The following is a 115,343-nucleotide window of genomic DNA, read 5'->3' on the forward strand; positions in this document are numbered from 1 at the left end:
GAAACTCAACGACATAGACCTACCCAGCAACCTGCGGGTCTTCTACCTTAAAACTCCTTACAAGGCTCAAAAAGAGATTAAATGGGGTGCCTACATGGGCAGCAATTACGATGGGATTTTCAGAAGAGAGCGTAGAACCGCTAAATAACCACTAATCAAATAGGTTAGGTTTGTCTGATTAATCCATTTGAAAAATAGCATCACAAGATAGTAATTGGTCCCTACACCTGAGCAGGCGTAGGGACTAGCTTTTTATGGAAGAACCATGGTGACAGAGCCTCTTTTAGCGTAAGTATCCCTATATTGTCATGTAAATATTCTAAACTACCCTGAAGAACCATGCACCTGACTCGTAGAAACACGGGACTGTTACTGGCTCCCTTACTGGCCTTGCTGGTGTGGCTCCTGACGCCGATGCTAGACTACGAGGCCCGTTTGGTAGCTGCCATCATGGTCTTCTGCCTCGTGTTCTGGATGACGGAGGTGATCCCGCTCTCCATGACGGCTTTTCTGGGTGTGTTAGCGGCCGTGGTGCTGGGTATTGCCGAGATAGAGACAGCCTTTCTGAACCTGGGGCATCCCATCATCCTGCTCTTTATCGGGAGCTTTTTGCTGGCCCGGTCTATGACACGGCACGGCCTTGACAAGCGCATTGCCCTGTTTATACTCTCCCGGTCCTTCTTTCAGCAAAGCCTGTTTCGCCTGTTCCTTGGGTTCTCTTTTATTTCTTTCCTGCTCTCGATGTGGGTAAGCAACTCTGTGACGGTGGCGATGCTCTTACCCTTAACTTTGGGCGTCACACAACTGGTCAGTCAGCCGGAAGAGGGGGAGGGGGCAGCGGTTTATTTCCTGCTTGGTATTGCCTACAGCGCCTCTATTGGGGGCATCAGTACCATTATCGGATCACCGCCTAACCTGATCGGGGTGAACTACCTGGCGCAGCAGGGCATCGAAATCGACTTTCTGCAGTGGATGTTTCTGGCCTTGCCCATCTCTTTGAGCATGTATGGCTTTCTGTTGCTGTACATGCGCTATTGTCTGGGCAAGTCGGCCTACAGTAAACAGGTAGTACAGGCCTATGTGGCAAAACACCTGCAACAGCGAAAGAAGTTACGGAAAGGCGAACTGGTCACCATGGGGGTATTCATCCTGGCTGTTACACTCTGGTTAGCACCGGGCGTGTTTAACCTGTTGGGAATGCAGGCTGCCTATGCTTTTATGGATACTTTTTTCGCAGAGAGTACGGTAGCCCTGCTGGCGGCCCTGCTCTTGTTTCTCATCCCTGCAGGGCACGAGAACGAGGGAAACGGAACCCTGGTAGCCGAAGATTTGGTAAAAATTGACTGGGACACCATTCTGTTGTTTGGAGGTGGCATGGCACTGGGGCAGTTAGTGGTAAGTTCCGGCCTGGCCGATGTAATTGGGCGTAGCATTACGACTTTTGTGGATCCTGCGCAGCGGGCCCTGCTGGTGCTTCTGTTAGTGTTTCTGGTGCTGATGCTAACCGAAATTAGCTCTAACACGGCTATTGCCATCACTTTTGTGCCCATTATCATTGGGGTGCTGGATGGACTGAATCTACCTTTGCTTTACCCTGTGCTCGGAGTGGTGGTGGCGTGTAGTATGGCCTTCATGTTGCCTGTGGCCACACCACCCAACGCCATTGTCTACGGCAGTAAACAGGTCCCCATTAGTCAGATGGTACGCACAGGCCTTGTCCTGAATCTGGTGGCGACAGCTGTTATTACTGCCTGGGTGCTCTTGTATATGTTGTGATACAGTAGGAGGGAAGGTTGCCTCTTTTAGCCCTTATCACGAGGTTAGGGCTCTGAACCTTTGCTTCCTGTGCCAGAGTACAAGCATAAAATATCTTTAGATCAACGAAATTATAAACCTTCTCATGCAAAATCGTCGCATATTCCGGATTATACTTGTGGTGGCCTGCTTTTTTCTGGCGGGCTTAAATGCTTATGAGATCTACACAGGAGAGTATAACCTGCTAGATGTCTTTCTGTTGGTGATGTTCCTGATATGGGGAGTCCTGTACATGTATCTGCTCCGGAAAGGAGACTAGCAAGGGGAAAGAAAAAACCTGAAAGTCTATACTGCCCCTTCTGAGCAATCAGACTTTCAGGTTCTCAACTTTTAGCCAAAGGTATTAGTTTATACGGCTTGGTTTACAGGAAGTTGCTGTTGCTTTAAAAAAATATAAAATTTATTTTCAGGTGATGCCAGGCAGGTTGTAGGGCCTTGCTGTTAAAGGGAATGGTTCCTTTGAAGGAGAGCCAAAGCTTGCGCATGGAAGTAGGTTTGATGTAAATAAATAAGGCATGAGAAAATTCAGCCCCAATTCAAGTAGAAGAGACTTCCTTACGAAGGCAGCGCTTGCCGCAGCAGGAATTGCCTTAGTGGGGAGCAGGGCAGTCGGGAAAGACACAGCAGAGAAAGGAGCTGGTTTGATGCCGGAGGCTAAAGCAGCAGCGAGGCCTATCTGTATCTTCTCCAAGCAGCTGCATTGGTTAGGCTATGATGAAATGGCCGAAACCGCTGCCCGGATAGGTTTTGATGGGATTGACTTAACCGTAAGACCCAACGGGCACGTGCTGCCGGAACGCGTGGCGGAGGATTTACCTAAAGCAGTGGCAGCAGCGCAAAAAGCCGGCCTGACCGTTCCCATGATCACGACCGATATTACCCATGCACCGCAGCCTTATGCGGAAAGAGTTCTTAAAACAGCTAGCCAGCAGGGCGTCAAGTATTACCGCATGGGCTGGCTCCCTTATCAGGACAGTTTAAGCATACAGGAAAACCTTGAAAGGTACAAGGCCCAGTTTCGGGACCTGGCAACCCTCAATAAAAAATACGGTATCCATGGAGGTTACCAGAATCATACAGGCACAGATGTAGGGGCCCCGGTATGGGACCTCTGGGAGCTATTGCAAGGGCTGGACCCGCAGCATTTGGGCAGCCAGTACGATATAAAACACGCCACAGCAGAGGGAGGATATTCATGGCCTTTGGGCTTCAAACTGATCCACCCCTACATCCGGACCATTGATTTGAAAGACTTTATGTGGGTCAAAAAAGATGGGAAATTGGAGGTGCAGTCTGTTCCCTTGGGAGAGGGGATGGTTGACTTTCAGAGGTTCTTCTCTTTGATAAAGGCGTATAAGGTACAGGGCCCTATCTCACTTCATTTGGAGTACCCGCTGGGTGGGGCTGAGAACGGAGCGAAAAAACTAACTATTCCTGGCGGCAACGTGATTGCAGCCATGCAGCAAGACCTCACGACCCTGCGCGGCTGGCTGAAAGAAGCAGGGCTGAGTTAGAGGGCACTTTGCCTTTACGAAGGACCGTAGAAAGGCAAGGATATTCACCGGATGACAAACAAGGAAGCTTGTCTCACCGCTAAGTAGAGATTAATGCGCTAAGCCTTCCTTATACCGGATCTACATCTGCCACTACCTTCACTCCTTTAAAGTCAGGCAACAGCTTCAGGTTAAAAATGGCCTGGGCTAATTGCGCTTTGGCAGCCTTCAGGTTTGTGTTTTCGCGGGGCAGCTTGATGTGAATCTCTTGCAGGAACAGGTTACGGATCTTGAAGATATAAGGAACTTCCGGTCCCAGTACCTGCTGCTTGCCTAACCTGTCGGTTAAATCTTTTGCCAAAACGATGGCGGCATTCTCCGAAACTTGTTCGTCCGCGTGCTTCACCGTTACCCGGATCATGCGCATAAAAGGGGGATAGCCAAAGCGCATCCGTTCCTCTATCTCGTGCTCGTACAGGCTTTGGTAATCATTATTGCGCACCTTCCGGAAGATCGGCTGTAGTGGGTCGCGTGTTTGAATGATCACAGACCCAGGCTTGCCTTTCCGGCCCGCCCGTCCGCTTACCTGTACAAACAGCTGATAGGCCCGCTCATGTGCCCGGAAGTCCGGGAAATTGATAATGGTATCGGCGTTCAGGATTCCCACCAGGCTCACGTTCTCAAAGTCCAGCCCTTTGGTCACCATTTGTGTACCCACCAGCACGTTCGTGCGGCCGGTCTCAAAATCCGCAATAATCTGTTGGTAGCTGTTCTTTTTCTTCGTCGTGTCCAGGTCCATCCGCTGTACCTCGGCATTGGGCAGCATCAGCTTTAGCTCATCCTCTACCTTCTCTGTGCCGAAGCCCATGCTCTTTAAAGTAGTGGCGCCACAGGCCGGGCAATCATGGGGCATGCGCTCATGGTACCCGCAGTAGTGGCAGCGAAGCTCATTGTTGAACTTATGGTAGGAGAGACTCACCGCACAGTGCTTGCACTTGGGGATCCAGGAACACTCATCGCAGCTGATAAAAGGGGCATAGCCCCGGCGGTTCTGGAACAGGATCACCTGTTCCTCACGCTGTAACCGTTCCTCAATAGCCGTCAGTAACTGACCCGAGAAATGACTGTGCATAGCTTTGCGCCTCTGCTCATCGCGGGTATTCACGAGTTCTATGTCCGGCAGCTGGGCCTCCCCGAAACGCTTGGTCATGCTAACCAGTCCCCAGCGACCGGTCTTGCAGTTATAGTAACTTTCGATGGACGGGGTAGCGGAGCCAAGCAAGGTTTTAGCCCCCTGTAGGTTTGCCATCACCAATGCCGTTTCGCGGGCATTGTAGCGCGGGGCCGGGTCGTACTGCTTGTAACTGGCCTCGTGCTCCTCGTCGATGATCACCAGCGACAGGTCGTGGAAGGGCAGGAAAATTGAGGAACGCACGCCAATCACCACCTGAAAGCGACCCGAGAGGATTCCCTGCCACACTTCGGCCCGCTCGTTGTCTGAAAACTTGGAGTGGTACACCCCCAGCTTATCGCCAAACACTTTCATCAGGCGCGTCACGATCTGGGCAGTCAGGGCAATCTCGGGCAGTAGGTACAGCACCTGTCCGCCGCTCTCGAGGGCGTGCTTGATCAGGTCGATGTATACTTCTGTTTTGCCGCTCCCCGTCACGCCGTGCAGCAGTACGATCTCCTTTTCTTTGAACAAGCCCAGAATCTCATCCTTTGCCTGCAGCTGGTGCTCCGACAAGGCCATGGGCAGCTGCCTGGGCTCATGGTCTACCGGGAAGCGTGACACCACCTGGTCGAACTGCTCCAGCACACCTTTTTTAATAAGCGTGTTGATGGATGAGGCCGACAGGTGCGGATTACTGGTGAGGACGCTTTTCTCAAGCCCTTTGTAGTTCAGGTGCAGGTCCTGGTGCACCGGTACCTTTTGCAGGTAATTCAGCAGCACGTCCAGTTGCTTAGGCTGTGGGGCCAGTTGGTTAAACAGCTCCTCCAGCATGCCCTCTTCCTGCACGAAGTGCTCCGACAGGCGGACCTTCTTGACCACCTTCGGGGAGAATTTATCGCTCACCTGCTCAAAGATGATGATGGCCTCCTTTTGGATGAGAGACTTAATGAACTTATGATAGCTTTTGGCCTGCAACAGGGTGCCTACCTCTGTAAAGGTCAGGGCCTGGTTGTTCTGCAGGGCAAAGATGATCTTCTCCTCCTGAGCAGATAACGGAATCTTATCCTCCTCGGGGTTATACTGGGGGTGCAGTTGTATCCGCGATTCGCTGCTGAGCTTTAAGGCAGAAGGCAGGGCCGCATTGATCACCTCGCCCAGGGTGCACATGTAGTAATCCGCCATCCACTTGAAAAGCTTTAGCTGTGGGGCCGTTACGATAGGCGTGTCGTCCAGCACGTCCAGGATGTACTTGGCCTGGTACTCTGCCGGAGCGTTTTCATGGATGTCGGCAACAATGCAGCTCAGCACCCTTTTCCCGCCAAACTGCACTATTACACGCGCCCCTACCAGCACCTCGTCGTTCATCTCGAAGGGGATGCGGTAGGTGTATAGCTTTGGCAGAGGCAGGGGCAGGATAACATCGGCAAACAACGTTACCCGGTCCACAGCGGGCTCCGGCGGGTAATTAAAGTTTAATAGCTCAGACAAGGGTGCTTATGCTTTTACGAAGTACGAAGGTCGTAAAAAATGAGGACATTCTTTCTTGTTAGGCCCTTCATGCCTCGTGTTATCCAGTGTTATGTTTTCCCGAACCTTCAGGGAGCTGCTGCTTGTTCCTGCCTTACTGCACCAGTTGTTTGTAAAGCTTTTCCAGGGTCTCCTGCGGGTCGGTACACAGGCCGGGGTGAACAGGGGAGGTCTGTACAACGGTGCTGCGGGTAGCGGTAAGCCACCGGAAGCGGGAGGCGATGGGCAAGCTCCCGATTGTACCGCCTTCCTTACGGCCGGCACAAATACGCTCAAAGGCACGAAGGCGCTCCTCCAACTCCTCCAGGTCTACTTTATCTGAAAAAGAACACAGGCGATCCCCGTTCAGCTCGCACTTCGTTTTCAGAAAGCCTTTAGAGGCACAGTACACAATAACGCCCACATTAATAAACTCTTCCCGCTCCACGCAGGGCACCACGCGGATGACGGCGTACTCAAACAAGTGTTTTTCTTGCATGCTGTGCTTCTTTGATAAATACTTCTGAATGGGCCAGTCGGGTATTTAAAAAACTGGCATAAACTTCCCGGTGCTCTTCTGCTGAGTCAAACGGTGCATCAACTGTCATGAGCCACTCCTCCGGGATCAGGGCAATGATGGAACGGATTCGCTCTGGCGTCAGGATACTACGGAACTCGGAATCCACCTCTTCCAACTCAGTGGCCTGTGGCAGCAACACATGGTCTTTTACCTGCACAAAGGGCCTTTTGGCTTGCTCCTCCCAATTGTACCCGGCGTGATGGAAGTACAGGGAGGCCCCATGGTCTATGAGCCACAGTTCCTTGTGCCACATCAGCATGTTCGTATTGCGGGCGGTACGGTCCACGTTCGTGATGAGGCAGTCGAACCACACGATCTGTGAAGCGAGCCTGGCATCCACCGTGTTCACCAGCGCATCGAAGGTGATGGCGCCGGAGAGGTAGTGCAGAGCCAGGTTAAGTCCTTCGCTGGCGCGCAGCAGGTCCTGTATCTCCTCGTCGGGCTCCGTGCGTCCGAAGGCTTCATCCAGGGTCATGAACACAAGCTCAGGCACCTTGAAGCCCAGGGCACGGGCCAACTCGCCGCCAATCAGTTCAGCAATAAGGGCTTTGATGCCTTGCCCTGCCCCACGGAACTTAAGGACATATAAAAATTCATCGTCTGCCTCTACAAGGGCTGGCAATGAGCCGCCTTCCCGCAGGGGCGTGACGTAGCGGATCACCTCGACGGTTCTGAGCTCTGGGGGACGATAATTCATAAGCGCATCGTATACGTTTACACCTCTTACAGGGGCTTCCCGTACTTGTTTATTTCAAATTAGACCAAATTTACGAGAAATAAGGCGTAAGCTTTATGCCAATACCTAAATTGAGGGAAAGAAAGGCACTTGGCTTGTAGCAGGGAAACGAAAGCTATCGATCAATTAATTCGCCTATGTAAGGCGGAATCCTATTTTTTACACTACAAGCAAAAGCCGCAAGTCCTGGAGAACAAGCGGCTTTATGTGCTGCACGAGGCGGGAAATTCTTAAAGCTTGTTGCAGTGCTGCAGTAGCTTTCTGAGTTCTTCCTCATTATCAAAGTCTGGCTTGTTCTCTTTGATGTACTTAGCCACAGAAGACTTATGGTCTGAGAACAGCTTTAACGTGTTTCGCTTGTTTGCCTCTACATAGTGGTCGTTTATGTCTGCCAGATAGTAAGCCGACTTGACCGTAAACTCCATGGTAGCATTGGGGCTAAGCTGGTATACGCCACCGGCATCAGAGTACATACCCGTTGTAGTTGGGGACAAGGAGCTTGACTCTTTGCCCATGGCCCCTTTGTTTTTGATGTCTGCCAGCTCATACTTTTCTTTGATAAGCAGCTTGGTAGAGGCATAGTCTTCCAGTAGCTTCAGGAGGCTTTCCCCTTCTTTATCGTAGAAGTACTGGTCATCGCCGATAGCAATGGAGTGGATGGTGAAAAGGTCTGCGAGTGCCAGGGTGTCATTGGAAGAGTCGATGAACTCAATTTCGCCGGTCAGCAGATTATAGTTCAGCTTGCTTACGACTGTTGTCCCGTTCAGGAAAGTAACCCTCCCGTCTACAAAAGAAGAGTAGCGGTAAGCCTTTTTTCTAATATCGGCATTTACACCTCCGTTTTCAGGGCTGATCTTTATTTTGTCAGGTCCCTGGGCAAAAGCATCCTGAGAACTGAGAAACGCCACGAAAGCCAGTAGCGGGAGTACTTTAAAGAATACCTTTTGTGAAACCATAAGCTTATTCGTTAAGTGAGTTTAGGACAACAAAGCTTTTCTTTAACAAGAGAAAACAAATCTGTAAGCTAAGATAGGATTTACTTTAAACGTTTTGTCATTAATCAGAGTTAATTTTATTTAAGTCCTTCTATATAGTAGTTACGCTGTCGTTGTCCTCTTGCTTACACATAGCCAACACTGTCGATTGCCACTGACAGGTAGATGGTGTCACCTTTGCCGGCTTTGTTTTCTGTTGTTCTAACCGTAACGGTACTCCCGCCTTTTAGCCTTACTTCCAGTTCATAATAGCTGCCATAAAAGGTAACTGCTTGTACTGCTCCAACTAGCACCTGGCTTTTGTCCGTAACAACTTTAAAACTTTCCGGGCGGATCAGCAGGTGCTTTTCCGTTGGCTCCATGCCTAGTGATCTGTAAAACTCTTCTGCCTGCTCGGGAACGATCAGGTTATAGCTGCCGAAAAGAGCCGCTACGTACTCGCTCACTGGTCTCCTGTAGATTTGCTCGGGGCTTCCCTGCTGCAGCAGCTTTCCTCCTCTTATCACCACAATCTCATCTGCCCAGGATAAGGTATCCAGCGGGTCGTGCGAGGTAAGGGTACAGGTAATGCCTAGCCTTTCGCCAACATCGCGCACAACAGACTTCAATATGTTCTTGTGTACGGCGTCCAGGTTAGAGTAAGGCTCGTCTAGCAGCAGCAGTTTAGGGGAGGAGATGAGTAGCTTGGCCAGGGCGATACGTTGTTTTTCGCCTCCTGAGAGGTGATCGGTCCTGCGCTCCAACAAATGGGTGATGCGGCATATCTCGTACAAGGTAGCCGCTTCGTTCCCCGGCAGCGTGTTGGCATAGCGCAGCACCTGTTCTACCCGCAGGGACTTTGGCAGTTCGAAGTGTTGTGACAGGTAGGCAATGCCTGGGTGGCCGGGGACTAACTTTTCTGCAGGACCAAGAACCCTTTCATCCTCACACCACACCTCACCGGCATCGGGCTGTATCAGCCCTGCTATGATTTTCAGCAGTGTGCTTTTGCCCGCGCCTGTTTCCCCGGCAATGGCAATTTTCTGTGACTCCTGCTGGTTAAAGCTGATGTCCTGTAAAGTGAAGTTCCCTTTTTCCTGTATAGAGATTCCTGAAACGCGTAATAAGTGTTTAGTATCTGACTCCATCTATGTGCGAAGTATCGTTTGTAAGTAAGAAACAGCTTTAGTGCTTCCAACCTATTGCTAAAAAGAACGGGAGCAACCTCCTGTAGCCAGAGCTATTGAACTGTAACAGGGTAGTTGCCCTGGCTTGCCAAAGCCTATCTATAAGAGTCTATAACAGAAGCACGGTGTCTTGGGCTTCTGTTAGGGGGAGGAGGACTGTGTTACCAAAAGTACTAACAAAGAGAGCAGCTTTTAAATAAAGTTTTTATCTTACTAAGCTTCTACAGGTATTTATACAGTAAACGCTACTGGATAAGAAGCTGTAGTTTAGTCAATCTATCTCAGAAACGCGAAATGCTCTTTACAAGAACCCTTACTTTTCTGCTCTGCCTGTGCAGCCTGTCTGTTAGTGCACAATGGAATAAAAAGAAAGCCGCAGTAGTGCTTACGTACGACGATGCGCTGAACGTGCACCTGGACAAGGCAATCCCGGCTTTAGACTCTTTAAACTTGAAAGGTACGTTTTACCTCAAAGCCTCTGCACCCGCTTTTACACAACGGCTGCAGGAATGGGAGAAAGCAGCGGCCAACAAGCACGAGTTAGCGAACCACACGCTCTACCACCCCTGTGACGGCAGCAAGCCTGGAAGAAGTTTCGTTACCCCTGATTATGACCTGGCCACCTATTCGCTGCGTCGCATAACCGACGAGATCAAAATGACCAATGCTGTGCTACAGGCAGTGGATGGGAAGAAAGACCGTACTTTTGCCTACCCTTGCGGAGACACGACGGTTGGAGGCGTCTCTTACATGGATCATTTAAAAGGGGACTTTGTTGCCGCACGCGGCGTACATGGTGAAATGGTGCCGAAAACCGGTACGGACCTCTACAACGTTGGTTCTTACGTTATTAACGGCCAGACGGGAGAGGAGCTGATAGCCCTGGTGAAAGAGGCTGAGAAGAAGAACAGCATGGTAGTGTTTCTGTTTCACGGCGTGGGCGGAGAGCACTCCTTAAACGTGTCGGAGGAGGCGCACAGCAAGTTGTTACACTACCTGAAGGAGCATGAAAAGGAAATCTGGAACCCTACGTTTGTGGAGGCCGCCCAGTACCTGAAAAAGACAGGTAAGTCTGCTAGTAAGGCCAATCAATAAGTCTAAAAGCCCCATGCGGGAAGCAGCTAAGCCAACTTCCCGCATGGGGCTTTCCTATAGCACGAAAACTTACCGTACCTGCGACTTATCCACGCGCGTAGGGGTGTCTTCGCCACTCACCACTCCTTTAGAGCCAAGGGCGATGGCCTTAATCATGTTCGTAAGATGCTCCATGTCCAGCTGCTCCAGCTCGTCGTTCACCGTATGGTAGGTTTTATCCTGATCGATCTGTACGGAGGAGATCGTATGGGCCGGTACTCCCAAACGGGCTAACGTAGCGTTATCGGAGCGGTAGAAGAGGTTCTGTTCGGGATAAGGATCCGGGTGAATGCTATAGGTAGTGCCTTGCAGGCGTTTCTGCATCAACTCACCCAGGTTAGACCGTTCGAAGCCTGTCAGGTAAGCGCTGTTCGGGCCAAACTTAGAGGGCTTGCCTACCATTTCGATGTTGAACATTGCCACGATGTCGTCCGGGTTCAGCTGCTCTGAGAAATACTTGGAGCCAAAGCCCCCGATTTCCTCTGCGGCAAAAGCCACGAAAATAAGCGAGCGTTCCGGCTTGCGCTGTTGCCTGTAGTAATCGGCGAGCATCATCATGGCGGTGGTGCCTGCCGCATCGTCGTCAGCGCCGTTGGCGATGCTGTCTCCTGCAATGGTCTCCTGAATGCCAATGTGGTCATAGTGCCCCGAGAAAACGACAAACTCGTCTTTACGCTTTCCCTCGATCATGCCTGCCACATTTGTGAGCTGCAGTTCCTCGATGTTGTTTTCGATCTCTATCTCATAGCTGGCTAGGTTCCGCTGCTCGGTAAGAACGAACACTTTGCTGCCTCCCGCGCCCAACTGCTGCTTTACGCTGCCCTGGCCCAGGTAGTGCTGGTAACGCCTAAAGATTTCCTCGTGTTTAGGGTCAACCAGTACCAGCACATCCTGCTGTTCCTTGTTCAATTCTCCTAGAGCGGTTCGGAAGTTATCGTTTGCGCCAACTGTCACTACCTTTTGCTTCCCGTTGTTTTCCCATTCCAGCTCTTTCTTATCCGTTATGGCGAACAGGTTATCCGCTTGTACCTTCTGGCCGTTTAAGCTAGCCTCCTTTTCTTTTGGCGACACCCGGTACACCGTAAAGCTTTGCAGCAGGTCGTCCTCTCCAGGCAGCGGCTTCAGGCCAATGCGTTTCAACTCACCCTGTATAAACTGGGCTGCCTTTTCGACGCCGGGGGTGAAAGAAGCGCGTCCCTGCATCTCATCAGCGCTTAATGTCTTTACGATGCGGGTAACTTCAGGCTTGGTAATCGTTTTCAGGTTTTGAGCTGACACCGCAGTGCTCAGGCTACAGGCAAGTACAAGAGCGGAAAGATTTTTCTTCATCTAGTGTAGGGCGTTTAATAAGCTTTTGGTGCTATAACAATAAGTGTAATGACTAACGTATCAGTTGTTCATCAAATATACTTATTAAAACTAAATGCGCCTGCCTGAAGTAGCTGTGCGGGAACAGGTTATTTGGCCGCGGGTATGGCAGAAGCAGCCGTCGGTTTAATCCTTTTTTTGAAATTCTTCCATAAAATGCCTTACTTAGGGTATCATCTATATAAATCTTTCACTTTTCGTAAAAACAATTAACTATGAAGAACCTAAAACCCCTTGCCTTACTTATGTTGTTTTTGATCCCGTTCCTGTACAGCTGCCAGGAAGAGACCGACGTGGTAGAATCGGGAGTGTATGAAGGCACCATTGCGGAGGTAGAAGCCGATAAGTCTGAAATTTATGTGGAGACGGCCGAAGGACAGTTGCTGGAGCTGTATTTCACGGACAACACGGTATTGACCCGTAATGGAGAGGAAGTGGCCTTTGACCAACTGGCAGAAGGCGGAAGAGTAGAAGTGGAGGTAGAGAAAGTGGGCCAGCGACTGGATCCGATAGCTGTTAGAATACTGGAGTAACATGACAGATCCCAGTTTCTGGCGGACAGAGGTGTGGCACCCGCTAACGGTGCATTTCCCAATCGCCTTGCTGCTCTTTGCCACGGTAACCAAACTGGTAGCGATGTTTCTAAAGCAGCCTTCTGCCCTGTTCTGGCAGAGGGCTGCTTCTTATTTGCTGTATGCCGGGGCCATTTTCGCATGGCTTAGTATATACACCGGTAACCTGGCAGATGGCATCGTGTCCCGGAAGATCTGTGATCCAACCGTGTTAAAAGGGCATGAAAATGCGGCTTATTACCTGGCTTACCTTTTCTCAGCGGCCACAGTCGCAGACCTTTGCCAGTGGACCGGTTGGTTTAAGGACAGAGCCAAGCTCATTCGTATTTTTGTGCTGCTGCTGATGTTAGGCGGCACCTGGTTTCTGGTACAAGCGGGGCACTCCGGGGCCCGGGTTGTTTACCAGCAGGCAGGCGGGGTAAATGTCCCCTCATCCGATTGCTCGGAATTTATGTAAGCACTACTAAGGCTTCACTTTAAAGCAGCAGCCCTTGCAGGATATTTGAAGAAACTCCTTTGCAAGGGCTGCTGCTTTCTTTACTGTTGGACAAGGGCTATCCGGCTCATACCCACTGTATGTTTTCCGAATCATCCCACTCGTGCTGTAGCAAGCTATACACCTCCAGGTCGTGGAAGTGTTCGTTCAGGTATTCGCCGTCCCGCTGTATGCCTTCCAGGGTAAAGCCCAGCCTCTTTGGGATATTGCTGCTACGGCTGTTACCCACCCCGACTTTTATCTGGATGCGGTTCATCTTCAAAATGCGAAAGGCGTAGCGAATCAGGGTTTTGCAGGAGCGGTACATGATTCCTTTCCCCTGATAGTTTTCCCCCAGCCAGTACCCAATCTCCAGTTTTCTGTTCAGAAAATCTATCTCCTTCAGGTCGATGATCCCCGCCACCTGCTTCTGGTACAGGATCGTGAACAACTGGTTGCTGGCGTTACCGGGTGCAGTCACAGCCTTCAAAAAAGCCTCTGTGTCGCTCACGGCGTGGGTATAGTCTATAAAGGGAAGCCATTCGCGCAGGTAGGGCCGTCCGGCATCTATTAGTTCATAGAGTACAGGCGCATCTTCAACTACAGCCTCACGCAGGTATAAGTCTCCATCGATAGCAAGCTTTAAGGTGGCAGGCGTTTTCATGTAAGCATATTAGCCTTTTGTGGCCCTGTTGAGTTTTGTGAACAGAAAGTAAACCTTCTTATTAAAACTTACGGTTTCTGCCCTTAAAGTTGTTTTTGGACGCTCCGGTTTGCTTTCGGGGCTTATCAGGCTGGTGCGCTAAACTTTTCAGTTGCTCTACCTCCTCTTGTTCCAGTTCCCGGTATGTGCCGGGGGCCAGGTTGCCCAGGGTGAGGGGACCAATGGCAGGGCGGATGAGGCGCAGGGTCGGGTAGCCTACAGCAGCGGTCATCCGGCGTACCTGGCGGTTCATACCCTGGGAGATCCTGATCTCTACCCAGGAGGTAGGAATGTTCTTCCGGAAGCGGATAGGCTTTGCGCGTTCCCATACAGAAGGTTCCTCCTCCAACAGGCGCACCTTGGCGGGTGCCGTTTTGCTCCCTTTTATAAAAACGCCGAGTCGCAGCCTTGTCAGGGCTTCTTCTGTGGGCACTCCATCTACCTGTACCCAATAGGTTTTTTCTACTTTAAACTGTGGGTTTGAGAGGCGGTGCTGTAGCTTTTTATCATCGGTTAGTAGCACGAGGCCCTCACTGTCATAGTCGAGGCGTCCGACCGGGTAGATACCTGGTACAGGCACATGGTCCTTTAGCGTGGCCCGTCCGGCTTCGTCTGTAAACTGTGTCAGTACTTCGTAGGGTTTGTTAACGATGATATACTTCAAGGTAAAAGCTGTGCGTTAGAAGTGAACAATAATATGGGAGCCTACACCTGCTCCCCTTGTGCGAAAAGGGAGGCCTTCAGCTTCTCGTACTCCGGGCGTAGTAAGGAGAGCAGTAGAGAGTCCTCATTTACGCCGTCCACGATATAATGCCCTCTGACAACCCCTTCCTCGCTAAAGCCAGAGTGCTGAAGAAGCCTGTGCGAAGGTACATTATAATCGGCAATAAACGCCTCCACCCGGTACAGGTTCATTTGCTCAAAGCCATAGGACAGCACGGCCCCGAGGGCCTCTGTCATCAGGCCCTTGCCTTTATGCTGGTCATGAAACAGCTGGTAGCCCACTTCCGCACGCCTGTGAGTGGGTATCCAGGTGTGAAAGCCGCATTTCCCGATCACCTGCTCCGTTTTCTTGTCAAGAAGATGAAAGTTGTGGAACGATATAAAATAAGTGACGAAGCCCTGGCGAAAGCGTTCTTTTTCTTCCTCCAGTGCCTCTTTTGCCTGGAAGCCAAAATACGCCATGAGCTCGCTATCGCTGCGGCTGGTCAGAAGTTGCGCATATATCTCCGGGTTTAACTCACGGAGGTACAGGCGCTCAGTTTCGAGCATGGCGGGGGAACTGGTGCTTTTCATCGTTCTAAAATATTGGATAGGCACTTATACGAGAAAAGAGGTATGAGTACCGTGCTGGTAGCGACAAGTAGTTATGCCAAAAACAAGCCTAAAGGCGCAACAGAAACGAAAACAGCCCGGTGCGTTTTCTGGAGGGGGGCTCATCTTCCTGTTTTACATCTGGGAATAGGGTGTAAATAGTTGAAAAAGTAATAAAAGAGCTCCTAAAATAGCCTGACCGACTTTGCCTGTATGCCGTATGGCATATAGCAAAACAGTAATAAACTAAACATGTCATACCTATTTCAGGACTGGGAGGCGAACAGGGGGAACATAAAGGGTAGAATGGTCATGCTGCTGTTCCGGCTTGCACGCCCTGCCTCCAAGAGCAAGTTGCTAAGGCTTATCTGGCTCCCCTACCTGGCTTTTTACAAGGTCTTTGTGGAGTGGTTTCTGTGCATCGAGCTGCCGCATTGGACGCAGGTCGGGGAGGGCTTTTATCTGGGCCACGGGCAGGCACTGGTTATAAACGGATGCTCGGTCATCGGCAAGAACTGCTTTATCAGGCACTCCACCACGCTTGGCAACATCCGCTATGAGGACGGTTCCTACTCGGGCTCTCCGGTTATTGGGGACAACGTAGAGATTGGGTCCAACGTGTGCATTATCGGGGAGATAAGGGTAGGGAACAACGTTAAGATCGGGGCCGGGTCAGTTGTCGTGAAAGACATACCCGACAACTCCATCGCCGTTGGGAACCCCGCCCGGGTAATAAAAACCCTTACTCCTGCAAAGCAAGACCTGCAAGCCGAGTTGGAGTGTTAAGAACCTGCATCGGGCTAAACAGGTCTGGCAGGAGGATGGCAGTACGTTTAGTAGCTGCCGTTGTACTTCCGGACGGCCCATTCGATGCAAACAAGCCCCAGTACCAGGAAAAACAGCCATTTCATGTCTACCAGGTCACTGAGCTCCTCAGAGCTGTAAATCATGTCCCGGTTGTTGGCCTTCAGGATATCCTGCTCTAGTTGTTGGAGTTGGCTGGGGTAGTAAAGCTTTGCGTTCGTGTTGCTGGCCAGTTGGTAAAGCAGGTTATGGTCTGCTACCGCGTTCAGGGCTTCCAGCTGTAGTTCCTCCACCACAAACTCCCCCTCGTCCTGCTGCGGCTGTCCGTTTATGATTGCAGAAGCGGAGTAGGTATAGCGCCCGCCATCTAAGGTGCCGATGTTCACGCTGGGTTGCTTCTCACTGTTTGCAAAGTTAAAGCTCTTGATTAGCCCCTCCTCATCTTTTACCTGCAGGGTGATGTTCTGCCCGTAAATCGGCTCCAGCGCTTCGTTGTAAGCCTCGGCATTGAAGCGAACCTCGTCAGAGCTGGTATACTCTGTCTCCTCCGGGTAAACGTTCAGGCGCTTTTTGTTGCGGGGGGCACTTAAGAGCTGAATCAGGTTGGTGATGAGCTTGTCATACACCTGCGCCTCTTCGTTCTGCGCCGCTTCTACTATGCGCCACTGCCAGGTGCCGGAGGCCAGCATGGTGGCATTCCGTTTCTCCCCTGCTGTTTGTATCACTAGCAGTGGCTTGTTGGTTCGCACCCGCCCTACCTGCTGGTACAGTACTGCCTCTGCGTTCGGCGCAAGGTGTATATCCCCGAAAGGCACGCGGGCCGGGGGGTACTGCTGCAGGCGCTCCTGCGCCTGCTCTGGCAGCATAAAGGTGTTAAAGTTAGCATTAGGGGCTACCGTTACTTCGTCGGCCTGTCCGCTGCTGCTCACATTGAGGCCTACCTTCAAACGGTTGAAGTCGTTCAGGTCGCTTTGTGGACCGAGTACGTAAAGGGCGGGCAGGTTTTTCTGGCGCACCAGATTTAGGGCTTCCTCGCCGCCGGCCACTCTGCCGGGCAGTTGGTGCAGCACGGCCACGTCGTAATCCTGCTGCTTGAGCGGGCTTAGGCCCGGTATAAAGAGGCTTGTCTCGTAGTTCTCGTTCGACTCGATGGCAGCCCGGATGGCCTTGACGTCGGGATGTGGGGCAGCCGCAGCGACGAGTACTTTTATCTTTCCCTTCACCACGTCGATGTAGGCGTGCTTGGTGTTGTTCAGGGTCGTGAACTCTCCCTCCAGTGGCTGTACCTGTATCTCGTAGTGCCGTTTGCCCAGGCCATTTGCCAGCACCTGAAAAGGCACCTGCTGGAAGGGCTGGTCTGGCTTTAAGGTTACCGTCTTGCTTTCGATCGTTTTGCCGTTCTCCTGTAGCGTTACCGTAACGGGAGTGCCCCCAAAGCCTTCCTGCTGCAACTCTACCTCCAACGGAAAGCGGTTGCCGCTGTAGTTTACCTTATTATAGCGTAAAGAGGCTACCAGCACATCTTTTTTCGGAATGGTATCGCCCACTGCCACAGGGTACACCGGGTAGCTGTAGTTGGCGTAAGTGGGGGAGAGGCCCTGGTTCACAATGCCATCGGATAACAGCACCACCCCGGCCAGGTTCTGCTCTGCATAATCTTCCTGTACGCCTGCTAAAAGCGAGCTCAAGTTACTTGTCTCGGCGCCATAATTTACTTCGCTAAGCCGCTGTGGTGCCCGCCCTGCGGTGAGCGTGCGGATCTCAGTCCGGTACCCTTGCGCTTGCAGGCGCGTAAGAACCTGCTCCAGGCCTTGTTCTGCCTGTGCTAGTTGTAGCGAGTCTGTGAAAAGGGCGACGGATTGTGAGTCGTCTACGGCAAGCACAACAGTGGGTGGAACAGTGGTGTTGTTGGCATGGCGCACCATCGGACCCAGCAGCAGGAAGCACAGAAAGCTGACCACCACAAAACGGAGGGCCGCCAGCAGGTAGTTCATGCTTTTAGGCCAGGGGCTGCGCTTGCTGTAGAGCAGCCAGGCACAGAGCAGCCCGACAGCCAGACAGGCCAGTAGCAACCAGGGTGAGTAAGTAGTAATTAGTCTGAAAGAGGACACTTAGTATTTTTAGTATAGTACAAACTTAGACGCAGGCATTAGCGCCACTGCTAAAAGACGGAGAGCTTTTGGTTACAGGCGCTATCTCTCTAAAGATAAAATAAAAAGACCAATGCTACTAACGTAAACGTCGCCGCATTGGTCTTATGATTATACCTTAAAAATTAGGAACGGGAAATTAACCCTTCCTAATTCCTCTGTCAGTCTTAGTTAGGTAAGCATGCCGCCATCTACCTGCAGCACTTGCCCTGTGATATAAGCGGACTGGTCCGAAGCCAGGAAGGCCACGCAGTTAGCTACGTCCTCCGGAGTACCGCCACGCTTCAATGGAATAGCCTTACGCCACTCGTCCACCACTTTCTGGTCTAGCTCGCCAGTCATCTCTGTTTCGATAAAGCCAGGGGCCACGGCATTGCAACGGATGTTTCTGGATCCGAGTTCGAGGGCCACAGACTTTGTGAAGCCGATAATACCAGCCTTGGAAGCGGCGTAGTTCGCCTGGCCTGCATTGCCTTTGATGCCTACCACCGAAGTGATGTTGATGATCGAGCCGATCTTGGCGCGCATCATGTGCTTCGTGGCTGTCTTCGTCACATTGAAGACGGACTTCAGGTTGGTGTTCATCACCGCGTCCCACTGCTCTTCGTTCATGCGCATTAGCAACCCGTCGCGGGTAATGCCGGCGTTGTTCACCACGATATCCAGCTTTCCGAACTCTTTTACCACGTCCTCCACCAGTTGCTCGGCCTGTGCAAAGTCAGCTGCGTCAGAACGGTAGCCTTTTGCCTTCCCGCCGTTGGCGGCCAGCTCTTGTTCCAGAGCCTGCCCTTTTTCTACGCTCGACAAGTAAGTAAATGCCACCTGTGCGCCCATTTCCACAAATTTCTGTGCAATAGCGCGGCCTATTCCTTTTGATGCTCCTGTTACAAGAGCTACTTTTCCTTCTAGTGCTTTCATGGGGGCCAAAGTTAAAAAAGATTTAGACAATGCGAAGCGAGTACAGGAGGACCACCTGAAAGCCCCTGAAAATTGCTGTTTTATAAAGGCTTGAGCAAAGCATAGTGAAGCTGTAATAGAAGGCTTGGAAGGCCCTGTCAGAGTCGGAGTACTATAGGGGATTTTGCTAAACGCATTGTAACATATTTATAATCTGAATATTGTGGTATAAAGAGTTTTTATTTTTATCGGTTAAACTATACTTTCGTGGCAATTAACCAAAGGTACTTCGTAATGCTCAGACGCAGTAAAGGACTTGCCATCCTGATCGCCGTGTCGTTGTTTCTGTTTGTTGCAGCGGCCTACACCCTGAATTTTAGTACAGAAAAGCTGTTGGCACAGGAGATGGGGGAGACCCTGGTACCGGAATTAGCCAAAAAGGAAGAGAAAAGAAAGCCAGCTCCTGTTGTCTATGGCATCCCGACGGATTCGCTCGCCATTGTAGAAGGAAGCGTGAAAAGAGGGGAGAGCCTGTCAGAGCTCCTCTCCCAGTACAACATCACAGCCCCCACTGTGTACGAGCTGGCGAAAAGGTCTAAAGATGTTTTCAATGTTCGCCGTATTGCGGCAAACCGTGATTATACCGTCCTGCACGCGCTCGATTCTGCCCGCACAGCGCAGTACTTTATTTACGAGCCGAACCAGGTAGAGTATGTGGTGTATGACCTGCGCGACAGCCTGAACGTAACACTGGTGCAGCGTAAGGTGGAGGTACTGGAGCGAACAATTGCCGGGGAGATCGAAAGCTCGTTGTTTGAGTCGATGGTCGAAGCAGGTGGTTCCCCTCAGTTGGTGAACAAGTTTGCCGACATTTACGCCTGGCGCCTGAACCTGAACCGCATCCAACCGGGCGACCAGTTTAAGCTGATTTATGAGGAGAAAGTAGTAAATGGCGAAACGATCGGCTACGGAGAGCTGAAAGCAGCCTTCTTTGAACACAGCGGCGAGCCCATCTATGCCATTGGCTTCGACCAGGGCAATGGCACCACTTACTACGACCAGGAGGGCAAAAGCCTGAAAAGGGCTTTTCTGAAAGAGCCGTTGGAGTACACGCGCATTAGCTCCCGTTACTCTAAGCGCCGCTTCCACCCGGTCCAAAAACGTTATAAAGCTCACTTAGGGACGGACTTTGCAGCGCCGCGCGGTACCCCCATCCGTACTGTAGGAGACGGAGTGGTGCTGGATGCCCGTTATACGCGTGGCAATGGCTACTTTGTGAAAATCCGCCACAATAAAACCTATACGACCCAATATTTACACATGTCTAAATTTGCCAGGGGCATCCGCCGTGGCGTGCATGTAAAGCAGGGGCAAACCATCGGCTATGTGGGTAGCACAGGACTGGCCACAGGGCCGCACCTTTGCTACCGCTTCTGGAAAAACGGGCGCCAGGTAGACGCCCTGAAGGTAAAGCTGCCGGCAGCAGAGCCGATAAGAAAAGAGCAGGAAGCCACCTTTACTGCGCTAAAAGAACAGACAGTGAAACGAATGGAGGCCATTAACCTGAGCGGAAAGCAGGAGGAACTGCTGGCTAACAGGAGAACGAAACAACCAAGCGATGCTTAAGCTGTTGTGATTTAAGTGAACATTTGATTTTTAGACGAAGGGCGCTGTTATAGCGCCCTTCGTTGTTTTACACCTATCTGTTTCCCTTTTACCTACCAAACAGCAGGGTTCACAAAGATTATCCTGTAACATTTATACGTTTTTACCGTCTCCTCACGCAGTACATGTGAATATCCTTATATTTAAACTTCGGACCATCACCCTTACCTAACATGAGAATAAAAAAGGCAGTTATAACCGCGGCGGCCCGCGGCGAGAGACTATACCCGGTTGCCGATACCATCCAAAAAGCCATGCTTCCGGTGGTGGATGTGGATGGCTTGCATAAACCGGTGATTCAGATCATTGCAGAGGAGGCTTTTGCCAGTGGCATTGAGGAACTTTGCATTGTCTGTGCGCCCGGGGATGGTGTTCGCTACGAGAGCGCCTTTACTTCCTTGCGGGATAACCTGGTGAAGTCTTTTAAAGGAGTGGACTGGGCCAGAAAAGAAGCAGAGAAGGTAGACCAACTACTGAGCCGCATCCAGTTCCTGGAGCAGGAGCAACCCCTGGGCTATGGCCACGCGGTATACTGTGCCCGCGAATTTGTGCGGGATGAGCCCTTCCTGCTGCTATTGGGGGACTACCTCTATGTCTCTAACCTTGCGCAGCAGCGGTGTGCGGCACAACTACTGGAGCTGGCCTCGCAGGAGAACTGTGCTGTTTCGGCGGTTAACCCTACCATTGAGCATCAGATTGGCCGCTACGGTACGTTAACCGGGAAGCACTTACCCGGCAAGTCGGGTGTTTACAAGATTGAAAAGATTATCGAAAAGCCCTCGCTTAGCGTTGCTGAACTGGAATTGCAGACCCCGGGCCTGCGGGCCGGGTATTACCTCTGCTTTTTCGGTATGCATGTGCTGACACCTGCCGTTTTTGATATCCTGCAAAAAGAGGTGGACCGGGACGGGGACAACATTTTGTTAACCCCTGCCTTGCAGGAACTGGCCGACACCGAAAAGTACCTCGCCCTGGAGGTAAAAGGAAACCGCTACGACATCAGTCGCAAGCACGGCTTGTTAAGCGCTCAAATTGCCTTAGGACTGGCAGGTGAGGCCCACGAAGAAACGCTGACCACAATGGTGGAACTTCTGGCGGAAGCAAACATGCGCAGTGGCAAATAAGCCTGCTCCTGCTGACTCACTTGATCAGAAGGCTTCATTATAACGCTAAGAGAAGAAGGCATTATGAACGTTTTTATAGAAACCATTACCTCTACGGATACTTCCAAACGCAATCGGTCTTTTTACGAGATCAGCCGGAAGCTATCGCCTAAAGAGCTGTTGCAGGCCCTGCGTGAGCTGGATACTTTCCGAAAAACGACCTCCAACCTCTATGATAAAGTAAGGGCTATCCTTTTCCTGTATGCCGGTTTCCGATTTTTCCTTATGGAAGCGAAGGAAGTGCCTGCCACCGGGAAGATAAATTACGAAGGCTTTGAAGACCTGTTGGCAAGGCGATTTGAGCATGCCCTTACCCTTTTCTGGGCAGAACTGGACAAGCACGGACCCAATGCCACGTTGTGCAGCGCCTTTGCCGATAGCTACCACCACCTGTCGTTTCAGATTCTGGGGGACCAGGTGCGGAAGAGCGTGCGCTCCAGCAAGGGAAACCAGTGGATGTTCCGGGTAGGCCACCAGGAGGAACACCCGGTGCGCATACACCCAAAACTGCTGCAGCGCCCGGATAACTCACTTTTTTACCCTGTCCTACACGAAAGTACATCTGTGCGCATGGATCTGACCCACAGCGGCTGGTCCGATATTTTCTTCCTCGGTATGGACTATCCGGAGGGGGCGCGGGTAATTAATGTCTCCATTGATCTGGGGGTCTTTGGCCGTGATAAAGACATTCGCCCACCCCTGCACAGTTACGTGCGGGTTATTCCGGAGCCAGTGCTTCGCCTTACCAGCATCGATTTGAACACGACGAAGGACGTGCAGGACCTGGCGGACCTTTTCAATTTCGGCAATGACTACCTGAGCCTTGTAAAGGCGGGCGTGATTGCCTCTGGCCTGGTTCCGCCTTCATTTGAGGGCACAAACCAGTCCCTGGCCGACATCCTGTCGCGGGTGGTGGCTCCGGGCATGGGCATCGAGTTGGTGACCAAGGTAAACGATATTCCGAAGGGCTCCCGCTTTGCTGTTTCTACCAACCTGCTGGGGTCTATCATCAGTTTACTGATGCGGGCTACCTGCCAGACGCAGAGCCTGGAAGGTGGGTTGCAGGAAAGCGAAAGGCGCCTGGTGGCGTCACGGGCTATCCTGGGGGAGTGGATTGGCGGTTCCGGCGGGGGCTGGCAGGACTCCGGTGGTGTATGGCCGGGCATTAAAGCGATACAGGGTACTTTTGCCGAGGAAGGCGATCCGGAATTTGGCGTTAGTCGCGGTACGCTGTTGCCACGGCACCGGGTGCTGCAGGGAGAAGAAGTACATCCGGAGCTGGAACATAAGCTGATGAACTCCCTGGTGCTGATGCATGGGGGCATGGCCTCTAACGTGGGGCCAATTCTGGAGATGGTGACGGAAAAGTATCTGTTGCGGGGAGAGAAGGAGTGGGAAGCAAGACAGCAGACAAACCAGATTTTTGATAACATCCTGGCGGCCATTAAAGAGGGAGATATCCAGAAGCTGGGGGCCAACACGGCACGCAACTGGGAAGAACCGATCAAGACCATTATCCCCTGGGCCTCTACGTACTTTACAGAGCAGATTATCGCCAAAGCGAAAAAGGCTTTTGGCGAGGACTACTACGGCTTTCTGATGTTGGGCGGCATGTCGGGCGGTGGCATGGGCATGTTCGTAAGCCCGGACAGGCATGAGGAGTATAAACTGCAGGTGCTGGAGATCCTTCGGCAAACAAAGCAAGAGTTGTCCTCCTCGTTGCCCTTCGCCATGGAGCCGGTTGTCTATAATTGGAGCATCAACCACAAAGGTACCTGGGCCAGTTTGCACGAAGGGGAGGAGGCCCTGATGCCGGAGCAGTATTATGCGATTCACGTGTCGGAGTTAGTGCGGAAGGAACCCCATACGATCTCTTATGTGCGCCGAGCGGAGATAGACCATTTCACCACCTATTGCGAGCAGAACAACCTGGCTTATCCGCTGCTGCGGACTATTGTCAGCAACCTGTTTAAAGTGTCTGACCCATCCACGCAGAATAACCGGGGTGCGGAGAACGAGAAAGCCGACCAGATCAAAAAGGACAACGGCTTCGATTACATCCAGCACGAAGAGATACGGGAGCAGTTGCAGAAAGGCCGCATCGGCTTGTCGCGCAACCGCTTGCCAGCCGAAACCTCGATTGAAGACGTGCGTCCGGAAGACCTGGTACAGCTAGATGCCCTTGGCAGCGCAGTCCAAACGGGCGAGGTGGCGATTGCCGCAGGCAAAGTGGCGGTGATGAGCCTGGCTGCCGGTGTGGGGAGTCGTTGGACAAAAGGAGCCGGGGTTATCAAAGCGCTTAACCCTTTTGTGGAAATAGCGGGAGAGCACCGTAGCTTTCTGGAGATACATTTAGCAAAAACACGCAAGGTGGCAGAGAAGTACAGCGCCAGCATTCCGCACCTTATCGCAACAAGTTACCTCACACACGAGCCAATCCGAAGGGAGCTGGAGCAAACACAAAACTTCGGCTATGAGGGGGGGAGTACCTATTTGTCGCCTGGCCGCTCCATTGGGCAGCGCTTTGTACCCATGGAGCGCGACCTGCGCTTTATGTGGGAGGAAATGCCGCAGGAAACGCTGGACGAGAACAAGCAGAAAGTACGGGACGCCGTGCGCAGCAGCATGATCAACTGGGCCAGGTCTAAAGGCGAGGGAACAGACTACGTGGACAACATTGCTGCCCAGCGCTTCTCTCCGCTCGGTCACTGGTACGAGGTCTCGAACCTGCTCCGTAACGGCACACTGGCTAAGCTCTTACAGGAACACCCACAACTGGAGACGATCATGCTGCACAACATCGATACCTTAGGTGCTGACGTGCATCCGGCTGCCCTGGGCTACCACCTGGCGTCTGGGAATGTGCTGACCTTTGAGGTGGTGCCGCGCCGCATAGAGGACCGGGGGGGCGGACTGGCCCGGGTGAATGGGAAAGTCCGTTTGCTGGAAGGGCTGGCGCAGCCCCGGGAAGAGGATGAGCTCAATCTAAGCTATTACAACTCTATGACAACCTGGATACAGGTAGACTTGCTGCTGGAACTGTTCGGCCTGACGCGAGAGGACCTGCAACAGGGAGACGAAGCCCTGTTAGCCAGGGCAGTCAGGAGTGTGGCACACCGTATTCCTACCTATGTTACTATCAAGGATGTGAAGTACCGTTGGGGGCATGGGCAGGAAGACATCTACCCGGTGGCTCAGATCGAAAAGCTCTGGAGCGATATGTCGGCCCTGCCCGACGTGAAGTGCGGCTATATTGCCGTGCCGCGCTACCGTGGCCAGCAGCTGAAGGACCCGGCCCAACTGGATGCCTGGGTAACGGACGGCAGCAAAGACTACGTGGCCTCCTTGGGGACTTTTGCTTCTGCGGAGGCTGTGCTGGAGCAAGAGCTTTAGGAAATGAAAAAGGGAAGGCTTAGCAACCTTCCCTTTTTCATTTCCTAAAGCTCAGCTATGCGACTTACTTACAATACTTATTCAGGTAGGTCGCTGCATCCTTTAAACCCAGTGATTGGGCTTTTATCCAATCGGCACAAGCGCCTGCTTTGTCTCCGAGGTTATACTTGGGAGCGCCGCGGTTATAAATGGCCTCATCGTAGGTTGGGTTAAGGGCGATTGCCTGGGTGTAATCCCTGACGGCTCCATTGTAATCCTTCAGGCCATAGCGCACCAACCCACGGTTATTATACGCCTTTGCATCTTTTGGTGCCAGCTCAATGCCTTTATCAAAATCCAACAGGGCGCTGCGGTAGTCTTTCTGGTTGTACTTCGACAGTCCCCGGCTCAGGTAAGCTTCCGTATAGGTTGGATCCAGCGCAATGGCTTTGGTAAAATCCTCGATGGCACCGCGGTAGTCCAATAGCCGGTCTTTAGCTACTCCCCTGTTGGTTAGAGTCACCACATGCTTGGGCTCCTGCTTTAGCACGGCATCATAATCCTTTATGGCTTCTGCGTACTTGCCTGCCTTAAACTTCTTATTCCCACTCACAAAATAGTCTTTTGCTGTTTGCTGGGCAAAGGCAGTACAGGCGACAAAGAGAAAGAGCAACAGGGTGAAAAATTGCTTCATAGTGTAAGAGAGGGCGATTTTCGGACAAAAGTACAGCAATTTGAAAGAAGTTTAAGACAGAAAGCCTGTTTTTGTGCTGAATTCGGCTATCTGGACAACGCTCTGCCGTCCTTAATGGCAAAAGCAAAGGCTGGCAGCGGGATAGGTTTTGCAGAGTTGGGATTATCGTTTAATTTTGCTCTACAACTATATATAAAGAAACTATGGCATCAAAATACGATTTAGTAGTAGTTGGTAGTGGCCCGGGTGGGTATGTGGCAGCTATCCGTGCCTCACAGCTTGGCATGAAGGTAGGTGTTATTGAGCGTGAGTCGCTGGGTGGTATCTGCCTGAACTGGGGCTGTATCCCGACCAAAGCGTTGCTGAAGAGCGCAAGCGTTTTCGAATACATTAACCATGCTGCCGACTATGGCATTACGGTAGGAGATGCATCAGTAGACTTCGGTGCTGTGATTAAGCGCAGCCGCGGAGTAGCAGACGGCATGAGCAAGGGCATCCAGTTCCTGTTCCGTAAAAACAAGATTGATGCTATTTTCGGCAACGGTAAGCTGGTAGGCAAAGGCAAGGTAGAGGTAACGGATGCCGATGGCAAGAAGAGCATTGTAGAGGCTACAAATATTATCCTGGCTACTGGAGCCCGTTCCCGTGAACTCCCTAACCTGCCCATTGATGGCAAGAAAATCATCGGTTACCGTCAGGCCATGGCGCTGGATAAGAAGCCGGAGAGCATGGTAGTGGTAGGTTCCGGTGCTATCGGAGTAGAGTTTGCTTACTTCTACAATGCCATGGGTACGAAGGTGACTGTTGTCGAGTATATGCCGAACATCGTGCCTGTAGAGGACGAAGAGGTGTCCAGACAGCTGTCTAAATCATTTAGAAAGTCTGGTATCAACATCATGACGGATTCTTCTGTGGAGTCGGTGGATACCAAAGGAGATATCTGCAAAGTGAAAGTAAAGACGGCTAAAGGCGAGGAAACCCTGGAAGCGGAGGTCGTGCTTTCTGCCGTTGGTATCCAGACAAACCTGGAGAACATCGGTTTGGAATCGCTGGGCGTGAAAGTAGACAGAGGCCGTGTAGTGGTGGACGAGTTCTACAAGACAAGCGTAGACGGCATCTATGCCATCGGTGACATCGTACCTGGCCCTGCTCTGGCGCACGTGGCGTCTGCCGAAGGTATAATCTGCGTGGAGAAAATTGCCGGCGAAAACCCTGAGCCATTGAACTATGGCAACATCCCGGGTTGTACGTACTGCACACCTGAGATCGCTTCTGTTGGTTTAACAGAGAAAGCTGCCCGTGAACAAGGACTGGAGATCAAGGTGGGTAAGTTCCCATTCTCTGCATCTGGTAAAGCTAGCGCAGCCGGTGCAAAAGACGGCTTTGTGAAAGTGATCTTCGATGCGAAGTACGGCGAGTTCCTGGGCGCGCATATGATCGGTAACAACGTTACGGAAATGATCGCCGAGGTAGTAGTAGCCCGCAAGCTGGAAACGACCGGCCACGAGATTATCAAGTCCGTACACCCGCACCCAACCATGAGCGAAGCCATCATGGAGGCAGCCGCCGCCGCTTACGACGAGGTAATTCACCTGTAGCAGGTTGTATAGCGAAAGATACTTAAACGGCGGGAACTTATTTCTCGCCGTTTTTTCATTTTAGTCTATAATCTGTTCTAGGTTTACAGTAATTGATAAGCTATATCCTTATCTTTTTATTATGAAACTAAAAGTAGGCACGCTTGTCTTAACTACTGCTCTGCTGTTTTGGGTTGTAGGGTATGTATTTAGTGATGATTACTATTTTAATAACTTGATAGCAGAAAAGGGGCTAAAAACACCAGCGGACGCATTAGAGTTTGTTTGTAAAGAGACCTCATTTGCAATTGATAAACCAACATCAGGTCTTACACCAAGATACTTGCTTTCTGTAAGAAAGCATCTCTATTGTGATGAGGGAGCCGTTCTTTTAGCAACAATAGTACACGAGCTCGGCTTTGAAACAAGACTAGTTGATTTAGCGAGCAACGATAGTACAAGCAGACATACTATCTTAGAAATCTTTGAAAATGAGAAGTGGGTGACTTACGACACCGTTCAGAACATGCGGGGAGCTAGCTATCACATGGTATTGGAAGGTTATGAAAGTGAAGACTGGAGGCACGGAAGCCAAGTTGAAACAGCAGCTTATGAAACATGTAGGAACAAAGAAAACCACCTTGGCCTTAGTCCTAAATATCGACAATATCCCAAGATGTATAACTGGTTCGTGCAAAACAATTTTTTTATCAAACACTTAGTTTTAGAGCTAAGGGGGATACCTGGCTAGTTTTATCTACACTTGGTCAGCCATGCGACCAAGTGTAGATTGCTTCTACTATTATAGACATGAACACTGCTTACAACGAGGTAATTCACCTGTAGCAGGTTGTATAGCGAAATACAGAAGGGGTTGGTCGATTTTTCGGCCAACCCTTTTTTCTTACTGTTACCTTTGCCGGATCATTTTTCCCTCTTCCGGAGCAAAGAGGCCGTGCCACTGATACCAACCGAAACCAATTACATACATAAACTATGAAAAAATTACTTTTAGCCGTTTGCAGTTCGTTGCTGTTCACTTTTGCTGTGGCCCAACCCGACACCGTGCATGTTTCTGCAAATACTCTAAGGATGAAACAACTGAAGCCGGGCCTGCGACAGTACGTGGTTACCATTCAAAGGCCGGACAAGCCCGGCGTGCTGAACCAGTCGTTGTGGAACCGGGATGTACGCTTTGAGAACTATAAGGGCAGAGAGCGCCTCGTAATACGGCAGAACTGGGTCGGTACGGACAGTACTGTCAACCGGAAAATTTTTTCTATTTGCGAGAAGAATTTCTCGCCCATCTACCATACCAGCACCTCCTTTAGAGGTACAGCAGCCTTTGAGTTTCAGCAGGGGCAGGTGGTAGGCTCCGACACCACACGGAACAATGCCTTTAAAGGCTTTCAGGTCCCTTCGCCGGAGCAGGCCTTTAACTGGGAGCTGGACCTCGAGTTTTTTGAGGCCTTGCCCCTGAAGGCAAATACAGTGTACAGCATTAACTTTTACCACCCGGGTAGTAAGCCGGGGCCTTCCGAAAAGCTGTACCAGGTAGTTGGCTCCGAAAAAATACCAACATCCAGTAGCACCCAAACAGACTGCTGGAAACTGCGCATCGACTATGACAAGGGGAATTACGCCATGTTCTGGATCAGCAAAAAGGAACACGAGGTCCTGAAGATGGAAGAGAGCTTTAATGGGGTGATCAGGCACAAAGTGAAACTGAGCACAACGGCTGGCAACTATATTTAAAACAGAGGGGTGGCAGGCCCTTGGCTTGTTACCCCTTCGTTTTGGTGCCAACGCAGCGCTTATTTCGGTGTGACTGGATATTAATTTCACTTGAAACCTCCTGCCGTAGCCGGATTACCAGTACTTATACTTAAATTGTGGCCTTATTTTTAAATGAAGTTCGATACAAACACATAAACTTCTTCTAACACCTTGCTGTTCACATTAGCAGGTAGCAAGGAGAGGTTCTTCTTCAGCTAAACCCTTAACTGCCAGTAACTGTAATTCACCCTGTACTTTTCCATCTAGTGTGAATCTGTCTTATTACATCAGTACCCCCTATGAAGCTTAAAGGCAAAGTAAAATTTATCAATAAAGACAAAAGCCTGTTTTTCCCGACCTTACGCAAACGCGTGGATACCTACTTTCAGGAGAATAATCTTTCTAAAACAGGCAATGCCAGCATACTCACAAAGAGCATCATACTGCTATTACTCTACCTGGTGCCATTTGCCCTGCTGCTTGCCTTTGCACCCGGCCTAAGTGTTAGCCTGCTGCTATGGCTTGCTATGGGAGTGGGGGTAGCTGGCGTCGCAATGAGCGTGATGCACGACGCCAACCATGGCGCTTTCTCTAAAAGCAAGGTTATTAACTACCTGATGGCGCACTCCGTGAACCTGTTAGGAGGCTCTGCCTTTAACTGGAGACTGCAGCACAACATATTGCACCATACCTATACCAATGTGGTGGAAATGGACGAGGACATCGATGACATGGTGTTCATGCGCTTCTCGCCTCATACAAAGGTGCGGTTCTACCACAAGCTACAGTGGGTCTATGCCTTCCTGTTTTACGGACTTTTAACGCTTTACTGGGTCGTACTGAAGGACTTTGTGCAGTTCTTCCGGTTTATCAGGAACGGTGTGAATGCCAATTCCAAAGCACAGAACAGTATTGCATTTACAAAAATTGTGGTGTTTAAGGTGCTGTACTTCTTCGCCATGCTGGTAGCCCCTACACTGCTATTTGGTATTCCTTTCTGGGAGGTGCTTGTGGGCTTTCTGCTGATGCATTTTGTGGCTGGCATTATTCTGTCGACAGTGTTCCAACTGGCGCACACTGTTGAAGGCACGAGTCATCCCCTCCCTAATGCCAGTGGTGCCATCGAGAATGACTGGGCTATTCATCAACTGAACACGACGGCAAACTTCTCCCGCAAGAGTAAACTGCTTTCCTGGTACGTGGGTGGCTTAAACTTCCAGATCGAGCATCATTTGTTCCCGCGTATCTGTCACGTACACTATCCGGCACTTGCTGGCATTGTAAAAGAAACTGCCGCGGAGTATGGCATCCCTTACATCGAGAGCAGGACTTTGATGCAGGCGGTACGCTCGCATGTGAACACCCTGCACCGGTTTGGGCGCCTTAGGCTTCCTAGCTTAAATGAAATTATGGCGTAGCGATACGCTTAATGCATCTGAAACGGCAAGAGCTTCCTGTTCTTGCCGTTTTTTTTGCACGGTAGCCTTTCTATGTTGTCGAAATTGTTATCCCCGGCTGGAGTAGGTCGGTGTAGAACGGCTGTTGGCTCTGCGCATGCGTTTGATAAGGTCTTTTAAGCGGGCTTTTGTAGTTTTGTGTAGATACACACGTGCAGACGAATTTCGTTTGCCCTAAAAAAGACATGAACAATACCCGGATAACCCCCTGCACTTTAGAGGACATACATACCCTGCAAGACATTGCGATAAACTCCTACGGCGACCATTATCTGTACTTGTGGTACGATGGCGGCATGTGGTACATTGATAAAAGCTTTAGTGAAGCCTCGCTTAAAAAAGAACTGGAAGACCCGAACGCGGCTTTCTTCCTGATATACTCAGATGAGGAACTGGTTGGCTTCCTGAAACTGAACATAGACAAAGCCCTGGAAGGGGAGGAGGTAGCCGACAGCCTGGAACTGGAAAGAATCTACCTGACCAAAGCGGCATCCGGCAAAGGCATTGGCCGGCAGGTAGTAGACTTTACCGTGGCATTTGCCAAAGAGAGGAACAAGCGCATGATCTGGTTGAAGGCTATGGACAGTAGCAAGTCGGTGGACTTTTACGAACAGAACGGCTTTCAGAAGTGTGGCACGTATCGGCTCGATTTCGAGGCCATGAAGCCAGAGTACCGCGGCATGTATGTGCTGAAACGGGAATTGTAGCAACGATAGCAGAAAGTTCTGAAAACTTAGCCTGCCTACTTCGTGTTAGAACAGTTACTATCACATCAGCTTATCAAAAAGCAGCATTGGAGACAATAACATACGACATACTCATCATTGGGGCGGGGCCCATCGGGCTGGCTTGTGGCCTGGAAGCACAGCGGGCAGGGCTTAGCTACCTGATCGTGGAGAAGGGCACGCTGGTAAACTCCCTGTACAACTACCCGATCAACATGACTTTTTTCTCGACCTCCGAAAAGCTGGAGATCGGGGGAATTCCTTTTACCTCTGTGCACCCCAAGCCCAACCGGATGGAGGCCATGGAATATTACCGCCGCGTTGCGGACGCGAAAGACCTGAATGTGCACCTCTTCGAAGAGGTGCAGCAAATGGATCCGCAGGGGGACCTGTATGGAATAAACACGAATAAAGGGAAGTACAAGGCCAGGCATGTGATTATCGCCGTTGGGTTCTACGGAATCCCCAACATGCTGCACATACCAGGAGAGGAACTGCCTAAAGTGCGGCATTACTATTTCGATCCGCATTACTATTACCGTCAGAAAGTAGTGGTGGTGGGGGCAAATAACTCCTCGGCTGATGCTGCCCTGGAGACCTGGCGTAAAGGAGCGGACGTAACCATGGTGGTGCGCCAGCAGGAACTGGGCAGTATTAAGTACTGGACCAAGCCCGACCTGGAGAACCGCATCAAAGAGGGGTCTATTAAATGCTACTTTTCCTCTAACCTGGCAGAGATCAGAGAGCGGGAGGTGGATGTCCAGACACCGGAAGGGAAGGTGACCCTAGAGAATGACTTTGTGCTGGCCATGACGGGCTATCAGCCGGACTTTGGGTTTCTGCAGAAAGTAGGTATTTACCTGTCTCCGGATGAGAAGCGTTACCCGCAGTACGACCCGGAGACAATGGAAACAAACCTACCCAATGTATATCTGGCGGGGGTAATCTGCGGTGGAATGGACACGCACGTGTGGTTTATAGAGAACTCGCGGGAGCATGCCGTAAAAATTGTGCAGCATATTGTGCGCGAACAAAACGTAACCCAAGCGTAGCCTTTACCTTGCTGCTGTAACTTTTTACCCCTGAAAAAGTTAAAGTAGACGACTAATAAAAGCACTTGTAGCTTTTACAGGAGGTAAAGGAAAAGCAATTATGAAAATAGCTATTATTGGAGCCAGTGGTAACATTGGCTCCAGGATCATGCAGGAAGCACTCGCCAGGGGCCATAATGTAACAGCCATCGTCCGGCATCCGGAAAAGGTAGGAAAAGAGAGCGTAAGCCTGACGGTAAAGAGGGGGGATGTAGAAAACGTGGAAGAAACGGCAGCCCTCATCAAAGACCACGATGCTGTAGTAGTATCTTACAGCCCTGGGAGGGGACCTGGCACAGACTATAGTAAGTATGTAACAGTAGCCCAAAAGGTGCTGGAGGCGGCTAAAAAAGCGGGTGTAAAGCGTGTGGTGAACGTAGGCGGTGCCGGTAGTCTTTATACAGAAGGAGGTGTGCAACTAGTGGATACTCCGGAATTTCCAGAGGCCTGGCGAGGAGGCTCTGCTGCCCAGCGGGACTCTCTGAAAGTGTATCAGCAGGAGCAGGAACTGGAGTGGACCTTTTTTTGCCCCGCTGTTATGATCGAGCCAGGGGAGCGGACCGGAAAGTTCCGTTACAATACTGAGCACCCTGTGTATGATGAAAAAGGCGAAAGCAGGATTTCCCGTCAGGATTATGCCGTAGCCCTGCTGAATGAACTGGAAAACCCGCAATATATTCGCCAGCGTTTTACAGTAGGATATTAGCTAATGAATAGCAAAACAAAGGGGGCAGGCTTGGTGAACAACAGGCCTGCCCCCTTTGTTTTGCTGGTACACCTACATGCTTAATTTGCAGCTTCATGAGTAGTTTACAAACCTTACAGAACTTAAACAACAGCTTGCCGAAGTTGCCCTATAAAATGCCGGTGCTGTTTGTAGGGCATGGTAGCCCGATGAATGCCATCGAGGAGAACGAGTTTACAAAGGGCTGGGCACAAATGGCGGAAGGCTTGCCCAAGCCCAGGGCAATTCTTTGCATTTCGGCACACTGGGAGACAAGAGGCACGTATGTGACAGCCATGGAGCAGCCCCGCACCATTCACGACTTTTATGGCTTTCCGCAGGCTTTGTTCGACGTGCAGTATGGTGCCAAGGGCGATCCGCACTTAGCCGAAGAGCTGCGCTTGCTGATCCGGAAAACGGAACTGCAACTCGACCATGAGTGGGGCCTGGATCATGGTACCTGGAGTGTGATCAAGCACATTTACCCAAGTGCAGATGTGCCGGTACTGCAATTAAGCCTGGCTAAAAATCAGGCACCCGCCTGGCACTATGAGCTGGCGAAAGAGCTGTCGACCCTTCGGACCAAAGGTGTGCTGATGATAGGCAGCGGAAATATCATACACAACCTGAGACTGCTCAACTGGCAAAAGCCGGAGGAGGCGTATGACTGGGCCTTGGACCTAAACGAACAAGTGAAGGAGTTCATTTCCGCGGACCAGCATCAGCCCCTGATTGATTATCAACAATTAGGCAAAGCTGCTGCGCTAGCGATACCGTCTCCTGAGCACTACCTGCCACTGCTTTATACCCTGGGCCTGAAAGAAGCGCAGGAGCAGGTTACTTTTATGAATGATCAGCTACAGTTAGGGGCCATCTCCATGACCTCGCTAAAAATAGGATAAGAAGCCAGTAGGAAGGCAACGTTAGGATGTGACGCGGCATTGCTGTACCTTTGCTTTATTCAACATTTGTAGAACTATATTCCGGTTTTATAAGTTGAAGAAGAATACAGGTCGGGAATGGCCCGGGGCATCTACAGCCTCAATATTTGTACAGGTTCCGGCCAATTACCGCTGAAGCAGCACACATGGTGCTGCGCGGTTTCTTTTGAAAAACCAATTAATGACATTCGAGAATCTCAATTTGATAGAGCCTATCCTAAAAGCTCTTAAAACAGAAGGATATACCAAACCAACCCCTATCCAGGAAAAGTCAATTCCACTCATACTTCAGAAAAGAGACCTTTTAGGCTGTGCCCAGACAGGCACGGGCAAAACTGCTGCTTTCTCTATTCCTATCCTGCAACTGCTTTCTGAGAACAAAGGACAGCAGGGGAGAGGAACACGCAAGATAAAGGCCCTTATTCTGACGCCAACACGCGAATTGGCCCTGCAGATCGGGGATAGCCTTGCTGCCTATGGCAAGCATACGGGGTTAAAGCACACCGTTATTTTCGGTGGCGTTTCGCAGCATGCGCAAACACAGGCTTTACGCGAAGGCATAGATATACTGGTGGCAACACCAGGTCGCCTACTGGACCTGATGGCTCAGAAATACGTGCACCTGGACCAGATCGAGATGTTCGTGCTGGACGAGGCAGACCGTATGCTGGACATGGGCTTTGTACACGACGTGAAAAAGGTGTTGAATGTATTGCCCGAGAAAAAGCAGTCTTTGTTCTTCTCGGCTACCATGGCGCCCGAAATTCTGAAGCTGGCCAATACCATTCTGGTAAACCCTGCGCAGGTAGAAGTTACCCCGGTTTCCTCTACAGCCAACACCATCAAGCAGGCGGTGTATTATGTGAAGAAAGCCGATAAGCGCAAGCTGTTGCTGCACCTTTTGAAGGATGGTGAAATTGAGCGCGTATTAGTGTTTACCCGTACCAAGCATGGCGCCGACAGAGTAGCCAAAGACATGACAAAGGCCGGCGTACAGGCAGAGGCGATTCATGGCAATAAATCACAGAATGCCCGCGTACGTGCGTTGGATAACTTTAAAAACAACCAGACACGCGTGCTGGTAGCAACTGATATTGCAGCCCGTGGTATCGATGTGGACGACCTAACGCACGTGATTAACTTTGAGCTGCCAAACGAGCCGGAAACCTATGTACACCGTATTGGTCGAACTGGCCGTGCAGGCGCAACTGGTACGGCGCTGTCGTTCTGCGATGCAGAGGAAACGTCTTACCTGGTAGGCATACAGAAGCTGATCTCTAAGTCAGTACCTGTGATCGACAACCATCCTTATCCGATGACGGCAAAGGACTTTGCCGAAGCGGCCAGCACGATGAAGGAGCAGAAAAAGCAAGGTGGCAGAGGTGGCCGTAGCCGTTGGGGCAACAAGCCTGCAGGCGGTGGCGAAGGCCAGCGCAGCGCCGGGAACCGCAATAGCAGTGGAGGTAACAGAAGTAACAATAGCCGTCCTGCAAAAGCAAGAGTTTAAAGATAAGTACATACAAACAGAAAAAGCTGGCCCTACAAGGCTGGCTTTTTCTGTTTTATAGCTGTTTGATAGGATAAAGTTGTTCTTGCCTTGAGTGAGCTTTCTTAAAATTTTCACTGCTATTGCTCCTAGCTAACCTTCACCTCGCCGGTTGGGTCTTGATTCCTCCTTGATGGTGGTAGGGGGCCTCTTGGAGAATCGAGGACCCTTCCCCCCTCTCACTGAACGCTCATGCAAAAGATAATCAAAGGTGCACTTGGCAAGTTTGTTTGCTCCGTAACATGTATAAGGGTAGCCGAAGTTACTGCTATCTTAGGACAGGACAACATGAAGAAAAAAGGCTATCCCAGTTTTTTCTGGGGGCGCCTTGGCTTATGCCTGAACTAGGGCAATGGGGAAAGAAAGTCGCTTTATGAGCAGGCCCTGGTGGGTAAAGCCGGGGACTTCTATTCCGGGCTACCTACCTGCTGTCGTGTCCGGCTCACCAGGTATACACCGGCAAAAATAAGCAGGGCGTACAAGCCTTTCTGTAGTGTAAACACATCACTGCCCAACCCTACGGCAATAAAGACCGCAAGTATAGGCTGCAGGTAAATATAGGCCCCAACCAGCGAAGGGTTGGCATAACGAAGGGCCCAGGTGTTGAAGAGATAGGTGATAATGGTAACAGCAAAGATCATGAACAGGATAGCCAGCCAGATTGAGACAGGAAAGGAGCTGTAATCCGGCGTTAGTACCTGCGTCCAGCCGAAGGGGATCACGAGTACAGCGCCGACAGCAAAGATGCGGCTAACAATGGTAAAGGCATTGTACTTCTGCATCAGGGGCTTCACGATCACGAGGTAAATACCAAAGGAGGTGGCATTCAGGATGATCAGTAAATCACCGAAGAGATTGCCCGTGGTGCTTTCGCTCCGTGAACTATAGATCAGGAGCATGGCACCTGTGCAGGCTACAGCAATGCCCGCTACCTTGCGCCAGCCCACGCGCTCCCGTAGGAGTATGGCAGAGAAGAGCAGCACGATTACTGGCACGATTACCATCAGCAGGGCGGCATTGATAGGGGCCGTCAGGTTGAGGCCCGCAAAAAAGCAAAGCTGGTTGATGGCAATGCCGGTTATTCCACACAAAATGGAGCGGACGTTATCTGCCCAACCCACTATTTTTTCCTTCACCACCAGTCGTGAAAAGATTCCGAAGAAGAGCGCCGCCGACACTACCCGGATCACGATCAGCCCAAAAGGGCCGACGTAGAAGGGCATTACTTCTTTTGCTATACTGTAATTACTCCCGTAAATCAGGGCTACCAGAAACAAGGCTCCGTGCACCTGTACTTGCTTACTCATGGTACAAAGGTACACGCTTATGCATACGGCTCCGTATAAGAGGGAAAACAAAAAATAAAAGGATAGCTATATGAGTGATTTGCCCTTAACCGTGAGAAGGTCTATAGAAGTAATGGGCTTGTTTTTTCTCGGATGGATCGTTGTGCTGGGAGATGGCTTGCTGGCCCCCCTGCTAATGGCTTTTTTTATCAGCATTATGGTGCTGCCCTTGTACCGCTTCTTCTGTAAAATCCGCTTTCCGGAAGCACTGTCCATCGGTATAAGTATCCTGGCCCTGATCCTGGTGCTAGGGCTCGTCGTCTGGTTCTTTTCCTCGCAGATCCGGGACCTGGTGCGCGACTTTCCCGTCATCCAGCGGAACGTAACCAATCATTTAAACGACCTGAGTGAGTGGGTCGGGTCTATTAGTCCTTACTCCACAGAAGAACAGTTGGACCTGATACGCGAACAGAGCAACAGGTTGCTCAGCTACGTTGGCGGTCTGCTGAGCAGTGCCGCGCTCTCGTTAACGTCTGTGCTGGTTTTCCTGGGCTTGTTGCCCATTTACATCTTCCTGCTGCTGTTCTATAAGAACCTGCTGCTGCGCTTTGTATTCCTGTGGTTCCAACCCAAAAACCACAAGCGGGTGAGAGACGCCTTGCGCGAAATGGAGCTGATCATCAAAAGCTACTTATTCGGCCTGCTCATCCAGGTGAGCTACATGACGGTGCTGCTGGGCGGTATCCTTCTGATCATTGGCATCAAACATGCCTTGCTCATTGGGCTTATCTTCGCCTTCCTGAACCTTATCCCCTACGTGGGCGCCCTGCTGGGGAACATCATCGGCGTACTCATTACCCTTGCGTCCTCTGCAGAGCTGTGGCCAATTTTCGTGGTATTGGGTACGATTGCCGCCGTACAGTTCCTGGACAACAACATCCTGATGCCACGCATTGTAGGCTCTAAGGTGAAAATTAACGCTTTGGCCGCAATTGTCGGGGTATTGGTGGGTGGAGAGATAGCGGGCATACCAGGTATGTTCCTGTCGCTGCCTATTATTGCCGTGCTAAAAGTTATTTTTGACCGTAGCGAGCGCTTTAAGCAGTGGGGTGTTTTGTTTGGCGATGAGCGGCCGGAGCATAGCCCTATGCACTATCCGGTTCTGCGGCAGAAAGACTGTACGGTGGACAACTACCTGAAGCGCGAAAACAATGTAGAACCGCCAAGAGAAGATAACAAGCCATAAACCTATTTTTTAGGGGAGGCGGAAACGGCCTGCCCTAAAAAATAGGTTTACTCTGAAGTATCTCCTGTGTTAGGTAGGGTACTACTGGGTTCCGGTCTTTCCTCGCAAATTCGTAGCTTTGTCTTATACCGACACCGGAGATAGTAGAGCAGATGAATCACCCGAATATACCTTTGGCCGAGCGCATGCGGCCGCACAACTTAGACCAGTATTACGGACAGAAGCACTTGGTAGGGCCAAACGGCATCCTGCGCCGCTACATAGAGGGGGGCGTGATACCGAGCATGATCCTGTGGGGGCCTCCGGGCGTAGGCAAAACCACCTTGGCCAATATTATTGCTAACCAGATGAAGGTGCCTTTCGTGGCGCTGAGTGCGATCAACTCGGGCGTGAAAGACATCCGCGAGGTGATCGACCAAGCCAAGAAGCGACAGGGCATGGTGCTGTTCATCGACGAGATCCATCGTTTTAATAAATCACAGCAGGACGCGCTGCTGGGGGCTGTGGAGAAGGGAATTGTGACGTTGGTGGGCGCCACTACCGAAAACCCTTCCTTCGAAGTCATCTCAGCCTTGCTCTCGCGCTGTCAGGTATACATCCTGAAGCACCTGACCAAAGACGAACTGATTGAGCTGGTAGACAAAGCCCTGGAGCAGGATGAGTGGATGCAATACCGTCAGGTACGGGTGGAGGAATATGAGGCCCTGCTGACGATTTCCGGGGGGGACGCCCGTAAACTGCTAAACCTGCTGGAGATCGTGGCTGAAGGGGTGAAAGGCGATGTGGTAGTTGTGACAAACGAGTTAGTAAAACAGGTGGCGCAGCAGAACATTGTGATGTACGACAAATCCGGGGAGATGCACTACGACCTGGTATCAGCCTTTATCAAGTCTATCCGCGGCTCGGATCCCAACGCTGCTGTTTACTGGCTTGCCCGCATGATAGAGGGCGGCGAAGACCCCAAATTTATTGCCCGGCGTTTGCTTATTGCCGCGTCTGAGGATATTGGCCTGGCCAACTCCAATGCCCTGCTCATGGCGACCTCCTGTTTTCAGGCGGTGCAGATGATCGGCTACCCGGAGGCAGAGATAATCCTGTCGCAGTGTACGGTGTACCTGGCTACCTCCCCCAAAAGCAATGCCTCCTACAAAGCCATAAAGCAGGCCCGCGCCCTGGTGCAGCAAACGGGTAACCTGCCCGTGCCCTTGCACATCCGAAATGCCCCTACCAAGCTGATGAAAGAGATAGGCTATGGCAATAATTACAAATATGCGCACGATTACGAAGGCAATTTCGTGCAGCAGGAGTTTATGCCGCAGGAGTTAAGCAGCACCGCCTTTTACCAGCCCGGCCAGAACGCCCGCGAAAACGACATGCGCAAACAACTACAGGCGCAGTGGGGCAAAAAGTACGGGTATTAGGAAAGTTAAATTCCAGAGTTATTGTCTAAACTTTGATTTTTTGTACAAGAACGGCACAGTTTTTAGTCTATAAAAAGGCAAGGTTAGTCGAGAAGGCCATGAGCAGGTGAACTTTAAACACTATTTTTGCCCTTATAACAGGGCATAGCCTTCCTAATTTTAAATAGACCATTTTAACCATATACAAATGCTGAACTTTCTGAAATATGTGTTAGCCACGATTGTAGGCATGCTCATATTCTCTTTTGTAGGAGTGCTGTTGCTGATCGGGATTGCGGCCGCTGCCGGTTCTTCCGATGAAGTAACGGTTTCCTCCGGCTCTGTTCTGGAGCTGAAGTTGAATAAGCCCATTACCGAACGAGACCCGGACAACCCCTTGGCCGAACTAGGATTTTCCTTCGGCTCTCTGTCCAGCTCAGACGGTTTGGACCAGATCAAAGCTTCTATTCGCCGGGCTAAGAACGACGAGAACGTTAAAGGCATCTTCCTGAACATGACCTTCGTGGATGCTGGCTTAGGGAAGCTGGAAGAGATACGTAACGAACTCATCGACTTTAAGGAGTCCGGCAAGTTTGTTGTTTCTTACGCGGATGTTTCCACGGAGAAGGCGTATTACCTGGCTTCTGTAGCAGACAAAATTTACCTGAACCCGATGGGAACGGTTGAGTTTAATGGCATGAGCTCTGAGATGTTCTTCTTTAAGCGCTTACTGGATAAACTGAACATAGAGGCACAGATCTTTAAAGTAGGTACTTACAAAAGCGCAGTAGAGCCCTTCTTCCTGGAGAAAGCCAGTGAGGCCAATCGGGAGCAGCTTAACTCTTTCCTTAACTCGATCAACAACTACCAGCTAAAGCAGATTGCCGAATCTAGAGGCATTGCACCTGACGTGCTGGAAGACGTGCAGGACAACCTACTGGTTCGGGATCCGGAGGACGCCAAAAAGTACAAGCTTATCACTGATGTAGGGTACTTCGACGAGGCGATACGCTTCATGAAAGACGAAGTAGGCCTGAATGAGGAAGATAAGCTGGAGCTGGTGCAGCTGGATAAGTATAAGAAGGTGAAAGGCGTAGGGGAGATCAGTACCTCCAAGAACCGGGTAGCGGTGATTTATGCTGAAGGTGATATTGTAGACGGCGAGGGCGAAAACGATAACATCGGCGGTCGCAGATTTGCTGATGCCGTACGCGAGGCGCGTTTGGATGACGATGTAAAAGCCATTGTACTGCGCATTAGCTCACCGGGCGGAAGTGCCCTGGCCTCAGACGTTATCTGGCGCGAAATTCAGTTGGCGAAGAAAGTGAAGCCGGTCATCGCCTCTATGTCGGATGTGGCGGCCTCTGGCGGCTATTATATCGCCATGGCCTGTGATACGATCGTGGCGCACCCGAACACCATCACCGGTAGCATTGGCGTATTCGGGGTGATCCCGAACATACAGGGCTTCCTGAACGAGACCATGGGCATTACGGTAGACCACGTGGGCACAGGCAAGTTCTCAGATATGCCTACCATTACCCGCCCTATGACACAGGAAGAGCAGCAGATCATGCAGCACCAGATCAATCAGGTGTATGAGACCTTCACGAGCAAGGCAGCTCAAGGCCGTAACATGACGCAGGACCAGCTGAAAGAGTATGCCTCTGGCCGTGTTTGGTCTGGTATAGAGGCCAAGCAACGTAACCTGGTGGATACCTACGGTGGCTTAGAAGAAGCGATTGCCATTGCAGCAGCTAAAGCGGGCGTAGAAGATGATTACCGCCTGAAGGAATTGCCAAAGCGTAAGTCTCTGTTCGACGAGATGTTCAACAACATGGGCGCTCAGACAAAGGAACAGGCTATAAAAGCAGAGTTAGGGCAGTTTTATCCTTACTACAAGCTGTATAAGAAGGTACAGAACCTGCAAGGCGTACAGGCACGCATGCCTTACGAATTGAACCTGTATTAATACATAAAGGCAGAGCCTCTTGGAAAGTGGCGACAGGAAAGGTTCCTGTCGCCACTTTTTGTTTTACAGGCCGTCCTTTTTCGTAATTTTGGAGGGCTGGCTACGTAAACACCTGAAAAGGGCTGTTGCTATCAATACATTCGTATGCTGAAAGCTTAGAGCACTCAGCAGGCTGGCCACAAGGAAAACACACAATCGCTTATTTAAAATCAGAAAACTATGATGCAGCTCTTACAGGACTCAACACGATATATACAGGATAAAACAGGGGGCTTTGCGCCTGAGTTCGGAATTATTCTGGGCACAGGCTTAGGGGCGCTTGTAAACGAAATAGAAGTAAAGCATTCGCTCTCTTACGCTGATATTCCGAGTTTCCCGGTGTCCACTGTGGAGAGCCACTCGGGTAAACTAATCTTTGGCCAGCTGGCTGGGCGCAACGTGGTGGTGATGCAGGGGCGTTTCCACTATTACGAGGGGTATACCATGGACGAGGTGGTATTCCCGGTGCGTGTGATGAAGTTGCTGGGAGTAAAGAAACTGATCGTGTCTAATGCTGCGGGTGGTTTGAACCCAAGGTTCAACACCAGCGACCTGATGGTGATCACAGACCACATCAACCTGCAGCCAAGCAATCCTTTGATCGGTAAAAACCTGGATGAGTTAGGCCCTCGCTTCCCGGACATGAGTGAGGTGTACGACGAAGGCATGATTCGCCAGGCAATGATTATTGCCGAAGAGGCTGACTTTGACTTAAGCGAAGGGGTGTATGCAAGTGTGCCGGGCCCGATGCTCGAAACGAAGGCGGAGTACCATTATCTGAGCGTGATTGGGGCGGATGCCGTGGGCATGTCTACCGTACCGGAAGTGATCGCTGCCCGCCATATGGGCATGCCTGTCTTTGCCTTATCCGTCATCACAGACATGTGCACTCCAGACAGGATTAAGAAAGTCGTACTGGCAGAGATATTGGAAGCCGCGGCCATTGCCGAGCCTCGCATGACCATGCTGATCCGGGAACTGATCCGACAGCAGTAGGGGACATGATTTAAACCGAGAGGCCGCAGTTGATTGTTCAGCTGCGGCCTCTTGGTTATAGGAGCGCTCGGTTTGGCTATTTAATAATCACGACCTTCCGGTCGTAGGCCAGGTTAGTAAAAATACCTATGCCGCCTTCTACAGCCGACTTAATGCGGGACGGCTGAGCAAAAGGGTTACCGTTAGCATCCTTGGCATCCGACACAGAAGAGAAGAAATCATAGTACTGCTTCTCTATGTTAAAAAGTGACACGACTAACGTGTCATTCTTCCTGAAATCATAAGGAGAGCCAAACGAAATCCGTTTCCCGTCTCTAAGGTTGTCAGTGGCGAGGAGATCACGAACCGTACCAACGGCAACCCTGTTGCGGTGTACCATGTAACGGTAATAGTTTTCGGTATTGCCACTGTCCTCGAAAGAGGTACGCACAGTGGCTTCCTCCTCCTCATTAAAGCTCCACTCGATTGTATCGATGGGTACGGCAGGGAGAATCTTGGTGAAGGCCGTAATCTTACGTCCCTGCCCGTCTGTTACCTCCAGGCTGTAGATATCGCCCGGCCTGCCCTTCACTTTCTCATCTGAAGAATGCGTGTAAAAGGTAGTGGAGGTAGTGGAGAAGTAAGGCTTATATTCTAAGGCGATGCGACGGTCCTGGTAAGTAATAAAGACTTTCGCGTCCGGAACCAGGGGAGGGGCCAGTGTATCGAAGTAACCGGAACTCTCCAGCACGGTGGCACGAATGGGTTTGCCCGGCTCCAGGTAACACTCTACCACTAACTGGGAGGCGTGGCCGGGTAGGTCAACATCGATGTCTTTCTCAAGGTCGCACCCTGTAACCAGGATGAGCAGCGGAAGCAGATAGAGCAAACAGTCGTTTACTTTCATCAGAATTTGAAATTATAGGTAATGGACGGAACGACAGGGAACAGGGAAACCTGCTTTGCCTGAAAGCCCGTTATTTGTGAGCTTTCCTCGTCTTTCACGTGGTCTATATATACGAAATAAGGGTTGCGTCTATTGTATACATTGTACACGCCGAAGGTAAGGTCGGCCTCCCCGTGCCTCGACTTTAGCTTCAGCACAGCGCCCAGGTCCAGGCGGTGCGTTGGCGGCAGGCGAAAGCCGTTGCGCTCTTCGTAGATCGGAACCATGGAAGCTCCTTTTCCCTCCATATCCTGGAAGGCAAAGCGGGCCACAGGCAGAGAGTAGGCAGTACCGCTGCCGTAAACAAAGGATGCTGTAACACTTAGGCGCTTGTTCAGCTTGTGCATCAGTACTAAGCTGACATCATGGCGCCTGTCGTAACGCGTCGGGAAGGGGCGCCCTCCGTTTATCTCGTCAAACTGGCGGAAGGTCCAGGAAAGAGTGTACCCTAGCCAACCGGTGGTCTTGCCCTTTACTTTCTCCAGGTAAAGCTCATTTCCGTAGCTATTGCCTTTCCCGAAGAGGAACTCGGCTTCCAGGTTGTTGTTCAGGAAGAGATTCGCCCCATCCCGGAAGTCCAGCTGGTTATGCATCCATTTGTAGTAGGCCTCATTGGTGAGGAGGAACCTGCCCCTGGCGAAAAGCTTGGTAAAGCCCAGGGCTATCTGCTGGGAACGTTGCGGTTCCACATTCTTAGTGGATGGGTACCAGACATCGGTTGGCAGAGTGGCACCCGAGTTGGACACCAGGTGCACGTACTGCATCATGCTGGCATAGCTGCCTTTGATAGCGGTGTTCTCATCCAGGTTATACTTGGCCGAAATGCGTGGTTCCAGTCCGGTATAAGTCCTGCCGCCACTGTTAAAAGCTGACAGGCGGAGGCCATAGTTAAGGGAGAACAGGGCGTTGATCTGGTAGTCGTCAGAGGCATAGACACCAAACTCAGACGCATGGTAGTTGTTGCCTGCCGTGTAGTTTAGCCTGTCGTCATCAGAGTTTACGTTCAGGTGGCCGATTCCAAAATAGTGGCGGGTTACCGAAGAGCCGAACTTCAGGCTGTGCCCGCCTTCCAGAAACCAGTCGAAGTCTGTCTTAAAGGTGTAGTCCTCGATGTCAGACGTCAGCTTTAGGCTGTAGGCATCAATCGCATTTTTCAGGTTGTAGTTGTATTTGGTGGCGTTAACCGAGGCTGAGGCGAAGAGCTGATCACTGAACTTGTGCTCCCACCGCAGGTTCGCCATTCTGTTACCCCAATCAAAGCCGAAGTTGAAGCCATCTTCTGAAAAGCTGAAGAAATCCCGGCCATAGTAAGCACTCAGGGTAAGCTTGTTCTCATCATCCAGCTGATAGTTCAGCTTGCCACTGAGGTCATAGAAATAGTAGTCGGGGATAGGGCTATAGTCTTCATTGTCCTCGCTCAGCCGGTTTATCTGGCGCGTGAACACGTCTACATAGGTGCGGCGGCCGGACACAATAAAATTGGCCTTGTCTTTTTTGATGGGACCGTCTATTGTCAGCTTCGAGGAGATCAGGCCCAGGCTTCCGGCAGTGCCTACCCGTTCGTTATTTCCCTCATTCAAGGTCACGTCAACCACAGAGGAGAGCCGCCCTCCAAACTGCGCCGGGAAGCCTCCCTTGTACAGCTCCACGCTCTTCACAGATTCGGGGTTAAAAACGCTGAAGAACCCGAAGAGGTGGGAGGCATTGTAAATAGTGGTGCCGTCCAGTTGCATCAGGTTTTGGTCTGCCCCGCCGCCGCGCACGTACATACCCGTGGAGCCCTCGCTGCTGGCCTGTATGCCGGGCTTTAGTTGCATGGCTTTTACCAGGTCTACCTCTCCAAACAGGGCGGGTAGCAGCTTCGCTTCGCGCGTTGTCAGTACTTCCATGCTCATGCGGGTGTCATTGAGCCGCTGGCGCAGAGAGTTGGAGGCGATTTCCACTTCTTTCAGTTCATTGTTAGCAGGCTCCAGCAGAAAGACGATATTTTTGTTCTTTCCGTCGGCTGGGGTGTGCGCACGGCGCGTGATGGGGGTATAGCCGATATAGGAAGCCTGTAAGGTATGTTCGCCCGCGGGCAGGGGCAGCATATAATACCCATTAACATCAGTGACAGTGCCTTTGCCCAGGGCTGGGACGGACACTGTTGCCCCAATAAGGGGCTCTCCGCTGTCGGCAGCGCGCACATAGCCCCGTATCGAGCTGCTTTGAGCGTGTGCAGGCAACTTGAGAAACAGGAACAGCAGAAAACATAAAAACAGATGGAGATAAGGGCGCATCTGATTAAGGTTTAGCACGATGTCATAGATTTTAGGCTCTGATGTGCAAGAACATGCACTTTCTTATTTAACTGAGGATATGAAGGAATGGTTATGCCTTTTTTGTACTAATTAACTACAAAAGCAGAAGCCGCAACCATCAAGGCCGCGGCTTCTAACGTGTACAGGGTAGTAGTCAATATTTTAGCCCTGGTATAACTCCAGTATGCGTTGCTTAAAGTAAAACTCCAGTTTGCTCTGCAGAAGCTCTGTTTGGCTCTGGTTTTTGTTGTTGAGCGCCTCCATGTAGGCGTAGAAGTCGATGGTACCGGCCTCATACCGCCGCTTTGCCGATTCAAAGGCCTTTTCGGTGTACTCCAGGTTCGCCACTACGGTATTGTACTTTTCGCGGGCAGCCATCACATCCTGGTAGGCCTGGTGTACGGTCTGCCGCAGGGTGTTTTGAGCGGCGACATAATCCAGTTCGGCGTTGCGCATGTCGAGGCGGGCTGTCTGAGCCTCAAAGTGCCGGCTCAGGCCATTGAAAATAGGGATGCTCAGGCTCAGCTGTACGATCTTTTGCTGGTTCAGGTCTAACTGGTCAAAATAAGCGATCTGTTCCAGCTTCTTTGTTTCCGGGTTTTCCTCCACAATGTTACTGGAGAAGTTAGAGCCTATCATCCCTTCCAGGCTGAGGGTAGGGGAGAAATTACTCTTGGCTATCTTCAGGTTGTTTTTAGTAGCCTCCCAAGTGGCGGCAGACGCTTTCACCATCGGCGAGTACCCCAGGGCCTTCGTCAGCGTCTCTTCCAGGGAGGGGAGCTCGTCCGTGATCGCCAGTGGGGTTGTTGGTACCTCCAGCTCATAGGCCACGTTTCCTTCCACGTTCATCTCCTGTACTAGCGCCAGCAGGGCCTTGCGGTAGTTGTTCTGGTGCGTGATCAGGTTGAGCTTCTCGGTGGCCAGCTGCGACTTTAGCTCATACACATTGTCCATGGTCCGGACGCCAGCACGCTCCAGCTTTTCCATCTTGTCCAGCTGTTGCTGCAGCAGGCTTATCCGCTCTTCTGCTATCTGCACGTTTTCCCGGTCCAGTACTGCCTGTAAATAAAAGCCCGTGATGTTTGCCTCCAGGTCTATGTCCGCCTGCATTTCCTGATACTTGCTGGCCTCCGCCCGCTGTTTTGCCTGCTTTAGCTCGTACAGCTTGGACATACCGTCGAAAATAACCAGTTGGCCGGCCAGATAAGGGTTAGAGGAGGTGGTGTTGCCCCGTTTTAGCTGACCCGTGGTATTGTCGAAGGTTAAACCATTGATTCTGCTGACACTTGTATTTGCAGAGATGCTGGGCAAATAACTGAACTTGTTCTTGCGGAGGTTAATGTCTGCCTTGGTGCTGTTATAGCGTGCCTGACGCAGGGCCACATTGTTTTGTCTTGCCAGTTCCAGGCTCTGTTCCAGTGTCAGAGACTCCTGTGCCTGGGCGCTCATCGCCAAACTAAGGCATAGGGCCAGCCCACCCAGCTTTTGCAGCAGGGTTTTGGAGGTAAAATTTTTCATAGTTTTATTTTGTTAAAGTAGCGTGGTGTTTGTCGTTATGGTGCTGCCTGTGCCGACGGGTTGTTGAGCCAGGCGGCCCGCAGTTCCAACTGCTCCTGCGTGGCATTTGGGTCCACACGCAGCACATGCTGGGCGCTGCGCTCAACAGGCGTTACCTTTCCTTTCAGTTTCTTTTCCTTGAGTTTCCCTTTTTTGTTTTTACGCCCCACTGTAAAGGTGATTTTCTCCCCCGGTTCCAGTTGCTGCAACTCATCGCCAAACAGATCGCGCACATTCATGGGGGTGATCTCCGTGCCATTCAGTTCCAGCAAGAGGTCCCCTTCCCGAAAGCCTAGCTTTTTGCCAAAAGCGTCCATCTGGCTTGTTTCTGCCACTGTTATTTTGCCGCTTTCCTGGTCGAAGCCCGGTACAAAGCCGCCATAGGAGTTAATCGTTTGGGTGGCCACGGGCTCATACAGGATGCCCACTTTCCGGAAAGTCTCTTCCAGCGGCAAGGGCTCTGATCCCTCCACATAGCGGGCGAAAAATTCCCGAATCTCCGGGTAAGTCAGCTCTGCAATCTTATCGAACAACTCCTCGTCTTTAAAGGCTTTCTCCTTGCCATAGGTCTGCGCCAAGTCCTGCATCAGGTCCCGTAGTCCATAGCGGCCCTCAGACAGTTCCCGCAGCTTTACATCCAGGGCTAAGCCTATCAGCGCGCCTTTGTTGTACACGTTGCCGTACTCCTTGGCGTACTTGTCGAGTACTTGTGCGCTCATTTCTGTTAAAGGGAGCGTATCGTTATAGTAGGCTTTGGAAGTGATGATATACTCCCGCAACTTGTTTAGGAACTCATCCAGTTCGAACAGGTTCTCGTAGGCCTGCACGTGCGAGGCGAAGTACTCTGTTACCCCCTCATACAACCACAGGTGCTTCGACATTTGAGGCTCGATGAAATCGAAGTTGCCGATCTCCTCGGAGTGTATGTTCAACGGCGTTACGATGTGGAAGAACTCATGCGCCGCCACATCGCGAATCGTGCTGCTAAACTGTTTCTCTGGCATCTCCGGCAGAAAGTACACCGAAGAGTAAGAGTGCTCCAGGGCGCCAAAAGAGCCGGACTTGCCTACCTTCTCAGGCACGTAAATCAGGAAAGCATATTTATCGACGGGGAGGGTGCCGCCCAGGTAGCTGCGCTGCGCCTCCAGAATTTCCTTCACGTCTGTGGCGATGGGGGCAGAGGTTACACGGCCGGAGGGAGAGTACACGGATACGAGAACTTCTGTTCCGCCCAGGTTCAGTACTGTGGTGTCCGGCCGGTTGTACATCAGGGGCGAATCAGCCAGGTCCACGTAATTCGCTATCAGGTATTGGTCGGTGGTATCAGTTGAGGCGACTGCTTTTAAAGGGGTAGAACCGTAAAAGCCGCGAGGCTTTCTGATGTTCAACTCGTAGGGCACCTGCTTCTTGTCGTCAAAATACCCGATAAACCCGAAGGTGTTCAGGAGAAAGTTCTTATCGGCCTCTATGTTCGTCCCTCCTGGCTCAAAGATCGGGTCGCCCGGCTTCGAGCTGTCGAAGGTGTCGTCTACCCAGTAAGTGATCCTGTCAAGTTGGTTGGCCTTGCTGATCTTCCAGCGGTTTGTGTCCAGCTGCTCTACCGTAAGCTCCTGTCCGTTCTTGCCATAAGCCTTAAAGTCACTTACAAACCTGCCAAAATCAGAGATAGAGTAAGTGCCCGGTACGATCTTGGGCATGTTGTACACAATCGTTTCCTGGTCTATTGGCGGGGCCTGCACGGTTACCTGCACCTTGTCGTCCTGCACGTTCGCCAGGTCCAGGGTAACGCCGTACTTGTCGGTTACCTGTGTTTGAGGGCCGTTGGCAAAGGCTGCCATGCTAAGGCTAAGGCAGAGGGCCAGTATGCTTCCTGTTTTCTTTAACATGTATCTCGTTTTATGTCCTTTCTAAAGATACTTCAATTAAGATAGAAAGGGTGACGCTTTTAGACGAAAGCCTGTTTTTTGTAGATAACCCCGTATAGGGGCTTATCCTGCGACTGTAGGATGCAATTTAGCGGCGCTTGGTTGCCTGGCTCTAAAAAGATCAGCCTTCGTCCTGTAAGAGGCAAGGTACTCCGGCGGAGGACGTGCCTGCGCCGCCGGAGCTCACCTTACAAACAACTGTCTTTTGCTTCTATTCTGTCACGTTAATGCTGCCCAGCGCCCCTGTAACGTTCAGGGTGATGGTATGCCTGGCTTTGCCCAGGGCATCGTTTTTATAGTAGCTGCCCGCATCCTTCAGGCCGGCCAGGTCTTGGCTCCCGAGGCCACTTGTTTTTAGCCGTACGCCTGTATGCTGCGGAAGCTTCAGGTTTATTTCGCCAATGCCGCCGGCAATGTCCACTGTCAGGTCATGGTCCCAGTCGCCGCGCAGGTCCAGGTTCAGTTCCCCTACACCAGCTTTTATGTCTGCCTGTCGTAGCTGGCTCTTGCTGAGGTTAATGTCTAAGGCCACCGCGCCTGCCTGCACATCCAGTTGCCGCACCTGGCTGTTGCTCAGGTCTAAACTCGACTCTCCTGCTCCCATCTCCAGGTAAAGGGCAGTGGGAATGTTCTTGCTGAGGTTCAGCGTCCACTTGTTATCGTTGTTGTCCTCTCCATCCGTTATATCCTTTTGAGTGAGCCGGAGGTCTGCCACGCCGTTGTTTTTATTCAGGTGCAGGCTTGGCTTCCAACTGGGCTGCCCGTACTGCACCTGGGTGTCCAAGAAGTTGCTGCCCGTTGCCTTTACCTGCAAAACACCTGCGGGCACTTCTATGCGCACTGTTCCTTTGTTAATTCCGGTGGCAGGAATGTTCTGTTTAAAGGTATGCCTTTGCTGGGCGAGCAGCACATGAGCCGTTAGCAGGAGGTAAAGGAGTAGCGATGTCTTTTTCATTGTTGTTGTGTTCATGGTTGAGCCATTTTTTTGTGCGCAGGTTCTGTGAGCCCGCTGCATGTTGTACTTGTTTTTCTCTTAGCCCCGCCTCGCTTTTTCTTACTAGGTTCTGAGTGCCTTAACGGGGTCCAGCAGGGCAGCCTTTACGGCTTGCAGGCTTACTGTTAACAAGGCGATAGCAAGGGCTGCAAAGCCAGCTATGGCAAAGATCCACCAGCTTAGGTCCACCCGGTAGGCAAAGTCCTGCAGCCATTGGCGCATACCGTACCAGGCAATCGGGCTTGCCAGTGCAATGGCAAGCAGTACCAGCAGGGCAAAGTCTTTGGAGAGCAGCAGCACAATGTCAGAGACGGAACTGCCCAAAACTTTGCGGATGCCGATCTCTTTCGTGCGTTGCTCGGCGGTAAAAGAGGCCAGGCCAAACAGACCCAGGCAGGCGATCAGGATGGTGAGGCCGGCAAAGTAGCCGAACACGGTCAGCATCTTCTCTTCTGCACGGTACTGTTTGTCAAAGAACTCATCCATAAAGAAGTACTCCATCGGGTGTTCCGGATCGAATGTGCGCCACTGCTCCTGTATAAACTGGATGGTGGCCGCCTGGTCTTCCGGGGCGAGCCGCGCCAACAGGTAACCGGCCGACTGAGGAACTAAAAAGATAGCAAGCGGTTGCACCTCGCTATGGAGCGAGGTAATGTGGAAGTCTTTTACCACGCCTATTACCCTGGCGCTGTTGTCTGCTATTTCCTCGTTGCCGGTGATAACCTTTTTTCCAAGCGGGTCGGCCCAGCCAAGCCATTTAGCCGCTGCTTCGTTTATAATAATGCCGCTCCTCTCGTCGGTTTTAATGTTCGGGGAGAAGTTACGGCCAGCCTGCATCTGGATGCCCAGCACGGGGATGAAATCATGATCCACGGCAATCGCGTCCATGGTTTTTTCCACCATTTCCCCGTCCTGTTCCATCAGCATCAGCGTGCGGCTCAGGCCTTCGGCGGGTATGCTCAAGGTATTCGAGGTTTGCAACACCTTTGGGTGCTGCTCCAGCTTTTGTTTGATCAGGGGCAGGTGCTGTACCAGGGTAGAGTCTCCGCTAGGGATGTCAATCACCATCACCTGCTCCTTTTTGAAGCCCAAATCAGAATTCTTCAGGAAGTGCATTTGCATGAACACTACGATCGTGCCGATGATCATGATAAGGGAGATGCTGAACTGCAGCACGACCAGCGCTCTGCGCAGCGTGGCGCTGCCACCTTTGGGGTGCTTGTCTGATTTCAGCACGTCGGCTGGTTTAAAGCCTGAGAGGAAGAAGGCCGGATAACTGCCTGCCACTATGCCCACGAAAAGCACGATGGCCAGCACTACAGACAGGAACTCCCAATGCATGAAAAAGTCGGACGTGAAGTTCTTATCGGTAAGCGTGTTAAAGTTCGGTATAAAAATCTGCACCAATGCCAGCGCCAACAGCACAGCTATCAGCGTTAGCAGCACAGACTCGCCTATAAACTGCCAGATGATCTGGCTACGATCAGCCCCTACCACTTTGCGCAGTCCTACTTCCTTGGCTCGTTTGGCAGAGCGTGCCGTAGCCAGGTTCATGTAATTGATGCAGGCAATAAGCAGCAGGAACACTGCTACTGCCCCGAAAATGTATACATAAGAGATGTTACCTTTCGGGCTGAGACCGTCCCCGCCGTAGCGTGTATCAAAATGGATGCTTTTCAGGGGCTGCGCGATGTACTTGACGTGTGCGCTCAAGCGGTTCTCTTTGATCCATGGGTTTACGTGAGCCTCCGTGAGTACGTCCAGTTGCTTCTGAAAGTCCGGGATGTGTTGCGGGTCCGGTAGCAGGGCATAGGTATAGCGGTTTAGGTTAAACCACTGATTGTTCCGGACGTCTTCTGGCGTTTGAGAATCAACGGTAAGGCGCGAAAGTAGCCCCGAGGCCGCAATATGGGAGTGTCCCTGGTCACGGTAGACCCCGGTCACGGTATAAGAATCCTTGCTGAAGCGCAGTACTTGCCCCATGGCCTGTGCGGCGCCTCCGAAGTACTTTTGGGCCAGCTCTTCTGTTAGCACAATAGCGTTGGGGGTGCTCAGAGCCGTAGCCGGGTTGCCGGCTACAAACGCATAGTCAAACACCCTGAAAAAGGCACTGTCAGCAAAAAGCAGCTTATCTTCTGTAAAGCTTTGGTCTTGGTACCATACCGTCTGCTTGCCAGCCTGAAAGAACTGGGTTACGCTTTCAACACCGGAGAACTCGCGCACGGCATCATACAAAGGGGGAGGGGTAACAGAAAAGGCATCCTGATGTCCTTCAAAAATCACCTCGCCGGCAACACGCACGATCCGGTCAGCCTTGCTAAAGTGGTTCTCATAGCTCAACTCATCCTTTACATACAGAAAGATCAGGATGCAGGAGGCTACCCCAATGGCAAGCCCTACGATGTTGATCGTGGAATACACCTTGTTCCGCAAAAGATTGCGGAAGGCGATTTTAAAGTAGTTCCGCAGCATGGCGCTTCACGTTCAGGTTCTCTGTCACGATCTGACCGTCGAACAGGTTCACGATACGGTGCGCGTATTCAGCATCAGAAGGGGAGTGTGTTACCATCACAACGGTCGTGCCGCTTTCATTCAGCTCTGCCAGCATGGCCATCACCTCACGGCCGTGCACTGAGTCGAGGTTACCGGTCGGTTCGTCGGCCAGGATCAGGGCGGGGTTAGACACCGTGGCACGGGCAATGGCCACGCGCTGCTGCTGACCACCGGACAGCTGCTGTGGGAAGTGGTTGCGACGGTGGGCAATGCCCATACGCTCCATGGCCTCCTGCACTCTTTTGTTTGTCTCTGCCTTGGACACACCCAGGTAAGCCAGCGGAAGGGCGATGTTCTCTTCCACGGTCAGTTCGTCGATCAGGTTAAAGCTCTGGAACACGAAGCCCAGGTTATGCTTGCGCAGCTTGGCACGCTGGCGCTCTGTGGCATTGCTGATGTCCTGTCCCAGGAATTTAAAAACCCCGGAAGAAGGGCTGTCCAGCATGCCCAGGATGTTCAATAGCGTAGACTTACCGCAGCCGGAAGGACCCATGATGGCCACAAACTCACCTCTTTTGATGCTTAAGTCAACACCTGCCAGGGCGGTAGTCTCCACTGTATCGGTGATGTATTTCTTTTGCAGGTTCTGTGTTTCGATTACTAGTTCTTCCTTGTTCATGATCCGTGTCTTTAGAGGTTGTCTTTTTTGAATAGTTCTATTTTGTACTTAAGGCAGTTTATTTATTCGCAGGCTGAGAGATGTGGCGATGTGCATGTTATAAGCCTGACTATCAACCCCCACCTCGTCTGTCATCTATTTAAGTTCAAGCCTGTCGATGTCCCCATAGCTGTCATATGAGGAGAGGACTACTTTGTCGCCTGGCTGCAGGCCGTCCACCACTTCGTAGTAGTTCGGGTTCTGGCGGCCGAGTTTGATGCTGCGCTTTGTCGCGTACTCACCGGATTTGTCTACCACAAACACCCAGCTACCGCCTGTGCTCTGGTAAAAGCCCCCCCGTGGCAAGAGTACCGCCTGTGCCCCATCGTTCAGGTTTAGTTTGATCTGCAGTGTCTGACCGCGGCGAACTCCTTCCGGGGCTCCTTCCACAAACTCCATGTCTACCTGGAAGGTGTTGTTCTGCACTTCCGGGAACACTTTTGTGATGCTCACTTTGTAAGTTTTCCCGTTGAAGTCGAAAGAACCGTGCAGGCCAGGATACACGCGGGAAATGTAGTGCTCGTCGATGTTGGCCTTTACCTTGTAGCCGTTCAGGTCATCAATCTGGCCGATGTTCTCACCCGGTGCCTTCGATTCACCCACCTCAGCCTTCAGGGTAGAGAGCTGTCCAGTAAAAGGGGCGACCACATACAGGTTGTTCAGGGTGTTGCGTGCCATGTTGATGTTGGCCTGCATTCTGCCGATAGACTCATCCAGCTGGATCAGGCGGTCGTTCATCAGTTTGGCGTCCTGCTTCACGGAGCGCTCTGCCAGGCTCTTGCGCTTGTTCAGGTACTCAAACTCGTCCTTAGAGGCTTCGTACTCTTCTTGCGGGATTACCTTCTCGGCTATCAGCATTTTGTTGCGCTCGTACTTCCGCTTTGCCAGAGCCAGGTTGTATTCTATCTCTGCCAGGTCGTTTTCTTTGCGGATCAGGTCCTGTTTCATGGTGATCTCCGAGTTCTGGCGCTCGTTCATCAGGTCATAGAGCTGTGTCTCGCGTGTCATAAAGTCGATCTGCAGGGTGGTGTTCGAAAGCTTCAGGATCGTGTCCCCTTTCTCTACCATCCGACCGTCGTCCGTATAAATCTTCTCTACCCGGCCGCCTTCTGTAATATCGAGGTAAAATGTCTTCAGGGGCTCCACTGTGCCGTCAATGGCGATGAACTCCTGAAACATGCCCTCCTGCACGTTGCCCAGCGTCACGCGCTCGCTGTCCACGTTCAGTTTGGAGGTATGCTCGGCAAAAAGCAGGTTGTAGATAAGCAGTACCAAAAGAGCGGCGGCTCCGGCAATGATAGCTACTTTCTTCGGCGTGTTTTTCTTCTTTTCAATTACTCGGTCCATTTTCTTGCGTGTCGTAGTGGCGATCTTTTTTCACAGTTTCTGTAATCAGTTTGCCAATAAGTATGCCATTAATGATAAGTGATTGTTTTATAGGTATTTATAAAGGTTCGTTCATTTATGGAAGGGCCAGAGTGTACGGAACCGGACACTTTAGTGTCTGCTAGCGAACAGTGTCCGCCTTTAACAAGATTAGGTACACAGGGCCAGTTGGTGCCCTAACCGGTGCTTCCGGAACAGAAATACTATTTTGCTCAAAAAAAACGTACTTTTATCTACAAATCTACTGATCACGTGCCACTGAAAAATGAGTAAAGCTCCTTGTAAAATATTGATCGTTGACGACGAAGAGGACATTTTGCTAGCCGGAAGGCTGCTGCTCAAGCAGCATTTTGCGACTGTCTTAACCTCATCGGACCCGTACCGGATACCGGCCCTGCTGGCGGAGCATGCCTTTGATGTGGTGCTGCTGGACATGAATTTCAGTACAGGCGCCACCTCCAGCAAAGAGGGCTTACACTGGCTGAAGCAGATATTACAACTGTCCACAGGCACACGTGTTATCCTCATGACGGCCTATGGCGATATAGAACTGGCCGTACGGGCACTGAAAGAAGGGGCGACAGACTTTGTGCTGAAGCCATGGCAAAATGAAAAGCTGGTGGCTATCCTTAAAACCGCCTGCCAGAAGAAAGGGGAAGAGGTGTCCGGCAATGGCGGGGCCGCTGCGCAAAACAACAGGACAGCCTTCCATTATGATGGCTTTATCGGGGTATCAGCGGCCATGCAGCGGGTGTATCAGACCATAGACAAAGTGGCCGGGACTGATGCCAACGTATTGATTTTAGGGGAGAATGGCACTGGCAAGGAAGTGGCTGCCCGTGCCTTACACCAGCGGTCGAAGCGGAACGGGAAAGCTTTTGAGAAAGTGGACCTGGGAGCGGTAAGCGAGACGCTTTTTGAGAGCGAGTTGTTTGGCCACGCCAGGGGAGCCTTCACCGATGCCAAGGAGGACAGGGCCGGGCGCTTTGAGGCAGCGTCGGGCGGGACTCTCTTCCTGGATGAGATCGGCAATCTTTCGCTGGGCCTGCAGGCAAAACTGCTGACAGCCCTGCAAAGCCGGCAGATCATTCGCCTGGGAACGAACAAGCCCCGCCCCATTGATATTCGCCTGATCTGTGCCACTAACATGCCTTTATATGAGATGGTACGGGAGGGTACCTTCCGGCAAGACTTGCTTTACCGCATCAATACCGTGGAGATACACCTGCCCCCGCTGCGCGAGCGGCGGGAGGACGTGAAACTGCTGGCAGAGCACTTCCTGAACGTGTATAGCCAAAAGTACGAGCGGCCGGCCCTCCAGATAGGCCAGAATACCTTGCGCCGGCTAAGCACATACCACTGGCCAGGCAACATCCGGGAACTGGACCACGCCATAGAGCGAGCCGTGATTCTTTGCGATGGCAACGAGTTGCAGGCAGACGACTTTTACTTTGCCCCAGGGGAGCCCGGGGCAGAGCAGAAGCAGGCGCCGCTCAACATGGAAGAGAATGATTATACCCTGGAGGCCTTGGAGAAACTGATGGTGCAGAAAGCCCTGGTGAAGCACGCCGGCAATATTACGCATGCGGCCAAGGAACTAGGCATTACCCGCACCGCCCTGTACCGAAGAATAGAGAAGCATGGTCTTTAATGGTTTCAGGCTGAACCTGCTCCTACGCCTTCTGCTGTTGGTTGTCGGGATCTTTGTGTTTTTGCTGGTTATCTACCGCACCGATTGGTACATCGCCGCTTTCTGCCTCTTGCTGTTGGTGTTGGCGCAGGTCTATGGTCTCATCCATTTCGTAGAACGCACCAACCGGGACATCACCAGCTTTTTGGAGGCGATTCGCCACTCTGATTTTACCCAGCGCTTTGCCACCGAGGGTGCTAACAGCTCCTACCATGCCCTGTATCAGAGCTTTAATGCAGTATCTGATGCCTTTCGGGAAATAAAGGCGGAGAAGGAAGTGCATTACCGATACTTACTGGCCATTGTGGAGCAGGTAGGCGTTGGTCTTCTTAGTTTCGATGAGAAAGGAGAGGTGCAGCTGATAAACCAGGTCGCAAAGGAGCTCTTGCATGTGCCGTACCTGGGGCATATCCAGGCACTGGAAAACCGTAGCCCGGACCTGCTCCGGGCACTGCGGGATACAGGCCATGGCGAGAAGTCCCTGGTAGCGCTGCAGGCTGGGCAGGAGCAGCAGTTCCTGACCCTGCATGCGACGGAACTGGCGATGCAGGGCAAGAAGGTACGGATCGTGACACTGGTGAATATACAGCAGGAGTTGGAGGAGCAGGAGCTGCAGACGTGGCAAAAGGTGATCCGGGTACTGACCCATGAGATCATGAACTCCATCACTCCGGTAATCTCCCTGACCTCGACAGTAGCTAATTTGCTGGAGCAGGAAGTGATTTTAAAGCAGGCGGCAGGTGCCCCTATCGATGAAGAAACCCTGGAGGACATGCAGGCAGGGCTGCAGACCATCGAGAAGCGCAGTGCGGGTATGCTTCATTTTGTGCAGAACTATCGCCGCCTTATGCGCCTGCCGGGCTCAGAGCTACGCCCGGTAAAGGTGCGTGACCTGCTCCGCAATGTACATACCCTGCTGCAGGCAGAGGCAGAAGCCCTGCGGGTAGCTTTAAGGGTTTACCTGCCGGAGGGGGAAATGGAAGTGCTGGCAGATGCCGAGCAGTTGGAGCAGGTGCTGATAAACTTAGTTAAAAATGGAGTGGAAGCCTGCCAGGGAGTAGCGCAACCACGTGTGGAAGTTACGGCTCACGCGGCGGAGCAGGAGAAAGGGAAAGTGCGTATAGATGTAAGAGATAACGGACCGGGTATTGAGGAAGAGGTGCAGGACAAGATGTTTATTCCCTTCTACACAAATAAAAAGCAAGGTTCCGGTATTGGGCTTAGCCTTTCTAAACAGATCATGCGGCAACATGAAGGGAACATCTGGGTGAATACCCAACCGGGCGGCCCTACTGTGTTCAGTCTGCAGCTGAAGGCAGCCCCCAACGACTGATCTCCCCACTCAGAAAGCGATCAGCCTTTCTGTTGTTCAATGCCCGGTTAATGCACGTACTGCTGTATAACCTGCGACAACTGGTGTGCCGGTACAGCCCCTGCCTGCCGCCATACCTGCTGCCCTTGATGGAAAAGAATAAAGGTGGGTACCCCCTGTACCCGGTACTGTGCCGCCGCCGCCTGGTTATTGTCAACGTTTATCTTGATCACCTTTAACTTCCCGTTATACTGGCTTGCGACCTGCTGCACGATAGGGTTCATGGTTTTACAGGGGCCGCACCAGTCGGCATAAAAGTCCACCAACACGGGCATGCCCGGACTGTTTATCAGTTCCTGAAATGATTTCTTTGCCATAGTAAATGTATCGTTTAAGATACCTACGGCAGTTCTTAGCCCTTGTTTACATAGAGCTTCTCTACAGATCGCTTGCATAAAAGCTGCAAGTGGCTCCGTTTGCAGTGGCTTTACTGCCTGACCATATTTCTTAAGCTAAAGAGAGGGGTGCCCATATAGCCTGAGAGGAGGCTCGGGCAGGTCTTTTCCTCGTAAGGCCTGATTTCTATGTTGGATAGATATGTTGGGTAGAGAAGTGTTGGTGAATTGGTATTATACGTGGGTTTATTTGGCTAAATAAGAGGGATTATTTACTTTGTCCAGTAACCTTTTGAACTAAATACAGTATAAGGCATATATAATGTTGCTTGTATATTCATCACAGCGCGAGTTCGTACCAATGGTAAGAAGTTTACTTTGCTTGATCTTGTTATATGTAGGGGGGCTTGGGATGGCGAACAAAGCGCTTGCCCAAGAGCAGGGCAGGGTTCAAAAGCTAGTGCCGCAGGACACGACCGAGCGTAAGCGGACAGAGCTGCCCGAGTCGTACGAGCAGCGGAGCCCCTATGAGCAGCATATAAAGCGCTCTGCCGATCTAGAGATCGACGGCCTGATCGTTGATGAGACCATCACCAAGATAGGGCGTGACTTCTATGAGGTGTTTAACCGTCAGTGGGAGGCACCGCCCATGGCCAGCAACTATACGATACTAATAGAGGAGATGCCGGCACGGGGAAACACTTCCATCGTTAGCCTGTCAGTGAACGATGAAAAGCTCTTTGAGCAGGCCATGCAACCCCGATATGACATAATAGAGGAGATTGCCTCCTACATGGTGGGGGCGGTTTATGAGTACCTGGTAAAGGATGAATTGAACAAGCAACTGGAGGCCGAAGGCCGCAAAGCCCGGGAGGTCTACTAAAAAATAAATCTACGTTTTCACCCTATGAAAAAACTGCTTTACTCACTCACGTTGTTTTTGTTTGCCTCATTTGCAGCAAACAGCGTACAGGCGCAAGACATCGTGTACACGCCCAAGAACCCAGCCTTCGGCGGCAATCCCTATAACTACTCCTGGATGCTAAGCTCGGCGCAGGCGCAAGACAAGTTGAAGGACCCGAACGAGCAGACATCCAGCCTGTTGAACCGGGATCCGCTGACCGACTTTAAGGAGAACCTGAACCGGCAGATTCTTAACCAGCTCTCCCGGCAGCTGGTTACCGCCCAGTTTGGGGAGGACGGCCTGGAACCAGGGAGCTACACCATCGGTAATTACCAAATCGACGTAACAGAGGGAGGTGCCGGCATCAACATCGTGATTGTAGATACTGGAACTGGTAATCAAACCACCGTTACCATCCCATACTACTAATAAGCCACCCCTCCGTTCTGAAGCTTACCTTTCCCGCCAAACCCTTTTACAACGCGCATATCACCCTTATTTTATGCAGCACAAGTTATTTAAAGGCCCTAAGGCCTTGTTCCTCTTAGCCCTTGTATGCCTTTTTCCTTCCTGTGTCCCGTACTTCAACCAGCCCATGCAACCTTCCAGGGCTATGTTGGGGGCACCGGCGCCGAACAGCGATGACTTGCTTGACCTGCCGGCTCCACAGCAAAAGATCGTGGCGGCCGTGTATAAGTTCCGCGACCAGACCGGCCAGTACAAGCCCTCGGAATTAGGAGCCAACTGGTCTACGGCTGTTACGCAAGGCGCCACTTCTATCCTGATTAACGCCCTGGCAGAATCAGAGTGGTTCATCCCAATCGAGCGAGAGAATCTGGGCAACCTGCTGAACGAGCGCAAAATCATCCGCTCCACCCGGGCTGAGGCAGAGGCGATCACCGGGAAGAGAGAACCCAACCTGCCGGGCCTCTTATTTGCTGGCGTTGTGCTGGAAGGCGGTATTATTTCCTATGACGCCAATGTGATTACCGGTGGTGCCGGCCTGCGTTATTTCGGGGCTGGCGGCTCCGGACAGTACCGCGAGGATAAAGTAACCGTATACCTGCGGGCTATATCCACCAGTACGGGGGAGGTGCTGAAATCTGTCTACACCACGAAAACGATCCTGTCACAGGCCGTGGATTTTGGGGTGTTCCGTTACGTGAACTTCAAACGCCTGCTGGAAGTAGAAACCGGCTTTACCTACAACGAGCCCACCGAGATTGCGGTGAAAGAAGCGATCAACAAGGCCGTGCAGAGCCTGGTGATAGAGGGAATTAAGGAGGGCTACTGGAAACTGCAAAACGCAGACGACATTAACTCTCCTATTATCCGGGAATACGAACAGGAGAAGCAGGACATCGCTAACGCGGACATCCACGGGAACCTGTTGGAGGACAGACGCAGCCTGGTAGGCATCAGTGCCGCTGCCGGAGCGATGCTCTACCGGGGAGACTATGCTGACCCAGAGATTAGGTCTGTGGCAGATGTGGGGCTAAAGATAAGTTCCCGCAATGGCCTCGGGCTAGACTTAAAATTGGGACGCGGTGTACTGGCGACGAGCGAGATCTTTGATGTCACGATTAATTACGCGGAGATAAACCTGAACTATAACCTGTTCCCTAAAATGAGGTATACGCCTTATGTACAACTCGGGGGTGGTGCCTTGGTGATGGGATCCGGAGTAAGCGAGATTTTTGAAGACTTTGGTGACCGGGGGCTTAACCCTTACTTAAAGGCCGGGGTAGGGCTCGAGTACCTGCTAACCCGCAACATTGGCCTAGACCTAAGCGCCGCAAGTTCTTACATGCTCGACGATGGTCTGGACGAAGTCGCCCAGGGCCGCTTTAACGACTACTACTGGACAGCTAAACTGGGAATAAATTACTATTTCGGTCTATAGAAGCAAAAGCAAATACATGCAAAAAAGGGAGCCAGGCACGTGCGCCTGGCTCCCTTTTTTGCATCTACCTGGCAGCCTGCTCCAGTTGATGTTGTAACTTGCTTATTATCTCATGGATAAGGGTGATGCAGCTTTACTTTTATTCTTTTTGTTCGTAGATTAGTCTAATTATGTCATTAAATACTTATGTATAAACATAGTGTTATTTAAAGAGAGGGAAAAGCTTTGCTTCTGGTAACTTAAATCCGCTACTTTATGGGCAAGAGGTTCGCTTTGCTACTAAATGTAAAGCCTGGTGAGGTGAAATTGGTCAGAGAGCTGTTCCTGATCCAGTTTTGCCTTGGTATTGCCACAGCCTTTCTGTTTACCAGTTCACTGACACTTTTTCTGTCTGCCTATGAGGTAAAGGTATTCCCTTTGGTGTACTTGGCGGCAGCGGCCTTGCTTTTAGTCTTTAATTACCTGTATGCCCGTTTAGAGGCGATGGTGTCCGCCCTCAGGTGCCTGCGGGTCGTGGTCGCCTTCTCCGTTACCGTAGTGCTAACCTTTTGGCTGATCCAGCACTTTTATTCTTTCGGGTGGTCGCCTCTGTGGCTCGCCACCTGGAGTATTATCATCTATATGCTGATCGGGTATGCCTTTTGGGGCATGACTGCTATCCTGTTCAATGTGCGGGAAAGCAGGCGCCTCTTCTCCGTTGTCGGAGGCGGTGATATACCGGCCAAAATGCTGGGGTATCTTTCCGTCTCCGTGCTGGTACCCTTTGTGGGCGTGCTAAATTTGCTGTGGGTTTCAGTAGGGGCTTTTACCGTGGCCTTTGCCCTGCTAGGCAGGTTGAGGCATGAAAGGCTACTGGAGCCAGAGGAGCACATACACCAGCACAGAACACAGGTGAGGGGGACTTCCTTTGTCTCCTCGCTTTTCCAGAACCACCTTATCTTTTACCTGGCTCTCTGGTCGCTGCTAGCTTACACGATCATCTTTTTTATCGATTTCACTTTTCTTTCCGAGATCAAGGTAAACTACGAAAGCAGCCATGAGCTAGCCACTTTTATCGCGGTGTTTTTTGCCTTGGGGCGTTTGCTGGCTATTGTCTTTAAGCTAATGTTCAGTAGCAGGGTAATTGCCCGGTTAGGGTTGACCAGTTCGCTGTTGCTTGCTCCGGTGGTGCTTTTTCTGGTAAATGGCTTTATTCTACTTGCCAATGATGCTTTAACGGTACACCTGTACGCGTTTGGAACCATGGTACTCCTCTTTGAGGTGCTTCGTTCCACCATACAGGAACCCGTGTTCTTTGTGCTTTTTCAACCCCTGCACCCGCATGTGCGGTTAAAGGGGCATCTGATTGCTAAAGGGTATACGCTGCCTTTTGCCTTACTGGCTGTTGGCGGCTTCCTGACCGTTTATTTGCAACACTACGACCATGTGGCTATACCGCTTGTGTCGTCCATCCTTATGCTGGTGCTGCTTGCCTGGGCCTCTAGCGTGTACTTTGTTCGTAAGGCCTACCTTAAGACACTGATGCAGGCCCTGGCGAGAGGCTACTTTGCCGGAAGCGAGCTCTTCCTAAACGACAGGACCGTCATAGACCTGCTTGTTCAGAAGGCGAAGGGGCATAAACCCAAAGAGGTGATTCATGCACTGGACTTGTTGGAAAGGTCTGGCTACAGCAAACTGAGCGAACTGCTGTTGCAGCAGCTGCAGCACAAGCTCCTGGATGTGAAAGAGTATGTAATTGCGAAGGTCATGGAAAAGAGCATGATCGAGGCCGTACCCATCCTGCGGGAGCAGCTAAAGGCAAATCTGGTTCCCCGGCTAAAGCCGTTGCTCTTGAAAGCGCTGTTCTTTCTTGATCGGGAGAAAGGCGGGGCCTTGGAGCTGGCGTTGCGTCAGCTAAGCCCCGACTGTAGGAAAGCGGCGATGGAAGGCCTGTTGCTCCAGCCTCGGAATGAGAACGTGAGCAAGGTCGTTATGCAGGAGTTACAGAAAATGATGACAGGAGGTACACCTGATAAACTGGCAGCGCTGGATGTGATAGCCGAGACGAAGCTACCGGATGGGATACAAGGGCTGGAGAGTTTGCTGAAAGATAAGGACCGGCAGGTCTGGCAGAGAGCCGTAGCGGTGGCAGGTAAGGTAAAAGCGTTTCAGTACTTACCTCATTTGTTGCAGCTTGCCGGACGAAAAGAAGACCAGGGCATTTTGCAACGAACCCTGCCCGACTTCGGGGATGAGCTTTATACAGCAGAGCACTATCCTGTCTCCCTGCTACCCGATCCTCTGTTGGCCATATTTATAAAGGTGGCCGCAAAAACAAAGGGAGAGAATTCCACTGCCTTCCTGGAGCGTGTATTCAGAAGCAGCCCGGATAAGGCTGATCTTGTGGTGGAGGCCCTTTGGGCAAAAAAAGCCAGTCTATCGCTTCCCATGCAGGAGGAACTGAAGCACTGGCTCATGAGGAAACTTCACCAGAGCCACACGAAAGTAGGCTATTACATTGCCTTGCTGCCAGATAATACTGTTGAGTTGCTGCGCAATGCGTTGTGTTCAGAGCTGCAGCAGGACGTCCGGAACGTCCTAAAAGGGCTCTCCCTGGTGTACCACCGGGAGCAGATAGACCGGGTAATAGAGGTGGAGCAGCTGAGGGACAGCCATAAGCTATCAAACGCACTGGAGATGCTCGAGCTGCTCCTGCCAAAGAAGTTCTTCACTAAGTTGGACGCCCTGGTCGAACTGATGCAGGACATCAGGTGCCAGCAGCTGGTTTTGCCGCGGCAGGCTACCAGGGGCACAGCCAGCGTCATCGGGGAGATCTTAACCGGGAGCGGCTGTAACGCCTGGACCAAGGCGGTGGCTTGCTACATAGTTCCCCAGCTTCAGGAAAGAAGCCTGGCCTTGCAGTTGCTGGACAGGCCGGGTGACCCGGCGGATGCGCTGTTTCAGGAAACCAGGAATTACGTTGTGTCGGTGTTAAATTAAGTCTGTTTATGTTGTTGATAGAAAAAATACTAACCCTGCACGCCTGCGATATTTTCCAGAGCACCCCGGAAAGTGAGTTGATCGAATTAGCTGGCATATTAGAGGAAACATACCTGGAGCCGGATGTGTGCTTGTTCACCAAAGGGAGCATGGGGAATTGTATGTACTTTATTTTTAAAGGGAGGGTGCGCATTCATGATGGAGAGCATACCCTGGCTATTCTGGAAGAGAATGATATTGTAGGAGAGCTCGCCATTTTAGATGCTGAAAGCAGGTCTGCCAGTGCTACTACCCTGGAAGAGTGCATACTGCTTAAGCTGGAACAGGAGCCCTTTTACGACATCATGATGAATAATGCGGAGGTGCTGCGGGGAATTTTGAAGACTCTGTGCAGGCGGCTGCGCACGATGGATGAAAGGAGTGCCAAGGCACCTGCTGTGGCACTGCCGGCTGTACAGCCCTTAAGCTAAGCCTCTCGAGAAGCAGGGACAGCCATCCGTAGTCGGTTTAAGGTCTTGCTGAAAAGAGTTGTTCCGGTAGGGCAGCAGGGGCAGTTCCTGTTGACAGACCCGCGTCATGGTCTGGGGTGTTCCCAGGATGTTTCTGTGGGCTACTCTTTCTGCGGAGAGGGACAAATTAAGGTTGCCAGGTTTACCGCCGTAAAAAATGTTGTGCCGTACAATGTATTGTTGGTATAATTAAAAATAAGCTATATGGAGACACTTGAAAAAAAGGGTATCGGCATTAAAACGGCCGGTATTCACCACATGGCCCTGCGTTGTTCCGATATGGGCAGGACAAAAAGGTTTTATCAGGATGTGCTGGGGTTCCAGGTGGTGCTCGATACGCCCGATCTCTTTGGGGTAATGGTAGGTCCCGTGTTTGTCGGCTTCCGCCCGGCAGAGCTAAAAGAAACAGACGGAAAAGTGTTCAACCCCTTTCAGATAGGCCTTGACCACGTGGCGATGGCCTGCGAGAGCGAGGAAGAACTGAAGCGGGTGGCAGCGGCTTTGGCAACGGCTGGTGTGGAGAACACCGGGGTGAAGAGGGATCCTACATTGAACAAGAACTATGTAGCTTTTAAAGATCCGGACAGGATACAGTGGGAGTTGTATATGAGCTGATTTTTCCACATTGGGTATGATGCTTCAGAAAGAGATTGCTAGTGCCCCTACAGAAACAGTAGACTTACTCAACCAGCAGGCGTGGGAGTTGCGCGTAAGCAACTCTGCCAGGGCCTTCGAGCTAAGCAAGGAGGCCCTGGACCTTGCGGAGGGGATGGCTTACACGAAAGGGAAGGCGGAGGCGGCAAGAACCTATGGCTTTTGCCATATCCGCCTGTCCGAACACGGGAAGGCGGCTTTTTATCTGGAGGAAGCCCTACAGCTTTTTCAAGAACTGGGGGATGTAAAAGGACAGTCAGATGTCCTGGAGTACCGCGGCATTATCTGTCGCAGTCAGGGAGATTATGCTGCTTCGCTCGATTACTTGTACAGGTCCCTGGAAATACGGGAGCAGGCAGCCTATCAGGATGGGATTTCCCTGACGCATTACCATTTAGGAATCACCTACAGGTACATAGGCAATTACAACACGGCCTTAGACCATCTGCTGAAAAGCCTGGAGATTGCCCGGGAAATTAACTTCTGGGTATCGGAGTCTTACGCCCTCAACAGCATCGGGGTGATTTACTTCGAGAACGATGACTTTGACATGGCGCTCGAGTATTTCCTGCAGAGCCTGGCGATACGGAGAGCACACGGAGACAAATGGGGCGAAGCAGGCTGCCTGGACAACTTAGGGAACGCCTATGTTAAACTAGACAAGTACGAGGAGGCGCTGCTCTACTGCAAGCAAAGCCAGGTGATCACGGAGCGTATTGGCGATAAGAAAGGCTATGGCAACACCCTTTTTCACCTGGGCAATATTTACTTAAAACTAAAAGACTACCAGAAGGCACTGGATAGTTGGCGCGAGAGCCAAAGCGTACGGGTAGAGATAAACGACAAGAAAGGCCAGGCAGAGATTTTGTGTTGCCTGAGCGAGTTGTACTGCCAGCCGGACTTTGCTGAAGTTGATGCAAGCCGTGCAATCAGTTTTCTGGAGGCGGCCTTGCTCTTGGGCAAGGAAACGCAGGCCAAGGACGTGCTCTCCAAGATCCATTACCGCTCTTATGAAGTACTGAAACAACTGAATGCCTATGACCAGGCCTTGAACCACCTGGAGGAGCACCTTGCTCTTGAGAAAGAGGTGCATAACGAGGCTATCCAACGGAAGATTGTTAACCTGGAGATTTACCACCGGGTAGAGCAGGCCAAAAAAGAGACAGAGATCTTCCGGCTGCGGAACATTGAGCTGTCCGGGTTAAACCAGGCCATTAAAGAGCAAAAGGAGAAGCTGGAGCTGCAACGGGATGCCCTTGTGAAAGCCCTTACGGAACTGAACGCCACGCAGGAGCAGCTTATTCAGCGGGAAAAGCTGGCTTCACTGGGCGAACTGACTGCCGGTATCGCCCACGAGATACAAAACCCGCTCAACTTCATGAACAACTTCTCTGAGGTAAGCGCTGAGCTGCTGACCGAGATGGAGGAGGTAGTAGGGGCAGGGCGAGTGGAGGAACTACTGCCTTTGGTGAAAGACCTGACGCAGAACCTTCAGAAGATACGGGAACATGGCACACGTGCCGATTCGATTGTGAAGAACATGCTGCAGCATTCCCGTAAGAGTACGGGCCAGAAAGAGCGGATCGCTATCAACTCACTGGCCGAGGAGTACCTGCGCCTGGCCTACCACGGGTTCCGGGCAAAGGACAAGAGTTTTAACGTGGTGCTTGTAGCGGATCTGGACAGGGACCTGAAAGAGGTGGAGGTCGTGCCCCAGGACCTGGGGCGGGTGCTGCTTAACCTCTTTAGCAATGCCTTTTATGCGGTGCAGCAACGGCAGAAACAGGAAGACGATGACTATCAGCCACAAGTGAGTTTGATCACGCGCCAGTTAGCCGACGCCGTGGAGATAAAGGTGAAAGACAATGGACCGGGAATACCCGCCGGGGTGCGGAGTAAGATCTTTCAGCCTTTTTTCACGACCAAACCAACGGGCATGGGTACAGGCCTGGGGCTTTCCCTGAGCTATGACATCGTTCGGAAAGGCCATGGCGGTAGCCTCGACGTAAACACAGAAGAAGGAGAGTTTACGGAGTTTATTATTCGAATTCCTATAAAAGCCGGTAGCACGGTGCTAGGCGGTTTAAAACGTAGCAATACATGAAAATACTGGTTGTAGACGATGAAGCTGACGTACAGCCTCTTTTTGAGCAGCGCTTCCGGAAAGAGATTCGTACCGGAGAGGTAGACTTTGCTTTTGCCCTATCAGGGGAGGAGGCTTATGCGTACATGGTGGAGCACCCTTTCGAAGTCATGCTCATTTTGTCTGACATCAACATGCCTGGCATGAGTGGCCTGGAGTTGCTGCGCCTGACGCGTGAAAAGTATGACACGCCCCCGCCGCTCATCATGATGATCACGGCTTACAACGATCAGGAGAATTACCGCCTGGCGATGGAGTACGGGGCAAACGACTTCCTGACAAAGCCCCTGGACTTTAGCTTATTAAAAGAAAAACTTAAAACCCTGGCAGTTTGATGGCAAAGATACTCGTGGTAGACGATGAGGCGGATATGGAGTTGTTGATAAAGCAGAAGTTCCGACGGAAGATTCGTGATAACACGTACGAGTTTATTTTTGCCCAGAACGGAGTGGAGGCGCTCGAAAAGCTACAGCAGCACCCGGACCTGGACATTATTCTAAGTGACATCAACATGCCCGAAATGGACGGGCTTACCTTGCTCACGAAGTTGCCGGAGACCAACCCTATCATCAAAGCCGTGATCGTGTCGGCTTACGGCGATATGGCGAATATCCGGACAGCCATGAACCGCGGCGCCTTTGACTTTGTCTGCAAGCCGATTGATTTTGAGGACCTTGATCTTACGGTCACAAAGACACTGGAGCACGTGAGCCAACTGCGCAGCACACTACAGGCCATCAAGGAAAACAATATCCTGAAGATGTATGTGGATGAGTCGGTCCTGAGTTTTATGACGCACCAGGAATTTGAAAACAGCCTGCTGCTGAATGAGGAAGTAGAGGCAAGCGTGATGTTTGTGGATATCTGTGGCTTTACGGCCGTTTCAGAGCACGTACCGGCGAATACGGTGGTGAACCTGCTTAACAAGATGTTCGACCAGATGGTGCATGAGATCATTGAGCAGGGCGGGCACGTCGACAAGTTTATCGGTGATGCCATCATGGCGGTGTTTCAGGGCAATTATCACCTGGACCGCTGTGTGGAAGCAGCCCTGGCCATCAAGCAGCGACTGGAGTCTTTTCAGGAGAACCTAAACGACTTTACCTTTAAGCCACAAATATCGGTAGGCATCAACGCCGGGGAGGTTATCTCCGGCAACATCGGATCAGCCTCTCTCCGCAGGCTAGACTATACGGTGATCGGAGACACGGTGAATGTTGCGCAGCGCCTGCAGTCTGTTGCCCAACCCGGGCAAATCATCGTGACGCAGCAGTCTTACGAGCAGCTGAAAGAGTCTTTCCGTTGCAAGGAGATAGGGGAGGTAAAACTTAAAAACAAGGTGAAGCCCGTTGTTATCTATGAAGTAACGGAGTAAGCTTTTCTTCTGTTAGCTGTCGGGAACATGTGTAGAGAAACTCTGTACTGGTTAAACCAACCGAAGGTAGGTATGCAGACAAAATTAAAGAAGCTTTCTTGATTAGTTAGCTTAGTTTGATTAATTTAAATAAATAATTGAACAGGAAGGAGTAAAGATGACCCCTATGTCCGCTATAAAACCCCTAGCACTAGTATCCTATGTTTTGTTAAGTATAGGGGCGAAAGCCCAGGAGGCTGTTCCGTCTCCCGAAACGCAGGTAAAGGCCGCTGTGCTGGCTGCTCCTTCTGACAAACGGTGATGGGATATAGTCCACAGGGAGAACTGGTGGTTTTGCGGAAAGGAACGAATGAGCTGATCTGCCTGGCTGACGACCCCGAACAGAAAGGCCTTTCCGTTGCCTGCTATCACCAGGATTTGGCGCCGTTTATGGCCCGGGGGCGGGAGCTAAGGAAAGCGGGGAAGAGTAATCAGGAGATTTTTGAGATGCGGGAGCAGGAAGCGAAAAGCGGAAAGCTGACCATGCCGAAGCAGGCTTCTACCCTGTTCGTTTACTCTGCCCCGGCAGAGAATTACAACCAAGCCACTGGTGAGGTAAAAGACGGCTACCTGCGCTACGTGGTCTATATTCCCTACGCTACCGCCGAAAGTACTGGCTTGCCCCTGAAGCCAGAGGCTCCAGCCATGCCCTGGATCATGCATCCCGGAACGCATGGTGCACACATCATGATCAACCCCCCTGCTGCCAAGTAAGCAGTGCGGTAGCTTCCCGGTAGCACCTGTTGGTGCTAGGTGCCAGATTACCAGTACCGGACGGTAAACTCAGGTACAGCTTGCTATACAAACGTGTATGAACTAAATAGAGCGAGAGGCGATGCAGACCTACCTGATCCGCTGCTTTTGGGCTTTCCTTTGTGCCTGGTTGGGCATGTTCTCCTGCCTGCGGGCACAGGACCTAAGTTTTGTAAAAGTGCCGCTGGACCAGGAATATGGCATAGGCCTGATAGCAGGTATTACACAGGATAAACAGGGCTTTCTCTGGATTGCTACCCATTCTGGCCTCTACCGTTACGACGGTTACCAGCAGATAACCTACATCCATAATCGGTATGACAAGAATTCTTTGGCCGATAACCGGCTGGAGTGTGTGCTGGCCGACCGGAACGGTGTTATCTGGATTGGGGTGTGGGCGACAGGCCTGGACCGCTTTGATCCTAAGACAGGCGAGTTTACCCACTTCCGGCACAACCCCGAAGACCCGAAAAGCCTGAGCGATGATGTCGTGACGGCCCTGTTAGAGGACCGGGAGGGAAACCTGTGGGTGGGCACGCATAAAGGGCTGAACCTGTACCATCCGGAAACCGGCACCTTTACCCACTTTCAGCACAGGAAGGATGACCCCTCCAGCTTGAGTGACAACAGGGTCAGGGCAATTTACCAGGACCGGCAGGGAACGATCTGGGTGGGCACGGGCAGCCCGTGGGAGTCCAAGCCTACAGAAGGCGGGCTGAATCGCTTTCACCCTAAGACCGGCACTTTTACCAGCTACAAGCACGATCCCGAGAACCCCAACACGCTCTTCTCTAACTGGGTGCGGGCCATTTATGAAGACAGCAAGGGTAACTTTTGGGTAGGCACTTTTGGAGACGGGCTGCACCGCATGAACCGCAGGACCGGTAGCATAGAGCGGCTTTCATATGACGCCAGCCGCCCGGAGAAGCTGAGCCGCCCTTACATAGACAAAGAAAAGCAAAACGATGGCGTAAACATCATCCATGAGGATCATACAGGAGCTATCTGGATCGGCACATACGACAGTGGCCTCAACAGGTATGACCCCAGCACAGGTGAGGTCAAGCACTACCATAAATATGCCTCAAACGGTGCCGGGCTGGATGATAACAACATCTGGGCGGCTTACAGTACCCGGGAAGGAAGCCTGTGGTTTGGAACAGCTAATGGGAACCTGTTCCGGCTTGACCCGCACCGCCACCGCATTCCCAATACCTACACAGATGCAGAGGTATACAGCTTTTATGAAGACCCTGCCGGGTTCCTGTTGCTAGGCACCTCCAAAGGCCTGGTCAAAAAAGACCTTAAGAGCGGTAAAGTCACCCGCTACGTCAACAACCCGCTCGATCTGAGCAGCATTAGCAGTGATACAGTCTACACTATCTACAAAGACAGGAGGGGGGATTTCTGGTTGGGCAACGCCAGTGGGGACCTGAACAAGTTCAACGCGGAAACAGAGCGCTTTACCCGCTACCAGCATGATGAAAAAGACCCTACCAGCCTGAGCGGGGGACCTATTTTCGCTATGTTGGAAGACAGCCAGGATAACTTCTGGATTGCAACAGGCTTTGGCCTGGACAAGATGAACCAGCGCACAGGCACCTTCACCCATCATCAGAGTGACCCGGACAACGCCCGCAGTCTTTCGCATAATGGCCTGACCTCTGTTCTGGAAGGGGCAGACGGAGTCCTCTGGATCGGAACCCGGTTTGCTGGCGGCGTGAACCGTTACAACATAAAAAGCGGTCATGCCAAAAAGTATCTCCTGGGAAGTAACATATCCAGGATCTATAAGGACTCCAGAAACGTGTTGTGGGTGGCCACAGAGAACGCTGGCATCTATTACTACAAGCCCGCTTCTGACGCCTTTATTCCTGTTAAAATAGGGTATGAGAAGGAGATTATCAATGTCAAGAGCATCGTAGAGGATGATCAGCACAACCTGTGGTTTGGGACCAGTCAGGGCCTGCTGAAGCTGAACAAGGAGCGGAACAGTTTTTCGCTGTTGGGGGAGTCCTACGGTATACAGCCCGGCTCGCTCACCTTTAAAGCAGGGTATAAAGGCCGCGACGGGAAACTTTACTTTGGAAACAGAACAGGCTACTATGTCTTTGATCCGCAACAGTTAAAGCCAAACGAGCACCCGCCCCTGGTCACATTTACCGAAATGCGTCTTTTTGATAAGCCCGTGCTACCGGGGCGAAAGAGTCCGCTGAAGGCCCCTCTCAGTGAGACGAGCGCCATTACCCTAGGCCCTGACCAGAATGTGTTCTCTATTGACTTTACGGGCATCCATTTCACGAATCCGGAGCAGAATAAGTACCTGTTTAAACTGGAGAACTACGACCACGACTGGCGGGAGACAGGGGCTGAGCACACAGCCTCCTACTACAATGTGCCCCCCGGGAGTTATGTTTTTCGTGTCAGGGCCTCTAACAGCGATGAAGTATGGGCAGAGAAGACAATGCTACTGCGGGTGAAGCCTCATTGGTGGAATACCTGGTGGGCTTATACTTTGTACGGAAGTACAGTTTTGGCTTTACTGGCTGTTTATAGCCGGCAGCAACGCCGGCGCCTGATCAAGATTGAGCGCTACCGGGCAAGAGAGCGGGAACTGGCACAGGCGCGGGAGATATCCAAAGCCTACAAGGAACTGAAACGGACGCAGGCCCGCCTGGTGCAGCAGGAGAAGCTTGCCTCGCTTGGCGAGTTAACAGCGGGCATAGCCCATGAGATACAGAACCCCTTAAACTTCATCAACAACTTTGCAGACGTTAGTACTGAACTGGTAGAGGAAGGAGAGCAGGAGTTGGCTGCGGGTGCTGTGGAAGAGACCAGGATGATTCTGGACACCGTGAAGCAGAACTTAGAGAAAATACGGACGCACGGGCAGCGGGCAGACAACATCGTGAAGAACATGCTCCAGCACTCCCGTACCAGTACCGGGCAAAAGGAGCCAACAGACATCAATGCTTTAACAGAGGAGTACCTGCAGTTGTCTTACCATGGGTTAAGGGCAAAGGACAAGGCCTTCCGGGTAAAGCTGCAAACCAACTACGACCAAAGCCTGGATAAGGCCACGGTGGTACCACAGGAAATGGGCAGGGTTTTGCTGAACCTGTTTAACAACGCCTTTTTTGCTGTTCTTCAGAAACAGAAGGCGGCAGGCTGTGAATACGAGCCCAAAGTAGAGGTAAGTACCCGCCGAACAGACGACAGCATAGAGATTTTGGTGCGGGACAATGGGGTGGGGGTTCCGGAAAAGCTAAAGAACAAGATTTTTCAGCCTTTCTTCACCACGAAGCCAACGGGGCAGGGTACGGGCTTGGGCCTTTCCCTATGCTACGACATCATCACCAAGGGGCACGGGGGAGAAATACTAGTGGAGTCGGTAGAGGGGGAGTTTACAGAGTTCAGAGTGCTGCTCCCTGTCGCGATCCCTTCCCCTGCCCCGCTAATTGAAGCCGTATAGTAGCGGAGGAACCCCGAGGAAAGAGCACGATAGGGCCTACCTTTTGTCACAGCCTTTTAGTGCTGCTGTTTCCCTTTCCTGATAGGTTTACCCTAGTGTTCGAAAAAAATCCAGGCAATGGCATAACTGAGTAGTACGACGGCAAAGCCCACCATAAAAACTGTATAGGCAATTTTTAGCAGGGTGTACTTACGAGCCAGCGTCTGGCCTTGATGGTAAATATTGTCGATCATGCTGTCGTACAGTTTGTCATGGTCGCGCATCATGCCTCGCATGCTGCTTTTATAGCTCTCCTGGCTGAGTCGCACAAAGTCTCCAAAAAACAGCAGGTCTACCTTGTCTTCCGGTGAGGCACTGGGTTTAACCTTCGGCCTGGTGGACAGAACGGCAAAAATGATGGTAGTCACGCATACCAGGGTCAGGAGGATGGAGGGGATGATCAGATGGGGTACCTCTTCGAATTTCCGTATCACGGAGGAGATCATGATCGAGGCGATGATCGCGTTAATCGAGATCATGAGGTTGGCCTTGCTGTCAGCCATCACGCTCAACTGCACGTGGCTGGCCAGGGTCGTCCGGAACATCGTTTCTGTACCTTTGATAGCTTTTTGCTCTTTCTCCTTTTGTAAGTCTTTTTTCAGCTTTTGGTTTTCTTTCCACAGGGTGTCTAGTTCTACCTCGTCTTTTCCTACGGTGGCCAGTTTTTTCTTCAGGAGCTTACGGTTCTTTTCTTTGCCCTCCTGATACGCCTGCTGGGCATATCTTGTAAAAAAGGCATGTTGCTTAAACAGTTCTTTCTGCTTTAAGAGCCAGTCCTGTAGGTTCCAGTTCTCTCCGCTCTGATCTTGCGCCTGTTTTTCTGCTGATGGGAAATAATCCGGGGAGGCCATAAAACTGGAAACGGCATCGCAGAGGGCTTCCTCTACACTATCTGTGGGGCGCTGGGGGTAAAAAGTAGCTGTGATCGCCTGTAGTATCCTACTCCTCTCGCGTTCTGACACGCCACTGCTTAGCAGAAAATCAGTAACAGGGGCAAAGGAGCTTTCATCCGGGACGGCACCTAAAGGCATGTAGCAAAGGTCATGCAGCCAGGCAGCCAGCAGAAGTGTTCTCCTGTCGCTCTCCGGCAGGAAAAGGGATTGGCCAATTTCTTCTGCGGTGGCTACTAAAGCACGGGTATGCTGCAAATCGTAACCAGTAGCAACCGGGGTAACTCCTGCAGTAAAGAGTTGCTGTTCTACATGCGCATGCGCTTTTTCCAGAATATCAGTTTCAACTATCATTGAACTTCTCCATTTAAATTCCTGTCGCCACCTCCGCTACTTCTATATCTCCTGCAGGAGCAAATCTGTTTTGCTTACGCTTAACCGTAGGGTCAGGTAATTAATTTACAATTAAATGTGCTAAAAAGCATGTTGTATTGCCTTAAAATTTAGGTGCCAACCGCAAAGTAGCAACAGGGTTGGTTTATGGAGAGTCAAAACAAAGAAGCTACTACGGAAAGAGCGGGTGGAAACGAGGTTCGGAAAGGAGAGAAAAAAGCCTAAGTTGCATGAACAGTCGAGGCCCTTTCTGAGGTAGGTCAGGACACGGCTTATATGTATGATATTGGTATGTTCCTTTTATCCGGAGAAGCTTATGTGTCCTGCCTTAGGATGCTTTCCGAGTTAATGCAGTAGCGCAGCCCGGCAGGCTCAGGCCCATCATGAAACACGTGGCCCAAATGGCTGTCACAGACATTACACATGACCTCCACTCGTTTCATGCCGTGGCTGTCGTCAAACACATACTTTACAGCCGCTTTATTGAAGGGCTGCGTAAAGCTGGGCCAGCCGGAGATGGCGTGGTACTTGGCCTTAGAGTCGAACAAGAGGCTGCCGCATCCGACACAGGCGTATACCCCAGGCTCATAAGAGCGGCAGTAGGCGTTTCTGTAAGGCTTCTCGGTGCCTTTTTGCCGCATTACCCGGAACTGCTCAGGCGTTAGCTGCTCTTGCCATTCCGCCTCTGTTTTTTCCACTCTTCTTATTGGCTCCGGGTTACTGTACTTCGCGTACTTGATCACATCTATCCAGCGGAACATAAAATCACTCATGCACAAAAAACGCTGGAGCCGTGTGTTAAGTTTACATCATGATTCAGGGGCTGGTTGGTTCATCATCCTAAATTTATTAATTTCCAAGTGCACTAACGCTTACCAGTACATGTCACTTATCATTATCACACAAGGGAAAGACGTAAGCTCCTGGGTTAAAGCCCTCAAAGAGAAAAGGCCCGATTTGGCGCTAAGCGTTTACCCTGATGTTCCTGATGCGGCAGCGGTGGAAGGGGCTATTGTCTGGAACCATCCGCTTGGTGTTTTTAAAGAATTCCCTAACCTGAAGTGGATTTCTTCGATGGGTGCCGGAGTAGATCATGTGTTAAAAGACCCGGAGCTCCCGGAAGCGGCCGTGATCACCAGAATAACGGATGAGAACCTGACGAATGACATGGCGACCTTTACCCTTGCCCTGGTGCTGAATCACCTGCGGGGCCTGTCCTTCTACAAAGTGCTCGAACACCAGCAAACCTGGAAACGGAAGCGCTACCAAAGGATAGAGGAAACGACGGTAGGGGTTATGGGCACAGGGGTTTTAGGAGCTGCGGTAGCCAGGCTGCTAAAACAAACGGGCTTTAACGTAAACGGCTGGGCCAGGACACCCAAGGACTTGGACGGAGTTAAGGTGTATGTAGGGGAGAAGGAACTTTCGGACTTTTTATCCAGAACGGATGTACTTGTCTGCCTGCTTCCTTTAACAAAGGAAACAAGGAACATTCTGAATAAAAGAACCTTAGAGCAGCTGCCACAGGAAGCGTTTGTGATTAATGTAGCCAGGGGAGAGCACCTGGTAGAAGAGGATTTGATTGAGATGCTGGATAAGGGCCATTTGTCGGGGGCAAGCCTCGACGTGTTCCGGCAGGAGCCTTTGCCCCAGGATCATATTTTCTGGAAACATCCGAAGATAAACATCACGCCTCACATTGCCAGTGTTACCGATCCGAACACAGCGGTTAACCAGGTACTCGACAACTACGACAGGCTACAAAATATGGAGCAGCTGCTTAATGTAGTTTCACTAACAAAAGGATATTAATGAGCCCTTTTCATTACGCTTTTAAAGTAAAAGAGATCGCTTCCACCCGTCGGTTCTATGTAGACATACTGGGCTGCCAGGAGGGGAGGAGCACGGAAACCTGGATAGACTTTGATTTCTTCGGGCATCAACTGTCGGCCCATGTTAGCGCAAACCGGCCAGCCCTGGATTATTGTGGCCAGGTAGATGGGATCAGCGTGCCTATTCCGCACTTCGGGTGTATCCTGGATTATGAGCAGTTTGTAGCGGTGCAGGAGCGCTTAACAAAGCACCAGGTGGAGTTTGTTGTAAAGCCGCAAACGCGCTACGAAGGCAAAAAAGGAGAACAGCTGACCATGTTTATCCTGGATCTGAGCGGCAATCCCATCGAGTTCAAGGCGTTCAAGAACAAAGACGAAGTATTCGCTTCCTGAAAAACCGGCCTTTGCTCTTTACCTTGGAAGCATATGCAAGGCCTTACACCTCGAAAAAGTAGAAAGGTAGTTCGTAACCGGCCTTCTGTAGGATGGGCTTGGAGACATTGAAGACTTTTACGCCCTTAGAGGTTTCGCCTTCCAGGGTACCCACGTGGGCATGGCCATGAAAAGCGGCGATTACATTCCGCCGGTTGATAGGATCTGCTAACCGGGAGCAACCCAGGAAGGGATGAATGGGTTCTGGTTCGCCCTCCACAGTGGCCCTGATCGGAGCATAGTGCAGCAAGACTACTTTCTTCATGTCCGGATCCTCCGAGTCCAGGTGTGCCAGGGCAGCATCTAGCTTTAATGATTCGTTTACGGCCTCCTGCACGAAGTCTTTGTTCAGCTTCTCCCCAAACATGCCGAGCATGTAGCGGTCGAAGCCACCCCCATAGCCTTTCACACCGGCAAAGCCCACATCGTTGACCTGTGTAAAGTCTCCATCAAGCAAGACGACGCCAGCCTCTTTGAGAATCTTGCTGATCTCGTCTACTTTGTCGTGGTCGTGGTCGTGGTTCCCCAGCACTGCTAGCACGGGAATGGAGCAGGCTTTCAGTTCATGTGCCAGCACCTCCGCTTCGCTAATCCTGCCGGTGTCTGTCAGGTCACCACATAGCAGCAGCACGTCTGCCTCTTCTGAAACCTTTTTAAAATGGTCAGTCCATTTACCGCTATCTTCCTCATGCACGTGTATATCGCCTACTGCCGCGATTCGGGTCTTGTGTTTCTTAGCCATCTACTTTATGTGTGTTTAACGCTAATGCAAAAGGCAACCTGCAGGCTGCCTCCCTTTATGTCTTGCTAATAGTACGGAGTTTTGTTTAAGCAAATACTTGTATGTCTGCCTCCGTAAGAAACAAGCTTGCATTTCCCGCACTAGCCTTTCATTTGTCCTTCTCAAAGGCTGGTAGATACCAGGTTATCGCTGCTGTTTTAGGAACAGCTAAAGTGGTATTTATAGCCTGTACTACCTTACGCAGGTGCTACAAAAGAAGTTAAAAGAGGAGAGTTTCCCGTAAGTGGCAGGTAACAGGGCCGGGGAACATACTCTTGTTCGCTTTGTAAGACCACTATTTTGCTGGTAAGGCAATGTATTCTTATGGTACAGAACACAGAGATTGCTTGGGTTGTGCGTGCAACTGCCTGTAAGGCAAATTGTTAAATATGGCTGGTGCCTAACCCGTCATCCTTAGGTGCGTATGCTATAAGACATATCTGATTTTAAACATAAAAAAGATAATAACCATGGCAATCGTTAAAGTAATAGAAGTTATCGCTTCATCTGAAAAGAGTTTCGACGACGCCGCACGTAACGCGCTGGCAGAGGCCGCTAAGTCTGTGAAGAACATTAAATCTATCTACATCAAGGAGATGAACGCAAACGTGACAGACAATAAAATTGTGTCTTACGGTGTAAATGCAAAGATATCCTTTGAGGTAGAGACCCTTTAAGGAGCCAGTCATAGTAAAAGGGCAAGCTTTAGGCTGGGAGCAAACTACCCATGGCAGTTCTAATAAAGAGAACGACCAAAGGCTGACCACGTATACCCCCGAACACAGCACTGTCTGCTTTTAAAGGTGCAGGCAGTGATTCATCTATCGCTAACCATACACTATGAAAACAATGAATCACGGACAACATCAAAACCAGGACCTTTTACAAATATTAGCACAGTGCGCTGATGAGTGCGACCACTGCTTTGACATGTGCCTGGAAAACGACAGAACCGACGAGTTGGTACGGGCCCTCCGTGCCTGCAGGGACTGCGCCAAGATTTGCCGCGTAACGGCCAGCTTTGTGGCTTCCGGCTCCGCCTTTGCACAGCGCATGGTAGAGGTATGCGCCGAGGTGTGTAAGCAATGCGCCGATACCTGCGAGCGCCGTAAAGACGAGGAGGAGGAGACCGGGCACTGTGCAAAAGTCTGCCGCCAGTGCGAGGAAGCCTGCCGAAACTTTAAAGGCGCGAACGCATAAGGTGTTTGTAACAAAATTAACAGGAGGAACTAAAGCGGCTTGCCATATGGCAAGCCGCTTTGTTTTTGGCTGATGCTCTGATAGATGGACATGACTTAATACAAAGACTTCGATGTTTGCCCTTTAGACCTATTCATTATTTCCTTATCTTTGCAGTCCATGAAGTTCCTGACTGTCATATGGGCCACCCTTATCCTGGCATTGTCCTGCTTTCCGTGCTCGGACGGTGGTGCTGCGCATGCCGAAGGCAAGGCAACGGTATTGCAGGACTTTGGTGTGGACCAGGACGAGGCGGAGCATGAGGAACTGTGCTCTCCGCTGTGTGAGTGTAAGTGCTGTGGCGGTATCTCGCTTACCGTGCACTTTTCTCCTTTAGCGCCTCCGGTAGTGGTGCATACCAGCTACATCAGCCCGTATCATGCGGTCGATCTAGCCTCCCCAACTTTCCCATTCTGGCATCCGCCCAAGGCATAGTCATTTCATAAAGCCTTTAACCGATCTTCTTTCATCTCCATTTGCTTGGGAGTTGATGGAGAGGTTATGTCTGTGGATTTGATTTAACCCTACTTTCATGTTTGATAAAATAATCAGTTTTTCTATTAAGAATAAGCTGGTCATTGGCCTCTTTGTGCTGGCCCTGATCGGCTGGGGCACCTACTCCCTTAACCGGATCCCGCTGGATGCCGTGCCCGATATTACCAATAACCAGGTGCAGGTGATCACCCAGGCCCCTGATTTGGCTACCCAGGAGGTAGAGCAGTTTATCACCTACCCCTTAGAACTGTCCCTGTCCTTTATTCCGAATGTGGAGGAGATTCGCTCCATTTCCAGGTTTGGCCTGTCAGTCATCACCATCGTATTTGAGGAGGACGTAGACCCCTACCTGGCCCGGCAGCTTGTGAGTGAGCAGATCCGGGTGGCCTCCGAGGACATCCCGGAAGGCTATGGCTCTCCGCAGCTCGCCCCCATGGTCACCGGCCTGAGCGAGATTTACCAGTACACGCTGGTAGAGGAGCCGGGCTACGACACCGTCTATTCGCCGATGGAGCTGCGCACGATTCAGGACTGGATTGTGAAGCGGCAGCTGGCCGGTGTGCCCGGTGTGGCAGAGGTGAGCAGCCTGGGTGGTTACCTGAAGCAGTATGAGGTGTCACTCGACCCTGAAAAGCTGCGGGCCTACAGACTGACGGTGGCGGACCTGTACAATGCTATCGAAAAGAATAACCAGAACACGGGTGGCTCTTACATTGAGAAGACCAACACCACCTATTTTATCCGGGGAGAGGGCATGGTCAGCTCGCTGGACGAGATACGGAACGTGTTGATTAAAAACGTAGAGGGCACTCCGGTGCTGATCGGGGATGTGGCGACGGTGCAGTATGGTTACGCCCCCCGCTTCGGCGCCATGACGCGCAACGGCGAGGGAGAAACCGTGGGCGGCCTGGTGCTGATGCTGAAAGGCGAAAATTCCTACCAGGTAACCCAGGCCGTAAAAGAACGGGTTGAGCAGATCCAGAAGAGCCTGCCGGAGGGCATCCACATTGAACCTTTCCTGGACCGCTCTGACCTCATTGACAGGGCTATTGCCACTGTTACCCGCAACCTGATAGAAGGGGGACTGATCGTGATCTTCGTGCTGGTACTGCTGTTAGGCAACCTGCGGGCAGGCCTGGTGGTTGCCTCTGTTATTCCCCTATCCATGCTGTTTGCCCTGGGCATGATGCACGTTTTCGGCGTGTCGGCTAACCTCATGAGCTTAGGCGCCATCGACTTTGGTCTCATTGTAGACGGCGCGGTGATCATCGTTGAGGCTATCATACACCGGATCTACGGCACCTTTAACGGGCAGCGCCTGACGCAAAATGAGATGGACCAGCAGGTAGGCATCGCTTCGAAGCATATCCGGAAGTCAGCTGCCTTCGGTGAAATCATTATCCTGATCGTGTACCTGCCTATCCTGGCGCTGGTGGGCATCGAGGGCAAAACGTTCCGGCCTATGGCGCAGACGGTTAGCTTTGCCATTCTCGGAGCCTTTATCTTGTCGCTTACCTATGTGCCGATGATGACAGCCCTCGTGCTGAAGAAGGACATTGTGGTAAAGCGGAACATCTCGGATAAGATCATGGACTTTTTCCACCGCCTGTACGAGCCAGTGATCCGCTTTGCTTTGGGGGCCAAGAAATTGGTAATACTAACAGCGATCCTGCTTTTTGCCGGCAGCCTTTTCCTGTTCTCTCGCCTGGGTGGTGAGTTTATTCCTACCCTGGAGGAAGGGGACATCGCCTCGCACCAGATCCTGCCTACCGGTACCTCCCTGAAGCATATGGTGGCTGTGTCGGAGAAGATTCAAGTTGCGCTGATGCGGGAATTTCCTGAGGTAAAGGAAGTGGTGACGAAAATCGGTACGTCAGAGATCCCGACCGACCCCATGGCAATGGAACTGGCCGACATCATCATTGTGATGAAAGACAAGGAAGAGTGGGTAAGCGCCTCCTCCCGGGAGGAAATGTTCGAAAAGATGGAAGCGGTGATCAATACCGTGCCGGGCGTGGGAACAGAGTTTACACAGCCTATCCAGATGCGCTTCAATGAGCTCATCACCGGCGTACGCCAGGACATCGCCGTGAAGATATATGGGGAAGACCTGGACGTCCTTTTTGAAAAAGGCAATGAGGCTAGCCAGCTGATCAGCAGCATAGAAGGTGTGGGCGGAACCGTAGTGGAGCAGGTAACCGGCCTGCCGCAAATTCAGATCAATTACAAGCGCAACAAAATGGCCCAGTACGGCCTGGATGTGGAGGATGTGAACAAAGCCATTAATACTGCTTTTGCCGGAGGCGCAGCTGGTGTGGTGTTCGAAGGGGAACGGCGCTTCGACCTGGTGGTGCGCTTTCAGGAGGACTTCCGACAAGACATAGACAACGTGCAGAACATGTACATTCCGCTGCCTTCCGGTGGACAAGTGCCTATAAAGGAGGTGGCGAATGTCCGCTTTGAAGAGGCCCCGGCACAGATTTCCCGTGACGATGCCAAACGCCGGATTGTGGTGGGGATCAACACCCGTAACCGGGACACGGAGAGCGTGGTGGAAGATATACAGCAGGTACTGGACGAGCAGCTTAACTTGCCCCCGGGCTATTATATAACCTATGGGGGGCAGTTCGAGAACCTGATCGAAGCACGTGAGCGGCTTTCTGTGGCTGTGCCCGTTGCATTGTTGCTGATCCTGGTGCTCTTGTTCTTTACCTTCAATTCTATCAAGCAGGCTCTGCTCATCTTTACAGCCGTGCCCATGTCAGCCATCGGGGGCATATTGGCTCTCTGGCTGCGCGACATGCCTTTTAGTATTTCGGCGGGGGTGGGTTTTATCGCCCTGTTTGGCGTGGCGGTGCTAAACGGCATCGTGCTTATCTCTGAGTTCAACAGCCTGAAAAAGGAAGGGGTGGAGAGTATCCGGGAGCGTATTTTGCGAGGAACGCACACCCGCCTGCGCCCGGTCATTATGACTGCCTCGGTTGCTTCCTTAGGTTTCCTGCCCATGGCCATTTCCACCTCAGCAGGAGCAGAGGTACAGCAACCCTTAGCTACCGTGGTGATCGGAGGGCTAATCACAGCAACCTTGCTCACCCTGGTGGTGCTACCCGTGCTGTACTACTACCTGGAGAAAGGCCTTCGGTTAAAAGCGCAGCCTGCCCTACTGATACTGTTCGTTTTGTCAGGTACGTTACTCAGCCCAACAACAGCAAAAGCACAAGAGGGAGAAGGTGAGGTGCTGGTACTGACCCTGGAGCAGGCCATCCAGACAGCGCTGGCAAACTATCCGGGACTGGAACAGGCAGAGCTACAGGTGGCGCAGCAAAAAGCGCTGAAGAAAACCGCCTTCGACTTTGGCAGGACCAGCCTTTACCATCAACGAGAGGAGACAAACGGGGAGGAGTTCAGAGGTGTGGAGTCCTATGGAGTACAGCAACAGTTAGAGTTCCCGACGACTTACCTGCGGGAACTGCAGTACCGTAAGGAACAGGTGGAGCAAAGTATTGCCTACCGTAACCTGTCTGCGAATGAGTTGGTGGCCGAGGTGAGTCAGGCTTATAATGAGTGGTTGCTGGCAGAGAGTAAATTACGGATCGTGCAGGGCCTGGACAGTCTTTATCAGGACTTTGAAGCTGCAGCGAGCCTGCGCTTTGAGACAGGCGAAACAGGTAAGCTGGAAATGCTTTCCGCCTCCAGCCAAGCGAAAAGAGTGGCTGTCCGCTTAGAGCAGGCCCTGGCAGATTACAGGGCGGCCACGCTGCGGATGCAGACCTGGCTAAATACAGAGGCGGAGATAGCCTCTGCGCAGGCAGGTTTGTACCGTTTTGCTACTCCCCCCGTGGCAGAGGATGGTGACCTTTTACAAAATCCTTTACTGGCTTATTATGCCCAAAACGTAGACGTAGCGACAGCAGCTTATAAAGTAGCCAGGTCAAAGTTTCTGCCACAGATCAACCTGGGGTATAGCGATCAGACCGTGAACGGCCTGGACGGCTTTTACCTGTACCGGGTGGGAGTGGATATCCCTTTGCTGTTCTTTGCCCAGAAAGGCAGAACCCAGGCAGCGCGCATCCAGCGAACCTTAGCTGAGAAAGAGCTGGAGGAAAAAAAGCTGGCCTTGCAGCGGGAGTGGGCCGCAGCGATGGCTGCTTTGCAAAAAGCTGAGGCTTCCCTCAGCTTTTATGAGAAGGAAGGCCTGCAGCTGGCCGAGGAGCAGATTCGCACTGCCCGCTTCGGTTACAAGGAGGGTGCTGTAGACTACCTGGCCTACATTCAAAACCTGGATCAGGCGACTGTGGTGCAGGAAGAGTACCTGCAAAGCCTGCAGCAGTACAACCTGGCTATTATCGAGCTAAACCGGCTGGCAGGCGACCTTGCCGGTATGTATGACCCATCTGAAATAAGTAAATAAAGCATACGATGAAACGAATCATAAAAAACAGTTTAGTCCTTTTCGTGGCTTCCTTTCTCTTCTTCCAGTGCAGTGAGTCAGAGCCTGTGGCGGAGGAGGAGCACGGGCATGAGAAAGAGGCCCACGGCGAGCATACCGAAGAAGAGAGTGAGGAAGGTGTGGTAGAACTTAGTGGAGTGCAGCTAAGCGCAGCAGACCTGCAGTATGGAGAACTAGGTAGTCTCAATTTATCTGCCTACGTGAAAGCGAATGGGGTGCTGGACCTGCCCCCGCAGAACCTGGCAGCGGTTTCTGCCCCTAGCGATGGCTTTGTGCGCAAGGCTAATTACCTGGTGGGCGACTATGTGCAGAAAGGAACGGTGCTGGCCGTGCTGGAGAACATGGACTACGTGCAGTTTCAGGAGGAGTACCAGCAGGTGCTCAGCAACCTGAGCTATCTGGAGGCCGAGTACCAGCGCCAAAGAAGACTGGACTCAGCGCAGGTTAGCTCCAAAAAGCAGTTCCAGATAGCTACGGCAGCTTATGAAAATGCAAGATCCCGTAAAAAGGCCCTGGAAGAGCAGTTGCGCTACCTGGGTATCTCCCCGGCACAGGTGGCGGGTGGGAATATCTCCCGCACCATAGCTGTGCGGGCTCCTTTGAGTGGCTATATCACAAAGCTGAACGTACACAACGGCGAATTTGCCAGCTCAGAACAGGAGCTGTACGAGTTGGCAGATACCCGGCACATGCACCTGGAACTGAACGTGTTCGAGCAGGACGCCAACAAGGTAAAGATCGGGCAGCCAATTCGCTTTACCGTACCCAGCATGGCAGGAGAAGTGTATGAAGGAGAGGTGTTCCTGGTCGGGAAGGCCTTTGATCCGGAAAACAAAACAGTGAAAGTGCACGGGCATATTGAAGGCGAGCACCCGGACTTCATTCGCGGCTTGTATGTGGAGGCGAAGATCTATACCGGAAAAGAGCAGGTACAGGCCTTGCCAGTAGAAGCGGTGGTGGAGGATGAAGGCAAGTCCTACATTTTTATCTTGACAGACGACGTGCACGAAGAAGGTGAAGGGCAGGAGGCCGGCGAGCACGGTACGTCTTTCCGAAGAGTGCAGGTCACGACAGGAGAAACAGACCAGGGCTTTGTGGAGATCACCCAAATGCCTGACCTACCGGCAGGTGCACAAATCGTGACAAAGGGCGCCTATTACCTGATTGCGGAGATGAAGAAAGGCGAAGGCGGGCACCACCATTAAAAACTCGCTAACAGGACTTAAACAGCACAGCCACTCGTTTCTAGCGAGTGGCTGTGCTGTTTTTACAAGGGATGATACGTGTTTAGGGGCAAGTCTTAAGCCTGGTTCAAGATCTGAAGATGTTTAAATAACGTTCAACAGAGGTGTCGAATATTTGCCGTCCATTTTCATAGGCAACTTTGCGGTTCCAGGCTGAATAGATCCGGTCGAACGCAAGGCCTTCCATGGCGTCTTTTATATACAGAATCGCTTTTTCTGGTAGCGGAAAATGATTGGGGTAGCTGTACATGAACGACAACTGCGAGCGATTCATTTCCACGTTTAGAATGTCGCCCGTTAAAAGTGCGCCGCGTCCGTTTGCTCCTTTCGGCCAGTGCAAAACAAAACTACCCGGAAAGTGACCGCCTACATGAATCAGCCGTGTTCCGCCCAGAAGTGCCAGCGTGCTACCGGACCAGAACTGAATGTGCTCGTCCGGGCGCATGATCCATTCGCGGTCTTTTTCGTGGATATAGACAGGAGCATCAAACGCCTGTGCCCATTCTACCATGCTGCTGTAATAGTGGGGATGGGAGATGGCGATGGCCTTTATACCGCCGAGCTTCTCTACGATTTCTACGGTCGCCTCATCTAGTAAAGAAATACAGTCCCAGAGTATGTTGCCTTCTGGCGTCTGTAACAGCAAGGCCCGCTGTCCGATGCCGAAGTCCGGCGCTGTCCAGATCTCATACAGGCCAAGTTCTGCCTTTTTAAACTGGTTGGCATGGGTAATTTGTAGCTTTTTAAGTGTGGTCCAGCTCTGTCCGTTCCAGTTCACGTATTGGCGGTCGTCCGCGCAGATATGGCAATGATCGGGGGCTTGCTCGGCAGCGGCATATTGCACACCACAGGTAGTGCAGATGTAGTGCTCCATGTTATTATTTTTTCATAGTCAGGTGCTAATCTAACTACACGGTCGAAAATAGCCAGCAAGAGGTGCCAAACTTTTTGTTTCTAACCGTACAAGATTCCTCAGGCTCCTGAAGGATAAGTTTAGCATTGTTTCTTTAAGCCAAAGCAAGAACTGGGAGGGAGGCAGTTTCTTGATGATAGTAGTTGTTTTATTCCTCAGTTCTTCGGTTTAAAAGCTACACGCGCATAAAAAGAACAATGTGTTACTTTGACATAATGAAAATTTACTTTATCATTATGTATAGTTAACGTAAAGGCCTCTGATTCTCTCATCTTACTGCTATAGAAAAACTTATGCATCATTCAAGAAGATTTTATTGTGTCCTGCTCCTGGCTGTTCAGCTGCTGTCCGTGGGCTGTGCCCGCTCCAGCGAAGAAACAACGGAGGCAACAGCTGAAACGCTGGCAAATAACCAAGTTAAAGTAGAAGACGGTATTCTGGAAGGTACCCTGGAAGAAAGCGGTATCCGTTCTTTTAAAGGAATCCCCTTTGCTGCACCACCCGTTGGAGAGTTAAGATGGCGGGAACCACAGCCAGTAGAGGATTGGGAAGGCGTGCGACAGGCAAAGAACTTCGGCCCACGGGCCATGCAGTTGCCTGTGTTCGGGGACATGGGCTTCCGGTCGGATGGTATGAGTGAAGATGCCTTGTACCTGAACGTGTGGACGCCGGCAGAATCAGAAGGGGAGAAATTACCTGTGCTCGTGTATTTCTACGGTGGTGGCTTTGTGGCCGGCGACGGTTCAGAAGCGCGCTATGATGGCGAAAGCATGGCTAAAAAAGGCATTGTGGCCGTTACGACAAATTACCGCCTGGGTGTGTTCGGTAACCTTGCGCACCCGGAACTAACCGAAGAGTCACCGCATAACGCATCCGGTAACTATGGCTACCTGGACCAGAACGCAGCATTGCGTTGGGTTAAGGAAAACATCGAGGCCTTTGGTGGCGACCCGGACAAGATCACCATTGCGGGGGAATCGGCAGGCTCTATCTCTGTTAGTGCACAGATGGCTTCCCCTTTGTCGAAGGACTTGATTGCAGGGGCAATAGGGGAGAGTGGTGCTGCCGTTAACTCATCTATGGACCCTATTCCACTTAACGAAGCCGAGCAGATCGGGGTAACGTTTGCCCAAAGCCTGGGCGCGAATTCCCTGGCTGAGTTGCGTGCCCTACCAGCCGAGAAACTGTTGGAAGCGGCCGGCAAGCGCGGCATCCCTGGTTTCCCTTTCACAATCGATGGCTACTTCTTCCCGAAAGCCCCGGTAGCCATTTATAAAGCGGGAGAGCAGGCACAAGTGCCGCTGTTGGCCGGGTGGAACTCTGAGGAAATGACCTACATGTTTTTGCTGGGGCAGGAGAAACCAACCGTAGAAAACTACAAAAAGGCTTTACAACGCTTGTACGGCGACCGCGCGGAGGATGTGTTTAAAGCTTATCCTGCCTCTACAGAGGCGGAAGTGGTACAAGCGGCTACCGACCTGGCAGGGGACCGCTTTATTGCTTACAGTACCTGGAAGTGGATAGACCTGCACAGCCAGACAAGCGATCAGCCGGTATACCGCTACCTGTTCTCACGCCCTCGTCCACCCATGGTGCCGGAAATGGGGAACGCTTCTGCCGGCCTGGCAGGAGGAGTGGTGAAAGAAGAAGACCCGAATGTAGTTAAAATGCCACAGGCCCGCGGAGCCGTACACGCTGCGGAAATTGAATATGCCATGGGCAACCTGCCTTATAACAAAGTGTACGCCTGGACGCCGGAGGACTACAAGGTATCGGAGATCATGCAGAACTACTTTGCCAACTTCATCAAAACCGGCAACCCCAATGGGCCTGATGTACCCACCTGGCCTACTCTTAACAGTGGAGACAAAGTTCAGATCATCAACATAGACGTGAACACACAGGCCCAGCCTGACAAGAACCGTGAGCGCTACCTGTTGCTGGACGAACTGCACAACAGCAAGCAAGCAGCACAGTAGGGGCGCAGGAACAGCAAGAACAGGTAAATCTGCCGATACACGGGCAGGCTTACTGGTTCTTGCTCCTTTACTCGTCCTAAGTTAAGACGATGCTTTATTGTAAGACCTAGCTAAGAACGCAGGTGGTATCAAAAGTTCCTTTGAAGGGGATAGGAGGATAAAACCTGTAAATTCTTTGTGAAATGCGGGAAAGCAGACTCACACTAGTGGTAGTTTATAATTCGTATTGCTGCTTATTTTGCTGATTCTACTAAGTAAACAGTCCCTTTTAACTAGCTTATGAAAGTAATCCGCCTCCTTCTGATCACGCTCTTTTTAGCCCAGCCGCTCTTCTCTTTTGCTGCCCGGGTAGACACCCTGGAAGTCCATAGCCCGGCCATGCAGCGCAAAATAAAGGCGGCCGTGGTGTTGCCGAGCAGTTACCAGAAGTCCAGAAAGCCTTACCCCGTGCTGTACCTGCTGCATGGTGGTACCGGCAGTTACAAGGATTGGCTGACCAAAACGCCTGATAAAACTCTACTGCATCGCATGGCCGATGAGTATAACCTTATCATCGTAACGCCGGATGGCGGCCCTACCAGCTACTATTTCGATAGTCCGCTGGACAAGACCAGCCAGTACGAGACTTTTATCACGAAAGAGTTAGTGCAGAAGATCGACGACAGTTACTATACTGTTCGGGATCGGAAAGGGCGGGTGATTGCCGGGCTTTCGATGGGAGGGCATGGCGCGATGTACCTAGCATCCCGCCATCCGGAGCTATACAGTGCGGCAGGTAGCATGAGTGGGGTGATGAACATCAACACCGCTACTTGGAAAGTGCCGGAGGAGTTTGCTGCTTTACGGGCGCAGAACTTTGCCCGCCTGCTGGGGGCTCCTAAAGATAAGGCAAACCCTTATCCGGAATATACGGCTGTGGGCAGAACAGAAGAATTAAAGAACAGCGGTCTGCAGCTAATTCTTGATGTCGGCGTTGACGATTTTCTGATTGATACAAACCGGGATCTGCACCAACGCCTGCTGGCTAATGGCACGCCTCACACCTACATCGAGCGACCGGGAGAACATACCTGGGAGTATTGGGGAAATGCCTTGCCGTACCAGGTTCTGTTCTTCCATAACGTGCTAAAAGGCAACGGTACGAACGTTCCATAAGGCTTTATCTTTAAACTATATCAAGGTAACTTTCTCCATTTCACTAAAAACCCAGTACATGAAAAAGACTCTCTTCCTTTGTGCGGCAATGGCACTCACGATGCCTGCAACGGTTATGGCTCAGAAAAAAGCCGAAGTGGTAACGCCTCTTATAGCGGGAGCTAACCACGCTGTCACGAACACAGCCTATGGCAAAGTCCGTGGCTATACTCATAATGGTATCTTTACATACAAAGGAATTCCCTATGCCAAGGCAGAGCGGTTTCAGGTGGCACAGAAGCCTGATGCTTGGGAGGGCGTGCGCAGTTCCATGTCGTATGGCCCTGTTTGTCCGACAGACCCTACCACTACAGTGAACGATGAGTTCGAATTCCCCTTTCAGCACAACTGGGGCTATACCAACGAGCACTGCCAGAGCCTGAACGTGTGGACGCCCAAGATCAACGATGGCAAAAAGCGACCGGTAATGGTATGGTTGCACGGAGGAGGCTTTACAGCTGGGTCCTCTGTAGAACTGCCGTCTTATGATGGTGAGAACCTGGCCCGGAAAGGGGATGTAGTGGTGGTAACGGTAAACCACCGTCTGAACGCACTGGGTTTTCTGGACTTGTCGGCCTATGGCGATAAGTACAAAGGCTCAGCCAACGCAGGCTTGACAGACCTGGCCATGGCACTGCAGTGGGTACAGCAGAACATCGACCAGTTTGGCGGCGATCCAAACAATGTGACCATCTTTGGCCAGTCGGGTGGTGGCGGTAAAGTTACCTCTTTGATGAATGCGCCTTCAGCGAAAGGCTTGTTCCATAAAGCCATCGTACAGAGCGGTAGCTACATCACCAACTTCACAGATCCTGCCCTGGCAAAACGTGTTAGCGCTGCCCTGCTGGAAGAGCTGAACCTGCAGCCAAATCAGGTGGACTCCTTACAAAAGCTGCCCTATGAGCGCCTGAACCTGGCGAGTAAAAAAGCGATCCAGAAAGTGCAGGCCTCTATAAAAGCAGAAGGTAAAGCACCTGCTAACTTAGGTTGGGGGCCAATCCTGGACGGGGAGTTCCTGCCCTACCAACCATCCGATCCGGCGGCCATTGCCCTGTCTAAAAATATCCCCTTGCTGGTCGGTACTACCAAAACCGAATTTGCGCCTTTTATGCCGGCTAACCGCGGCTTGAGCATGGAGGCCGCTAAGGAGAGCCTGCAGAAAAAGTACGGCGACAAAACAGAGGCTTACTTTGCGGCTGTGAAGAAAGCTTACCCGGAGTCTGAGAAGCCAGCTGATTACGTCCTGTTTGATTTCAACTTCCGCTCTTTGGCCATCGACCAGGCCAGCCAGAAAGCCAAAAACGGAACAGCGCCGGTTTACATGTACCTGTTTACCTGGCAGTCGCCCGTGATGGATGGGCTATACAGCTCGATGCACTGCATGGAGCTTCCTTTCGTGTTCGATAACATCAGCCGTTGCGAAGAAATGACGGGAGGTGGCAAAGAGGCACACGCCTTAGCCGATAAAATGAGCCAGGCCTGGATTAACTTCGCCAAAACCGGAAACCCGAATCACAAAGGCTTGCCAAACTGGCCACAGTTTACAGCTGAAAACGGTGCCACCATGCTGTTTGATAATGCCAGCACCGTGAAGAATCATCATGACAAAGAGTTGCTGCAGTTGGCCAACGGGAAGTAAAGAAGGGTTTAGGTAAAGGAGTAAACCCCATAAAACCAACTTTGTAAACAAATACCATGGTGCATCCTAGTCCCGGTGGGACGACACGTTTGTAACTCGATTGATAAGTTTGTTCTCAGAGCCCCATAGGAGCGACATGTACTGGAGAGGTACTTTGAATTGCCTGTAGAATGATCTATTAGGTGAAGGGGGAAACAAACCCCAAACGTGTAACAAACAACCTTATGTTTATGATAAAGGCTCAATTTTTAACTTTTGCCTGCCTGCTGTTTTTGACGTTTACAACCCTTGCCCAGGGCACAGGACCTGTAAAAACAAAAGCGGGTTTAGTTGCTGGCACCACGAACAGAGAAAGGGATGTGGCTATTTACAAGGGTATTCCTTTTGCGGCACCTCCTGTGGGAGAGCTGCGCTGGAAAGCCCCGCAACCCGTAGCCCCTTGGGCAGGAGTGCGGGAGTGCGTTGCCTTTGGACCAAGTCCGATGCAAAATGAACCTGCTCCCTTTAGCATGTGGAGTGAGGAGTTTCTGATTCCCAAGGAGCCTATCAGTGAAGACTGCCTCTATCTAAACGTTTGGACAGGAGCCAAATCCCCGAAAGAAAAGCGTCCTGTGATTGTCTGGATCTACGGTGGCGGCTTCAACAGCGGTGGTAGTGCCGTGCCGATCTATGACGGCGAGGCCATGGCGAAAAAAGGGATCGTGTTTGTGAGTATCAATTACAGGGTAGGGGTGTTCGGGTTTTTTGCTCATCCAGAACTGACAAAAGAATCCCCGCATGGTGCCTCTGGTAATTACGGGCTACAGGATCAAATAGCAGCCTTGCAATGGGTAAAAGAGAACATAGCTGCTTTCGGAGGAGACCCCGCTAACGTGATCATTGCCGGGCAATCCGCCGGTTCTATGAGCGTGAATGCTTTGGTCGCCTCTCCATTGGCAAAAGGCTTGTTCCAGAAAGCCATTGCGCAAAGTGGGGCCAGCTTTTCCAGAGGGAGTGTTACCCTGCCGGAGGCAGAGCAGCAAGGAGTAAAACTTGTACAGGCACTGGGTGCATCGTTCATGGAGGAGTTAAGAAAGGCCCCCGCAGCAGTTCTACAGCAAAAAGGACAGGGGATGATGTACCGCCCTGTTGTAGATGGCTATGTATTGCCCGCCCAAATAGCAGACATCTTTACTTCCGGAAAAGCGAACAAAGTGGCCTTGCTTACCGGCTGGAACGAGGATGAAGGGCTTTTATTCGGTCCACTGAAAAGTGCTGCCGATTTCCGGAAAGAGGCCGAGCAACAGTACGGAACCGATGCAAAGACATTTCTCTCTTATTATCCTGCTGCCGACGATGCCCAGGCGGCAGCGTCTCAGCTGAAGCTATCGCGGGACATGATCTTCGGCGTTCAGAACTATACCTGGGCTAACATGCAGAGCCAGCGCGGTAAACCGGAAGTGTATGTGTACCGCTTTACCCGTAAGGTGCCGGCAACGGGAGAGTACGTGAAGTACGGGGCTTTCCACACGGGCGAAGTGCCCTACGCCTATAATAACCTCAAGTTTGTGAACCGCCCCTGGGAGCCGACAGATCACCAATTAGCACAGGTAATGTCTTCCTACTGGGTGAACTTCGCCCGCACAGGCAACCCCAACGGGAAAGGACTCCCAGACTGGCCTGCCTATACCATGCAGGAGAAAAAGATCATGGACTTTGGGGTAAAGCAGGAGGCTAAAACCTTACCGGACCAGGCTGCCCTTGACTTTATTTACGATCAGCACGTGAAAAAGCAGGCTAATCCGTAAGGCTGCTTTCTTATGGCTTAAAACAGCAAAAGCCTCTCGACAAAGAGAGGCTTTTGCTGTTTATTTGAACCCTGTCTGATTAAACAGTCTGTACCGGAAGTCTTTTTTCAGCAGAGTAGATGAGCTTTGCTGCTTTTGGGGCGGGCTGTCGTTTATCCTTTGTTTCCATTATCATTACGGCCATCAAAGACCAGGCGAAGGTTGCGTACAGTCCCAGGAAAGTGCCTGTTATGGGTGTTCGTCCAAAAAGCGTCACACAGGAGGCCATCAGCAGAAACCAGCTGCCTACTGCAAGTGGCACAAAGCGCTTCCAGCCCGGTAGCTTGTTTGCCAGTGCCACTGTTACGCCTGTTACAAACATGAGCAGGTTGCTGATGGGCCAGAACAGGTCTAGGTAGAAATATAAACCAGATTTATCCTGTGGGAAAACAAGGGCATAGGCGTTGGATGTACAGGCAATGGCTAAGGAGATCAGCAGGGCAGGTAACAGGACTTTTCCAACCAAGCTTTCGCCAGCGGCTCTCATCCGGTAAAGCGCATAAATGCTGCACATCCAGCCCAGGAGGTAGAGGAGCCCGAAGGAACTGGAAATACTGGAGTCTCCCAAGGCATCACTTTGGGTAGCCGGAAACTGGAAGCTGATAAAGAGGAACGGTGCTCCTAGCAGGGCAATGGTTCCAAGGGTTCTGTTTTTCATAGTTTTGTGTATTAAAGGTTTAGTAATTGCTGCTTTGGGTAGTAGCCTCAGGCGCCCAGCCATTTCTTAAACTCTGGCCCACGGTCGCGACTCACAAGCAGTTCGTCTTTTGTCGCTGGCTGTAGCTCTGCCTTGTACTTGCCATTGAAGTGCACGTACACCTGCCTGATGGATCGTCTTTCGATCAGGTATTTGCGACTGGCCCTGAAAAAGCGCTTCGGGTCAAGCTGTTTCTCTACCTCCTCTAGTGGGTAGTCAAGTGCTAAGGAGCGCCCCTCCCTGGTTTTTAAGAAGGTGATCCTTTCTTCGCTGTAGAAGTAAGCAATGTCCTCCACGCTGATGGAGATCAGGTGCTGCCCCTGCCGTACCAGGAAGTGCTCGCGGTACAGGTTGCTGGCGGGGGCAACAGACTTACGCAGCTCCAGTAGCAGCTCGTCTACCTGTAGGGCTTGCTTCTGCCCATAAACCTGCTTTAGTTGCCGGAACTTGTCCACGCTTTGCTGCAGGTCCTCCAGTTGGATCGGCTTGAGCAGATAGTCTACACTGTGCACCTTAAAGGCCTGCAGGGCAAACTCGTCGTAGGCCGTGGTGAAGATAACCGGGCACGTGATCTCCACTTCCCGGAATATCTCAAAGCTCTGCCCGTCTACCAGTTCAATGTCCATGAGGATGAGGTCTGGCATCGGCTGTTCCTTTAAATACTGCACGCTTTCCTCAATGCTGTCCGCTAGGCCACTGATGTTTGCCTCAGGAGCCACTTTCCTTACCATCTCCTGAATGCGCTCTACGGCAATGGCCTCGTCTTCAACTATAAATATGTTCATGGCTGACAGGTTTAATCAAAGGTACTTTCACACGAAAGGAGTTTTCATCACTCCGGATAATGACCTCCGGCTGGCTCAGTAGCCTGTACTTAGAGGCGATGTTGCTTAATCCCATGCCATTGGAGGGAGCTGGGTTACGCTTGGGCTGATAGTTGTTTTCTACCCGTAGCCATTCACCATCTTCCAGGCTTAGTTTGATATGTAAGGGCTTCCGCGCCGATACCTGGTTGTGCTTCACAGCGTTCTCGACCAGCATCTGCAGGGTAAGCGGCGGGATCAGATAGCTTTCGGCGCTCTCTGTTATAGCAATTTGCAAGGAGATGCCCTGGCCGAACCGGGTTTGCAGCAGATAAAAGTAGGCTTCTGTGAACTGCAGTTCCTGTGATAGGGCGATCAGTTCTTTTTCGTTGCTTTGCAGGAGGTAGCGGTACACCTTAGACAGCTCTGCTATGAACTTTACCGCCTGCGAAGGGTCTTTCTCTACCAGCCCGGTCAGGGTGTTGAGGCTATTGAAAAGGAAATGCGGCTTCACCTGGTTTTTCAGAGACTCCAGCTGCACCATCAGGTTCACCTTCTTCAGCTCTTCTGCTTCTTTGGTAGCGGTTCTCCAGGCTTCTATAAACAGGAGCAGTTCGTAAAAGGCAGCCACCAGTATCCCGTACAGGAACCGGTCTAAAAAACCAAAAAACAGGTATACGGCATGCGGCTCTGACTCGGGGTCTGTGAAAAAAAAGAGGAGTAAGGTCAGGGCATAAACCAGCGTATTGGCAAGTATTACAAACAAGGCCTCCTTCGCGAAGCGGTGGCCAGAAATGTAGTGGAGTGGATGACGCTTGTTAAAGTACACGACAACGGCACGCGTTGCTTCCCAGATCGTAACTGCCATCAACAGCGTTAGCAAAAGGTTCTCCAGAAGGGCAGGCCATGAGAAAGGCACTACGCCTGTCATCATATCGCTGCTGTAAAACCCGAACCGCAAGGCCGTGATGGTCAGAATACCGATTAGCCGGATACGATAGTTATTAACAAGTTTCACTTTGTTGCTTTCTATTTTGTCTTCGATGATTACAAAGAAAGCAGAAAGAAGCACGTAAGGAAACAGAGAACCTACCGAACCGGATAAATTGCTGTATCAGTGGTAGAAAAGGGGACCCGAGTTGACGGCGCGCCCAGGCAAAGCGTAGGTACCGGGGGCTAAGCTGGTGCAGAACAAATGCGCTTTCAGGGGGTAACAACCTAACCACCCCTGTACAGGAGGGAAATCTGCTCTGCTTTTGCTAGAGGCTTATGGTATACACAACGCACGACTGAGGTAAGATTAATTCGCTAATGAAATTCATCCCCTGCCCCCTTCCTTATCGAAGTTCTCTACCCCTAAGGGTTACCTTCCGCTAGTCCTTCAATCTTAAGCCTTTTCATAATACTTTCATGAAAGTACGGAAGCTGTAAAACTTGTGCTACCTATAACTACAGACTCTTTTCCTAAGGGGGCTTGCATGACAGAACAGCGAGCGCAGGCCAATCCTACTCCCTCAACCTTTACCTCTTAACAAGCGGCTTTGGGATTAGGGTAGGTACCTTCGTTATCGGCTTCCGGGGCATCCAGGCAGGCGAAGTCTTTCTCTACCAGTACTTCAACTTCCTGTCCTTTGCCGGTGTCTAGCCGGCCATTAAAGCCAACAAGGTCTGTACTGGTCCACTTCTCCGCGAGAGCTTGCGGCACATGCACTGTGGTGGTGTTGGCCTGAAAGCTGATAGCCAGGTCCGGCTCTGAAGAGAGTGCCAGGCTAAAGCAAAGCTGATCCTCTAGTCTTGCTCCGAAGGCTATGACTTCGGTTACTTTTCCGTCTTTTTTAAACTGATCTACTTCTGGTTGTTTTAACCGGAAGCGTATGGTGTTTCCTAAGATTCTGATTTTCATTTTGTGATAGACAGGGTGCAGCTTCTTTTCCTGTAAAAGACCGGAAAAGATTATTTACTTTAAAGATAAGACTTGTAGCTGTAAGTTCTCTTATCCTTAAGGGATAAATCATTTATCTGTTGTTCCTGACTACAACTATTCCTCGCTGCTCGTAGGAATGCGGGTACAAGTTTAGCTGTTGCCGCCTTCGGGGTAGCAACTACAGGGGCAAGGAAAACGATGAACCCGAGGGCCTGCGGGATGCATGATTCAGCAAGTTCAGGCTGACCAGCGTTGGTTTAATTCGTGATTTGCAGAACCTGTGGGTGCTCGTAAAGGAGGTAAGGCTCTGTGCTGTTACTTTACTCCAAGGTGCCTACACCTTACGTGACAGGGAACTCATCTCGGTGGTAAAGGAATGTATTGAATCAGCAGAGCGGCAGCTGATCTGGCTGCTGTCACAAATCAAGCATTTGGGGCCGCAAGGGTTGTTAGTTGGATTATTATGTTAAGTAAGTAGCGTTGCCAGGCTTTATAGAAGTAGAACAGGTTAAGGTTCTGCTGACAAAAGGTGAAGGTGGGGAAGGAGAGCTGGCAGAGTCCGGATACTTAACCGAGCAGGATACGGGCTTTTTTCAGAGCAGCTTAGTTGCGGTAGTGCCTCGGGTGGACATCATGAAGTAGCGTTCGTACCTGTTAACTAAAGCTAAAGCAGGTCTGATTTTAGTAGCCTCTATCCACCACAGCCAACTCACGAACCATAACTTGCCGGTTCGTGAATTGGCTGTGGTGGTTCAGGCATCATTACTTCTTGCTGGTGGTATTTAGGCTGTTCATCCAGTCTACCATGTAGGCAATTACTTCCGGTGCCACGGTCTCCTCTATCTCTCCATACTCTGGTACGCTGCCGGTTTCTGCCGTCTGAAAGAGGTGGTTCTTGTTCTCCCATCGCTTGATGCTGACCTGTTTGTTGCCCCCTTTGCGCAGGGCCTTCTCAATAAGCGGCAGGTTGTAGTGGCCTACCTGCACGTCCTTGGTGCCGTTCATTGCCAGCACCGGACAGTTTACGCGCTGCAGCGCCTGGGTTGGCTGGTTCAGGAGTTCAGAGCGGCCGCCCGGGGTGAGAAACCAGCTAAAGTCAGTTGGCTTAATGGGGTAGCTGAGCTCCAGCTTCTTTAGGTCCTCTGCGCTCAATCTGGCCAGCGCCGGGTTAAACTTTTCCAGCTCACGAGCCAGCTTTTGTTTGGCCGCTTGAGAATCTTTTTCCGAGCGAATGACCTCAATCACCGTTTCCAGGATCTTTGTGTTCAGGGCGATTCCTTCTTTGCTGGCACCTGCCTGCGCATAAATTGCTTCGGATTGAGTGATAAGCCCTTGTGTCAGTGGCTCACCCGGGCCTGCCATCAACACGATAAAGGCTACTTCCTGGGATTGGGCTGCTGCAATCGGGGCTATCTCCGCACCCAGGCTATGGCCGACCAAACCTACCTTCTGTGCATCCACTTCTTTTCTGGTTTTCAGGTAAGCTACCCCTGCCAGGGCATCACGGGCGTGGTCCTCCAGGGTGGCTGCCTCGTAGTTGCCCTCCGACTCACCCACGCCTCTGTCATCCACCCGCAACACGGCATAACCAGCACGAGTCAGCAGGTCGGCCCACACAAGAAACACCTTGTGTCCAAAAACCGTCGCGTTTCTATCGGTTGGGCCGGAACCGGAAACGAGCACGACGGCAGGGTGCGGGCCGGGCGCCTGGGGCAAAGTAAGGGTGCCAGCCAGCCTGACACCAGCATGCGCATTGCGGTAGCTTACTTTTTCCTCTGTATAAGGCAGCTTACCTGTTGGCTCCTGTGGGCGCCTGGGCTTGTTTCTGGGAAGGCTGTCTACTTTTTTGAAGTTCAGGGGAAATGAGGTTGTGGCGTTTTGCGCCAGCCCGCCCTGTATTGCATCCGCACCCACTATTTTTCCCTTGTAGGTAGCGTTCAAGGACTTGATCTGTATGGTTACCTCGTCACCCTTCAGGGAGTATTCCTCAATGGCAATGTCATAAACGTTCTGGTCGATGCTGTGCATAAAGGCTTGGCCGTCCTGTTTCACTTCAATGGCAACGGTCATTTGCTGGTCGGGCTTTATTTCCAGTTTTCCGAGCCAGATGCCCTGCAGCGCCTGCTGTGTCTGGGCCTGAGCGGGTAGGACGTGAAACTGCACCAGAAGCAGGAGAAGGGAGTAAGCGAAGAGGCGGATGGATGTAAAGTTCATTGTTTTATTTTGTTTAGGTTTGTGCATGCAGCATTTCTGGCCTTGCTGATGATACAAACCTACAGGCGGCTGTCTGCCTAAAAAAATAGGATCAACAAGCGCTGCCGCATATCCTGCCAACTTCCGGATATACCTTTTCAGCCACGTTTATCCAGCATTTTCCCAGTTCACATAAAAAACACTATACTTCATCCATTCCGCTGTCTCGGAACAGAGCAGTTGCTTATCTTTAGCTGTTCTAACACAGTTCATCCATGTTCCGGAGCAAGTACATCGCGCCACTTATACATCTTCTTGTCTGGCTGCTCGGCTATCTGGCCGTTGTGTCCTGGGTAAACACCTTGGGGAACTTCCGGAGTGCCGATCATACGCTCTTTCTGCCTGTTACGCTGGGCACGCTGGTGAACGTTTGCCTTTTTTACACGACCTCGCTCTTCCTTATTCCGGAGTATTTTGCCACGCGGCGGACAGCAGTTTTCCTGCTAAAGCTGTTATTGCTGTTGTTGGGCCTCACGCTGCTGGAGACTGTGGTAGACCATCTCTTCTTCGTGAATTATTACTCCACTGAAGAGGAAACTCTGGGTACGCAGTTCCTCCTGAACATCCTGTTTAACTTTATGGTGCTCTCGCTTGCCCTGGGCTATGGCTTTACCCGGAGCTGGTTCCGGAACGAGAAGCAGCGGCAGCAACTAAAGCAGGAGATGCTACAGGCAGAACTCAATTTCCTGAAGGCCCAGGTAAACCCTCATTTCCTGTTCAATGTGCTGAACATGGCCTTTTCCAGCGCCGCCCGGAGCGGGGATGAGCGGACGGCCGGGATTATTGAGAAGCTGGCGAACCTGATGCGCTACATGCTGTACGAAAGCAATGTGGACAGCATTGAGCTGAGCCGGGAGGTCGATTACCTCGAAAGCTTTATCGAGTTGCAGAAGCTGCGCCTTTCTTCTGAAATAAAGGGGGCGATCAGGTTCTGTGTGACGGGTGACTGTAGCCGGGTTAGGATTGCACCCTTGCTTTTGATCCCCTTTGTGGAGAACGCCTTTAAGCACGGTATCCGGCTGGATAAGCCTTCCGATATCCTGATCCAACTGGAAGTAGCGGAGGAGGCCCTGCGCTTTCGGGTAGAGAATGCCATTGCACAAACGCAGCAATCGCCGGAGCGGAAAGTGGGCGGGGTAGGGCTGGAAAACGTGCGAAAGCGGCTGGCCCTGCTGTACCCTGGCAGGCATGAGCTGCAGACCTACCAGCAGGGAGATACATTCATTTCATCGCTAACGCTTACCTTAAAATAAACCTATGAAGTGCATTGTAGTAGACGATGAGCCTTTTGCCCTGGAGCTGGCCGCGGAATATGTTAAGAAAACGCCTTTCCTGGAGTTGGTAGGCACCTTTACCAATCCCTTTAAGGCACTCTCCTTTATGATGGAGCAGGAAGTGCACCTGCTTTTCCTGGACATTAACATGCCAGAGCTATCGGGGATACAACTGCTGAATTCGCTGCCGCACAAGCCAATGGTGGTTTTTACCACGGCCTACCCGGAGTATGGGGCAGAGAGCTACGAGTACAATGCGGTTGATTATCTGCTGAAACCGATCAATTACGTGCGCTTCCTGAGGGCAGCGAACAAGGCCCTGGAGCTTTGGAACCTTAAAAAGCAGCCGCAGGCAGCAGCGACCGCCTCGGAACAGGCACCTGTAACTGCTGAAAAGGAGTACGTGCTGATCAAGAGCGGTACACAGACCTTTAAAGTAAAAGTGGAGGACATCCTTTACGTAGAGGGGGCGGGCAACTACATGTCCTTCTATACCAAGGGTAAAAAAATACTCTCGCTGCTCAGTATGAAGGAGGTGCTGGACTTATTGCCTAACGACCAGTTTGTGCGGGTGCATAAGTCCTACGTGGTTTCCCTGCGCCATCTGCAGGTAATTGAGCGCCACCAGGTGCTGGTAGAGGGAAAGCCTATTCCGCTAGGGCTCACCTACCGGGAGCAGTTTCTGGAAAAGGCCGGGAAGAAAGGCTAGGAGAGGACCGGCACTTCAGGTAGCCATAAAACAGGCAAATTATCCTTCGCTTTTGGATGAGCCTGCGGTGAAGGCTTTCACGATACCGAGGCACATGCCCAATAGCACGATTGCCCAAACAGCAAAGCTGATGTAAATGAACAGCTCTGGAATAGGTTGAAGATAGGGTGCACTCAGCGTCTTGGAGAGTTTAAAGGTAGCCACTGTATAGCCTCCAACACAGAATACCAGCGCCCAGTATTTAGGCGTATATTTCAGCGTTGTTTTCTTGATCAGGTACTTCCAGATTTCCAGCAGGACAATAACCGGGATCCACCAGGTAGCCGTGGCCCAGGCAAGCAGGCTAATTCCCTTAATAAAAGGAAGAAAACCGGTAAAACCAGTCGTGCTGCTTATGTGCTGCATAAAGAATGCCCCTGCCAGTGCGGTAATGCCCACAGCCCCTTCATTCACCCAATAGGGAGGGGTGATTTCCCGGGGAGTGGTCGGGAAAAAGGTCAGGCGATAGACGATGAGCGTGATCAGGATAACATAAAGCATAAGGCCCAGCAGCCACATGGAGAGGGTAAAGAACAACACCTGCTCCGGGGGAAAGGGTAAATGCCTGGTCAGCAGCGTACCCAGGATGGCGATGGACTGGGTGGCTACCACAATAAGCAACCATACCCCGCTGATTCCCTTCTTCAGCGAGGGCTTATCCGATTTGGTGGCGGTCATCAAAAAGAACGCGTAGATCAGCAACACCCAGGTACCGAGACCAAACCAGAAAAGGACACTGGCCGGCGCAAAGCTTTGTTTTTGCTGTACATACTGTACGCCCAGGATACAGGTGCCCGCCACTAAAGAGAAGAAGCCTGCTGCCTTCTTAAAAGAAGTAAGATCGGCTATAAAGCGCTTATAAAAGAACAGGATGCGGGAGAGCAGCAGCAAAAGCAGGATTGCAAATACTACGTTATTCGCCCAGAACAGCATTTCGCTTACTGTAGGAAAGCCCAGCATGTTTGCGCCTAAAGACACGATGCCGGTAGCCATAACCAGTGCAAAATAGGCTGGACTCAGCCCCTTAACTTCTTGTTTTACGGTAGAGAGAAAACTCATGCTTTATGTCTTGTTCAGCAGCCAGGTATGTATGGCTACTTGTTTTGTTACCATATGTCTTAAGCGTGAGTATACGGTGTAAAACGGCAACGCGGTATGCTAAGGCACGTACCAAGTAAGGCAATTCCCCTACAGTGGCGAGCATAGGTGTACTGTTTGCCCGTAGCGACCTGTAATACGAGGTGGATTAGCGTTCGCAGCTACACATGAGGAAGCAGGGTTTGTTTCACTCCCATCTGTTGCCTTCGTGTTACAGGGCAGGGTAAGCAAAGAAAGAGTAGCGCTTAAATTGCTTTAGTAAGGCGAAGGGCTAATGCTGGTCCAGCCGCCATCTACCAGCAGGCTCTGGCCTGTTATATGGCGGGCCTCCTCTGAGAGCAGGAACAGGGCCGCATGGGCTATATCGGCAACAGAGGCGGGCCGTCCCATTGGGGTTAGCCGGGACCAGGTGTGCTCGTAGTCAGGATCTTCCAGCGTTCTTTCTGTGAGAGTGGCCCCCGGCGCAACCGTGTTGACGTTGATCTTAAACTCGGAAAGCTCAATGACCAGGTTCTTGGCCAGCATCTCGATGGCTGCCTTGCTCATGCTATAAGCTGCAAGGTTCTTGTGTGCCTGGTGCCCCGTTACAGAAGAAGTAAACAGCAAAGAGCCGCCAGTGCTCTGTTGCTTCATTTGCCTGGCTGCTGCCTGGGCCAGAAAAAAAGTACCGCCCAGGTTCACCTGCATCACGCGGTTAAATGCTTCCGGCGTGTAGGAGAAGAAGTCGCCGAACAAGGTGATGCCTGCATTGGCGACAATCATGTCCAGGTGTCCGTACTGTGCAACGGCAGTGTCTACCATTTGCTGTATGAAATCCGGGACACTGGTATCTCCCGCCATCGCAATACAGGTGCCACCTGCTTCCTCGATCTGCTTCCCGGCATTTTCTGCCAGAGCAGCATCAACATCGTTTAAAACCACACTGGCTCCTGCCGCTGCCAGTTGCCGGCAAATCTGAAGCCCGATTCCCTGCCCGGCACCGGTTACGATGGCTACTTTATCTTTAAACTTCATGAGTCTCGTTTCTAAACAACTTACCAAAAGATAGACAAGTGTTTTGTGCATATCAAGGTAAATGAGTCAGGTATGGAAAGATTAGTGCTGAAAGGGCTGCTGCTTTAGCCTTGTTACCATATCTTTATCTTATAACTGCTACACTATGGAGACAATGAACAAGCCAAAACCTCACAGAAACTGGGCGGGAAACATAAGCTACAGTACAGATCACGTGCAATACCCCACCTCCGTAGAGGAGGTACAGGAAATGGTAAGGCAATCGGGTAAGATCAAGGCGTTAGGCTCCCGGCACTCTTTTAACAGGATTGCCGACAGTGCTGAAAATCAGATTTCCTTAAATGCCTTCAACAAGGTTGTGTCTTTGGATAAAACGGCTAGCACAGTAACGGTAGAGGGTGGGATGCGCTATGGCGACCTGGCTCCTTACCTGCAGGAAAACAGATATGCCTTGTCTAATTTAGCTTCCTTGCCTCACATTTCGATTGTGGGCGCCTGTGCTACTGCTACCCACGGCTCCGGTGTACAAAACGGTAATCTGGCCACGGCTGTTTCAGGGATAGAATTTGTGACTGCCACCGGGGATGTTGTTGCTTTAGGGAGGGAAAAAGACGGGGACCTGTTGAAGGGAGCTGTAGTGAATTTGGGTGCCCTGGGCATCGTCACGAAGGTAACACTCGACTTGCAGCCAACCTTTATTGTGCAGCAGGTGGTGTACCGGAACCTGCCGATGGCGGAGCTGGAAAAGAACTTTATGACGATCATGTCCAGTGGCTACAGTGTTAGCCTGTTCACCACCTGGTTAAATAAAAACATCAATCAGGTTTGGATCAAGCGCGTGGATGATGGCAATGCGACGGTACTGGATCCTGCGTTTTATGGTGCCAGGCTTGCCACACAGCATCTACATCCTTTGGAAGAACTAGCAGCGGAGCATGCGACAGCACAAATGGGTCTCTCTGGTGTCTGGTATGAAAGGCTACCACATTTTAAAATGGGTTTTCAGCCAAGCGCAGGCGAAGAACTGCAGTCAGAGTATTTTGTGCCGATAGAGAGTAGCTTTGAGGCCATGATGGCCATAGAGAAGCTGCATGAAAAGATTAGCCCTCACCTGTTTGTCTCCGAGATCCGTACGATTGCGGCAGATGATCTCTGGCTGAGCCCCTGCTACAAAAAAAGCTGCGTCGCCTTTCATTTTACCTGGAAGCAGGAGTGGGAGCGTGTAAGAGAGCTGCTCCCCTTTATAGAAGAAGCACTGGCCCCTTTTGAGGCGCTTCCGCACTGGGGTAAATTGTTTACCATGGCGCCGTCTGTACTGCAGTCCCGTATCAGCAAATTGGCTGACTTCAAGGAATTGGTGCACCAGTACGACCCGCAAGGGAAGTTCCGGAATGCGTTTTTAGCGGAGAACCTATATGCCTAAGGCATCGCAGGAGTCTTAAGCAGAATTTACGCCTCAATGCTGAAACCCTATGTAGAGAGGAAGTACGAAAGGGAGGATTGAGTGGGCAGTTTTTAGTCCCACTGGGATGACATGATAGTAACAAGTCTTCTTTTCGCTAAAGCTCCAGCGGAGCGAAATGTTAACATGCCTTGAACATGTCGCTCCCCATTACGAAATCAGGAACATATCATACCCCAGCTCGTTGTGCTGTAAAGAACTTCAGTTCAAAACCAATGAATACAAAGCTTATGCTCGAACGTGAGGTGTACCGCATGCCGAAAGCAGGATCTATCAGTGATCTGCAACTTCTAAAGGAAGAACTGGCCCCACCCAAAGCCGATGAGGTATGTGTGCAAGTGAGGGCGATCGGGCTGAACTTTGCAGATATCTTTGCAATGCAGGGCCTGTACAGTGCCACACCGGATGGGTCCTTTGTTCCTGGATTGGAATACTCTGGTGAGATCATAGCCGTAGGGGACGAAGTAGCAGAATGGAAGGTGGGCGATAAAGTGGTGGGAGCTACGAAGTTTGGCGGCTATGTATCGCACATCAACAGCCATCACCGGTACGTTATTCCCTTGCCCGAAGGCTGGAGCTTTGAAGAAGGAGCTGGTTTCCTGGTGCAGGGGCTCACGGCCTATTATGCCCTCGTGGAGTTGGGAAATCTGCAGAAAGGCATGACAGTACTGATCCATAGCGCCGCGGGTGGCGTAGGGATTTTGGCCAATCGTATTTGCAAAAAGTATGGCGCGTACACCATCGGCAGTGTAGGGCGGCCTGATAAAGTAGACTTTCTTCAAAAAGAAGAAGCCTACGATGCCGTCATTCTCCGGAACAAGATTTTTTATGACAAGTTGAAAAATGCCCTGGGCCGCCGCCCGCTCCGCCTAATTATGGAGTGTATCGGTGGCAAGATTTTAGAGCAGGGCTGGGAGGCGATGGCTCCCATGGGGCGGATGGTGGTGTATGGCAATGCGAGCTTCACCAGCCACAGCGCAAAGCCCGATTATCCCCAGCTCATCTGGAAGTACCTGCAGCGCCCGAAAATCGACCCTCTGCGCTTGCCTACCCAAAACAAGTCGCTCATGGGCTTTAACCTCATCTACCTGTACGAGCAGACGGACATGATGCACCAATTGCTCCATGAGTTACAGGCGCTCCAGTTAAAACCCCAGCACATCGGTCATGTCTTTGAGTTTACGGAAATGCAGGAGGCGATTCAGTTATTTCAGCAGGGCAAAACCGTAGGGAAGGTGGTCGTGAAAACGCACTCTTCCTGGAACCGGACCTCCTAGCCTGTCTTGCTCCTCGAACCAGTAGCCTCATAATAAATTCTTGTCCTGACAAATCAAGGGAGAAACCTGCCGAAATCTTGGTTAGGTTCACCTGCTTTTTTCGGCAGGCATAAGAACGCCCGGGATATCTGAAAGCCTTTGTGAGACAATGGCTTCTGGTATAGGTCTGTCTAGCGTGGCACTGAAACAAGTCCCCTGAAAAAGTTTTAATGAGGGTGGCGAGATTGCTTTGGCGGCTAATATCTAAAACTAGCCGGATTGCTGCCAGTTTTACTTCCTTTGGCTTAGCTTTTGCTGCACAAGAGGCTGTGACTGAAGTAAAAAGCTTTTCTCACTTATGAAACAGATGACCCTGCTCTGTTGTTGGTGTCAGCATAGTGGCTTGTGCGGCAAATGAAATTAGCTTTTGCAGAACAGAAACGCCCTGTGCCTGTTGTCTTGATACTTTTTTACTTTGCGTCGTTTAAACTCAATCAGTAAATAGCGAAATTGCTCCTCTTCTTAATTACCCAATGCTAGAAATACTTATTTACACTTTTCTTTTAAGCGTATCGCCTTTTGGAGAGGCCCGCGCCGGCATCCCTTACGCTGTCCTGAATGAGTTGCCCCTGGCCTGGACCTTTGCAGTGGCTTTAGTGGCAAACTTGCTGATTTTTCCTCTCATGATGTGGCTGATCGATACCTTTAACAAGAAACTATGGCCAAACCGTGTCTACAGGAAGAACGTTGTCTTTTTGTCTAAGCGGGCAAAAAAAGGAGTGGGCGGGAGCGTCCAGAAATACGGGTTTTGGGGGTTGATGATCTTTGTGATGATTCCCCTGCCGGGCACCGGGGCTTATATGGGTACCATCGCTGCGTATGTTTTTAAGATCGGACGGGCAAAAGCTTTTCTGGCGATTAGCTTAGGTGTGTTTATTTCCTGCGCCCTGGTGGTGGTAGGGGCCTACTTCGGGAACATGGGGCTGAAACAGTTATAATTTACACTGAAAGTGATTTATCTGCCTTTGTATATGCAGGTGTAGATACAGGACTGGCAGTGGGGCCGTCTCTGCCTCTTAGGTTCTGTACATCCTTAACCTTTAAAGCTCCACAAGGCGTATTTTCCAGAGCAAAGGCTAAAGAAACGTTCTGTTTTTCTAGCCTTTTTCTTTAGTCCTCAAACAGCCATTGCTTCGCCGAAGCCTCAGCCCAAAAGACCTGGTAGCCGTAAGGGAACAGCTCTATTTTATCTGTAACGATCTCGTGAATGATGTTCTGAAGAATATCTTTTGAGAACAGCCTGGCACTCCGCCTAAGCGGGGTGTTCTTGTTGGCAGCCATTACACGTTCTACCAGCCAGTTTTGATCTGTAATAGAGGGAGTGCTTGTCAGCCTGAAGTCTAACAACAAGAGTTCGGCACTGTGCTCGCTGATCTTGTGGGTAATAGCCTCCCAGCCCTGTCTGAACTCCTCACTATTGACGGGCCTGCTCCACCTTGCCTCCAGATACTTTTGATCTGCTGCCAGGTTCACCGTAAGGTAGTCAGCTATAAACACAGCCACCAAAGTTTGAGCAGTTTCGAGGTGTCCCATGGTTCTGGAATGATGTTTATGTCTAAAATATAATAAATTATACTTAAAAGTAAATAAATTAGAAAAATATTACAAGGCCATCGGGAGATACTTTGCTAAACAGGAGGGCAGGTTACCCTATTTGTAACTGTAGCTTAAAGCACAGCCGAAGAAAAAAGGCTTGGACACCGTAAAAAATGCACTAGGAGAGAAGTGATGCCTGGGATGGGAAGCATTATCCTATAGCAGCAAAATGCCGTGAGGCAGGAAAATAAAGTGATGTCTTTCCTGCCTCACGGCACTCAACAGTAAGTAAAGCTCCGTCTTACACACTAGCGGGTTTAGCGCTAGGCACAGGGGCAGGCCCAGTAGCAACTGCAAGCATGGCAGGAGACGACTGATGGAGGCTCAGGTAGGCCTCGTCCAGTGTTGGTGAAAAATTAAAAAGCTGTTCTAACTTGAGGAGTCTGAACAGCTTTTTAATTTGATCATCGCACCCGAACAGGGTAATGTTGGCCTGCTTCGACTTGAGGTAGAGTAAGCGGTTTACGAAACCACTGAAGCCAATCCTGCTATAGATTAACGCATTACTACAGCTACAGTCCAGCAGCATGTGCTTTTCTGATGTGGTGGACAGCTTTTCTACTTCTCTTGAAATCTCATTTAGGCTTGCTTCGTCTATCGTTCCCTCCGCTACCAGCAGGGTTAATCCAGAGGAATTGTTTATCGTTAGGTTCATACTGTTTGTACTTTAGGGTGGATGTATTTCATGGTGCTAAAAAATATGATGCTTACTATTTGTACTATTTTATTGCAGGAGAGGTTTTGCTAACAAGCGTTGAGAGGGCGCAACTTGGTAATTAATTCTTGTCTGCTGCGGATTATACCGGTGTATAGGTGTTTATACGGATAAAGGTACGGCAACAAGAGAAGAGGGAAATCTCAACATACTTGCAACGCGAGCTCAGGTCGGTTTTATGCCAGTAGCCTACGTGACCACTGTGTTACTTTAAATAAACGTACCTTTACAGTGCAAAAGCGAATTATATCTCAAACCCTATCCTCTTTTTATGGATTTCTCTGCCCTCGGTTTACCGGCTCCTTTACTACAAGCAATCAAAGAACAGGGCTATGACCAGCCTTTTCCTATTCAGCAGAAAGCCATTCCGGCCATTTTAGCCGGTCAGGACATATTGGGAATTGCGCGAACCGGTTCCGGAAAAACAGCGAGCTTCGTCTTGCCGCTTTTGCAACAGTTTCAAAAAAAACCAGCGGCCAGAAACCGCTTTATCAAGGCCCTGGTGCTGGTGCCTACCCGTGAGTTGGCCTTGCAGGTGGCCAACGTGTTTCATGACTTCAGTGCGCATCTTACACGGCGGGTAAAAACGCTGGCGGTGTTTGGGGGCGTGAGCATTAACCCGCAGATGATGGCCCTGAGTGGTACTGAGGTCCTGGTGGCTACGCCTGGCCGTTTGCTCGACCTGGTGGACAGCAATGCGCTTCAGCTGTCGGAGGTAGAGGTGCTGGTGCTCGACGAAGCCGACAAAATGCTGAACCTGGGCTTTGAGGAAGAGATGAACCGCATCTTCGCGCTCCTGCCCTCTAAACGACAGAACCTGCTTTTTTCCGCTACCCTGGCCGAAGACATTCAGACCATTAAAGAGAAGCTGCTCCGCGATCCGTTGGTTGTGTCTGTGGAAGAGCAGCAGCGCGACGAGGAGCAACTGGAACTGATTGAGCAAGTGGCGTACCGCGTAAGCACCGAGCGCAAAGGGCCTTTTTTACGCTACCTGATCAAGCAGGAAAACATGCAGCAGGTGCTGGTGTTTGTGTCGAGTGGCCGCAATGCCGATAACCTGGTGGTAAAGCTGAACAAGAACGGCCTCAAGGCCATGGCCATGCACGGGAAAAAGAGCCAGGGTGCCCGTACAGAGGCCCTAAAACGCTTTAAAGCCGGTAAGCTGCGCGTATTGGTGGCAACCGACCTGGCCTCCCGTGGTATCGATGTGCAGTTCCTGCCCTTCGTCATCAATTACGAGTTACCGCGCTCGCCCAAAGACTACATTCATCGGATAGGAAGGACGGGCAGGGCCGGTGCCACCGGCAAAGCCATTTCTCTGATCACCCCGGAGGACGAACACCACTTTAAGATCATCCAGAAAAAAATGGGGAAAAATGTGGAAATGCTCGGGAGCGACGAAGTGAACCTGCAGGGCTTTTAAACGAAAGCCTGCAGGTTATTAGAGGATACTATAAGCTGTCCGTAGCGCAGGATAGGTTATTCTCTTTTGTCTACAATGATGTGCGAGTGCCGGGCCGCGGCACACCTGTTTGGCCCTTGAGGGTAGCGGATGCCTAAGATCCGGAAGGTGACGCGTCGTGCAGGTTCCTACGGTCCAGGCGCTGCTCACCGTTCCAGCGATACGCCACCAGCCTGCCTTCTTTCGCTACGCTGTAGTCCACACAGCACACGTTTTGCTCGTACACGCTTGCCGTGGCATTGCCGGGTAGCCAGTAGTGCCCAAAGAACACTGGTTTCTCGGATGGGCCGTAGGGTTTGTTTCCCACAATCAGCGTCTCCGGTATTACCTCATCTGTCAGAGAATCGTAGGGACTGACGCTGTATTGCCGGTAGGTCATCTGCTCCGGACTGAGCCACCATTTGATCCGCAGGGCGGACCGGGGGTGCCCGTCTTTATCCGTGAAATAAAGCCCTTCTGGCATCTGCAGTTCTTTCCCTTTCAGAGTTACCTCTATGGCCTCGCGCAGCCTGGAGCCTGGCTTGTAGTGACTCTGCAGGAGCTGGTCTGTCAGCCGGTCGTGCGCCAGGTTGTCCCGCAGGTATTGGATGTGGGCTTCGTCCCAGCAGGCATGTACTACCCGGAAACTTTCCTCTTCGTAATAGAGTGGGAGTGTCTTGAACCAGGCAATGTAGTCGGCATACTCATCTTCCCTGCCCCGAAACTGCTCCACTGTTTTGGCGTGCTGCGACCTGTTGCGATCCGTATGTTCGCGCAGGTAATTTCCCTTCCTGTCTCTGGTGTTATAGAGGATAGCGCTCAGTTCGTGGTTGCCCATCAGCGCGATGGCCTGTTGCTGTGCGGCCATTGTCCGTACGATCTGCAGGGTCTCCCTGATCTTAGGCCCCCGGTCGATGTAGTCGCCTACAAAAATGGCCTTTCTCTCCGGATGGCGGTAATATCCCCTGCTGTTGTCATACCCCAGTTTTTGTAACAGCTGCTCCAGGGCATCTGCATGGCCGTGTATGTCTCCTATGATGTCGTACATGTATGCTAAGCGTAATATGTTCCCAGAATGCTCTCTGCCTCTCCCAGTCTTACTTATCCTCTGCCAGCTTGGGCCTTATAGCGCGATATGGTTTTAGCGGTACAAGGATACCTTATGGTTGGTGTCTGAGTAACTTCTGTAGGACTAAGATAGGAATTATTTTGGATAGTATAAGGTGAAATATTCTGATTAGGTCCTTAAAACAGGGGCCTTGCAGTAGAACCAAGTTGGCAGGCAAAAGTTCTGACAGTAGGTTCTGTTTGTTACCTGGAGGTTCAATAAATAAACATTAACTCGAGAAGAGAGATGCTACTTTGGCTAAACTGGCATTGTTGCTGATCCACGACTTTAGTTAAGCCCTTTTGCCTGGTGGAAGTCTTTGCGCTCCGCGTCTGGGATGGGACCCTTCTGTTTGTGGCTGTTGTGGGCCTGGCGAGAAATCTATCCGGGTCCCAGAAAGATCTATCCCTGTGGTCGAGATGATAAAGAAGGCATCTTTAAGTTGATGGAACTGGGGAACGTTCACGCACGGGTCAACTTCTACTTAGGCCAGTAGCATGATACGCCTGTATATTAACATGTCGTTCTGCACAACACAAAGACTTTTCTTATAAGCCCAGCCTTTACTGGAAAAGAGGTAAAAAGGTGCTGTACGACACGCGCAAGCTATGAACTCTCATTTTTGTTTATGCCTCTTCAAGAGGCAGAGTGACAAGACCTAGTTCAGGTACTTGCCGGGCACCTCGTCGTCCAGCAGGCCCTGTTGCTCCAGGTAAATGAGCTCCGCGTTTAGGATGGCCTGGATGTCCTCATACGATAGGTAGATGTCCTTTTTAGCGCACTGGTTGATAATATAGTATTCCATGGCCTCCTCGTCCAGTTTTACAGGTACCTCGATGAGAATGTCCACGACGGAGTCAGGGCTGGCGGCGATGTGGCACTGCTCCAGAAACTCGAACTCTGTTTCGAGGATCTCCATGATGGCGAGGTAGGAGAGCTTCTTTTGCAAATCCTTGGGGATGCTCTGGAAGACAACGGCTGCGGCATCTTCTAGGATGTATTCTGGCTCTTGCATAGGCTGGAGAGGTAAGTTTGTCCCTACTACGCTTACCTGCCCTCCTGGTTATGCCAGGGCTTACTTATTTAAAGGCGATTTGCCGACTGCCTGTATCCAGGGATCAAAGCTCCGGAAAAGAGGGAGTTTTGGCTAATTTAAATAGTTTTACTAAATATTTTAGCTTTAAATATAGCCTTTCCTTAATTTGCCTCCGTAAAAGAAGGACAATGGAAGAAGCGAAAGTAATACCTCTGCAGCGGGCAAGTGTGCCTGTGTTTTTCTCTCTGGAGCTGGAGAGTGATTTATCGATCACCCTGGTCGGGTCTACTGTGAAGGCGGGCTTTCCCAGTCCTGCCGACGACTATGTGGCGGGTCGCATCGACCTCAACACCTACATCACCTCCAACCCCACTTCTACCTTCCTGGTCAGGGTGGAGGGGGAGAGCATGATCGGGGCGCACATTATGCCCGGCGACCTGGCTGTGGTGAACAAGAACCGAAAGGCGAAGAGCGGCGACATCGTGCTGGCCTATGTCAACGGGGAGTTCACCATCAAACGCTATGAGCCACGGAAAGACGGAGCCTACCTGATTGCCGAGAATCCCAAGTATCCTGCTATCTGTGTCACGGAGACCGACAATGGCTTTATCTGGGGCGTGGTGGAGGGCATCGCCAGAACGATTTAACTTACCTGCCATGACCTCGCTCTTCGCCCTTGTCGACTGCAATAACTTCTTCGTCTCCTGCGAGCGTGTCTTCGACCCTGGGCTGGAAGGACGGCCTGTAGTGGTGCTGAGTAATAACGACGGCTGCGTGATTGCCCGGAGTAACGAGGCAAAGGCCCTGGGCCTGAAGATGGGGCAGCCTGCCTTTGAGGTGCAGGATTTGATCCAGCGGCACCAGGTACAGGTTTTCTCCTCCAACTACGAGCTCTACGGCGATATGTCGGCCCGCGTGGTGGAAACCCTCTCCCAGTTCAGTCCCAACCTGGAGGTGTATAGTATCGACGAGAGCTTCCTGGACCTGGGCAACCTCTACAAGACAGACTTGCAGGCCTACGCCAAAGAGATAAAGGCCACAGTAAAGCAGTGGCTAGGCATGCCCGTGGCCGTGGGTGTGGCTCCTACCAAAACGCTGGCCAAGATAGCCAACCGGCTCTCCAAGAAGTCGGCCAAGGCCGAAGGGGCTCTGGTGCTAACAGACAAGCGGCACATCGAGGAGGCCCTGAAGCGAACAGAGGCAGGGGACGTGTGGGGCATCGGCCGGCGCTACGCCCGGAAGCTGCAGGGCTTCGGGGTGCACACGGCTTGGGACTTAAGGAACGTAAGCGACTCCTTTGCCCGGAAGCACCTGACAGTGGTAGGGCTGCGGACAGTACGCGAGCTGCGGGGGGAGCCCTGCATCGACCTGGAACTCATGCTGCAGGTGAAGAAGAACATCTGCACCTCCCGCTCTTTTGGCCAGGCGATCACGGACCTGGAGGAAGTGGGGGAGGCCCTTACCACCCATGTGGTGCGCTGCGCCACCAAGCTGCGGAAGCAGAAGAGCCGGGCAGGGGCCATGACGGTGTTTTGCATGACCAGCCGCTTTGCCGCCGAGGGAGAGGTTTATTCTAACTGCCGCACCGTTTACTTCGATACGCCCACCGACTCAGAGCCGGAGTTGATCCGCCACGCCCTCAAGGCCCTGCGGGAGATCTACAGGCCCGGCTTCCGCTACCGCAAAACGGGGCTCCTGCTGCTCGACCTGGTGCCGGCCTCCTCCGTGCAGCTGAGCATATTGGATACGGTGGACCGGGAAAAACACGGCAGGCTGATGGAGACGCTCGATAACCTCAGGGAGCGCTTTGGCCACAGCTCGGTTAAGTACGCGGCGCAGGGCACCGAAGAGCGCTGGAAGCTGCGGCAGGAGAGCCTTTCGCCCCGCTACACCACCCGCCTGGAAGACCTCATCCGGGCCAGGTGAGGGACACGGAACCTGTTGTTGTGGTCCTTCATCCGTTCCAAACCCGACGTCACTTGCAGATGCAAGATTGGAAGCTCACACCAGCGATAGAAAACCTGCTCCCGCTCAAATTCTCTTATAAGATTAGTTAAGAAGGGAACACTTTTAAACAGCAAGTTTAACTGTGCTGCAGGTCTGGCTGCTTGCCCGGGCGCTGCCTATAAGCGGGGTATTTACGCCCTTTTTAACCAGAGCGGATGCCTTATCACATTTTTCCTGCCTTTCATCACATTTAGTTTAGAAGCGGCTAAATGTTCGCTAACCTTGCTCATCCCAAGTCTGATAACCCTAAAACGAAAAACTATGAGCACTTCCATTTTGAGAATAATTCTTTTTATCGCTTCCCTGCTGGAGATATGCCTTTTTGTAGGCCTATTCCTGTCCATCGTCTGCCTGGTTACCGAACTGCCGGTGCTGGGGCTTTTGTACTTACTTGTCGGGATTTAGCCGGAGGTGTACCCTGACTGAGAACTTGGAATGGTTTCCGAAGGTAGTGAAGAACTTGCCCAGGGTGCAGCGGAGCACAGAATCCCGGACCGTCTCAGGAAGGCTATTATTCCCAGGAACGTGTAGGGGAGTTAAAAGAGCCAGCTGTTACGGAGCGTCCCGGCGGGACGACCTGCTTGTAGCAAGCGTAGCCTAAAAGCGCCAGCGAAGCAACCCGTTTGGGGCAGGCTTACATCCTGCTCCCACTGGAGCTAAAACGACAGGCAAGCCTTTAGCATACTTCAAAAGAGCGTTATGCATTCCATCACATATTCCGGCGCTTTCATCACATTTTTTGTTTTTCCTCTCGTCTTTAAACTATCATTGTTGCATGGACAATCTCATGTTAAAAAGTATCAGCGATAAGCCCTTTTCCCTGAAGAAGGTAGAGTTCTGGGCGGCGACCACTATTTATGTGTTTGCGGTGTTCTTCCTCAGCACCTCTTCCCACAGTTCGAATCAGTACCTGTTCGAGGAGGCAAGAATCCCTTTCAACTACTACGAGGATTACTTCTTTCCCCAGCTTATCAAGTACACCTTGCTGTACCTGGCCTTCCTGCTGTTAAACTTCAGGGTAGCCCCACAACTGATCCAAAAAGAAAAGCTGTGGCAAAACGTCTTTTTAATAGTTATCACCTTTTTGGCCATTGGACTGGTATTCGGCATTGCAGACACTTATGCCCAGAATTACCTTTTTAACCGATATGGGAATGAGCAGGAAACCTATAATGTAATTTTCCGGAACAGTTACCGCTATACCCTTTGGCTGTTGCTAATGTTCGGGTTTTACTCTGTCATAAAGTCTGTCGCGCTGTACCTGCTTTCTAATTCCGAAGCCATCCAGTCGAAGTACAGGATCCTAACCCGGGATGCACTGGCCGCTTTTGTGCTTTGGATGGTAGGCTTGTTCCTGTTGATGATCATTGGGGCAGAAGGAGAAATCATTTTAAGCTGGGCGGTTATAGTACCCTGTGCCATCCTGCTATACTGCTATTCCTTCTATGCACTCATTCCAAAGTCTTTAAACCGGAAGTATCCTTTTTGGGCCTATCTGTTAAAAGCAGCACTGATTCTTGCTTTAGCTTTTCTGCCGATAAGCCTGCTGTTGCTACTGCTGATACAGGATGAAGAAGCGGCTTTTGGGGTAAGCTTTTTTAATGTTGTCTTTCAACTGCTCATTACCGTGCCGCTTTCCTGGGTGCTTTTTAAGCGGCAGATGCAGGGCACTGAGGAGCTGTTTGTGCTGAAAAAGGAGTTGGGCCGTTCCAATGCGAACCTGGACTTTCTGCGCTCCCAGATCAACCCGCACTTCCTGTTCAACGCCCTGAATACCCTCTATGGAACCGCCTTGCAGGAGGACGCAGAACGTACCGCACAGGGCATACAGATGCTGGGTGATATGATGCGCTTTATGCTGCACGAGAACCACCAGCCCAAGATCCTGCTCTCCCGTGAGATCGAGTACATGCGCAATTATATCGACTTGCAGCTGCTGCGTACCTCTGCCTCACCGGATATCGTGATCCAGACGAACATAGAGGATGTGGTAGACGATAAGTTCATTGCCCCGATGCTGCTGATCCCCTTTGTGGAGAATGCCTTTAAGCACGGCATCAGCCTGAAGAATAAGTCCTGGATCAGGGTAACGCTGTATTGCGAGCAAGACAAGTTATTTTTTGACGTGTACAACAGCAACCACCCGAAGTCCGCGCAGGATACGGAGAAAGACAAGTCAGGCATCGGCCTCATCAACGTAAAGCAGCGCCTGGCCCTACTTTATCCGGAGCGCCACGAACTGATCATTCGGGATACCACAACAGAGTATTTTGTGCACCTGACCTTGCAGTTATAAAACTTATGTACAGCGTGTAGCTTCTGAAAGGAATTGTTTAATTTAATGATAGTTTGGGGAGCATAAGCCATAGTTAAGTTAGCCGGAAGATAAACAGACACTACAGCTAAATGCTAAAAAGAACCTACACTTTCCTGTCAGTTCAACTTGTGGTAGAAGTTTGACATGTAGCTCAGGTTTATTTTATCATCTCAAACACTTTTGAGGCGCGAGCCGAAAAAGAGCCCGCGA

At 51.3% G+C, this 115,343-nt stretch carries 94 protein-coding genes and 1 pseudogene (1 of these 95 only partly in view); 58 read left to right on the forward strand and 37 right to left on the reverse strand.

What is annotated here, in order from left to right:
- The 4 genes from CHB92_RS05800 to CHB92_RS05810 form a co-directional block, all read left to right on the forward strand.
- Positions 1 to 148: the 3' portion of an outer membrane protein assembly factor BamB family protein gene (locus CHB92_RS05800; RefSeq protein ID WP_089318245.1), read on the forward strand. Its footprint begins 1,412 nt before the window's first position; only the last 148 of its 1,560 coding nucleotides appear in the window; its start codon lies off the left edge, out of view; its stop codon occupies positions 146 to 148.
- A 191-nt stretch (positions 149 to 339) separates the two neighbouring features.
- Positions 340 to 1,776: an SLC13 family permease gene (locus CHB92_RS05805; protein WP_089318246.1), complete on the forward strand. Its 1,437-nt coding sequence runs from the start codon at positions 340 to 342 to the stop codon at positions 1,774 to 1,776.
- A gap of 124 nt (positions 1,777 to 1,900) precedes the next feature.
- Positions 1,901 to 2,074, forward strand: a complete 174-nt coding sequence (locus tag CHB92_RS25740) for a hypothetical protein (RefSeq protein WP_179222966.1) — start codon at positions 1,901 to 1,903, stop codon at positions 2,072 to 2,074.
- A 256-nt stretch (positions 2,075 to 2,330) separates the two neighbouring features.
- A complete protein-coding gene (locus CHB92_RS05810; protein ID WP_089318247.1) occupies positions 2,331 to 3,329 on the forward strand; it encodes a sugar phosphate isomerase/epimerase family protein in 999 nt (332 codons plus the stop codon).
- A 109-nt stretch (positions 3,330 to 3,438) separates the two neighbouring features.
- Here the strand turns inward: CHB92_RS05810 and priA are convergent, their stop codons facing one another.
- The 5 genes from priA to CHB92_RS05835 form a co-directional block, all read right to left on the reverse strand.
- Positions 3,439 to 5,970, reverse strand: coding sequence for a replication restart helicase PriA (gene priA / locus CHB92_RS05815; RefSeq protein WP_089318248.1), 2,532 nt, complete (start codon positions 5,968 to 5,970; stop codon positions 3,439 to 3,441).
- Positions 5,971 to 6,103: 133 nt separating this feature from the next.
- Positions 6,104 to 6,487: a DUF3037 domain-containing protein gene (locus CHB92_RS05820; RefSeq protein WP_089318249.1), complete on the reverse strand. Its 384-nt coding sequence runs from the start codon at positions 6,485 to 6,487 to the stop codon at positions 6,104 to 6,106.
- A complete protein-coding gene (locus CHB92_RS05825) occupies positions 6,465 to 7,265 on the reverse strand; it encodes a HipA family kinase (protein WP_089318250.1) in 801 nt (266 codons plus the stop codon). Before CHB92_RS05825 ends, CHB92_RS05820 begins: the two co-directional genes overlap by 23 nt.
- Positions 7,266 to 7,534: 269 nt before the next feature.
- The gene (locus CHB92_RS05830; RefSeq protein ID WP_089318251.1) at positions 7,535 to 8,260 is read right to left on the reverse strand and encodes a hypothetical protein; all 726 of its coding nucleotides are present in this window, start codon (positions 8,258 to 8,260) and stop codon (positions 7,535 to 7,537) included.
- A 164-nt stretch (positions 8,261 to 8,424) separates the two neighbouring features.
- Positions 8,425 to 9,426, reverse strand: a complete 1,002-nt coding sequence (locus CHB92_RS05835) for an ABC transporter ATP-binding protein (protein ID WP_089318252.1) — start codon at positions 9,424 to 9,426, stop codon at positions 8,425 to 8,427.
- Between the two features lie 333 nt (positions 9,427 to 9,759).
- Between CHB92_RS05835 and CHB92_RS05840 the strand changes: the two genes are divergently transcribed.
- The gene (locus CHB92_RS05840) at positions 9,760 to 10,560 is read left to right on the forward strand and encodes a polysaccharide deacetylase family protein (RefSeq protein WP_089318253.1); all 801 of its coding nucleotides are present in this window, start codon (positions 9,760 to 9,762) and stop codon (positions 10,558 to 10,560) included.
- A gap of 69 nt (positions 10,561 to 10,629) precedes the next feature.
- Here CHB92_RS05840 and CHB92_RS05845 read toward each other — a convergent pair whose 3' ends face one another.
- On the reverse strand, positions 10,630 to 11,928 hold the full coding sequence (locus CHB92_RS05845; protein ID WP_089318254.1) for a M20/M25/M40 family metallo-hydrolase: 1,299 nt from the start codon (positions 11,926 to 11,928) through the stop codon (positions 10,630 to 10,632).
- 254 nt (positions 11,929 to 12,182) lie between these two features.
- On the opposite strand from CHB92_RS05845, the gene CHB92_RS05850 reads away from it, so the two are divergent.
- Positions 12,183 to 12,500 (forward strand): hypothetical protein, encoded by a 318-nt coding sequence (locus CHB92_RS05850; protein ID WP_089318255.1) that lies wholly within the window; start codon positions 12,183 to 12,185, stop codon positions 12,498 to 12,500.
- A 1-nt stretch (position 12,501) separates the two neighbouring features.
- Positions 12,502 to 12,996: a DUF2231 domain-containing protein gene (locus CHB92_RS05855; RefSeq protein ID WP_089318256.1), complete on the forward strand. Its 495-nt coding sequence runs from the start codon at positions 12,502 to 12,504 to the stop codon at positions 12,994 to 12,996.
- Positions 12,997 to 13,102: 106 nt separating this feature from the next.
- On the opposite strand, the gene CHB92_RS05860 is transcribed toward CHB92_RS05855, so the two are convergent.
- From CHB92_RS05860 to CHB92_RS05870, 3 genes are all read right to left on the reverse strand, one after another.
- The gene (locus CHB92_RS05860; protein ID WP_089318257.1) at positions 13,103 to 13,678 is read right to left on the reverse strand and encodes a GNAT family N-acetyltransferase; all 576 of its coding nucleotides are present in this window, start codon (positions 13,676 to 13,678) and stop codon (positions 13,103 to 13,105) included.
- A gap of 61 nt (positions 13,679 to 13,739) precedes the next feature.
- Positions 13,740 to 14,381, reverse strand: a complete 642-nt coding sequence (locus CHB92_RS05865) for a pseudouridine synthase (RefSeq protein WP_089318258.1) — start codon at positions 14,379 to 14,381, stop codon at positions 13,740 to 13,742.
- 41 nt (positions 14,382 to 14,422) lie between these two features.
- On the reverse strand, positions 14,423 to 15,013 hold the full coding sequence (locus CHB92_RS05870; RefSeq protein ID WP_089318259.1) for a GNAT family N-acetyltransferase: 591 nt from the start codon (positions 15,011 to 15,013) through the stop codon (positions 14,423 to 14,425).
- A gap of 270 nt (positions 15,014 to 15,283) precedes the next feature.
- On the opposite strand from CHB92_RS05870, the gene CHB92_RS05875 reads away from it, so the two are divergent.
- A complete protein-coding gene (locus CHB92_RS05875) occupies positions 15,284 to 15,817 on the forward strand; it encodes a serine acetyltransferase (RefSeq protein ID WP_089318260.1) in 534 nt (177 codons plus the stop codon).
- A 47-nt stretch (positions 15,818 to 15,864) separates the two neighbouring features.
- Here the strand turns inward: CHB92_RS05875 and CHB92_RS05880 are convergent, their stop codons facing one another.
- Positions 15,865 to 17,829, reverse strand: a complete 1,965-nt coding sequence (locus CHB92_RS05880) for a VWA domain-containing protein (RefSeq protein WP_245842329.1) — start codon at positions 17,827 to 17,829, stop codon at positions 15,865 to 15,867.
- 327 nt (positions 17,830 to 18,156) lie between these two features.
- Positions 18,157 to 18,903: a 3-oxoacyl-[acyl-carrier-protein] reductase gene (fabG, locus tag CHB92_RS05885; protein WP_089318262.1), complete on the reverse strand. Its 747-nt coding sequence runs from the start codon at positions 18,901 to 18,903 to the stop codon at positions 18,157 to 18,159.
- A 273-nt stretch (positions 18,904 to 19,176) separates the two neighbouring features.
- On the opposite strand from fabG, the gene CHB92_RS05890 reads away from it, so the two are divergent.
- The 3 genes from CHB92_RS05890 (at position 19,177) to CHB92_RS05900 (ending at position 25,103) form a co-directional block, all read left to right on the forward strand.
- Complete coding sequence (locus CHB92_RS05890; RefSeq protein WP_089318263.1) at positions 19,177 to 20,508, forward strand: peptidoglycan DD-metalloendopeptidase family protein; 1,332 nt, start codon at positions 19,177 to 19,179, stop codon at positions 20,506 to 20,508.
- A 212-nt stretch (positions 20,509 to 20,720) separates the two neighbouring features.
- Positions 20,721 to 21,671 carry a UTP--glucose-1-phosphate uridylyltransferase gene (locus CHB92_RS05895; protein WP_089318264.1) on the forward strand — a complete coding sequence of 317 codons (951 nt, stop codon included), beginning with the start codon at positions 20,721 to 20,723 and terminating at the stop codon, positions 21,669 to 21,671.
- Between the two features lie 63 nt (positions 21,672 to 21,734).
- Positions 21,735 to 25,103, forward strand: a complete 3,369-nt coding sequence (locus CHB92_RS05900) for a UTP--glucose-1-phosphate uridylyltransferase (RefSeq protein ID WP_089318265.1) — start codon at positions 21,735 to 21,737, stop codon at positions 25,101 to 25,103.
- Positions 25,104 to 25,167: 64 nt separating this feature from the next.
- Here CHB92_RS05900 and CHB92_RS05905 read toward each other — a convergent pair whose 3' ends face one another.
- Complete coding sequence (locus CHB92_RS05905) at positions 25,168 to 25,776, reverse strand: tetratricopeptide repeat protein (protein ID WP_089318431.1); 609 nt, start codon at positions 25,774 to 25,776, stop codon at positions 25,168 to 25,170.
- A gap of 203 nt (positions 25,777 to 25,979) precedes the next feature.
- Here CHB92_RS05905 and lpdA point away from each other — a divergent pair, with 203 nt between their 5' ends.
- The 9 genes from lpdA to CHB92_RS05950 all read left to right on the forward strand — a co-directional run bounded on the left by lpdA (position 25,980) and on the right by CHB92_RS05950 (position 35,574).
- Entirely contained in the window at positions 25,980 to 27,374 is a 1,395-nt protein-coding gene (gene lpdA / locus CHB92_RS05910; protein WP_089318266.1) for a dihydrolipoyl dehydrogenase, read from the forward strand.
- 121 nt (positions 27,375 to 27,495) lie between these two features.
- Positions 27,496 to 28,104, forward strand: coding sequence for a hypothetical protein (locus CHB92_RS05915; protein WP_089318267.1), 609 nt, complete (start codon positions 27,496 to 27,498; stop codon positions 28,102 to 28,104).
- Positions 28,105 to 28,349: 245 nt separating this feature from the next.
- Positions 28,350 to 29,108: a DUF3108 domain-containing protein gene (locus CHB92_RS05920; RefSeq protein WP_144266274.1), complete on the forward strand. Its 759-nt coding sequence runs from the start codon at positions 28,350 to 28,352 to the stop codon at positions 29,106 to 29,108.
- A gap of 320 nt (positions 29,109 to 29,428) precedes the next feature.
- Entirely contained in the window at positions 29,429 to 30,547 is a 1,119-nt protein-coding gene (locus tag CHB92_RS05925; RefSeq protein WP_089318269.1) for a fatty acid desaturase family protein, read from the forward strand.
- A gap of 224 nt (positions 30,548 to 30,771) precedes the next feature.
- Positions 30,772 to 31,293 carry a GNAT family N-acetyltransferase gene (locus tag CHB92_RS05930; protein WP_089318270.1) on the forward strand — a complete coding sequence of 174 codons (522 nt, stop codon included), beginning with the start codon at positions 30,772 to 30,774 and terminating at the stop codon, positions 31,291 to 31,293.
- Positions 31,294 to 31,379: 86 nt separating this feature from the next.
- Positions 31,380 to 32,363 carry a YpdA family putative bacillithiol disulfide reductase gene (locus tag CHB92_RS05935; protein ID WP_089318271.1) on the forward strand — a complete coding sequence of 328 codons (984 nt, stop codon included), beginning with the start codon at positions 31,380 to 31,382 and terminating at the stop codon, positions 32,361 to 32,363.
- A gap of 100 nt (positions 32,364 to 32,463) precedes the next feature.
- The gene (locus CHB92_RS05940) at positions 32,464 to 33,108 is read left to right on the forward strand and encodes an NAD(P)-dependent oxidoreductase (RefSeq protein ID WP_089318272.1); all 645 of its coding nucleotides are present in this window, start codon (positions 32,464 to 32,466) and stop codon (positions 33,106 to 33,108) included.
- A 95-nt stretch (positions 33,109 to 33,203) separates the two neighbouring features.
- Positions 33,204 to 34,028: a 4,5-DOPA-extradiol-dioxygenase gene (ygiD, locus tag CHB92_RS05945; RefSeq protein ID WP_089318273.1), complete on the forward strand. Its 825-nt coding sequence runs from the start codon at positions 33,204 to 33,206 to the stop codon at positions 34,026 to 34,028.
- Between the two features lie 220 nt (positions 34,029 to 34,248).
- Positions 34,249 to 35,574 carry a DEAD/DEAH box helicase gene (locus CHB92_RS05950; RefSeq protein WP_089318274.1) on the forward strand — a complete coding sequence of 442 codons (1,326 nt, stop codon included), beginning with the start codon at positions 34,249 to 34,251 and terminating at the stop codon, positions 35,572 to 35,574.
- A 446-nt stretch (positions 35,575 to 36,020) separates the two neighbouring features.
- On the opposite strand, the gene CHB92_RS05955 is transcribed toward CHB92_RS05950, so the two are convergent.
- Positions 36,021 to 36,920, reverse strand: a complete 900-nt coding sequence (locus tag CHB92_RS05955) for a DMT family transporter (protein WP_089318275.1) — start codon at positions 36,918 to 36,920, stop codon at positions 36,021 to 36,023.
- Positions 36,921 to 36,990: 70 nt separating this feature from the next.
- On the opposite strand from CHB92_RS05955, the gene CHB92_RS05960 reads away from it, so the two are divergent.
- The 4 genes from CHB92_RS05960 (at position 36,991) to CHB92_RS05975 (ending at position 42,552) form a co-directional block, all read left to right on the forward strand.
- Entirely contained in the window at positions 36,991 to 38,145 is a 1,155-nt protein-coding gene (locus CHB92_RS05960) for an AI-2E family transporter (protein ID WP_089318276.1), read from the forward strand.
- 152 nt (positions 38,146 to 38,297) lie between these two features.
- The gene (locus CHB92_RS05965; protein ID WP_089318277.1) at positions 38,298 to 39,566 is read left to right on the forward strand and encodes a replication-associated recombination protein A; all 1,269 of its coding nucleotides are present in this window, start codon (positions 38,298 to 38,300) and stop codon (positions 39,564 to 39,566) included.
- A 187-nt stretch (positions 39,567 to 39,753) separates the two neighbouring features.
- Complete coding sequence (sppA, locus tag CHB92_RS05970) at positions 39,754 to 41,517, forward strand: signal peptide peptidase SppA (protein WP_089318278.1); 1,764 nt, start codon at positions 39,754 to 39,756, stop codon at positions 41,515 to 41,517.
- A 222-nt stretch (positions 41,518 to 41,739) separates the two neighbouring features.
- Entirely contained in the window at positions 41,740 to 42,552 is an 813-nt protein-coding gene (locus CHB92_RS05975) for a purine-nucleoside phosphorylase (RefSeq protein ID WP_373422644.1), read from the forward strand.
- Between the two features lie 76 nt (positions 42,553 to 42,628).
- On the opposite strand, the gene CHB92_RS05980 is transcribed toward CHB92_RS05975, so the two are convergent.
- The 8 genes from CHB92_RS05980 to CHB92_RS06015 all read right to left on the reverse strand — a co-directional run bounded on the left by CHB92_RS05980 (position 42,629) and on the right by CHB92_RS06015 (position 54,811).
- Positions 42,629 to 43,438, reverse strand: coding sequence for a DUF4249 domain-containing protein (locus CHB92_RS05980; protein WP_089318280.1), 810 nt, complete (start codon positions 43,436 to 43,438; stop codon positions 42,629 to 42,631).
- Positions 43,438 to 45,756, reverse strand: coding sequence for a TonB-dependent receptor (locus CHB92_RS05985; RefSeq protein ID WP_089318281.1), 2,319 nt, complete (start codon positions 45,754 to 45,756; stop codon positions 43,438 to 43,440). The genes CHB92_RS05980 and CHB92_RS05985 overlap by 1 nt, the downstream gene beginning before the upstream one ends.
- Positions 45,757 to 45,939: 183 nt before the next feature.
- Entirely contained in the window at positions 45,940 to 47,295 is a 1,356-nt protein-coding gene (locus CHB92_RS05990; RefSeq protein ID WP_089318282.1) for a TolC family protein, read from the reverse strand.
- Between the two features lie 35 nt (positions 47,296 to 47,330).
- Entirely contained in the window at positions 47,331 to 49,220 is a 1,890-nt protein-coding gene (locus CHB92_RS05995; protein WP_245842331.1) for a M61 family metallopeptidase, read from the reverse strand.
- 250 nt (positions 49,221 to 49,470) lie between these two features.
- Positions 49,471 to 50,214: a toast rack family protein gene (locus CHB92_RS06000; RefSeq protein WP_179222967.1), complete on the reverse strand. Its 744-nt coding sequence runs from the start codon at positions 50,212 to 50,214 to the stop codon at positions 49,471 to 49,473.
- Positions 50,215 to 50,316: 102 nt separating this feature from the next.
- Positions 50,317 to 52,725: an ABC transporter permease gene (locus tag CHB92_RS06005; RefSeq protein WP_089318284.1), complete on the reverse strand. Its 2,409-nt coding sequence runs from the start codon at positions 52,723 to 52,725 to the stop codon at positions 50,317 to 50,319.
- Positions 52,706 to 53,425, reverse strand: a complete 720-nt coding sequence (locus tag CHB92_RS06010) for an ABC transporter ATP-binding protein (RefSeq protein ID WP_089318285.1) — start codon at positions 53,423 to 53,425, stop codon at positions 52,706 to 52,708. The genes CHB92_RS06005 and CHB92_RS06010 overlap by 20 nt, the downstream gene beginning before the upstream one ends.
- A 135-nt stretch (positions 53,426 to 53,560) precedes the next feature.
- Positions 53,561 to 54,811, reverse strand: a complete 1,251-nt coding sequence (locus tag CHB92_RS06015) for an efflux RND transporter periplasmic adaptor subunit (protein WP_089318286.1) — start codon at positions 54,809 to 54,811, stop codon at positions 53,561 to 53,563.
- 304 nt (positions 54,812 to 55,115) lie between these two features.
- Between CHB92_RS06015 and CHB92_RS06020 the strand changes: the two genes are divergently transcribed.
- Both CHB92_RS06020 and CHB92_RS06025 read left to right on the forward strand, forming a co-directional pair.
- Positions 55,116 to 56,501, forward strand: a complete 1,386-nt coding sequence (locus CHB92_RS06020) for a sigma-54-dependent transcriptional regulator (protein ID WP_089318287.1) — start codon at positions 55,116 to 55,118, stop codon at positions 56,499 to 56,501.
- On the forward strand, positions 56,491 to 57,873 hold the full coding sequence (locus tag CHB92_RS06025) for a sensor histidine kinase (RefSeq protein WP_089318288.1): 1,383 nt from the start codon (positions 56,491 to 56,493) through the stop codon (positions 57,871 to 57,873). Before CHB92_RS06020 ends, CHB92_RS06025 begins: the two co-directional genes overlap by 11 nt.
- Before the next feature lie 47 nt (positions 57,874 to 57,920).
- Here CHB92_RS06025 and trxA read toward each other — a convergent pair whose 3' ends face one another.
- Positions 57,921 to 58,229 carry a thioredoxin gene (trxA, locus tag CHB92_RS06030; RefSeq protein ID WP_089318289.1) on the reverse strand — a complete coding sequence of 103 codons (309 nt, stop codon included), beginning with the start codon at positions 58,227 to 58,229 and terminating at the stop codon, positions 57,921 to 57,923.
- Positions 58,230 to 58,659: 430 nt separating this feature from the next.
- On the opposite strand from trxA, the gene CHB92_RS06035 reads away from it, so the two are divergent.
- The 11 genes and pseudogenes from CHB92_RS06035 to CHB92_RS06085 all read left to right on the forward strand — a co-directional run bounded on the left by CHB92_RS06035 (position 58,660) and on the right by CHB92_RS06085 (position 72,978).
- Positions 58,660 to 59,130 (forward strand): CsgE family curli-type amyloid fiber assembly protein, encoded by a 471-nt coding sequence (locus CHB92_RS06035; RefSeq protein WP_179222968.1) that lies wholly within the window; start codon positions 58,660 to 58,662, stop codon positions 59,128 to 59,130.
- Positions 59,131 to 59,154: 24 nt separating this feature from the next.
- Complete coding sequence (locus CHB92_RS06040; RefSeq protein ID WP_089318291.1) at positions 59,155 to 59,580, forward strand: curli production assembly/transport component CsgF; 426 nt, start codon at positions 59,155 to 59,157, stop codon at positions 59,578 to 59,580.
- Between the two features lie 166 nt (positions 59,581 to 59,746).
- Entirely contained in the window at positions 59,747 to 61,054 is a 1,308-nt protein-coding gene (locus CHB92_RS06045; RefSeq protein WP_245842333.1) for a CsgG/HfaB family protein, read from the forward strand.
- Positions 61,055 to 61,354: 300 nt separating this feature from the next.
- Complete coding sequence (locus tag CHB92_RS06050; protein WP_144266275.1) at positions 61,355 to 64,033, forward strand: MFS transporter; 2,679 nt, start codon at positions 61,355 to 61,357, stop codon at positions 64,031 to 64,033.
- 8 nt (positions 64,034 to 64,041) lie between these two features.
- Complete coding sequence (locus CHB92_RS06055) at positions 64,042 to 64,503, forward strand: Crp/Fnr family transcriptional regulator (RefSeq protein WP_089318294.1); 462 nt, start codon at positions 64,042 to 64,044, stop codon at positions 64,501 to 64,503.
- A 243-nt stretch (positions 64,504 to 64,746) separates the two neighbouring features.
- Entirely contained in the window at positions 64,747 to 65,157 is a 411-nt protein-coding gene (locus CHB92_RS06060) for a VOC family protein (RefSeq protein WP_089318295.1), read from the forward strand.
- 16 nt (positions 65,158 to 65,173) lie between these two features.
- Positions 65,174 to 67,300: a tetratricopeptide repeat-containing sensor histidine kinase gene (locus tag CHB92_RS06065; RefSeq protein ID WP_089318296.1), complete on the forward strand. Its 2,127-nt coding sequence runs from the start codon at positions 65,174 to 65,176 to the stop codon at positions 67,298 to 67,300.
- Positions 67,297 to 67,674 (forward strand): response regulator, encoded by a 378-nt coding sequence (locus CHB92_RS06070; RefSeq protein ID WP_089318297.1) that lies wholly within the window; start codon positions 67,297 to 67,299, stop codon positions 67,672 to 67,674. Before CHB92_RS06065 ends, CHB92_RS06070 begins: the two co-directional genes overlap by 4 nt.
- Positions 67,671 to 68,714, forward strand: coding sequence for an adenylate/guanylate cyclase domain-containing protein (locus CHB92_RS06075; RefSeq protein ID WP_089318298.1), 1,044 nt, complete (start codon positions 67,671 to 67,673; stop codon positions 68,712 to 68,714). Before CHB92_RS06070 ends, CHB92_RS06075 begins: the two co-directional genes overlap by 4 nt.
- Before the next feature lie 166 nt (positions 68,715 to 68,880).
- A pseudogene (locus CHB92_RS06080) lies at positions 68,881 to 69,467 on the forward strand (hypothetical protein).
- 121 nt (positions 69,468 to 69,588) lie between these two features.
- Entirely contained in the window at positions 69,589 to 72,978 is a 3,390-nt protein-coding gene (locus CHB92_RS06085; RefSeq protein ID WP_089318299.1) for a two-component regulator propeller domain-containing protein, read from the forward strand.
- A 92-nt stretch (positions 72,979 to 73,070) separates the two neighbouring features.
- Here the strand turns inward: CHB92_RS06085 and CHB92_RS06090 are convergent, their stop codons facing one another.
- Complete coding sequence (locus CHB92_RS06090) at positions 73,071 to 74,261, reverse strand: Pycsar system effector family protein (RefSeq protein WP_089318300.1); 1,191 nt, start codon at positions 74,259 to 74,261, stop codon at positions 73,071 to 73,073.
- A 353-nt stretch (positions 74,262 to 74,614) separates the two neighbouring features.
- A complete protein-coding gene (msrB, locus tag CHB92_RS06095) occupies positions 74,615 to 75,073 on the reverse strand; it encodes a peptide-methionine (R)-S-oxide reductase MsrB (RefSeq protein ID WP_245842335.1) in 459 nt (152 codons plus the stop codon).
- Positions 75,074 to 75,182: 109 nt separating this feature from the next.
- Between msrB and CHB92_RS06100 the strand changes: the two genes are divergently transcribed.
- Together CHB92_RS06100 and CHB92_RS06105 are read left to right on the forward strand one after the other, a co-directional pair.
- Positions 75,183 to 76,112 (forward strand): 2-hydroxyacid dehydrogenase, encoded by a 930-nt coding sequence (locus CHB92_RS06100; RefSeq protein ID WP_089318434.1) that lies wholly within the window; start codon positions 75,183 to 75,185, stop codon positions 76,110 to 76,112.
- Positions 76,112 to 76,525 carry a VOC family protein gene (locus CHB92_RS06105; RefSeq protein ID WP_089318301.1) on the forward strand — a complete coding sequence of 138 codons (414 nt, stop codon included), beginning with the start codon at positions 76,112 to 76,114 and terminating at the stop codon, positions 76,523 to 76,525. Before CHB92_RS06100 ends, CHB92_RS06105 begins: the two co-directional genes overlap by 1 nt.
- 43 nt (positions 76,526 to 76,568) lie before the next feature.
- Here the strand turns inward: CHB92_RS06105 and CHB92_RS06110 are convergent, their stop codons facing one another.
- Positions 76,569 to 77,306, reverse strand: coding sequence for a metallophosphoesterase family protein (locus tag CHB92_RS06110; RefSeq protein ID WP_089318302.1), 738 nt, complete (start codon positions 77,304 to 77,306; stop codon positions 76,569 to 76,571).
- Positions 77,307 to 77,815: 509 nt separating this feature from the next.
- On the opposite strand from CHB92_RS06110, the gene CHB92_RS06115 reads away from it, so the two are divergent.
- From CHB92_RS06115 to CHB92_RS06135, 5 genes are all read left to right on the forward strand, one after another.
- Positions 77,816 to 78,022 (forward strand): dodecin family protein, encoded by a 207-nt coding sequence (locus CHB92_RS06115; protein ID WP_089318303.1) that lies wholly within the window; start codon positions 77,816 to 77,818, stop codon positions 78,020 to 78,022.
- Between the two features lie 163 nt (positions 78,023 to 78,185).
- Positions 78,186 to 78,545 (forward strand): four-helix bundle copper-binding protein, encoded by a 360-nt coding sequence (locus CHB92_RS06120; protein WP_144266276.1) that lies wholly within the window; start codon positions 78,186 to 78,188, stop codon positions 78,543 to 78,545.
- 159 nt (positions 78,546 to 78,704) lie between these two features.
- Positions 78,705 to 79,019 (forward strand): DUF6660 family protein, encoded by a 315-nt coding sequence (locus CHB92_RS06125; protein ID WP_089318305.1) that lies wholly within the window; start codon positions 78,705 to 78,707, stop codon positions 79,017 to 79,019.
- Between the two features lie 97 nt (positions 79,020 to 79,116).
- Positions 79,117 to 83,490 (forward strand): CusA/CzcA family heavy metal efflux RND transporter, encoded by a 4,374-nt coding sequence (locus tag CHB92_RS06130; RefSeq protein ID WP_089318306.1) that lies wholly within the window; start codon positions 79,117 to 79,119, stop codon positions 83,488 to 83,490.
- Between the two features lie 8 nt (positions 83,491 to 83,498).
- Positions 83,499 to 84,734, forward strand: a complete 1,236-nt coding sequence (locus CHB92_RS06135) for an efflux RND transporter periplasmic adaptor subunit (protein WP_089318307.1) — start codon at positions 83,499 to 83,501, stop codon at positions 84,732 to 84,734.
- Between the two features lie 106 nt (positions 84,735 to 84,840).
- On the opposite strand, the gene CHB92_RS06140 is transcribed toward CHB92_RS06135, so the two are convergent.
- On the reverse strand, positions 84,841 to 85,551 hold the full coding sequence (locus CHB92_RS06140) for an MBL fold metallo-hydrolase (protein WP_218824236.1): 711 nt from the start codon (positions 85,549 to 85,551) through the stop codon (positions 84,841 to 84,843).
- A gap of 428 nt (positions 85,552 to 85,979) precedes the next feature.
- Here CHB92_RS06140 and CHB92_RS06145 point away from each other — a divergent pair, with 428 nt between their 5' ends.
- From CHB92_RS06145 to CHB92_RS06160, 4 genes are all read left to right on the forward strand, one after another.
- Positions 85,980 to 87,665 carry a carboxylesterase/lipase family protein gene (locus tag CHB92_RS06145; protein ID WP_089318309.1) on the forward strand — a complete coding sequence of 562 codons (1,686 nt, stop codon included), beginning with the start codon at positions 85,980 to 85,982 and terminating at the stop codon, positions 87,663 to 87,665.
- Positions 87,666 to 87,944: 279 nt separating this feature from the next.
- Complete coding sequence (locus CHB92_RS06150; RefSeq protein WP_089318310.1) at positions 87,945 to 88,820, forward strand: alpha/beta hydrolase; 876 nt, start codon at positions 87,945 to 87,947, stop codon at positions 88,818 to 88,820.
- 58 nt (positions 88,821 to 88,878) lie between these two features.
- Positions 88,879 to 90,498 carry a carboxylesterase/lipase family protein gene (locus CHB92_RS06155; protein ID WP_089318311.1) on the forward strand — a complete coding sequence of 540 codons (1,620 nt, stop codon included), beginning with the start codon at positions 88,879 to 88,881 and terminating at the stop codon, positions 90,496 to 90,498.
- A 230-nt stretch (positions 90,499 to 90,728) separates the two neighbouring features.
- Entirely contained in the window at positions 90,729 to 92,285 is a 1,557-nt protein-coding gene (locus tag CHB92_RS06160; protein ID WP_245842342.1) for a carboxylesterase/lipase family protein, read from the forward strand.
- Between the two features lie 79 nt (positions 92,286 to 92,364).
- On the opposite strand, the gene CHB92_RS06165 is transcribed toward CHB92_RS06160, so the two are convergent.
- From CHB92_RS06165 to CHB92_RS06185, 5 genes are all read right to left on the reverse strand, one after another.
- Positions 92,365 to 92,982, reverse strand: a complete 618-nt coding sequence (locus tag CHB92_RS06165) for a hypothetical protein (RefSeq protein WP_089318313.1) — start codon at positions 92,980 to 92,982, stop codon at positions 92,365 to 92,367.
- A gap of 47 nt (positions 92,983 to 93,029) precedes the next feature.
- The gene (locus CHB92_RS06170) at positions 93,030 to 93,806 is read right to left on the reverse strand and encodes a LytR/AlgR family response regulator transcription factor (RefSeq protein ID WP_089318314.1); all 777 of its coding nucleotides are present in this window, start codon (positions 93,804 to 93,806) and stop codon (positions 93,030 to 93,032) included.
- Entirely contained in the window at positions 93,787 to 94,842 is a 1,056-nt protein-coding gene (locus tag CHB92_RS06175; protein ID WP_144266277.1) for a sensor histidine kinase, read from the reverse strand. The genes CHB92_RS06170 and CHB92_RS06175 overlap by 20 nt, the downstream gene beginning before the upstream one ends.
- 510 nt (positions 94,843 to 95,352) lie before the next feature.
- A complete protein-coding gene (locus CHB92_RS06180) occupies positions 95,353 to 95,727 on the reverse strand; it encodes a DUF7009 family protein (protein WP_089318316.1) in 375 nt (124 codons plus the stop codon).
- 783 nt (positions 95,728 to 96,510) lie between these two features.
- On the reverse strand, positions 96,511 to 97,962 hold the full coding sequence (locus CHB92_RS06185) for an alpha/beta hydrolase family protein (protein ID WP_179222969.1): 1,452 nt from the start codon (positions 97,960 to 97,962) through the stop codon (positions 96,511 to 96,513).
- A gap of 254 nt (positions 97,963 to 98,216) precedes the next feature.
- Here CHB92_RS06185 and CHB92_RS06190 point away from each other — a divergent pair, with 254 nt between their 5' ends.
- Positions 98,217 to 99,254: a sensor histidine kinase gene (locus CHB92_RS06190; protein WP_089318318.1), complete on the forward strand. Its 1,038-nt coding sequence runs from the start codon at positions 98,217 to 98,219 to the stop codon at positions 99,252 to 99,254.
- Between the two features lie 4 nt (positions 99,255 to 99,258).
- Positions 99,259 to 99,984, forward strand: coding sequence for a LytR/AlgR family response regulator transcription factor (locus CHB92_RS06195; protein WP_089318319.1), 726 nt, complete (start codon positions 99,259 to 99,261; stop codon positions 99,982 to 99,984).
- A gap of 39 nt (positions 99,985 to 100,023) precedes the next feature.
- Here CHB92_RS06195 and CHB92_RS06200 read toward each other — a convergent pair whose 3' ends face one another.
- On the reverse strand, positions 100,024 to 101,082 hold the full coding sequence (locus CHB92_RS06200) for a tellurite resistance/C4-dicarboxylate transporter family protein (protein WP_089318320.1): 1,059 nt from the start codon (positions 101,080 to 101,082) through the stop codon (positions 100,024 to 100,026).
- 294 nt (positions 101,083 to 101,376) lie between these two features.
- Positions 101,377 to 102,135 carry an SDR family NAD(P)-dependent oxidoreductase gene (locus tag CHB92_RS06205; RefSeq protein WP_089318321.1) on the reverse strand — a complete coding sequence of 253 codons (759 nt, stop codon included), beginning with the start codon at positions 102,133 to 102,135 and terminating at the stop codon, positions 101,377 to 101,379.
- A gap of 145 nt (positions 102,136 to 102,280) precedes the next feature.
- On the opposite strand from CHB92_RS06205, the gene CHB92_RS06210 reads away from it, so the two are divergent.
- The 3 genes from CHB92_RS06210 (at position 102,281) to CHB92_RS06220 (ending at position 105,851) form a co-directional block, all read left to right on the forward strand.
- On the forward strand, positions 102,281 to 103,558 hold the full coding sequence (locus tag CHB92_RS06210) for an FAD-binding protein (protein WP_089318322.1): 1,278 nt from the start codon (positions 102,281 to 102,283) through the stop codon (positions 103,556 to 103,558).
- Between the two features lie 254 nt (positions 103,559 to 103,812).
- On the forward strand, positions 103,813 to 104,874 hold the full coding sequence (locus tag CHB92_RS06215) for an alcohol dehydrogenase catalytic domain-containing protein (RefSeq protein WP_308701840.1): 1,062 nt from the start codon (positions 103,813 to 103,815) through the stop codon (positions 104,872 to 104,874).
- A 512-nt stretch (positions 104,875 to 105,386) separates the two neighbouring features.
- Positions 105,387 to 105,851, forward strand: coding sequence for a COG2426 family protein (locus tag CHB92_RS06220; protein WP_089318323.1), 465 nt, complete (start codon positions 105,387 to 105,389; stop codon positions 105,849 to 105,851).
- 172 nt (positions 105,852 to 106,023) lie between these two features.
- Here CHB92_RS06220 and CHB92_RS06225 read toward each other — a convergent pair whose 3' ends face one another.
- Both CHB92_RS06225 and CHB92_RS06230 read right to left on the reverse strand, forming a co-directional pair.
- Positions 106,024 to 106,446, reverse strand: coding sequence for a hypothetical protein (locus CHB92_RS06225; protein WP_089318324.1), 423 nt, complete (start codon positions 106,444 to 106,446; stop codon positions 106,024 to 106,026).
- Between the two features lie 304 nt (positions 106,447 to 106,750).
- Positions 106,751 to 107,164, reverse strand: a complete 414-nt coding sequence (locus CHB92_RS06230; protein ID WP_089318325.1) for an STAS domain-containing protein — start codon at positions 107,162 to 107,164, stop codon at positions 106,751 to 106,753.
- Between the two features lie 331 nt (positions 107,165 to 107,495).
- Here CHB92_RS06230 and CHB92_RS06235 point away from each other — a divergent pair, with 331 nt between their 5' ends.
- Positions 107,496 to 108,647 carry a DEAD/DEAH box helicase gene (locus tag CHB92_RS06235; RefSeq protein ID WP_089318326.1) on the forward strand — a complete coding sequence of 384 codons (1,152 nt, stop codon included), beginning with the start codon at positions 107,496 to 107,498 and terminating at the stop codon, positions 108,645 to 108,647.
- 133 nt (positions 108,648 to 108,780) lie between these two features.
- Here the strand turns inward: CHB92_RS06235 and CHB92_RS06240 are convergent, their stop codons facing one another.
- Both CHB92_RS06240 and CHB92_RS06245 read right to left on the reverse strand, forming a co-directional pair.
- Positions 108,781 to 109,713 (reverse strand): metallophosphoesterase, encoded by a 933-nt coding sequence (locus CHB92_RS06240; RefSeq protein ID WP_089318327.1) that lies wholly within the window; start codon positions 109,711 to 109,713, stop codon positions 108,781 to 108,783.
- A 718-nt stretch (positions 109,714 to 110,431) separates the two neighbouring features.
- On the reverse strand, positions 110,432 to 110,788 hold the full coding sequence (locus tag CHB92_RS06245; RefSeq protein WP_089318328.1) for a hypothetical protein: 357 nt from the start codon (positions 110,786 to 110,788) through the stop codon (positions 110,432 to 110,434).
- Positions 110,789 to 110,997: 209 nt separating this feature from the next.
- Between CHB92_RS06245 and CHB92_RS06250 the strand changes: the two genes are divergently transcribed.
- The 4 genes from CHB92_RS06250 (at position 110,998) to CHB92_RS06265 (ending at position 115,112) form a co-directional block, all read left to right on the forward strand.
- Positions 110,998 to 111,456, forward strand: coding sequence for a LexA family protein (locus tag CHB92_RS06250; protein ID WP_179222970.1), 459 nt, complete (start codon positions 110,998 to 111,000; stop codon positions 111,454 to 111,456).
- Positions 111,457 to 111,466: 10 nt separating this feature from the next.
- Entirely contained in the window at positions 111,467 to 112,735 is a 1,269-nt protein-coding gene (locus tag CHB92_RS06255; RefSeq protein ID WP_089318330.1) for a Y-family DNA polymerase, read from the forward strand.
- Between the two features lie 342 nt (positions 112,736 to 113,077).
- Positions 113,078 to 113,221: a hypothetical protein gene (locus tag CHB92_RS25745; protein WP_179222971.1), complete on the forward strand. Its 144-nt coding sequence runs from the start codon at positions 113,078 to 113,080 to the stop codon at positions 113,219 to 113,221.
- 370 nt (positions 113,222 to 113,591) lie between these two features.
- Positions 113,592 to 115,112 (forward strand): sensor histidine kinase, encoded by a 1,521-nt coding sequence (locus tag CHB92_RS06265; RefSeq protein ID WP_089318332.1) that lies wholly within the window; start codon positions 113,592 to 113,594, stop codon positions 115,110 to 115,112.
- Positions 115,113 to 115,343: the final 231 nt, after the last annotated feature.

Source organism: Pontibacter ummariensis (assembly GCF_900188175.1).
Taxonomy (GTDB): domain Bacteria; phylum Bacteroidota; class Bacteroidia; order Cytophagales; family Hymenobacteraceae; genus Pontibacter; species Pontibacter ummariensis.

Bases quoted from the DNA above. Each gene is read 5' to 3' on its own strand.
- CHB92_RS05805 (WP_089318246.1), top strand. From the start codon at position 340: ATGCACCTGACTCGTAGAAACACGGGACTGTTACTGGCTCCCTTACTG.
- CHB92_RS25740 (WP_179222966.1), top strand. From the start codon at position 1,901: ATGCAAAATCGTCGCATATTCCGGATTATACTTGTGGTGGCCTGCTTT.
- CHB92_RS05810 (WP_089318247.1), top strand. From the start codon at position 2,331: ATGAGAAAATTCAGCCCCAATTCAAGTAGAAGAGACTTCCTTACGAAG.
- CHB92_RS05820 (WP_089318249.1), bottom strand. From the start codon at position 6,487: ATGCAAGAAAAACACTTGTTTGAGTACGCCGTCATCCGCGTGGTGCCC.
- CHB92_RS05825 (WP_089318250.1), bottom strand. From the start codon at position 7,265: ATGAATTATCGTCCCCCAGAGCTCAGAACCGTCGAGGTGATCCGCTAC.
- CHB92_RS05830 (WP_089318251.1), bottom strand. From the start codon at position 8,260: ATGGTTTCACAAAAGGTATTCTTTAAAGTACTCCCGCTACTGGCTTTC.
- CHB92_RS05835 (WP_089318252.1), bottom strand. From the start codon at position 9,426: ATGGAGTCAGATACTAAACACTTATTACGCGTTTCAGGAATCTCTATA.
- CHB92_RS05840 (WP_089318253.1), top strand. From the start codon at position 9,760: ATGCTCTTTACAAGAACCCTTACTTTTCTGCTCTGCCTGTGCAGCCTG.
- CHB92_RS05845 (WP_089318254.1), bottom strand. From the start codon at position 11,928: ATGAAGAAAAATCTTTCCGCTCTTGTACTTGCCTGTAGCCTGAGCACT.
- CHB92_RS05850 (WP_089318255.1), top strand. From the start codon at position 12,183: ATGAAGAACCTAAAACCCCTTGCCTTACTTATGTTGTTTTTGATCCCG.
- CHB92_RS05855 (WP_089318256.1), top strand. From the start codon at position 12,502: ATGACAGATCCCAGTTTCTGGCGGACAGAGGTGTGGCACCCGCTAACG.
- CHB92_RS05860 (WP_089318257.1), bottom strand. From the start codon at position 13,678: ATGAAAACGCCTGCCACCTTAAAGCTTGCTATCGATGGAGACTTATAC.
- CHB92_RS05870 (WP_089318259.1), bottom strand. From the start codon at position 15,013: ATGAAAAGCACCAGTTCCCCCGCCATGCTCGAAACTGAGCGCCTGTAC.
- CHB92_RS05875 (WP_089318260.1), top strand. From the start codon at position 15,284: ATGTCATACCTATTTCAGGACTGGGAGGCGAACAGGGGGAACATAAAG.
- CHB92_RS05880 (WP_245842329.1), bottom strand. From the start codon at position 17,829: ATGAACTACCTGCTGGCGGCCCTCCGTTTTGTGGTGGTCAGCTTTCTG.
- fabG (WP_089318262.1), bottom strand. From the start codon at position 18,903: ATGAAAGCACTAGAAGGAAAAGTAGCTCTTGTAACAGGAGCATCAAAA.
- CHB92_RS05890 (WP_089318263.1), top strand. From the start codon at position 19,177: ATGCTCAGACGCAGTAAAGGACTTGCCATCCTGATCGCCGTGTCGTTG.
- CHB92_RS05895 (WP_089318264.1), top strand. From the start codon at position 20,721: ATGAGAATAAAAAAGGCAGTTATAACCGCGGCGGCCCGCGGCGAGAGA.
- CHB92_RS05900 (WP_089318265.1), top strand. From the start codon at position 21,735: ATGAACGTTTTTATAGAAACCATTACCTCTACGGATACTTCCAAACGC.
- CHB92_RS05905 (WP_089318431.1), bottom strand. From the start codon at position 25,776: ATGAAGCAATTTTTCACCCTGTTGCTCTTTCTCTTTGTCGCCTGTACT.
- lpdA (WP_089318266.1), top strand. From the start codon at position 25,980: ATGGCATCAAAATACGATTTAGTAGTAGTTGGTAGTGGCCCGGGTGGG.
- CHB92_RS05915 (WP_089318267.1), top strand. From the start codon at position 27,496: ATGAAACTAAAAGTAGGCACGCTTGTCTTAACTACTGCTCTGCTGTTT.
- CHB92_RS05920 (WP_144266274.1), top strand. From the start codon at position 28,350: ATGAAAAAATTACTTTTAGCCGTTTGCAGTTCGTTGCTGTTCACTTTT.
- CHB92_RS05925 (WP_089318269.1), top strand. From the start codon at position 29,429: ATGAAGCTTAAAGGCAAAGTAAAATTTATCAATAAAGACAAAAGCCTG.
- CHB92_RS05930 (WP_089318270.1), top strand. From the start codon at position 30,772: ATGAACAATACCCGGATAACCCCCTGCACTTTAGAGGACATACATACC.
- CHB92_RS05940 (WP_089318272.1), top strand. From the start codon at position 32,464: ATGAAAATAGCTATTATTGGAGCCAGTGGTAACATTGGCTCCAGGATC.
- ygiD (WP_089318273.1), top strand. From the start codon at position 33,204: ATGAGTAGTTTACAAACCTTACAGAACTTAAACAACAGCTTGCCGAAG.
- CHB92_RS05950 (WP_089318274.1), top strand. From the start codon at position 34,249: ATGACATTCGAGAATCTCAATTTGATAGAGCCTATCCTAAAAGCTCTT.
- CHB92_RS05955 (WP_089318275.1), bottom strand. From the start codon at position 36,920: ATGAGTAAGCAAGTACAGGTGCACGGAGCCTTGTTTCTGGTAGCCCTG.
- CHB92_RS05960 (WP_089318276.1), top strand. From the start codon at position 36,991: ATGAGTGATTTGCCCTTAACCGTGAGAAGGTCTATAGAAGTAATGGGC.
- CHB92_RS05965 (WP_089318277.1), top strand. From the start codon at position 38,298: ATGAATCACCCGAATATACCTTTGGCCGAGCGCATGCGGCCGCACAAC.
- sppA (WP_089318278.1), top strand. From the start codon at position 39,754: ATGCTGAACTTTCTGAAATATGTGTTAGCCACGATTGTAGGCATGCTC.
- CHB92_RS05975 (WP_373422644.1), top strand. From the start codon at position 41,740: ATGCAGCTCTTACAGGACTCAACACGATATATACAGGATAAAACAGGG.
- CHB92_RS05980 (WP_089318280.1), bottom strand. From the start codon at position 43,438: ATGAAAGTAAACGACTGTTTGCTCTATCTGCTTCCGCTGCTCATCCTG.
- CHB92_RS05985 (WP_089318281.1), bottom strand. From the start codon at position 45,756: ATGCGCCCTTATCTCCATCTGTTTTTATGTTTTCTGCTGTTCCTGTTT.
- CHB92_RS05990 (WP_089318282.1), bottom strand. From the start codon at position 47,295: ATGAAAAATTTTACCTCCAAAACCCTGCTGCAAAAGCTGGGTGGGCTG.
- CHB92_RS05995 (WP_245842331.1), bottom strand. From the start codon at position 49,220: ATGTTAAAGAAAACAGGAAGCATACTGGCCCTCTGCCTTAGCCTTAGC.
- CHB92_RS06000 (WP_179222967.1), bottom strand. From the start codon at position 50,214: ATGAAAAAGACATCGCTACTCCTTTACCTCCTGCTAACGGCTCATGTG.
- CHB92_RS06005 (WP_089318284.1), bottom strand. From the start codon at position 52,725: ATGCTGCGGAACTACTTTAAAATCGCCTTCCGCAATCTTTTGCGGAAC.
- CHB92_RS06010 (WP_089318285.1), bottom strand. From the start codon at position 53,425: ATGAACAAGGAAGAACTAGTAATCGAAACACAGAACCTGCAAAAGAAA.
- CHB92_RS06015 (WP_089318286.1), bottom strand. From the start codon at position 54,811: ATGGACCGAGTAATTGAAAAGAAGAAAAACACGCCGAAGAAAGTAGCT.
- CHB92_RS06020 (WP_089318287.1), top strand. From the start codon at position 55,116: ATGAGTAAAGCTCCTTGTAAAATATTGATCGTTGACGACGAAGAGGAC.
- CHB92_RS06025 (WP_089318288.1), top strand. From the start codon at position 56,491: ATGGTCTTTAATGGTTTCAGGCTGAACCTGCTCCTACGCCTTCTGCTG.
- trxA (WP_089318289.1), bottom strand. From the start codon at position 58,229: ATGGCAAAGAAATCATTTCAGGAACTGATAAACAGTCCGGGCATGCCC.
- CHB92_RS06035 (WP_179222968.1), top strand. From the start codon at position 58,660: ATGGCGAACAAAGCGCTTGCCCAAGAGCAGGGCAGGGTTCAAAAGCTA.
- CHB92_RS06040 (WP_089318291.1), top strand. From the start codon at position 59,155: ATGAAAAAACTGCTTTACTCACTCACGTTGTTTTTGTTTGCCTCATTT.
- CHB92_RS06045 (WP_245842333.1), top strand. From the start codon at position 59,747: ATGCAACCTTCCAGGGCTATGTTGGGGGCACCGGCGCCGAACAGCGAT.
- CHB92_RS06055 (WP_089318294.1), top strand. From the start codon at position 64,042: ATGTTGTTGATAGAAAAAATACTAACCCTGCACGCCTGCGATATTTTC.
- CHB92_RS06060 (WP_089318295.1), top strand. From the start codon at position 64,747: ATGGAGACACTTGAAAAAAAGGGTATCGGCATTAAAACGGCCGGTATT.
- CHB92_RS06065 (WP_089318296.1), top strand. From the start codon at position 65,174: ATGATGCTTCAGAAAGAGATTGCTAGTGCCCCTACAGAAACAGTAGAC.
- CHB92_RS06070 (WP_089318297.1), top strand. From the start codon at position 67,297: ATGAAAATACTGGTTGTAGACGATGAAGCTGACGTACAGCCTCTTTTT.
- CHB92_RS06085 (WP_089318299.1), top strand. From the start codon at position 69,589: ATGCAGACCTACCTGATCCGCTGCTTTTGGGCTTTCCTTTGTGCCTGG.
- CHB92_RS06090 (WP_089318300.1), bottom strand. From the start codon at position 74,261: ATGATAGTTGAAACTGATATTCTGGAAAAAGCGCATGCGCATGTAGAA.
- msrB (WP_245842335.1), bottom strand. From the start codon at position 75,073: ATGAGTGATTTTATGTTCCGCTGGATAGATGTGATCAAGTACGCGAAG.
- CHB92_RS06100 (WP_089318434.1), top strand. From the start codon at position 75,183: ATGTCACTTATCATTATCACACAAGGGAAAGACGTAAGCTCCTGGGTT.
- CHB92_RS06105 (WP_089318301.1), top strand. From the start codon at position 76,112: ATGAGCCCTTTTCATTACGCTTTTAAAGTAAAAGAGATCGCTTCCACC.
- CHB92_RS06110 (WP_089318302.1), bottom strand. From the start codon at position 77,306: ATGGCTAAGAAACACAAGACCCGAATCGCGGCAGTAGGCGATATACAC.
- CHB92_RS06115 (WP_089318303.1), top strand. From the start codon at position 77,816: ATGGCAATCGTTAAAGTAATAGAAGTTATCGCTTCATCTGAAAAGAGT.
- CHB92_RS06120 (WP_144266276.1), top strand. From the start codon at position 78,186: ATGAAAACAATGAATCACGGACAACATCAAAACCAGGACCTTTTACAA.
- CHB92_RS06125 (WP_089318305.1), top strand. From the start codon at position 78,705: ATGAAGTTCCTGACTGTCATATGGGCCACCCTTATCCTGGCATTGTCC.
- CHB92_RS06130 (WP_089318306.1), top strand. From the start codon at position 79,117: ATGTTTGATAAAATAATCAGTTTTTCTATTAAGAATAAGCTGGTCATT.
- CHB92_RS06135 (WP_089318307.1), top strand. From the start codon at position 83,499: ATGAAACGAATCATAAAAAACAGTTTAGTCCTTTTCGTGGCTTCCTTT.
- CHB92_RS06145 (WP_089318309.1), top strand. From the start codon at position 85,980: ATGCATCATTCAAGAAGATTTTATTGTGTCCTGCTCCTGGCTGTTCAG.
- CHB92_RS06150 (WP_089318310.1), top strand. From the start codon at position 87,945: ATGAAAGTAATCCGCCTCCTTCTGATCACGCTCTTTTTAGCCCAGCCG.
- CHB92_RS06155 (WP_089318311.1), top strand. From the start codon at position 88,879: ATGAAAAAGACTCTCTTCCTTTGTGCGGCAATGGCACTCACGATGCCT.
- CHB92_RS06160 (WP_245842342.1), top strand. From the start codon at position 90,729: ATGATAAAGGCTCAATTTTTAACTTTTGCCTGCCTGCTGTTTTTGACG.
- CHB92_RS06165 (WP_089318313.1), bottom strand. From the start codon at position 92,982: ATGAAAAACAGAACCCTTGGAACCATTGCCCTGCTAGGAGCACCGTTC.
- CHB92_RS06170 (WP_089318314.1), bottom strand. From the start codon at position 93,806: ATGAACATATTTATAGTTGAAGACGAGGCCATTGCCGTAGAGCGCATT.
- CHB92_RS06180 (WP_089318316.1), bottom strand. From the start codon at position 95,727: ATGAAAATCAGAATCTTAGGAAACACCATACGCTTCCGGTTAAAACAA.
- CHB92_RS06185 (WP_179222969.1), bottom strand. From the start codon at position 97,962: ATGAACTTTACATCCATCCGCCTCTTCGCTTACTCCCTTCTCCTGCTT.
- CHB92_RS06190 (WP_089318318.1), top strand. From the start codon at position 98,217: ATGTTCCGGAGCAAGTACATCGCGCCACTTATACATCTTCTTGTCTGG.
- CHB92_RS06195 (WP_089318319.1), top strand. From the start codon at position 99,259: ATGAAGTGCATTGTAGTAGACGATGAGCCTTTTGCCCTGGAGCTGGCC.
- CHB92_RS06200 (WP_089318320.1), bottom strand. From the start codon at position 101,082: ATGAGTTTTCTCTCTACCGTAAAACAAGAAGTTAAGGGGCTGAGTCCA.
- CHB92_RS06205 (WP_089318321.1), bottom strand. From the start codon at position 102,135: ATGAAGTTTAAAGATAAAGTAGCCATCGTAACCGGTGCCGGGCAGGGA.
- CHB92_RS06210 (WP_089318322.1), top strand. From the start codon at position 102,281: ATGGAGACAATGAACAAGCCAAAACCTCACAGAAACTGGGCGGGAAAC.
- CHB92_RS06215 (WP_308701840.1), top strand. From the start codon at position 103,813: ATGAATACAAAGCTTATGCTCGAACGTGAGGTGTACCGCATGCCGAAA.
- CHB92_RS06220 (WP_089318323.1), top strand. From the start codon at position 105,387: ATGCTAGAAATACTTATTTACACTTTTCTTTTAAGCGTATCGCCTTTT.
- CHB92_RS06225 (WP_089318324.1), bottom strand. From the start codon at position 106,446: ATGGGACACCTCGAAACTGCTCAAACTTTGGTGGCTGTGTTTATAGCT.
- CHB92_RS06230 (WP_089318325.1), bottom strand. From the start codon at position 107,164: ATGAACCTAACGATAAACAATTCCTCTGGATTAACCCTGCTGGTAGCG.
- CHB92_RS06235 (WP_089318326.1), top strand. From the start codon at position 107,496: ATGGATTTCTCTGCCCTCGGTTTACCGGCTCCTTTACTACAAGCAATC.
- CHB92_RS06240 (WP_089318327.1), bottom strand. From the start codon at position 109,713: ATGTACGACATCATAGGAGACATACACGGCCATGCAGATGCCCTGGAG.
- CHB92_RS06245 (WP_089318328.1), bottom strand. From the start codon at position 110,788: ATGCAAGAGCCAGAATACATCCTAGAAGATGCCGCAGCCGTTGTCTTC.
- CHB92_RS06250 (WP_179222970.1), top strand. From the start codon at position 110,998: ATGGAAGAAGCGAAAGTAATACCTCTGCAGCGGGCAAGTGTGCCTGTG.
- CHB92_RS06255 (WP_089318330.1), top strand. From the start codon at position 111,467: ATGACCTCGCTCTTCGCCCTTGTCGACTGCAATAACTTCTTCGTCTCC.
- CHB92_RS25745 (WP_179222971.1), top strand. From the start codon at position 113,078: ATGAGCACTTCCATTTTGAGAATAATTCTTTTTATCGCTTCCCTGCTG.
- CHB92_RS06265 (WP_089318332.1), top strand. From the start codon at position 113,592: ATGGACAATCTCATGTTAAAAAGTATCAGCGATAAGCCCTTTTCCCTG.